Below are 115,343 nucleotides of genomic sequence, written 5' to 3' on the forward strand. Positions count from 1 at the left end.
AGACTTGGTTGGGTGATTGGTGGTAGAAAAAAGTAGTCGCTCGCATACTGAACTGTCTCAAAATCAATAAGATAAAAATAACATAAGTTTAAGTGTGGCTATCGTTATTTAAAGTATCTTTGCACGCTTAAATAAGACCTTTTATGTCCACTACTACAAAAAATATTGCGATCATTGCGCACGTTGACCACGGTAAAACGACCTTGGTAGACAAAATAATGTACCACTGTAGCTTGTTTCGCGAAAACGAGAATACAGGTGATTTAATTTTGGATAATAACGACTTGGAAAGAGAACGTGGTATTACCATTACTTCCAAAAACGTTTCCGTTATATATAAGGATACTAAAATAAATATTATTGATACTCCTGGTCACGCCGATTTCGGTGGCGAAGTTGAGCGTGTATTGAATATGGCAGATGGTGTTTTGTTATTGGTAGATGCTTTCGAGGGTCCTATGCCTCAAACACGTTTTGTACTTCAAAAAGCGATTGACCTAGGTTTGAAGCCTTGTTTGGTAATCAATAAAGTTGATAAAGAAAACTGTACTCCAGAAGAAGTACATGAAAAAGTTTTCGATCTTATGTTCGAGCTAGGTGCTGAAGAGTGGCAGTTAGACTTCCCTACAGTTTATGGTTCTGCAAAGAACAACTGGATGAGTGAAGATTGGAAAAACGAAACTACCAATATTGAGCCGTTATTAGATATGGTTATTGAGCATATTCCAACTTTTGAACCAAAAGAAGGTAATACTCAAATGTTGATCACTTCTTTAGATTTCTCTTCATTTACAGGTAGAATTGCTATCGGTAGATTGCAAAGAGGGTCATTAAAAGAAAACCAACAAATATCTTTGGTGAAACGCGATGGTTCTATCGTGAAGTCTAAAATTAAGGAACTTTATGTATTTGAAGGCCTTGGTCGTAAGAAGGTACAAGAAGTTGAAACTGGTGATATTTGTGCATTAGTAGGTGTTGAAGGTTTTGAAATTGGTGATACTGTTGCCGATATCGAAAATCCTGAAGCATTAAAAACTATCGCAATCGATGAGCCAACAATGAGTATGTTGTTCACTATTAACGATAGCCCTTTCTTTGGTCAAGATGGTAAGTTTGTTACTTCGAGACATATTAAAGATCGTTTATCGAAAGAATTAGAGAAAAACTTGGCGTTACGTGTAAACGAAACAGATAGTGCAGATAAGTTTTTAGTATTCGGTCGTGGTGTATTACACCTTTCAGTTTTAATCGAAACTATGCGTCGCGAAGGTTATGAATTACAGATTGGGCAACCACAAGTAATTATAAAAGAGATTGACGGTGTTAAATGTGAACCTATCGAGCATTTGACTATCGATTTACCTGAAGAAGTTTCTGGTAGAGCTGTTGAAATGGTATCTATTCGTAAAGGGGAGATGACTAGTATGGAAGCTAAAGGTGACCGTATGTTATGTGAGTTTCAAATCCCATCACGTGGTATCATCGGTCTTCGTAACCAATTATTAACGGCAACTGCGGGTGAGGCTATTATGGCACACCGTTTCTTAGAGTATCAACCGATGAAAGGTGATATTCCACAAAGACAAAATGGTTCTTTAGTATCTATGGAAAGAGGAAAAGCAATTCCTTATTCTATCGATAAATTACAAGATCGTGGTAAATTTTTCGTTGATCCGGGTGAAGATATTTACGAAGGTCAAGTTATCGGTGAAAATTCTCGTGGAGATGATATGACCGTTAACATTACAAAGACTAAAAAATTATCTAATGTTCGTTCTTCTGGTGCCGATGATAAAGCTAAAATTGTTCCTGCAATTAAGTTTTCTCTTGAAGAGGCATTAGAATACATTCAAAAAGATGAGTATGTTGAGGTTACTCCAAAGCATTTACGTTTACGTAAAATCTACTTGACTGAAAATGAGCGTAAGAGAAATAAAATAGCATAAGTACTAAAGCTCCTTTTTTAAGGAGCTTTTTTTTTACTTTTAAAACTAGAAACCACCTTATCGGGTGGTTTTTAGTTTTAGTGGTTTGTTGGAGATTGATGGTGAGGTTGATTTTGTGATTACTCCGCTGATATATTGTTAATTAGTGGCGATAGACTAAGAAAAATGTAAAAAATTAGTGTAGATTTTCCTACTTTCTTAATAATGTGTTCATCCTGCATTTTTCTTCGTTTCTGCATAGAATTTTATCTAATTTAAAGTAGAATTTAATCACAACTCAAACTAACGTTATTATGCAACTAAAAGGTAAAAATGTACTCATTACTGGGGGTACTCGGGGTATTGGAAAATGTATGGTTCAAAACCTAATTAAAGATGGGGTAAGCAATATTGCGGTCATTGCACGTGACAAACAAAATCTAAAAAATTTATCATTAGAGTATCCAGACGTAAGCTTTATTAGAATTGCCGGTGATATTGCCAATATAGAGGTTCTGCGGGATGCTGCAGCACGTATAGAAGACAAATGGGGTCATTTAGATATTTTGATAAATAATGCAGGTATTGTTTCCGCTGGTCCTTTAGAAGATATACAAGATGAGGATTTATATGATCAGGTTGCTATAAATCTTACCGCTGTAATGTTATTGACAAAATACTGCATTCCGCTTTTAAAATTTTCTGAAGATGCATATATCTTAAATATTTCATCGGGGTTGGGATTAATTGGGATGCCTTTCTATGCGGTATATGGTAGCACTAAAGCTGCTATACGCCAGTTTTCAGATTCTATGCGTAGAGAATTAGCACCTTTAAAGGTTTCGGTTACCTGCGCTTTTCCGACCGCTACAGATACTGATATGATGCAAAAATTCAAAGGCAGAAAGATGGATTCGCCAGAGTATGTTGCAGAACGTTCTTTAGAAGGATTATTTAATAAAGAAATACAAGTTATTTTTGGAGGTGATGAACGACTGAAGGAAAATATCTTGAATTTTGAGGCACCTGAAGAGTTAGATAAGATGGTTGCAGAGAATTATGAGGAACGTAAAACAGCTAGTTTAGATCATAAAGCCGTATAATCTATACAGGGAAATCAACAAACGGCGAACAACTATGAAATTATTTTATAAACTATCATTTTTAATAGTACTTACAGTTATTGTGTCCTGTAAAGAAACCCCTAAATCAGTTAATGAAACCGCTAAAGATGTGGTCGTAGAATCTGATTTTATTGCTATACCCGATTCTTGGGTAAACTCACGAGTTGAAAAAACAAAAGAAAGACTAAATGCATCTGAAGCAGGAAAAGTAATATGGAATGCTATGGAAGCCCATGGTGGTTTAGATACTTGGTACGCTAACGGGCCAATTACATTTCGTTTTAATTATCAGCCTTTAGATGGTAAAACTGCTAGAGATAGTTACCAAACCGTAGATAAATGGAGTAATCGTGCTGTACATACTAGTACTGCAGATAGTTCTGCGAAATTTGGTTGGACAGGTGAACAAGCTTGGGTAATGGCTAAAGACAGTACAGCATTTGCTTACGACACCAAATTCTGGGCGCTAACACCATTATGGTTTGTTGGTCATCCTTTTGTCTTGAGTGGGGAAGGGGTGAACTTAGAGCTGTTAGAACCAACAACTTTCAAAGAGCATGATTACAATGTGGTAAAAGTTACTTTTGATGCGGAAACTGGTGATGCTCCAGATGATTATTATATTCTATATGTAAATAAGGAAACTAGTAAATTGGCGGTAATGAGATACATTGTTTCATACCCTGAGTATTTTAAAGATGGTGGGCACGCACCAGAAAAGTTTACTGAATTTATTGGCGAACATGTAGTTGATGGTATTACCATGCCAGGTGGTTTTAAAACGTATTGGACGATTAAAGACGATCAGCCAGGTGACTATATCACTAAAATTGATTTTACAGATGTGTCTTTTGAAAAAGAATTACCTAAAGGTTTTTTTGATGCTCCGGCAGATGCTAAGATTTTGAACTAATTTGTAGTTGATATAAAAGCGTAAAAAAATCCCAAAGGTATCTTTGGGATTTTTTAAAACTATACTGTTGCTTTTCTTTTTAAGCTTTCTTCGCTTTATATTGCGAAGCTACCGCCGCACCAATAATACCTGCGTGATTTTGAAGCTTTGCGGGTATTACTTTGGTGTCGATTTTGATTTTAGATTTAAACTCATCAAAATCTTTTGAGGCACCACCACCAAGAATAATTAAATCTGGAGAAACTATCAATTCAACGTATTCTAAAAAGGTGTTGAATCTTTTGCCCCATTTTTTATACGATAATCCTTCGCGGTCTCTTGCTGATCCTGCTGCCCATTTTTCAATTTTAGAATATTTTTTATATGGAATTTGTCCTAACTCGAAATTAGGAATCAATCTTCCATCTAAAAATGCACCACTACCTAAACCAGTGCCGATGGTGATCATAACAACGAATCCTTTTTTGCCCTTACCGGTACCATAGTTCATGGTAGCATAACCAGCAGCATCTGCATCATTGATTACGGTAAAATCTAATCCGGTTTTCTTTTCTAATAATTCTTCGACATTTACACCCAACCAGCTTTTATTTAGATTGCCGGTAGCTTTACAGACACCGTTCTTAATAATAGTAGGAAAACCACAGCCAACTTTGCCTTTGTAATCAAAATGCTTGACAATTTGGGCAATTACATCGGTCATTGCTTCTGGTGTTCTTGGTATGGGAGTGGGTATTCGAAAACGTTCAGAAATCATTTCTCCGGTTTCAGAATTAACTAACGCTCCTTTAATTCCAGAACCACCTACATCAATACCTAGTAAAGTCATTTTATATTTTGTTATGAATTACAAAGAAACGAAAAAGAATCGGGTCTTTGAATTGAGATTGTTTTTGTGAATATACATATCATTTTTGTCCTGTTTTAGAGCATAAAAAAAGGACCTTTTAAGGTCCTTTATATGTATTTTACATTGGCATTAGTAATTTGACTATAGTGCTAACTTGAATTTCTTCATCGTCTTCATCCATCTCTGAATCTACAGTGAACGTGATCATGAATTGTTTACCAACGAATTTTTCGCTGTTTAAATCGAATTCATTTGCAACATCATCTGTAATGTTAGAGAATTCTGTAGTGTAACCTTCACCATCAGAAAAAACGTAAACGCCATCAATATAGCCCTCATAAGTTCCGTTCATGGTACTAGTTTCTTGACCAAAAGTGGTCAGAGAAGAAACTGCTACGAACAATACGATTAAAAGTGATTTCATTTTTTAATTGTTTAGTTAATTATTGATTTTTTTGTCCGTTTTTTAAGCCTTGTTTGTCGACTTAAAAAGTTGATACAAATGAAATCTAATTAGTTGAATAACGAATAATTTTATCATTTTATTATGAATCTTTTTTTTAACCTTAATCTTCTGTAATTCAGTAGGGTGTTTTTACTTGTCTGTGTTAAAATTATTAGTGGTTAGGGAATTAAATAGTCAGAATAGATAGTACCTTTGGCTGATAAATTAATATAAGTCAATTGAAAAAAAGTAAATTATTTTCTCACTTTGTTACACTGACTCTGGTACTCTTTACATTGGTTCATAGTGCTCAGGCGCAATCATCTTTATCAGCCGATAATGTTCAGACATTGGTTGAGAAATATAAAAGTGATATTCGAGGACCATATAAAGACATTCGTTGGTTTTGTACCGATGGTAGCGTTCGTCAGCCTAAGGACCCTTGTCCTGATAATATCGGTCCGGGTGTGCAGCATGCCCGTTATAAAGATGAGGTAGTTGCATTAGGTAAAAGCAATCATATTTATTTAGGTCAGATTCTGACATATACGACTATTGATGAGCTTTGGGATGGTAATCATAACCATTCTCGTTTAAAACAATTTCAATTAGATAAATACTTGCGCTTGGTTGATAACGGATGGATCAATCAAAAAGGACAATTTTATAGAGGTTCGGTTCAGGTAGAAGATGAAGAAGCTTGGGGTATCGATTTTTATAGATCAATCTTATCAAAAGATGCAGTGGTTGCTGATAACTTCTATCTTATTCGTCAATCATTAAAAGATATACCTCACAATGGCGATGATAATGTTGCGCAGCTAATGCGAAGCGAATCAAAGGTAATTTCAGATTTGTATGTTCCGTTTATGGATTTAAGAACTAAAATTCATAGTCAGCCCGAAAAAACAGATATTCAAAAAGTAATCGATTTTAAATCTAAAAATCAAAAGTCACTGACTTCCGATTTAAATAAAAAGTTGGACGGACTGATAGCTACGATGAATACGTTCTTTAAGCCCGTAGATGTTCAGGCGTTGTTGAATAAATCAAATTTAATAAAGGGTACAACCTTAGGCGATAAAGTACAGTCATTTGTAAATGGTAGATCGAATGATGAAACTGCTTCATATTCAGTAAATGAAACGGCACAGTTACTTTTAGAGATTAGGGAAGGGCTGCTTAATGAAAATAGACCTTTAGCACGATTACAATTGCTTGATATTTCTTTAAAGTTAGAAGAACTATTATTTCAAAATGCACCAAATTGGCAGCCTACAACGGTAAGCGGACAATTAGAAAAAATTTGTGCGTTGACAACGGCATCGGTCGGTGCAGGGTATTTAGAATTATGGGAATGGGAGCAGGTTTCTGGCGCGCTTAGTAAGTTCAACCAAGATCAATTGAGCTTGGCAGAACTAACCCAGGTATTAGAAACGGCAAGAGCTGCGGTAGAATGGAGTGCGGCCATGGTAAAGGCAAATTATCAAGAAGTGGTCAATATATATAGCACATTTGAACCCAAAGCTTATGCGTTTATAGATGATAGAATTAGAGGTTCGGTAGCATTACATTTAGGTCAAAGTGTAGGTGAATTGGGTGATTTTATTTCTAAAGAATCGGCCTTGACCAACAAGGTGATGGATGTTGCTGACCAAAGTGCGTTTAGAGGGTTAAACCCAGGGTATGCTTTTGGTGAGTTGGTTGTCGTAGATGGCTCATCTGAAGATATTGAAGTATCTGCAGATAAGATTTATATTTTTCAACGTTCCCCATCAGACTTAAAACCTGTTGCCGGTATCGCTACCGTGGCAGAAGGTAATATGGTATCGCATGTACAATTGTTGGCGCGTAATTTAGGGATACCAAATGCAGCTCTATCTGATCAGAACCTTCAGAGCCTTAAGAAATATGATGGTGACCGTGTGTTCTATGCGGTTTCTAATAAAGGCAATGTAATTCTGAAACCGGAGTCTCAGATGACGGATCAAGAACGGGGACTATTCGTAAAGAAAGAACGTAATATCGATAAGATTGAGGTTCCTGTTGAAAAAATTAAATTGGGCAATACCGATGTTTTGAACATGCGCGATGTTGATGCCAGTGATTCTGGAGCGTTATGCGGACCAAAAGCTGCAAATCTTGGGCAGTTGAAGAAGATGTTTCCTGATCAGGTGGTTGAGGGATTGGTGATTCCGTTCGGAATTTTTAGAGATCATATGGATCAGAAAATGCCCGGAGAGAATCGTTCTTATTGGGAATATTTGAATGCCATGTTCAAAGAAGCCGAGCGTATGCGAAATGCAGATGTGCCAGAACCAGAAGTTGAGAATTATCAGTTACGACAATTAGAGACTTTAAGGGGTGCCATCAAAAAAATGCCGTTGAAAGAAGATTTTATGAATCAACTGGAAACAAAATTCAAATCTGTTCTTGGGTCTGATTTTGGAAAAATTCCCGTGTTCTTACGTAGCGACACCAATATGGAGGATCTTAAAGAATTTACTGGTGCAGGGTTAAATCTGACACTTTTCAATGTGTTGAATAAAGAGAAAGTATTAGAAGGTATAAAAGATGTATGGGCTTCACCATATACCGAACGTAGCTTTAAATGGAGGCAGGTGTATTTGTTGAATCCTGAGAATGTATTCCCTTCTATTTTGGTGATACCAAGTGTAGATGTAGATTACTCGGGGGTTTTGATTACTAAGGGTATTAATTCAGGTAATGATAAGGACTTGACCGTTGCTTTTAGTAGAGGTGCAGGTGGTGCTGTAGATGGTCAGTCGGCAGAAACGTATACTATATATAATAATGGCTATCGTTTATTGGCGCCTGCACGCGAGCCAATGTATAATACCTTACCAGCTACCGGTGGTACTGGTAAAAAAGTAGCTACTTTTCAGAATAGGGTAGTGAATGAAAAGAACATGGCCGAAATAAAGACTTTAGCAAAAACTATTCGTGAAACCTTACCTAAAGAAACAAATTCAGATTATGAAGGCGCCTATGATGTGGAGCTAGGTTTCAAAGAAGATAAATTATGGTTGTTTCAAATAAGACCATTTGTTGAGAATAAAAAAGCGTTGAGTTCTACGTATTTAGAATCTATTACACCGAAAATTAATACAGAGAAAGAAATCTCGTTAAAGACAAAATTGTAAAATGAAAAGGACCTGCATGTTTTTAATTGTTTCATTGTTTCTTGTTTTCACTGCGTGTGATTTAGATGACGACGATGGGGTTGATGAAGAACTTCCGGCGATAACCACTGCAGGATTAAATACATTTGGATGTCTTATTAATGGACAAGTGTATGTGCCTAAAAAAGGGAGCTTTTGTCTAGACTGTGCAAATACCCCAAAATTACAATTGACATATGGCGAGATTTTTGAAGGGTATCGATTTGCTTTAGGGACTCATAATGATATAGATGGATATGTTTCCATGACATTGGAACTATTTAATGGTTTAGAGCCTTTAACCGAAGGTGAATATTCCCTTTCACAAACTATATTAGAAGGTAACGATATTCCTATTGCTAATGCTTCTTGTTGGATTAATAAAAAAATTAGTGGCGAAAAAATTGAGTCAGAATTTTACTCTAATGAAAACATTGGCGGAGTTCTGGAAATCATTAAAATTGATGAAGAAAAAAAGTTTATATCTGGGACTTTTTATTTTTCAGCTTTGGATGGCAATGGTCAATTCGTTAATATAACCGATGGTCGATTTGATGTTACGTATAAGAGTTTTTAAGAATTAGTATTGATATGATTATGAAGAAAATTATAGTATTGTTAATCGTAGTTTTAAGTGCATCTGCATTTACTACGTATAAATATTACCCAATAGATGGTTACGAACGTACTGGCATTAAACGTTTAAAGCGTTTAGAGATGATTAAAAACGGGGAGGTCAAAGATGCATTTGCACTACCTGTCGGAGCAATGAAATCGTACAGTGATATTCAATTGAACTTACTATCGAGAAAAAATGATAGTGCTATGGGATTGATGCAGGTAAATGAAGATTTTCAGAAGGAGATTAGTGCACTTTTTCGAGGATTGGATAAAAGTTATTCCCTGACTGTTTTAGATATCTCCGACCCAGAAAATGTGCGTTATGCCGAACGAAATGAAACTGCTGGCTATCAACCGGGTAGTGTAGGTAAATTGGCTGTATTAATAGGATTGTTCACACAGTTAGAAAAAATTTATCCCGATTCATTCGAAAAAAGAACAGAGCTGTTAAAGAACAAATCTGTAAAATCGGGAGTATGGGGCTTGACAGATGAGCACACCATTCCTATCTATAATGTTGAGAAAAATACATTGGTAAAGCGCCAGGTAATTGCTAGCGATGTGTTTTCATTATATGAATGGGCAGATCACATGTTGTCGGTTAGTAATAATGGTGCGGCAAGTATTGTTTGGAGAGAGGTTTTGCTAATGGCGGCATTCGGAGAGAAATATCCAGACTTGACCCAAGAGGAAACAGATGCTTACTTTAAAGAAACGCCAAGAAAAGAGTTGACCGATTTAAGTAATGATGTAGTGAATTTACCATTGCGCAATTTAGGTATTACATCAAATGAGTGGCGTTTGGGTAGTTTTTTCACAAGAGGAACAAATACCTATGTAGGTGATAAAGGTGGGAGTATCGGTTCTCCTCAGGGATTAATGAAATTCTTGGTGCAGCTTGAACAAGGTAATGTAGTCGATGAAGCTTCAAGTTTAGAAATGAAAAGATTGATGTACATGACCGATCGAAGAATTCGTTACGCACAATCGCCAGTGCTGAAAGAAGCAGCGGTGTATTTTAAATCGGGCTCCTTATACAAATGCGATAGAAGCAAGGGTGAAACTTGCGGTAAATATATGGGGAACGTTACCAATTTTATGAATTCTGTTATCATTGTAGAGCATCCAGATAATTGTAGATACATGGTGGTTTTAATGACGAATGTACTACGTAAAAATTCTGCTAGCGACCATATGTATTTGGCAGGTAGTATTGATAAGATTATTAGAAATGGGTAAAAGCATAAGTTCGAGTAAGTATAAAACTTTTTTGTATGATTATATTTAGGATTTAAACTTAGCTTGCAACTCTTCAACAATAGATTCTACCTTTTTATTTTTTGCAATTCGGTCAAGAACAATGGGCGAGTTTTGTCGTTCTTTACAGTTTTTAATGGCGCAACGCTCGCAAGTAACTCCAACTTGTTGGATTTTAATATTGGCATCTTCTAAAAACTTTACCTTTCTAGAAAGCTGTTTGTTCATCAATAAGCCAATGCTTATGCTTCTAAATTGATTGTCTTTAAAGGGGTCTTTTGTGGCAGAAGATAAAACGATATAGCTATTGTCCTCACCATCATATTCAGAGATTTGAATATCAAATTCGTGATCCTTTTGGCTCATTTTAATATCATTTAGCACCTTTAAAGAAACCCAACGACGACAATAATGTTCATTGGTTTCGTTGGCTCTGGGAGAGTGTTGGTGAGAAAGGTGCAATTCTTTTTTTAAATGGTATTTTTTGCTGCCTAATCTATGTGTAAAACGTAAGAAAAAAAGGTTTTGAATGTTGAATGAATTCGGTAATATATTTGTTAGTCGTTGATAAACAGATTCTGGTGATGCATTAAAACTATTAATAAGGCTCAAGAACTTTTTAGTGTCAAAATGGTCAGTTTTGAATACTTCTTCAAGCTGAGGAACCAATTGAGTTTTAGGTATAACCAGTGCACCTGCAAAATAAGATGCGTAGAAATTATTCAAGACCTGATCAAAATTGTCAAATTTTATCCAAGGAAAAGAGTATAACCTATCTGTATAGGCCAAAAAATTATAACCTATTTCTTTTGCATAGATGAATGCTCGTTGCGGCTCGTTAATATCGGCAGAGAGCAATAGTGTTTTTGTTTCGGGTACAAATAATGAACGTAAGTTTTCCAAAGCCTCATATTTCTCCAATTCACCATTGTTTATAGAATACCCGTATTCTTCAATAAGTATTTCCTCTAAATCTTTTGAAGTGAGCGTTTTTGATAAGTTTAAATGATAGGCTTTAGCAAATTTTAATACTTGTTGCTCTAGATCGTCAAAGTAATTGTTGTTAGCTTCTTGGTAGGATCGTAACGACGCCAAGAAAAAACTCTCCCTGCTAAAACTATAATGCTGGGCTATTTCAATTATGGTACTAATAAATGCATTGACCTTTGCAGGTGCCGTTGCTACAATGTCTATAAGGTCACTTTCCTTTATTCCGAAAAGCTCTAGCGGAATCTCCTTTAAAATCTTGGAGCGAAGTAGATCGCCAATTGGGGCTAAATTTTTGTCTAGCTTCAAAGAGACCATTTGATCGTACGGTACATCCAGTTTTTCAGCAAGTAGAATGATTTTATCTGGCTTCGGATATTTTTTTCCTTTCTCAATCTCGTTCAAATAAGATTTTGAAAGTCCGCAAATTTTAGACAACCCAAATAAGGATAAATTCTTATCGGTTCGAATTTGCTTCAGTTTTAAGCCGAAAATGAGTTTAATATATTCTTGTTCCATAATAAGTTTTAAAGATACTACATTTTGCGGATAACTTTAAAAAAGTGAATTTTATCTATTTAGCGAACGTTCGCTTGTTTTGTAAAATATTTTATTCTATCATTGTGTCAACAAAAACTTTTACAATGGAAAACACGATTTTAAAACATCCGAAAATTCAGTTCGCTAATCAGGTGGATCATTACTATCCTGAGATTCTAACTGACAGTGCTTTAGAGTTTCTTACAGCACTACATGAGAAATGTAACACCAAAAGATTAGAGCTACTTAAAAACCGTGAAGTCCAGCAAGAAGTCTTTGATAGGGGTGAGTATCCTCATTTTCCTAAAGAGACCAAATCTATTCGTGAAGGTGTATGGACCGCAGGTACTATTCCCTCAGATCTACAGGATAGGAGGGTAGAAATTACCGGACCGGTAGATCGTAAGATGATTATTAATGCTTTGAATTCCGGTGCCAAAACGTTTATGGCAGATTTGGAGGATAGTAATTCGCCAAGCTGGAAAAATAGTATTGAAGGGCAGCAGAATTTGATGGACGCCAATACAAAGACTATTAGTCTAACGGATACCAAGCGTGGTAAATCTTATGAATTGAATGAAAACACTGCGGTGTTGTTGGTAAGACCTAGAGGTTTGCATCTAAACGAAAGGCACTTGTTGATCAATGATGAGGAGGCATCAGGTAGTTTGGTAGATTTTGGACTGTACGTGTTTCATAATACCAAAACAATGATGGAAAATGGAACTGCACCATATTTCTATCTACCAAAATTAGAGCATTATACAGAAGCGCGTTGGTGGAACGAAGTTTTTGAATTCGCCCAAGAGTATTTGAGTGTGCCTACTGGTACTTTTAAAGCAACCGTTTTGGTAGAAACCATTACCGCTAGTTTTCAATTGGATGAAATTATTTTCGAACTGAAAGACCATATCGTTGGGTTGAACTGTGGCCGTTGGGATTATATTTTCTCTTACATCAAAAAATTCAGAAATCATGCTGGTTTTGTGGTGCCTAATAGAGATCAGGTAACTATGACCACACCCTTTATGGATGCCTATGCAAAATTGGTGGTTCAAAGGTGTCATAAACGTGGCATACTTGCTATTGGTGGTATGGCGGCTCAAATTCCGATAAAGAACGATGAGAAGGCTAATGCCGAAGCGTTGGAAAAAGTAAGAAAAGATAAAGAACGCGAAGTTCAAAACGGTCATGATGGTACTTGGGTGGCTCACCCAGCTTTGGTAGAAGTTGCTATGACCGAATTTAACAAACATATGCCTACGCCAAATCAAATGCATGTGCTGCGAGAAGATGTACATGCAACTGAACAAGACCTTGTGGAAATTCCAAGAGGTACCATTACAGAAGCGGGTATTAGAAAGAATATCAATGTTGGTATTCTGTATACCGAAGCTTGGTTAAGAGGCTATGGCGCCGTAGCACTTTATAATTTAATGGAAGATGCCGCTACAGCGGAGATTTCTAGAACCCAATTATGGCAATGGCTACAAAATGAAGTCATTTTAGCCGATGGCCGTAAGTTGACCAACGAACTGTACATGGAAATTTTCGATAACGAGGTGGAAAAATTGATCACCGAAGTGGGAGAAGAAAACCTGAAGAACAGCAAGTTTGAATTGGCAATACAACTGTTCGATAAACTGGTGGTGACAGATGATTTCGAAGAATTTTTAACCTTACCCGCCTATAAATTCATATAAATAAAAACGATCCTGCCATTGCGGCAACAATGTGCAGGATCTCATTATCAATAATAAATAACGTATTTCAAAATTATGAAAAATTTAGAACAAAGCAAGTACAGTTCGGCATTGGAGACCGTAAGAAACTTAAAGCAAAAGTATGGTTCAACTTGGAACGATATCAACCCTGAGAATGCTGCAAGAATGGTCGCTCAAAACAGATTTAAAACTGGCTTGGACATTGCCAGATATACTGCGGCCATCATGAGAAAAGATATGGCGGAGTATGATGCAGATTCGTCTAAATACACACAATCTTTGGGCTGTTGGCACGGATTTGTGGCACAGCAAAAAATGATTGCCGTTAAGAAACACCACAAAACGACCAATAAAAAATACTTATACCTTTCTGGGTGGATGGTGGCTGCTTTACGATCAGAATTTGGACCGCTACCTGATCAGTCCATGCATGAAAAAACTGCCGTGCCTAGTTTAATCGAAGAAATCTATGATTTTTTACGTCAGGCAGATGCTATTGAATTGAACGATCTGTTCAGAAGATTGGAAAATGGAGAAGATGTTCAAGATGAAATCGATAATTACGAAACCCATATTGTACCGATCATTGCTGATATTGATGCTGGTTTTGGAAATGAAGAGGCCACTTATTTATTGGCCAAGAAAATGATACAGGCCGGTGCTTGTGCCATTCAGATAGAAAATCAGGTTTCAGATGCCAAACAATGTGGCCACCAAGACGGTAAGGTGACCGTACCTCATGAAGATTTCATTGCAAAGCTAAATGCAGTACGATACGCGTTTATTGAGTTGGGAATTGACGATGGGGTAATCGTAGCCAGAACAGATTCTGAAGGAGCCGGACTTACCCAAAAATTGCCTGTAAGTCAAGAATCTGGCGATTTGGCGTCGAAATACCTTGCTTTTATTGAAGCTGAAGAAATTGATATTACCGATGCTCGCGAAGATGATGTTCTTTTAAAAAGAGACGGTAAATTGGTGCGCCCAATTCGTTTGCCAAACGGATTGTATAAATTTAGAAATGGTACCAATATAGATAGGGTAGTGTTAGATTGTATTACCAGCTTGCAAAATGGTGCTGATTTACTGTGGATTGAAACACCAACGCCAAATGTGAAGCAAATTGCTCATATGGTAAATAGAATTAGAGCAGTAGTGCCTAATGCGAAATTGGTATATAATAACTCGCCTTCGTTTAACTGGACATTGAATTTTCGTGGTCAGGCTTATGATGAAATGCTTGCCGAAGGTGAAAATATGACGGAATACGATAGAAATAATTTAATGTCAGAAGCGTATGATACATCAGAATTGTCGTACCGAGCTGATATGAAAATTAGAAGTTTTCAAGTTGATGGTGCTAGGGATGCCGGTATTTTTCACCACCTAATTACATTACCTACATATCATACTACTGCATTGCTTATGAGTGATCTTACTGAAGGTTATTTTGGTGAAGAAAGTATGTTGGCGTATGTAAAAGGGGTACAAAGACAAGAAATACGTAAAGGTGTGGCTTGTGTAAAACACCAGAGAATGGCGGGGTCTGATCTTGGTGATGATCACAAATCGTTTTTTGCCGGTGATAAGGCATTAAAAGCAGGTGGAGCCAATAATACGTCAAACCAATTTGACGCGGTATCCAACACAAAGAAAGTTGAAAAAGAGGTAGAAGTGTTAACCTAAAGAACTGTTTTGCTTACTTTCCTAAAATGGGTCAGCCTGTGGGTTGGCTCATTTTTTTATGCTTTACATCCATTATTTGCTAAATCTTGGTTAAAATTTTTTATATATCAAAGCACTTGCTTAGTTTTGTAGTGGAATTAGAAATCATGGCACGCAAAAAACAATATAACGAAGCTGAAGTCATAGAAAAGGCAATGCGCCTGTTCTGGCGTAATGGCTATGAGAGCACATCGGTTCGTATGTTGGAAAAGGAAATGGGTATCAACCAGTTCTCAATATATGCCAGTTTTAAAAATAAGGAGGGTGTATTTTTAGAGAGTATTAAACTGTATAATGCTCAAATTAAATCCATCACAAATACCTTGGAAAATTCCAATAACGGAGTAGAAGGAATCAAAAATTATTTTTACGATTTTTTAGACTTCTCAAGAGAAGGTGCAATTTTTAAGGGCTGCCTGGTTACCAATACGGTAAACGAAATAAAAGAAGATTCCAACCCTATTATTATGGCGGCATTAAAACGCTTTTCTTTAAATATTAGAGAATTGTTTGTAAGGAATCTTAAACAAGACGACGAAAGGGATGTAAAAGAAATAGAAGCACAAGCCGACTATTTAATGAACGCTCTTTTAGGACTGTCCATTTCATCTAAAGTGTTCAATGAAGCAACGCTTAAAGATATTATTAGAATGACGTTCTTACACTTGTAGCATTTTTTTTAATTAATAACTAAGCAGTTGCTTAGATTTAACATAAGTATAATAATTATTAAAATCAGAAACATTATGACAACTTTAAAAGTACACGACATTGAATCTGCACCAGAAGGTAGCAAGCCATTATTGGAAAACTCTCTAAAAGCATTTGGCATGGTACCAGGTCTTCACGGGGTACTTGCATCGGCACCAAAAGCTTTGGAAGGTTACCAAGTATTACATCAATTATTTACTGAAACTTCGTTCAATAACGATGAGTTGACCGTGGTATGGCAAACGATCAATGTTGAGCATGCATGTCACTATTGTGTACCTGCACATACCGGTATTGCAAATATGATGAAGGTTGATGAAGCTATTACTGAAGCTTTACGTAATGAAACTCCTTTGGCTGATGAAAAATTAGAGGCTTTACGTACGTTCACATTAAGTGTTGTTCGTAACAGAGGTAACGTAACGCAAGAAGATTTAGATGCTTTTTACGCTGTAGGTTACGGTGAACAACAAGTATTGGAAATTATTTTAGGCTTGGCGCAAAAAACGATTAGTAATTATACTAACCACATTGCACATACGCCGGTAGACGATGCTTTCAAAAAATTTGAATGGTCTAAATAAATTGGTTTCGTAATTCCCCCTAAGAAACCATGGGTTGATTGTTGCAAACCTTCTGCTTATGGGCAGAAGGTCTATTAATTAACAAAACCCTAATATAATAGAATCGTCTTGTAGTAAAGTAATAAGTAAGTTAGGGTAGTCTATATATCGATTTCTTAATTACGCTATTAAGTAATCTTAATCTGTAACACTTAAAAAAAACTAGAAAATGAAAAAAGTAGCAATTAACGGAATGGGACGTATAGGAAGAGCCTCTTTAAAGGTGATTTTAGATACGCCAGAATTAGAATTGGTAGCGGTAAACGATATTGTATCCATAGAAAATATTGCTTATTTACTAAAGTATGATTCTGTGTATGGTATATATGAAAAAGAGGTTTCTCATGATGAGAACAACTTGATTGTAGATGGTAAGAATATTGAATACAACTCGCAACGCAATCCTGAAGATTTACCTTGGGCATCACATGAAATTGATGTCGTAATTGAAAGTACCGGTTTCTTTACCAAGAGTGAAGATGCCAAAAAACATATTAAAGCGGGTGCCAAATCGGTTATAATTTCCGCTCCTACAAAAAGTGAAGATATACCAACAGTAGTACACGGTGTTAATACCGATGCCGGGGAAACCAATATTTTCTCTTGTGCAAGTTGTATCACCAACAATATTAGTCCGGTAGTAGAAGTATTGGGGCGTAGAGTTGGAATTAAAAAAGCGATCATGACAACGGTACATGCCTATACCGCTTCTCAAGGTATTGTAGATGCACCTTCACAAAAGAACATGAGAATGGGACGTGCCGGTGCAGCCAATATTGTACCTACATCAACGGGTGCGGCTATAGCAACTACCAAAGCGTTACCTGAATTTGCCGGTAAGTTTGATGGTGTTGCCCTACGTGTACCTATTCCGGTTGGGTCGATGTCAGATTTAACTTTTGTGACCGAACGCGAAGTAACTCCTGAAGAAATAAATGAAATCTTTAAGGAAGAAGCGGCAACGGACAGGTATAAAAATATTCTAGACACCACAGATTAGCCTTTGGTCTCTTCCGATATTGTAAAGAATCCGCATGCTTCTACGGTCGATTTAGGAATGACTAGAGTCGTAGATGGTGATTTATTGAAAGTGATGACCTGGTACGATAACGAATGGGGTTTCACCAATCAAATGATCCGTCAAATATTAGCTGAAATCAAATAAACAAAGCAGTAGGTATTTCTGGTCTTCAGGAATACCTACTTTCTTTTTACTATATAAATATAAAACATGATTAAAGTATCTGTAATGTATCCGAACAGCGAAGGCGTAAAGTTCGATACGGAATATTATAAAAATACACACTTGCCCATGGTTCAAAAACTAGTGGGCAGTGCATTGAAAGATTTGGAATTGGATCTTGGTATTGGTGGCAGAGCGCCAGGCGAAGCGACACCCTATGTAGCCATTGCTCATTTAAAATTTGATGACGTTGCTTCTTTTCAAGCAGCTTTTGGTCTGCATGCGGTAACATTTGCAGATGATGTAAAGAATTATAGCAATGTGCAGGGCAAAATTCAGATTAGTGATCTGGTATCTTTCTAAACCAATTGTTAATCAGAACAATTAGTTGCCTAGTGGTTGGTAAATGGTTTTAATAATCGGTTGAATAAAAGCATATGGAAAATACAGATGTATCTATTGAAAAATTGGCGCAACAATGTTTCCATGCGGTTTTTAAAACAGATACCGATAAACCTGGTTTTCATCATTTTTATTTTGGTAAGAATAATACACCGTTAGAGTTTAGAACGATCATGACAACACTAAAAAAGGAACTGTCCCTTTTGAGTGAAACCCATTTTTCTAAAAAATTAAGTTATCATTGGTTGGTGCGTTTCGATCAGCAGGTGAATACTCCTTTTCATGTAGATAATGCAGGCGATCAATCTTTTCTGTTATTAGGTTATGAACCTAGCGAGGTGGAAAGTGAGTTGCACATTGCAGACTATCATGCCTTTGCAAAAGCAAATGATCATGAGCATATAGTCAATTTCACTCCCGTGTTTAAAGAGGATGAATCTCTATTGGCGCCTTTTACAACGAAATTAAAATCGTTTAATAAGGAAGCGTATCATATTGTGATTATGAATAATAGCAACGCTACGCTTCCGGCAGCAACGCTAGGCGTATATCATAAGGCGGTTATTGTGAAGCAGGATTTTAGTAAAAGTAGGGTAGTAAATTCTATGGTGTTGAATATGACATCCGAAGATAGAAGTTTTAAAGATCGCCAAATGGAGGAAAAATACTTGAATACAACTACCATTAGTACATAGTAACGGTCAATTAATCTAGACGAATAATACGTTTGTTGACTTTTAAGAATGAAATTATGGGTGAAAAATTAAAAATAGATATTGTATCGGATGTAGTATGCCCATGGTGTGCTATAGGATACAAAAGGTTGGAAAAAGCAATTGCCGAGCTAGGTTTTGAAGATAAGGTATCGATTGAATGGCAGCCGTTTGAACTCAACCCGGGCATGCCGCCAAAAGGTCAAGACCTTACTGAACATATTGCCGAGAAATATGGTTCTACTTTAGAGCAACAACAAGCATCGCAACAGAACATGACCGATATTGGGGAAGAACTTGGTTTTAAGTTCGACTATTTTGAGGGTATGCGTATGGCAAACACTTTTGATGCTCACGTATTATTGGAGTATGCCAAAGATTTTGGTAAACAGACCGAGCTTAAACTGCGACTAATGAATTCCTTTTTTAATGAAAGGCAAGATGTGTCCGATAGAGCAGTGCTAAAACAAGCTTTGTTGGATGTTGGTTTAAATGCCGATGAAGCATTGGCAAATTTAGATAGCGAAGAAGCCAGATACGAGGTAAGGAATAAACAGGGACAATGGAAAAACATGGGTGTAAATTCCGTTCCTACCATTGTTTTTAATATGAAAAGTGCCGTTACCGGGGCACAACCTGTAGATACGTTTAAACAGGTGCTTATTGATTTGGTAGGGTAGTTGACGAAAAACAAATAAAAGCTATGAACAAGATTATTTATTACGTTGCTACGGGAATATTTACTATGGTAATGCTGTTTTCAGCTGGCATGTACTTTTTTAATCATGAGTATGTAAAAACGGCCTTTACCAGTTTGGGCTACCCAACTTATTTAATTTATCCATACGCAACCGCAAAATTACTGGGGTTGTTCGCTATTTGGAATCCTAAATTTCATTTGATCAAAGAATGGGCATATGCCGCGTTTTTCTTTGCGGTGCTATTAGCATTTTTTGCACACATTATGGTAAGTGATGGGGAACAAATGGCAGCGGTAATTGCTTGGGTGGCATTAGTAGTTTCTTATATATTTAGTAAAAAGATTTAACCTCATGAAACGAATATTGTAATATGGATACAACTATACCGAATAAAAATATACGCCCAAAAGTGTTGTTCTTTGATGTCAACGAAACGCTTTTAGATCTTACTAAAGTTAAAAAAGAGGTAGGCAAAGCATTAGGCGGTAGGGAAGATTTGCTCTCCCTTTGGTTTACAACAATGTTGCAATATTCATTAGTAACTTCAGCTAGCGGTCAATACAAACCATTTGGGCATATAGGTGCTGCCGCATTACAAATGGTAGCTGCAAACGTTGATATTTCTCTAACGGAAGAAGAGGCGCGTACCATTATTTCTGGAGCAATGGGTAATTTACCCGCACACCCAGAGGTTAAAGAAGCGTTGGCTCAATTAAATGCTGCCGGATACAAATTAGTCGCATTCACCAATTCATCTAAAGACGGATTAAAAAAACAATTTGAAAATGCCGGACTAACCGAGTATTTTGATGAAATGCTAAGCGTTGAACCAACAGGTAAGTTCAAACCATTTACGGAAACCTACGCATGGGGAGCAAAACAAATGGGACTAGAACTAGAAGAGTGTATGCTCATCGCAGCCCACGGCTGGGATGTTGCTGGGGCACTTTGGGCAGGTTGGCGAGCAGCATTTATTGGTAGACCTGAACAACAAGTATATCCGTTAGCGCCCAAAACAGAAATAGTGGTATCTGACTTAAAAAAAGCAGCAAACATTTTAGTTTCTTACAACTAAAACTCTAGCCATTTCATTTTCAAATTAAAAGCATCTTAGAATATGTATCTTTGCTTTACCATTAACTAAAGAACGTAATACATGTTTAAAAGAACACTATTTATTGCCCTAATTACACTTACCCTAACTTCTTGCTGGAAAGATAGAAGCCCTGAAGATCTTATTCGTTTAAAAGATAAATTCAAGTCTCAAGTAGACGATTTTGAGAATAAAAAAGAGACCGCAAACAAAAATGTGAACAGAGGTCTACAATCTCTAAACGCTTTAAAAAGCGCTTTAGAAGATACCAAGAATGAAGATAAGGAATTCGCCAAGGTATATGGTGATTGGGAAAAAGTAGATTGTCGAGTTAATAACTTGAATAAAGAATACGAAGATTTAGAAGAGAAAGCTTCCAACTTATTTACGGCAATGGAAACACAGACCAATAGCCTAAGTGATGAAAAGAGTAAAAAAACACTTTTGGGAGCTATAGAAAAGGCACGAGCCAAATACAATGCAACATTGGCGAACACTTCTACGGCTATAGAAAAATTAAGGTTGTTACATGGTGATGCCGTTGAGGTGGTGAAGGCATTAGAAGTAGCTGCAGCCCTTAACTCTTTCGATAATATCAATGATCAAATGAAAAGTATAGAAGGTCGTGTAGACGGCATCATGCAAGAATTGAACGTTGCTGTTGTAGAGAGTAAGAAATTATACGAGAAGAAAATCACCGAATTAGGGGAGGAGTAGTAGAGCTTCTTTTACTTTTAAATTAGAAACAGCCAGTATTTAATAATATTGGCTGTTTTTTGTGCGATATATTTAAATGAAATATGGTACTATTAATTGTTGATGGTCGTGATTTTTTTGGATTAACCATCAAATACTTTGCAGCCAAATGAGTCGATTTTCTTTAATTGAAAATTGTATCTTTCTTAGTTGAATTAGGTATTGCACATATTAATGCAATTAACAGAAAACCTAAGTAGTAAAGGAACAATACAAAATCATAAAATGCATTACGAAATATTTGAACCGCAAGAGAATTTAAAAGAGTGGGTTAAATGCTATTGGAATTTAGAAAGTGATTTTGAAAACACACCTTTAAAGAATACGATTGTTCCAGACGGTACAATGAAACTTATTTTTCATTATGGTGATACTTATAAACATCATCCAAATAATAAAGAGAGTATAATTCTTCCAAATTGTTTTTTAATTGGGCAATTGACAAAACCATATGTTGTAGAACCGTTAGGTGTTACGGGTTCTTTTGTAGTTAGATTTCAGCCTAGCGGATTTTTACCTTTTACCAATATTTCAATTAAAGAAATTCAAAATACTGCGGTACCCATAGAGGAATTATTTGGAAAGGAAGGAGTGAAAATTGGAAATCAAATTTTAAATGCTAACGCTACCTCAGAGAGGATAGCACTAATTGAAACTTTTTTACTTGAAAGATTAACCGAGAAAAATGTAATTGACAATATTGTAAAATCAACGGTAGATATCATTATAGAAGCCAACGGACAATTTTCTGTAAATGAACTATCAGAACAAAACAATATTAATCGCAGACAATTAACACGAAAATTTTCTTCGACGATAGGTCTAAGCCCAAAGCAACTTATAAAAACTTTAAGAATTCAGAATACACTAAAAACACTGCTTACAAAAGAGATTACAAGTCTTACAGATTTGGCTTATGAGAATGAATACTTTGATCAAGCACATTTTATAAAAGATTTTAAAGAGTTTACAGGGTTGACTCCTAAAGAATTTTATGGAGATGATTTAAAAATGTCCATGATTTTTGATAGTGAAGATTAGCCTTGTCCCATTTTTACAATTTTAAAGTTTTAAGTTATAGCATATTTGTATTGCAATTAAGCAACAAAACTATAAAGCAAATAATATGAAAAACGTAAATCCTGTAAACTGGTTCGACATCAATGTATCAAACTTAAACAACGCAAAAGAGTTCTATGAAACTGTTTTTAATATTAAACTTGTTGATTTTCCTATAGAATTTGGTAAACAATCTGGTTTCCCTTTTGATTCAAAAGGTTTGAATATTACCGGTGCGTTAGTGGAAAGGGAAGATTTTACGCCTAATGGCAATAACACAATTATATACTTTGAATCTGAAGATTGTACCACCGAAGAAAACTTAGTTGAAAATGCTGGAGGAAAAATTATAAGATCAAAAATGTCTATTGGTGAATTTGGATTTATATCTATTTTATGTGATAGGGACGGAAACACAATAGGGCTTCACTCAATAAATTAAAGGTGAAGTAAACGCATTGTACCTATATCTAAAATGTATATTTAAGGGTTAAAGATTCTGAAATAAAAAACTTTAGGCCTACTGTTATGATTGATCATTACACGCTATCTAAGTTTAGTTTAGCTCTAATTACTACACTATATCGCTCCATAAACAATTTATAATATGTCGACAGCGTTTACTAAAGATGATACAGTTTTCTAATTAATTCTTAAGTCTTTAATCATATGCGATCAATGAGAAATGCCACTTGCGTTATAGTTCTTATACTGAGTTTTAGTTTTTCGGCCTGTCATTCTCAGAATACGCATTATAAAAACCCGAAAATGACGAAAGAGGTAAAAGAGCTTATTAAAATGGGTGAAGATTCTATAATAGCATTAGCCCTAAACTCAATTGACGGTAATGCAGGTCTCGAAAATTTTACATCTGCCACCGTATTAACCAATGGCGAAGAAGTATACGTTTCTTTTAGAAATCAATATAAATACCTACCGATTCATACAGTCTGCTATTTTGATTTTGGGGTAAATATTACTACGCAAACTACGTATAAAAACTCTGTTGCAAATCCTTACGATTATACTATTGAAGGAAGGATTCCTTATTTTCAGTTAACAGAAGATTTCAAAAAGCATATCGATTTTGTAAAGAAAGCGATTGGTAATGTAGAAGGTTTTGAAGATGAACTAATAATTCGCGAGCATGAAGACTTTTACGATATAGAAATAGTGTCTGAATCTCAAGAGTCGAGCTATAAAATTAAAAAAGGGAGCGGAGAAATTTATGATGAATTCCATGCGCATCTTGAACCAATTCCGTTTGATGTTGATGACTCTGAAGAATTTAAAAAGGTTATTTTTTCCGAAATTGAAGATTAAAAGAATATCTGTCCGGTCTATCTTCATCGTGGGTTTATTTGGAGTACAACCCTTGCTTCAATTTTATTAAAGTCTCTTTTCGGGAGTTATTGAAATGGCACTTTTATTCTCACAAACCTAATTGCGCGTTTTAGACTATTGTACAGACAACTGGTCGACCCTAAGAAGAGAAAAAATATAGACATTAGTATTATGTATTACGATATGCTATTTTAGGGTCAAGAAATTCATTTTCATTTTTATTTGAAAATTTGAATCTGATAATATCAAAATAAGGTATATTCATTCATTGAAATTTTAATAATTGGTAATAGCCACTTTTAACTAGTTACTAAAAATGAAAAACCTGTTTTATGGTAAGATTATGATGAAGCTAAAGCGGTTTATCGGTTCGGCAAAAACCTATATTATCTTACTGGTTTTGGCAATTGCCTTGTTACTGTATACTGTTAGTGTAGGTTATAAACAGGTAAATAGACTTCATAAAACAGGAGGTCTCGTTTCTCACACTCTTGAGGTACAGCGTACCATTGTAGAGGTCTCTACTAAGTTTTTAGAGGTAGAAGCTATTCAACTTAAAAAACTTTTTATAGCCGAGGAGAGCAATTTTTCTGCTATTGTGATAACTGAAATGGCTCAGTCGTTAAAAAGGCTGAATACACTTACGGCAGAGAACGATGCGCAACAAGAACGAGTTAAGGCTTTACAACTTTTACATGAAAGAATTAAGGTTGAAATAGATACTACTACCATAGTTGATGCCAAAGGTATAATAGATAGTTTAGGTGCAAAAGATAGTGTTGTAATCAATTTGAACGGCTTGCGCTTTAAACGCAATCAAAGAATATCAAAAATTGTTGCGGAATCTCAGGTTATCAAAGATAGAATGCTTTCTGAAGAGAACTACTTAATGGTTGCTCGTAAAGAAGAATATACATCACAATCTTTCTTAACGCCGATGTCATCTTTATTGGTCGCCCTAACGGCATTAGGTATCTTTTTAATAGGTTTTATAAGTATATACAAGCAAAAAGGTGAAATACAAGAAGTAAATAGCCGAGTTTTTATTCAAAATAAAAAATTACAAGAAACAGAAGAGTTTTTAAAGGGAGTTTATAAAAGCTCGAACAATATCATTAGCCATTTTGAGCCAATAGTAGACTCAGATAACAATATAACCGATTTTCAATTTAAGTATACCTCTAATGCAATAGAAGAGATAACAGGTTCAGAGCAAGGTGATATTATAGGTGGCTCACTTTTAGAGATGTACCCAATGGTAATAGAGAACGGACTTTTTGCATTAATGAAAGAATGTTTTCTGAGTGGTGAAACGCAAGAACATGAGAGTGTGTATATGTTCGAAGGGCAGAATAAATATATATTCAATACCATTGTTAAATCAGCGAACGGTATAACAAATACCGCCTGGGACACAACAAAGGTTAAAGAAGCGGAAAAAAATCTTCAAAAGCTGAACGAAGATTTAAGCCTTCAAAATACGATTTTTAAAGAGGCTGAAAATGTTGCGGGTGTAGGTAGTTTTATTTGGTATTTAGATGATGGTACTGCAACTGTATCTGATAACTTTTATAGAATTCTTGGTGTCGAGCCCAATAGCTTTGATGTTACTTTTAGCTCTTACAAAGAATTTGTGCATCCAGAGGATATTGCCATATTTGAGTCGATAGGTACCAATGTAGAAGATAAAGGAGCATCTACCGTTTTTGCATACCGCGTATTTACCAAAACAAAAGGAATAAAACATTTAGACTTAAAAGGTAAATATGTTGAAATAGACAATAGACCTGTATCGGTGGGTATTGTACAAGATATTACCAGCCGTGTAGAAAAAGATAGGGCGCTTATCGATAGTTACGAAAAATTGAAGCTTAGTAATGAGGAGCTTGAATCTTTTAATAGAGTAGCTAGTCACGATTTGCAAGAGCCGCTACGTAAAATTCAAATGTTTATTTCTCGAATAGAAGATGAGGGTGAAGAAAGCATGCCCGCTAATATTCAAAATTACTTTGGTAAAATAAAAGCCGGTACTTTTAGAATGCGAGAATTGATACAGAATTTACTTTCCTATTCACGAATAGATAAGATCAATTCGAAATTTGAGAATATTTCTCTTGGTGAAATTTTAAGTAAAATTGAAGATGATCTATCGCAGCTTATTAAAGATACCGATACATCTATTTCTTATGAAAATCTACCAGATATTCAGGGTATACCTTTTAAAATAGAACAACTATGCACGAACATTATCAGTAATTCTATAAAGTATGGTAAAAGAGATGTAGCCCCAAAAATTATTATTAACTCTAAGAAGGTACGTAACTCAGAAATTTCAGAAAATTTCAGCAAAATTTCAGAATACTATTATAAAATCTCATTTATAGATAATGGAATAGGATTTGAACCCGAATTTGCAAGCAATATATTTGAGGTGTTTCAAAGGCTACATTCAAAAAATGAATATTCTGGTACAGGTATCGGGCTTTCTATTTGTAAAAAGATAGTTGAAAAACATCAAGGGTATATCCATGCCATTGGCAAGAAAGACGAAGGTTCTACTTTTGTAATTTACCTACCTATCAATTAAAATAGTCATCATCAATTTTTATGATGGTTTTCTATGTTTAGCATTGTTATTTTCAAATACTTCTTTTCATTAAAAAGGTGCATTTAAAAGGTCATTTCAACTTTGAATATTTTTTCTAATAAAAAAGTTATTTTTAAAGACTCCTAAAGGGTAATGAATCCATGAAAAAACTCGAAATTCAAACAGATCGATTAGAATTACGCCTGATTGATTGGGCAGATTTAGAAGTTATTCACCGTTTACATTCCATACCCGAAACCGACGAATTCAATGCATTGGGTATTCCTGAAGACATGGAGGAGACCAAGCATGTTATTACACCTTGGATCATAGCTAATAATGAAACTGAAATTAAGAATTATACGTTCGCCATTCAGGATAAACAGCGTAAGGAATTTATAGGTTTATTCGGATTAAGACTTGGTCCTAAAAAATATAAGAATGCAGAGGTTTGGTATAAGCTACATATTGATTGTTGGAACAAAGGTTATGCAACCGAATCTTTAAAAGCGGTATTGAACTACGGATTTGATGTGCTTAGACTACATCGAATAGAAGCCGGTTGTTCGATAGATAATATAGGCTCTGCTAAGGTGATGGAAAAAGTAGGGATGACAAAAGAAGGTCTTAAGAGAAAAATTCTACCCTTGAAATCCGGTTGGTCAGATAGTTTTGAATACGCTATACTAGAAAGTGATATGCGTTATTAAATTCCGGTGTGTTATTTTTTTTACAATCTAGAGAACGAACAAGTCGGGTAGAGGCTATATATGAAGGTATGAATTTAAATATTTCTAACAATCTGTTATAAAACTCCGTAAAAGGTGAATATCTTAGTTTATGAGGTTCATAGTATAACAGTACTAAATTTAACAAGTTAACAACGTATTCAACGGAATAGTTATGATTAAGCAATACTAATCAATTGATGTCGGCGTTAATCTTTCAAATAATATTACATATAGTATTTTTAACGTTTAGTTGGTCGTAGGACATTAAATTTGTCAAACCTTTAAATTGCCTTTGCGTAGTTGGGGTTGAAAGAAGATTGTTATAATTGAAAAAGACTTTATGGTCCATAAGAATGCCGAAGAAGAAAGATTAGCCGTAGAGGATAATTATAAAAACTGGAAAAGATGGGGTCCTTATTTGGCAGAGCGCCAATGGGGTACGGTAAGAGAAGATTATAGTCCCGAGGGGCATGCATGGAGTTTTGTCGGTCATGACAAAGCCAGAAGTAATGCCTATAGATGGGGAGAAGAAGGTATTGGCGGATTTTGCGATTCTAGAGAAATTCTATGTTTGGCACCAGCTTTCTGGAACGGAAAAGATTCCATTCTAAAAGAACGCCTATTTGGTCTAACTAACGATGAAGGTAACCATGGTGAAGATGTAAAAGAACTGTACTTTCATCAAGTATCAACACCTACGCACTCATACGCTAAATATTTATACAAGTATCCGCATAAGAGGTTTCCATATACTGAACTTGTTAGAAAGAATAAAAGCAGAAATCGTGAGGAATCTGAATTCGAAATTTTAGATACCAAGGCTTTTGCGAATAATACTTATTTCGACTGTTTTATTGAATATGCCAAAGAAGATGTTGGTGATATTTTAATGAAGGTTACTGTTATTAATAGAGGACCTAGAGCTGCAAATATTCATGTGTTGCCACATTTATGGTTCCGTAATTTTTGGAAACACAATAATAGGTTTGAAAGACCAGAGATGAAATCTATCTCAGATACATCTGTTCAATCTCGTAGTACCCGGAACGGACGTTATTATTTTTATCATGAAAATGGTAATCAGCTTTTTTGTGAGAACGAAACCAATAACCAACGTATTTATGGAGTGCCCAATGCTGTTGAATATGTAAAAGACGGTATAAATGACCATGTGGTAGACGGGCAACCAACCGTTAATCCAGATAAAAAAGGATCGAAGTTTGCTGTATGGCACAAACTGCGTTTAAAATCGGGCGAAGAAAAAACAATCAAGGTACGTCTTAGTAAGAAAAAACTTGATGACCCATGGGGTAGCTATGATGCTATTTTTGAAAAGAGAATTCAGGAGTGCGAAGAGTTTTATGGTGATATTCTAAAGAAAGAACTACCCGTTCAGCAACAGGAAATTGCCAAAAAAGCTTTTTCAGGATTACTGTGGACCAAGCAATTCTATTATTACGATGTTTATAAATGGTTGTTCGGTGGCCCAGGAGAGCCTAAACCTTATAGAAAAGATTCTAGAAACTCTAGTTGGGAACACCTTACCAATAGACATGTAATTTCGATGCCAGATAAGTGGGAATACCCTTGGTATGCCGCTTGGGATCTTGCTTTTCACATGGCTTCATTTGTAGAAATAGACCCATATTTTGCAAAGGAACAATTGCTATTGGTCCTTAAGGAAAGCTATATGCACCCTAACGGGCAAATACCGGCGTATGAATGGAATTTTAGCGATGTAAACCCACCTGTGCATTCATGGGCAGTGTGGACGGTTTATGAGAAAGATAAAAAACGTAAAGGTAAAGGGGATACAAACTTTTTAGAAAAAGCCTATCAGAAGTTATTGGTCAACTTTACATGGTGGGTAAATCAAAAAGATAAAAGCGGAACCAACCTTTTTGAGGGCGGATTCTTAGGCTTGGATAATATCGGAGTTTTTGATAGAAACCATATGCCAGAGGGTATTACCCGAATGCAACAAGCAGATGCTACCAGCTGGATGGCGATGTTTACTTTGAACATGCTACGTATGTCTCTTGAATTGGCAAAAGAAAATCCGAATTATGAGGACAGTGTTGCCAAATTCTTTAGACATTTCTTGAATATCGCATGGGCAATGCACCACATCGGTCAAAAAGATATTTCACTTTGGGATGATGAAGATAATTTCTACTACGATGTGGTGGAAATGTCAAATGGTAATACAGACCGATTAAAAGTGAGGTCGTTGGTAGGTATTATACCAATGTTCGCTGTTGAGATCATTCATAAAGATTTGTTCGATGAACTAAAGCACTTTAAGGTTAGAGCGGCAGAAATTGTTAGAACCAGACCAGATTTGGCTTCTTTGATTTCTAATATTGAAGAATTTAATTCAGACGGTAATTATCTATTCTCGATCATGCGCGGGTTTCGATTAGAGAAGCTTTTGTTTCGTTTACTTGATGAGAAAGAGTTCTTATCTGATTATGGTATTCGTTCGCTTTCAAAATATCATGAAGAACATCCGTATGTATTTAAACATAACGGGCATCACCAAATTCAATATGAATCTGGGGAAAGTCGTTCAAATATGTTCGGCGGTAATTCTAACTGGCGCGGGCCAATTTGGTTGCCTTTAAATTATATGATCGTACAATCGCTTCGTAAGTACTACTCATATTACGGCAAGCAATATGTATATGAGTTCCCTACGGGATCAGGTAAAAAACTGAACCTGAACGAAATTGCAAATGAGATTTCTAAACGCTTAATTAAGTTGTTTGAGCCTAATGAAGATGGTAAGTTCGTTTACCACTCAGAAGATGCCAATCATGTATTTACGAAAAATGAGCATTTTAAAAATGAGCATTTTTTCTATGAATTTTTTGATGGTGATTCTGGTAAAGGCTTGGGGGCATCACATCAAACCGGGTGGACTGCATTGGTAGCTAATCTGATTATGGAGTTGGAAGATAACTCATAGTTTTAATGTATTGTAAAATATTGTATATTAGATAATTGGCTATTTGCTTTTACATAGCCTTTTTTAATAAATCAACATTTTACTGATGAAAAACGATACTATACACATATCGAAAATAGTCAAAAATGTTTCCCACACTTCTAATGTTTCTGACTATACCGTTTGCTGGATCAAAGATGAAATCAAAGGAATAGAGGTAGATGGTATTCTTTATGCCAATATTTCAAACTCTATTTTCTTCCTTGATAAAAAAATGCAATGGAAATTATATGTCAAAGAAGAAGCTCCAAATACAGGATACTTGTTGCAGTTGTCACAAGAGGTATTAAGTCATCCATTATTAAGTAAGCTACACATTAATAAAGTTAGGCTGTTTAATTCAGGTACCGTTCCCTTGTTTAAATTAAGTCCCGGTATCGAAAAGCGCACCCAGGCTATTCTAGAAATGATAGATGAGCTTTTGGGGTCACATTTAAACAATAAAGAAGATGCACTCATTTCTTTGTTGAATACCTTTTTTGTGTACTGTGATGGTCAATGTAATATTAAATCTATTATTGAAAAGAATCATACAAAGGCAAATATTGTTTACTCCTTCAAGCAACTGGTGGATCAGAATATCGAAAAATCTCATGAGGTAGGCTATTATGCTTCTCGTCTCAACATATCTACAAAATATTTGAATGAATGCGTTCAAGAAGTATTGAACGTTAGTTCTAAAAATATCATTATTGAACAGTTGCTGATTCGTTCTCGGCACGCATTAAAATTCTCCAATAAAACAATAAAGGAAATTAGTTACGAACTCGGATTTTCTACTCCCGATTATTTTAGCTATTTCTTTAAAGCACAAACGGGAACTAAGCCTTCTGTACTTAGAAAGTCTGTCTGTTCTTAATTTCAAGGTTTATACCGTGGTTTTCACATTTTAGCGACTATAGTTAATACCTAATTTGGTGAAAAATTAAAATCATGGATAGACAAAGTTTTATTAAAAAATCCGGTGCGGGTATTAGTTATGCTTGTTTCTCGGGACTTATTTTCTGTAAAAATCAAGATGATGAAGATTTTTCTACAGATAGAAATGACCCCAAAGTAATACAGGATGCTGACGGTCAAGTGTTGAATGTTATAGGCGATATACAAACACATAAATTACTAGGCTCTGAAACCAATAATCAAATTTTTGAATGGGTAGATAATGTAGACCCCGGTGTTGGCATACCACCCCATGTCCACACGAAAGAAGATGAAATTTTTAGGGTTGTTGAAGGCGAAGTGGAAATTACTATTGACGGCGAAAGCACGGTATTAAAAGCAGGTGATATTGCCTTTGCACCAAAGGGTTTTCCTCATGCATGGAAAGTGGTTGGAACCGAAAAAGCCAAAATGATTACTTCAGCGCTACCTGCAGGAATTGAATTAATGTTTCAAGAATTATCTGAATTACCAGCAGGACCTCCAGATTTTGAAAAAGTAGCTAAAATTTGTGCTAAACAGGGAATTACCTTTGTATAATCAAACTATTTGTTTTTGGTTATTGCTTCAAATGCCTCTACTGCAAAACTCCTGATTTTTGGGTCTTCATCATTTAAATAATTTTCTACCATTTTTAAGTAGCGAGGCTCTTTTTGTTGTGCGATGAGGTATAGTACTGTAAGTTTTATTTTAAGGTCGTTACCTTGTAGTAGCAGTTTAAAGCATTCTAGCTCTGTCGGTATTTTATGCTTTATTTTTTGAAGCTCTTCTTCTGATGAAATATCTAGGGCAGATTCTTCAATAATTGGTAACAGTTTTCGCTTGAGCTCACCGGTTAAAAGGTTATCTAAGAATTCAATGGCATTGTGCTGTGCTTCTTGTTTCTCGCTCAATAACCCTTCATAAGCAATACTAACATCTTTTTGATGGTAGCGTAAGCCCAAGAGTTTGAAAATACGTTCCAATCCAGAATCTAGTCGGCGTTCTAAAAGTTCTAAAAGGCTGGTTCGTGCATCGCGTTCAGCATCGCCAATTTCCTTTTTAGATTTATTTCTATTTCGGTACGATATTATAATCTGGGTATGCATAGACGATAAGGTCTGATGATGTAGTTTACATTCATCAAAAATGACCGATACTACTTTATATCTATTAAACTTTAACTGCGGATGCGTTGCACGAATGGCGCTCAGCGCTCGTACCACTTCTAAGCGTACCGTAAGGTCATTATCTGTCAACAGGGCCAATAAATGATGCACTGCGTCTTTAGAGTAAAAAGATTGCATGGCTGCGGGTATAAATCGGAGTACTGATAAAGGTTGTTCTCGGTTTTGAATAGTACTACGTAATAATGGCAAAATTTGTTGTCCATATAGCTTAAAAGCCTCCATTACAGTTGGTCTATAATTTTTTTGTGCTAAAAACGGAATTATATGTTGTACCATTGAAGGGTCGGTAGCGGTACCTATGGCCTTAATTGTCGTCATTACCAGATGTTCATTCTCATATTTTAAAAAGGCAATGAGCTTGTTGTAGAAAATAGGCATATTCGCCACTCCCAATATTTCTATGACCGCTTCTACATATGTTAGATCTTTATCGTTCGCTTCAATATTTTTAAGAGTTACTGAAATTCGGTCCAGCAATGAATAGCGCTGTTTTAGTGAATAGTTGTTCTTGGCAGCTCTTGCTAAACAATATAATGCCGCCATCGCAATTCGTTCATTAGAATGTTCTAAATAGGCATCGAATACGAACGATTTGTCTTTATGGGCAAAACTTAAAACATATGCTAATGTCGCAATGGTCAATTCGCGATCTTCTATCTTCAATAACTCAGAGACCTCGGCGGTCATACTCTTTGAGTTTAAAAAGTATAAATTCTGAATGGCCGATAATTTTACTTTGTTGCTTGGGTTTTCTAATAACAACTCAACATCGTCGGCAAAACGTTTGTCATTGATTTCCATTAATTTTTCGAGCATAAAAAGAATTTGATTTTCGGTGCCGTTTTTGAATACGGTACGCATGCCAGATACAATAGATACTTTGGCATGGGTAATTTTCTTGGTCTTTTTTCCATTATCTGTCAAAACCTCTAAATTGGACTTAAAGGTTTTGTAATACTCTATCCTTACTTTATAAATAAAGTATAGCCATAAACAGACCAAGGCGATAATTAGTACCCCAATATAGAATGAAGGTAAGTCTAGACCACGCACTACGAATATTAAAAGGCATCCGGCGATACCGGTTGCTAAACTATCTACAACGACATCAATGAACGATTTTGTCCTGTTTTTAAGCTCAAAAGGTAGCGGTAAGGTCAGTAATTCCGAAGCACTTTTATGAATAGATTGTTTGAGTATGCCATCCATCGCTTTAATAACGACAACGGCAGAAAGTTCTGGTAATAATAGAAACAAAATACTTCCGCCGAAAATACCAATAGGTAATAAGAGCAATGAAAAACCTACCCCCCATATACCTACAATTCTATGGGTAAAAAATAGCTGTATCACTAGCGATAACAAATTGAAGGTCGAAAACCAAAAAGCGAAAAATGCAGTAAGGTCGTCGGCATCGCTAATGGCAGATGATGCAAAATCACTAAACAAGTAATCTACCAATTTGGCAACCACCACACTTACAGCGACGATACTGGCTATGTAAGTAAGATGTTTAGATTTTAAGATGAGTTTTAATGGTGGCTCAGAAATGTTGGTAGCCGACTTGTGTTTCTTGATGCTTCCGTTTTTTCGGACTCTAATATTCCAAATTTTTCTTAGTAGCGGTATACAGAAGAATAGGAGTAGGGCGGCAACGAACATTAAATTTTCATTGCCAATAAGTGGCGCTAGAATAGAGGTAAGATATCCACCAAAAATTCCGCCGATTATCGCTCCTGATCCAATAAAGCCGAATAACCGTTTTGCCTCTCTAATATTAAAAACCAAGTTTGCCAGCACCCAAAATTGTGATGCTGATAACACGGCGTAAATAGCCACCCAGATATAAAAGAAATAGAGTAAAACACCACTGACCACTTGAAATGACAGAAGAAAACCTAGTCCGATTAATATTACGATAGAACTGATCAGGGTAATTTCGATAACTTTTTTAAGCGGAAATTTTGATACTGCTTTCGAATAGAAATATGATGTAGCTACTGCTGTTACAGCAACTAACAAGAAGGCAAAAGGTAATTGTTCAATACCTAATTCTGAAAGAAAAAGGGCGTTTACTGTGGGCTTGATAATCAGCAATACGGCGATGACCAAAAAAATGTAGGCGAGCATCCAAAGAGAAACTTTGAACTCGCCTTCACGTACATCGAATATTTTTTTAATGAGTCTTTCTAACATCAAGAAAACGAAATCTATATTCCAAGACCTAAAGTACTGGCTTTTTTAGCACCTTTTCTATTGGTTTCACTAAATCTCTTATAATTTGTTCGCCATTGGCATCATCTATCAATGCTACCAGAATATATCTTCTATTGCTGTCTTCTCCCCAAACCAAGATGGAATCGGAGTGATAGGTACGCCAAGAACCTGATTTTCTGAACAACCTGGCATTCGGTGCAATCTTATCTAACGTGTTTACAAATTTATGGTGTAGTTCAGGATCTTCCATAATATCGAGCATTTGCTTAGACCGTTTTGCGTTCACCAATTTACCGTTAGCCAACAAATAGTAGTATCTACAAACTTGGGTCACAGATGCAGCGTGACTCAGGTTTTTTAATGGTTCGCGGTTTGTTTCACCACCACTACCGTAGCGTTTACCTACCCAGAGTCCGCCACCTTTTTGCTCATCATAGAAGGCATATTTTGGGTCGCACATGACTGATTCTAACTTTTCATAACCAACACGGTCTATCATTCTTGTTGAGGCAGCATTGTCAGATTTGCTGATCATTAAACGCATATCTTTTTTGATCTCTGCGGTTTCTTTTAATTCACCCTTCTCAATAGCATCCATAGCAGCGAGAAGAATTGCTATTTTAGGTAAGCTGGCGGCATACATCATATGGTTGCCGTTTACTCGTGCAAAACGCACATTTTCTGGATCACTTAAATCAACTAGACCAACGGCCATTTTCTTATGTGCAATAAGGTCGTTCCATTCTGGGTGCGACGATAATTCATCTCTTAAATTCGTTTGCAAAGAACTATCAAGTAATTTTTGCAAGGGTTTGATCTTCGAATTATCTATTCGTATCGGTAGCTCATCTTGAGCGTTTATAGCAAGGCTGAATAGGCAAGAAAAAAGAAAAACGATTCGGGTAGCTTTCATTAATTTATGAGTCTTTTAAAATGTAGTCAAAATTAGGTAATGCACTCATTTGCTATATGTTAATTTTTAGGTTTCTATAAGATATAAAAACTACCGTAAAATCACTATGTAGCCCGATATACTGTAAAATGCTGTGTTAAAATTCTAAATATTTTCAGATTATATAGTACCTATGCGTCCCTTTTTTTAAAGAGCAAATGGGTTAAAAATTTATATTGACATTCAATTAAATAACTGTATCTTAAAAATGGAATTTATGCAAACTTATGAATCTTAAAGATGGCGTTAAAACGGCTGAGAATAAAGTGTCTGCAGAGGCACGTAAACTTAGCGATATGGTTAAAGATACTAGCAAATCTTTAGTAGACCGTTTAGAGTGCTTTGAAGATATTATAAGTTTAGAAGTTGGCGATACCGGTTTACACCGTGCCAAGACTTTAGAGCGCGAGTTCAATGTGCGCCAACTGTACCTAAAATATGAAGGGGATAACCCCACCGGAACTCAAAAGGACCGTATTGCCTTTGCTCAATTGTATGATGCCTTGCGTCGTGAGTTTACTGTGGTTAGTTTAGCTACCTGTGGTAATTACGGTGTGGCAATGGCATTGGCTTCAGATTTAGCGGGTATCGCTTGTAAAATATACATTCCAGAAAGTTATCATACGGATCGCGTTATTGAGATGGAAACCTTGGGTGCAGAGATAATTCGTATACCAGGTAGCTATGAAGATGTGGTTACCGAAAGTTCTCGATTGGCAGCTGAACATGGCTGGTACGATGCTAACCCTGGTGGTGCCAATACCCCGCTACAAATATCTGCCTATGCACAAATTGCACAAGAGATTTTTGAAGATTTAGGGGATGCACCTAAATACTGTGCCGTTCCGGTCTCTAACGGAACGTTGTTTGCAGGTGTTTATAGGGGTTTTGTAAATCTTTATAAACGAGGAAAGACTTCTCGTATACCTAAAATGATTGCGGCTTCTTCATCTCACAAAAACCCCATTGTTGAATCGTTTTTACAAAATTTGGATCATTGTAAAGATTTGAATCCGGCTGCAATTAAAGAAACGAAGTACAATGAACCACTAATCAACTGGCATAGTTTCGATGGAGAAGAGGCATTGTATGCATTGAAAGAATCTGAGGGGGAAGCTTTTAATATCAGTGATAAAAAACTAAAAGAGATGACTTCTCTTTTATATAAGAAAGAAGGATTTCGAATTCTACCTGCTTCGACAGCGGGTTTAATCGGACTCTTAGAATTAGACGAAAAAATGAATTTTGAGCCAGACCGTTTTGTGGCGGTGCTCACTGCAAAAAATTAAATAGATAGATGAAAAAAGTTATTGACGGTAAAGCACTAGTATATTGTGAAGGAGCATTTAATACTCCGAATGGTAAAACAGCACATGGTCTGGTTCGCTTTACCGAGCGTTATGAGGTTGTGGGCGTTTTAGATGAAAAATATGCGGGTAGAGATGCCGGTGAAGTATTGGATGGAAGACCGAACGGAATTCCAGTTTTTAAAGATTTAGAAGCTGCCATTGTTGCACTTAAGGCTAGTGAAAACTTGCCAAGTTACTTGGTAATCGGTCTTGCGCCAGATGGTGGTAGATTGCCGCAAGTGGCAAAGGGGACAATTAAAGCTGCTTTGCAAGAAGGGTGGAATGTAGATAGTGGTTTGCACGATTTTTTGACCAATGACCCCGAACTTGTGACATTGGCAAAAGAAAAGAATGTAACCATCAGAGATATCAGAAAGACTCCCGATCGTGATCAATTGCATTTTTTTACAGGTGATATCGAGAAAGTAGATTGTTTGAAATTAGCGGTATTAGGAACGGATTCTGCTTTAGGAAAACGTACTACCGCTTGGATATTGGTACATGCATTTCGTAATGCGGGTAAAAAAGCGGAAATGATTGGAACCGGACAAACAGGATGGATGCAAGGTGCAAAATATAGCATGGTGATGGATAGCTGTATAAACGATTTCGTTTCTGGTGAAATTGAACATGCCGTTGTTAGTGCCTATAAAAATGAAGACCCAGATGTTATTGTAATTGAAGGTCAAGGGAGTTTAATGAACCCTGCATACCCTGGCGGATTTGAAATTTTAGCTGCAGGTAGACCAGATTATGTAATTCTACAGCATGCACCAAAACGATTGGAGTATGACGGATTCCCAGGATATAAAATGCATTCTTTAGCTGAGCAGATAAATGCCATACAAGTTATTTCTGGTAAAGAAGTAATTGCAATTACCGTAAACCACGAGGATATGAAAAAAGAGGAAATTCTTGATGTTTGTAAGGCAATCACCTTAGAAACCAAATTACCTGCTTTTGACGTGTTAGAATATGGTGCAGATGATTTGATCGCACTTTTAATGGAGAAAATTAAATGAGAATAACCAATATTTCTTTTGAGCGTTTAGATCTTAAATTATCTGATCCTTACACTATTGCTTACGAGACGATCGATCGTACCAGTAATTTTATTTTAAAGGTTGAAACCGACGGTAAAATTGTGGGTTATGGTTGCGCGGCACCTGATCCTGTAGTTACCAATGAATCGCCAAGTGATGTTACCAATGCTATAAAAAATATCATTATTCCGTATTTATTGGGTAAAGATCCTTTTACATATGCATTGTTGCTTTTAGAGCTGAAAGAATTATTGGGCAAAAGGTCATCGGCTTTGGCGATGGTAGATTTGGCTTTGTTCGATATTATGTCTAAAAAGGCTGAGGTACCGTTGTATAAGTTTTTAGGTGGCTTTCGTAATAGTATCGCTACCAGCATTACAATTGGTATTATGAGCATAGAAGAAACCTTGTCTTATGCCAACGAGTTTGTAAAACAAGGTTTTAGAATTTTAAAAATAAAAGGCGGTTCTAATCTTGAAGAGGATATCGCCAAAATGCGAATGATTCACGAGAATTATCCAGATATTGAATTGCGTTTCGATGGTAATCAAGGGTATTCGGTGAAAGAATCTGTAGATTTTGTAAAGGCAACGGCTGCTATAGGTATTGAAATATTTGAACAACCAACAAAAGTAGAGGCAGAAGACCGATTAGGTGAAGTAACCGATTTGGTGAGTATACCTGTAATGGCAGATGAAAGCCTAAAAACATTGACCGACGCATTTCGCCTTGCACAGAACGAACGTGTAGATATGGTAAATATTAAACTACAAAAAGTTGGTGGTATTTGGGTAGGTATGCATATCAACTCCGTTGCAAAATCAGCGAAATTAGATGCTATGGTAGGTTGTATAGACGAATGCGGATTAGGTATTGCTGCCGGATTACATTTTGCCCTGTCTAGACCAAACATTGTTTATGCTGATCTAGACGGACATTTAGATATTATTGATGACCCCTATCATTCCATATTCAAGTTGGAGAAGGGGATTTTGTATCCGACCGAAAAATACGGATTAGGTTTCTCTGAGTCAAATTTATAACTAGTCGTTCTCTAGCTGCTCAATAAGATTCGCGACCAGTGCCGTCCAACCAGTTTGGTGAGATGCACCTAAACCACGACCGTTCTCTCCATGAAAATACTCATAGAATAATATCAAGTCCTTGAAATGAGGGTCTTGGTAGTATTTCTCGTAGTTTTTATTGATGGCTCTATTGCCTTTTTCATCTTTCTCGAACATATAGATAAGTCGTTTGCTCAACTCATCGCTCACCTGTTTTAGATTTAGCAATTTTGAACTTCCCGTTGGGTATTCAAAAAGGAAATCATTACCATCATACCATTGGTATTCTCTAAGCGCTTGAATGAACAGGTAGTTCATAGGCATCCAAATAGGTCCTCGCCAGTTAGAGTTTCCACCAAATAAAGAAACGGTAGATTCTGCAGGTTCGTAATCAATGGAATAATCTACACCGGCAATATGAATTTGATATGCTTCCTCGTGTATTTTCGACAGTGACCTAATGCCATATTCACTCAAGAATTCTTTCTCATCTAAAAGCGCCGTAACCAATTTTTGCATTCTATCTTTTGGTACCAAAGACAATAATAGATCTCCGCCTGCTTCGTATTGCTGTATTACCTCGTATTTCAAATTGTCTTTACGGTACTTTTTAAACCAAAGCACACTTGCCTTAAATTTCGGGAATTTATCTAGCACACTTTTTTTAATGGTAAGTACCGCTGCCAATGATAACATACCGGCAATTGATCGAACTTTAATAGTGGTCGATTGTCCGTCAGGTAGGGTTAAGCGATCATAGAAAAAGCCTTCAACATCATCCCAAGTATTGGCTTTGTCGGTATCCATTTTGTTCAAAGCCTCAGCAATGAATACAAAATGTCCAAAGTACTTGGTCGCCATATCTTCATACGAATCGTCATGTTCTGCGATGCGTAAACTAATTTCTAACATGTTTAGACTGTACATTGCCATCCATGCGGTACCATCTACTTGGTCTAAAGAACCTCCACCTGGCACACCATGGCTACGGTCAAAAACCCCAATATTGTCAAGACCTAAGAATCCGCCTTGAAAGACATTGTTGTCATTTCTATCTAAGCGGTTTACCCACCAATTGAAGTTCAACGATAGTTTATTGAACATGCGTTTTAAGAACTTGATATCGGGTTTGCCGGTAATTTTTTTATCGGTGCCATAAATCTGCAAAGTTGCCCATGCCTGTACGGGCGGATTCACATCACTAAAATTCCATTCGTAGGCAGGTATTTGTCCGTTAGGCGACATGTACCATTCTTTAGTGAACAAAAGCAATTGGTCTTTAGCGAATTCTGGATCAATAGATGCAAACGATGCACAGTGAAAAGCAGAGTCCCAAGCAGCATACCAAGGATATTCCCATGCATCTGGCATAGAAAGTATATCATGGTTTCGTAATGTTTTCCATTGGCTATTACGACCATATAATCTTTCTTTTGGCGGCGCCGTAGTCTTATAATCACCATCTAACCATTTTTCAATTTCGTAATTATAATACTGCTTCGTCCAAAGTAAACCTGCAAAAGCTTGTTTTAAGATCGCTTTTTGGTCTTCGGTAGCTTTAGGGGCTATTTCATCATAGAATTGAGTACACTCTTTTTGTCTCTTTTTAAGTATGGAATCGAAGTCGGTAAAAGGTGCTTTCAGTGTTTCTTCGGTTAAGCGAAGTTGAAATGTTTTTGATTCGCCACCATCTAAAATTACTTGGTAGAGTGGGGCAAATTTGGTGCCTGATTTGTTTTTTGTCGCTAACTCAAAATCATTGTTGCAGACGGCATTATTGAACAAATCTTTCTTAAACGGATGGTCATTTTTTCCTTTATAAATGGTCTCTTTGTTAGTTTCATTCTCTGTAAAGAATAACTGCTCTGCCTTTTGAAAATAGAGATTGTAATTGCCCACATATGGGTGGTCTATGTTTACGAAAGGTTCTTTTTTGGTTCCTTTTTGAGTGATTATAGGTTTTTTAGAAATCTCTTTAAACGTCCAATGATTGCGCATTACCATTTGCGGTAATAACGAAATAGGTGCAGGTTTTGAATTTCTATTGGTGATTGTAATTTGAATGAGAATATCGGTTTCGTCACCTTTTGCATACTCGGTGCTGACATCAAAATAGGTGCTATCGTCAAAAATACCGGTATCCAATAATTCGAATTCCAACTCTTTACGATGGCGTTTTAAGTTCTCGTTAATTAGTTGGTTGTACGGATATTCTTTCTGAGAATATTTGTACAAATATTTCATATACGAATGCGACGGAGTATTCTCTAGGTAGTAATACAGCTCTTTCACATCTTCACCGTGATTACCCTGCGGTCCTGTTAACCCAAAAAGTCGTTCTTTTAGTATGGGATCTTTGCCGTTCCACAAACCAATACTAAAACACATATTACAATAGCGATCGCTAATACCTGCAATACCATCTTCTCCCCAACGAAAAGCACGGCTTCTGGCATGGTCATGCGGAAAATAGTTCCAGGCATCGCCACCGGCACTATAATCTTCACGTACCGTACCCCATTGACGTTCACTTAAATAGGGTCCCCATTTTAACCAGTCTTTTTCTTCTGTGTTTTGTTGGAATAAACGTTTTTTTTCAGGATTTTTCATAAGTCAAAGTAATGCGTTTAATTAATCTGCGAAGATTTCAAAGTGAGTAACTTTTTCGGGAAAATCGATAAGATAGTTTTTGTCTTCAGGATAGTATTTTGCTATTTCATAATCTTGACCTGCAAAATTTTTAATGACTTCTAAATTGTCCCAAACGGTAATAAGTTTAAAATAGGCGAAATGTTTGTCGGTATTTTTCAAGAACATAAGCTTGACAAAACCAGTAGTTTTACTGTAGTCGGGTATGGCACGAACTTTCATAAAGTCTTCGTACTCATTAAGGTGTTCTATTTTGGTTTTACCTTCCCAAATTCGTGCGATCATGATACCAATTTTAAAAGTATAATATTAAAGAATTTTGGTAGTTATTCATTAGCTAGCTCAATAGCTTTTTCTAGAATTTCATCTCGACCATTTTTAATGCCTTCTACAGTTGGAATTACTTCTAGATCAATCTTTACTCCTAATCTTTGCGTTTCAGTTTTGTCAGGATAAAATACACCAATTCCTGAAAATCCGGTTTTAAATCCTCCTAAAATTGTAAAGGGACTTACATTACCATCTGCACCAAGAGTTTGATTTCCAATAGTTGTGCTATTCTCGTTTGACTGTAATGCCATGGCATACCATTCAGCGTAACTTATTGTATTTGAATCAACAAGAATAAAAATTTTCCCTTGGTATGGTTTCTTATTTTTTTTACCCAAAGGTTCAGTATCTTTCCAAAAGAACTTTCCTGGGTAAGTATAATCAGGAACAATGATTTTGTTAAGTTCTTTTGGTGTACCATTTAAGAATGGGATTATTTTATACATACTGAATTTAGGATAATTCCTCAAATCAAAAATAATTGATTTTGTAGCTCTCAAAGCATCCAATAGAAACTCTACCTCGTCTACTTCAATATTCCCTAAATTCACATAGCCAATTTTGTTTTCTAGAATTTTCCATTTTTCTCTCTTAGGTCTCTTGTAGTTGAAATCTTCGAAGGCATAGCGACCAATTTTTTTAGTAAAAAGTTTATTCTGCTTTATAATTTCTATTTCAATAGAATCTGTAGAGCCATTAAAAATCTTATCAAACGCATATGCAGCTTTTGCAGGTTTGTTTGACCCCTTTAAATATTTATTATTTTCTTCTAAATATTGTTCAATGGTTATACCGTCAATACTTATAATTTCATCGCCAATTTTTAAATTGTTCAGTTTGGCAAGAGAATCATTATAACAGCCAGTTATAATGGCTGAGTTATTTATTATTTGGTATTTAGCAGGAATAAACTTCTTTCCAAAATAATCATCTAATAGGTCGGTTTTAAACCATGCATGTGAATCATTTAAATTCACTATAAGTTCTAATATCGCTAAATGATAATCTAGTTCATTTTTTGAATTCAAAAAGGTTGGTATCATCTGTATTAAAACCTCATTCCAATTTAAATCCGTTTGATATTTATATGGAAAAAAGTATTCAATAGTATTCCAATATTTTACTAATGTTAATAATCTATGGGATTCATTCTGCCAGTCGAAATCTAATGTGGAGATATCCTTTTCTAAATTGATATTTCCACCTTTCTTATTAATTGAAAAATATTGGCTTTTACCTTGAAACCTATTGGTTTCTATAGCTTTTAATTTTTCGGATAAGTCATTGTTGAATAATGTGCTGTCTTGTGTCCATGATAAATCAAAATTATCATTGAAGTATGTAACGTTATTTTTAGGCTTGCAGGAATTACAGTTTTTAATTTTGCCTTGAGAATTTATCCATGTTAAGAGTACATCTGATAATTCATTTTTTGATTTAGCATGTTTTACGGATGGAAGTATTCTTATGAATTCGTTATCCCAGTTTAAATCACCTTTTGCAACTTGAGGATGGTAATATTTTAAAAACCCCCAAACTTTACTTACTGTATATAATTTATCATTTTCTGATAATTCATTTTGGGAGAAAAGTGAACTTGTGACAAGTGAAAAAATTGTAAAAAACAGAATTATTCTTGTCATATAACAGATGAAATATTTTGATTTAAGTGTCTACACCGCTCGCTGCACCACCTCAAACACTTTATTGGCATCGCACTTAATGGTTTTAGATGGGAATTTTAATATCAATGCATAATCGTGCGTTGCCATCAAAATGGTTCTTCCAGATTTGTTGATTTCCTGTAAAACCTTCATCACTTCTACACTGGTTTGTGGATCAAGGTTTCCGGTAGGCTCATCGGCAATAATCAGTTCTGGATCATTTAATAACGCTCTTGCAATGGCAATACGCTGTTGTTCTCCACCAGAAAGCTCATGTGGAAATTTAAATCCCTTGGTTTTCATACCTACTTTTTCAAGTACATTAGATACTTGGGTATCCATTTTAATCTTATCCGTCCAGCCAGTTGCCTTTAAAACAAAAGCCATATTTTGGTTGATATTTCGGTCTGGGAGTAATTTAAAATCTTGAAAAACAATACCCAGTTTTCTACGTAAAAACGGAATGTCTTTTTCTTTCAATGTTTTAAGGTCGAAGTCAACCACATGACCTTCACCTTTTTGTAAAGGTAAATCGCCATATAGCGTTTTCATGAAGCTACTTTTGCCGCTACCGGTCTTACCTATAAGGTATACAAATTCCCCTTTGGCAATTTTTATAGTTACTTCACTTAACACCAAACTCTCTTTTTGAAAAATAGAGGCATCTTTAAGTTCTAAAACAATCTCTTCCATAACGCAAATGTTGATATAAAAGTAATAAGTTCCATTTGATATTAGAGACCCCTTTTTTAAAATCTTTTTTTTTGATGGGGTATTGCACATACTTAGGTACAATTTTTGCCGTTATCACATGTGATACTGGTAATACTAAATAGGTACAGAACACTATGCTTAAAAAAATCACCGCTTTTATTCCATTGGTATTCGGTTTGGTCGCTTTGACCAGTGCCCAAGAAACTAAGATTTATACCCACGAACATAAAGCTTTTCAAGACGCGCTTGCGCTTTACAACAACGAACAATATCAAGCTGCACAGACCATTTTTGAAAAGGTCAAAGTGACTACAAAAGATGAGGAAACCGCTGCCAATAGTGCATATTACGCAGCCAATGCGGCAGTGCGCTTAAACCAGATGGGTGCAGACCGATTGATGGAAGATTTTGTGGAAAAATACCCGACTTCTACCAAACGTAATTCTGCCTTTGCCGATGTGGCAGAATATTATTTTCAAACAGGTAAATATCCGTATGCGTTGAAATGGTACGACAAGGTGGATCAAAACTCACTTTCTCGTGGCGAGATGGAAAAGTTCAACTTCAATTATGGATATTCTTTATTCTCATCACGTAAAACAAAACAAGCTGAAAAGTATCTTGAAAAGGTAACGAATTCTCAAGTGTACGGTTCTCAAGCAAAATATTACTTGGGTTATATTTCATATCAAGAAGATGATTATGAAACGGCAAACCAACGTTTTGATCAAATTACCGATCAAGATGTTTTGGAGGAGAAGCTGAGCTATTATCAGGCTGATATGAATTTTAAGTTGGGTAAATTTGAAGAGGCAATTGCCTTGGCAAAAAAACAGTTGGCAAAAGCTGATCGAGGAGAAGTATCTGAATTAAACAAGATTATAGGGGAGAGCTACTTTAATTTGAAGCAGTACGAAAATGCGATTCCGTATTTGACAGAATACAACGGTAAAGGTGGTAAATGGAGCAATACCGATTACTACTACTTAGGGTATGCGTATTATAAAGGTGGCGATTATAGCAATGCCATCGCTCAATTCAATAAAATTATTGGTGGTACCAACAGCGTTGCCCAAAATGCATACTACCACTTGGCAGAATGTTATTTGAAGCTGGATAAAAAACAGGAAGCGCTAAACGCTTTCCGTAATGCTTCGCAAATGGATTACAGTGCCGAGATTCAGAAAGATGCTTTTTTAAATTATGCACGTTTAAGTTATGAGGTGGGTAATGCCTATGAGCCGGTACCACAGGTAATAACAAATTATTTGAAAACGTATCCGAAAGATGAGCATCAAGATGAGATGCAGACCTTATTGGTAGATTCATACATTACTTCAAAGAACTTCACAGGTGCTATGAAGTTGTTGGAGGAGAATAAGAATTACGCCAGTAAATCGATCTATCAAAAAGTAGCATACTATAGAGGTATCGAACTTTTTATGGAGGGCGATTATAACGAGGCATCAGCGAATTTTGCGAAATCGTTAGGTAGTGCAGAAGACATGCTTTTTAAAGCACGTGCCGATTATTGGAAAGCGGAGTCTGATTATTTGTCTAATCGTTTTGATGAGGCAGTAAAAGGGTATACGGCGTTCAAGAATAATACATCGGCAACAAATACAGAAATGTATGCCGATGTAGATTACAATTTGGCATATAGCTATTTCAAGCAAAAAGAGTATACCGATGCCATTACATATTTCAATTCGTTTACAGCGAACGGTAATGCAGATGTAGAAAAATTACATGATGGTTATTTGAGACTGGGTGATAGCTACTACGCTACTAGTAAATACTGGCCGGCTATTGAAACTTATAATAAAGCATTGGCGTTAACAGGACCGGAGAAAGATTATGCATTTTACCAGAAAGCGATGAGCTATGGTTATGTAGATAGAGGTGATAGTAAAATTGAAAACCTAGAGGAATTCGTTAGCCAATACCCAAGATCAAGTTTTAAAGATGATGCGTTGTTTGAGTTAGGTAACACCTATGTTTCTCAAGGGCAAGAGAACAAAGGTCTTGCAGCTTATGATCGTTTAATCAGTGAATACAGAGGTAGCTCATTAGTGCCACAGGCATTAATGAGACAGGGATTGGTAAATTATAATGCCGCTAGAAACGAAGCAGCTTTGGCAAAATTTAAAACTGTTGTTCGCGATTTCCCAAAAACACAAGAAGCAATACAGGCTGTTGCTACGGCAAAATTGGTCTATGTTGACATGGGTCGTGTAAACGAATATGCAGAATGGGTTCGCGGACTCGATTTTGTACAGGTTACCGATGCTGAACTGGACAATGCCACTTTCGATGCTGCACAAAAGCAAAACTTAGAAGGTAATGTTGATGCTGCTATTAAAGGATATAAAAACTACATTCAGCAATTCCCGACCGGGTTACACGCCGTAGATGCCAACTTTAGCTTAGCACAGTTATACTTCGGAAAAGGAGAAAAAGAATCGGCTTTACCATATTACAAGTATGTTGCCGATAGAAGCACTAGCGAATATGCAGAACAGGCATTAACTCGTGTTTGTGAAGTATATATTTCTAAAGATGATTATCAAATTGCGTTGCCATATTTATTAAAATTAGAGAGTCAGGCGAACATTCAGCAGAACAGAACTTTTGCTCGCTCTAATTTGATGAAAGGGTATTACAATCAAAAGAATTATCCGAAGACCATAGAATACGCCGATAAGGTATTAGCAACTTCAAATATTGATAATAGAATTAAGAGTGATGCGCATATTATGATTGCAAGGTCTGCCATTGCAACTAATGACGAAGCTAAAGCAGAATCTGCCTATGCAGAGGTGTTACAAATAGCGTCTGGAGCCACGGCCGCAGAAGCATTGTATTATAACGCTTATTTTGAGCATAAAGATGGGGCTTACGAGAACTCTAATATCGCCGTTCAAAAATTAGCAAAAGACTATGCAACATATAAGGAATGGGGTGGTAAAGGTTTAGTGCTGATGGCCAAAAACTACTACGCATTAAATGATGCTTACCAAGCAACATACATTCTAGAAAGTGTTATTACAAACTTTAGTCAATACCCAGAAATTGTTTCAGAGGCAAGTGCAGAGCTTGCTATTATTAAATCGAAAGAGGCGAAAAGTAACTCATCGGTTGATCCTAACTAAAAATTACGTACACCAATAAACAAACTCCGGGCAAGCCCGTGAAACATTGAATTGAAAATTTTATTTAGATTTCGACGCAAGCGTCGAAACATTTAAATCTCGATTATCTAGTAAAAGAACACCTATGTACAACAAACATATATTTACGCTTATATTTTTAACGCTTGGCTTTCAAGTTGTTTTTGCTCAAGAAGAAGAGGAAAAAGATTTGGGTACAGAGACCGTAACGGTTACTAAAGCATATACGCCAACAGTTTCAGATGCTTTTAAGATTAAGTCGGTTCCGAATATGAACGACTCTATTGTGTTGCAGAAAAAGCCGATTAATTATAGCATATTTTCTGTTCCCGTAGCATCTACGTTTACACCGAATAAAGGCACGGCATCGAAAGTAGAAAGATTGCCACCACCAGTGTTATATAATTCGTATGCTTCCTTAGGTGCAGGATTGTATGGTAATGTACTAGGTGAATTTTATACCAGTAGAACAATTAATAGAGATGAGAATTTCGATATTGGCTTTAATCACTTATCGTCTCGTGGCGGTATTGACGGTGTAGAATTGAACGATACTTTCTACGATACCAAATTAGATGCGTCATACGCAAAACGTGATCGCGATTTAGATTGGGGAGCGGCAATAGGTTTGCAACATCAATTGTATAATTGGTACGGAATCGAGCCTGGCGTTTTCAGCGCAACAGAGCTTGACGGTATTGATGAACGCCAAAATTACTACATGGGAGAGGCTAGCGGACATATTAATGTGGAAGATGCTTATTTCAAAAGAGCGGATTTAAAATATAGAAGATTTTTTGATGCCGTAAGTTCAGGTGAAAATAGAGCGATATTCAATACCGGATTTGAGTTTCCAATGAACGAAGAGACTTTAAATGCAAAAGTAAATGTTGATTATGTTGGTGGTACTTTTGAAAATGCTTCTGTAAGCAGTACCACAAATGATAACGGAATATCTTATAGGAATTTACAAGTAGGTATTAACCCGTCTTTAAAAATGCTTCGCGATGATCTTTCGCTGAATTTAGGAGTGAATGTGGTCTATGGAATGGATTTAGAGAATAGCGAAAGTAACTTCTATATCTACCCTGCAGTGACAGCTTCATACAGATTGTTAGATGAAACGGTAATCGCTTATGGCGGAGTAACGGGAGAATTAAAGCAGAACTCTTATTATGATTTAGTGGAGGGTAACCCATTTGTTTCTCCAACTTTGAACATAGCACCAACGGATAGTCAGTATAATGCTTATGTTGGTTTTAAAGGTCAGTTGTTGCCTAATTTAAGTTATAATGTAAAGGGGTCATACTCGGCAGAGAACAACAGACCGCTGTATACATTGAATCCTAGAAATGATTTTAGATCAGATGAGAAAGGTTATTATTACGGCAATTCTTTTGATATTTTCTATGATGATATCAAGACCTTGGGAATTTTTGGTGAGTTGAATGTAGATGTGAACCGTAATTTTACAGCAGGTGTAAATGTAGCCGTGTATGATTACAGTACAGAAACCGGTAACCCAGCTTGGAACTTGCCAAATTTAAAAGCTTCGCTGTTTATGGATTATCAGATTGGGGAGAAGTGGTACGCAGGTGCTAATTTATTTTATGTTGGCGAGCGTGATGATTTTTCTTCAACGGTGGTTCAAAATGCACAACCGAGCGAGTTTCCTGCAACACTAATTACTTTAGATGGTTATTTTGATGCCAACGCTCATGTAGGGTATCGCTATACCGATCAATGGTCATTCTTCATAAAAGGAGCAAACTTATCTAATAATGCTTACCAACGTTGGGCTAATTTTCAAGTTCAGGGAATTCAAATATTAGGAGGAGCGACGTATAAATTCGATTTTTAGAATACAACTTCAACATATTTATAGACGCCTAAGGGTATCAGAGTTATCTGATTCTTAGGAGTTTTTTTATTCTTTAGAATTTTAACATTTAAAACCAAACCCTCTTTAGATTATTTCGTAGGTATTTGTGGTATAACTTATTAAACCTAGAATATAATATGAAAAAATCTATAATTTATTTAGCAATTTTCGCCGGAGCATTATTTTTTGCCTCGTGCAGTGACGACGATGATGCCATGGTCGATGGTACGCCAATAGCAACGTGTGAAGACGGTGTAATGAACGGTGATGAAACTGGTATTGATTGTGGTGGTTCTTTTTGCGAGCCCTGCGGTGAAGGAATGACGGTTTTAGGTCGTAGAACAGACCTTTTTGTAACTAATAATGAAAACGGAAATATTTCAAGATACAGTGTAACCGGTGATTCTTTAGTAACATTGATGACAACGACTACCGCTGCAGAAGGTATTTATTATGATGCTACTACTGATGTGCTTTTTCAAGCATCGAGAAGTGCATTACAATTAGAAGCTTTTGCAGATGTAAGTACTTTAATGGATGGTGATGCAGTGGCATCTTCCTATTCTAGTGCTGCAGATTTAGAGAGCCCTAGAGAATTGGCGGTTAACGGTACTTCTTTTGTAGTTGCCGATAACGGATCAAATATATTCTTTGTATATGAAAATACAGGCAGCGGATTTACACTGATGAATACCGTTGAAGTACCGTTCCCGGTTTGGGGTATTACTTTTAAAGGTGATGATTTATACGCTGTTGTTGATACAACGGGCGACTTGGCAGTTTATTATGATTTTCTTTCTAACGCCAACTCGGCTATTTTAAGACCTTCTAAAAGAGTTACGATTGAAGGTATTGTAAGAACACACGGTATTACTTATGATGGTACGGACGATGTTATGGTATTGACCGATATTGGTGATGCTACAGATGCAAACACAGATGGTGGTTTTCATGTAATTTCAGAATTCTCATCAAAATTCGATGCATTATCAGATGGTGAATTATTACCCATAGGAATGCAGGTAAGAGTAGCGGGTTCATCAACTTTAATGGGTAACCCTATTGATGTTGCCTACGACTCTGAAACCGATGCAGTATATGTTTCTGAAATAGGAAATGGAAAAGTATTAGGATTTACCTCTATAGGTTCTGGTGGCGATGTGTCTCCGTCTTTCAACAAAGATTTGGCAATGGCTTCATCTATTTATTTCAGTAGTGATGAAACAGATGGTAACACAGGAGATTCTAGTGACGCTAGGGCAACAAGATTATATGCGACGAGTACTGCCAATGGTGATGTAAGTATTTATGACGGTTCTGGTATGCTAACTAAAACTGTTGCCACAGGATCTGATGCTACAGAAGGTATTTATTATGATGCTTTTAATGATGCTATAATACAGGCTTCAAGATCTGGCTTGGCGTTGGAGTTTTATGGTAGTTTTTCTGCTGTAACCGATCTTGCAAATATTGCTGCGGATTTTTCAGGTAGTGCGGAGTTGGCCAGCCCTAGGGAAATTGCTGTTTTTGGTAATAAGGTGGTAGTGTCAAGTAATTCGGAAAATAAGTTCTACGTATATGAATATAACGGTTCTAGTTTTAGTTTGTTGAATACTTTTGATGCCGGTTTTAACACTTGGGGAATTACTTTTATGGGCAATAGCTTATTGGCTGTAGTAGATAACACAAGTGATTTAGCGGTGTATGACAATTTCTTGACCGCTTTTTCCGCTGATGGTGCTATTACACCAACAAAAAGAATTACGGTAGACGGTATTGTAAGAACACACGGTATAGATTATAGCGAAGCTGATGATGTATTGGTTATGACCGATATAGGCGATGCTACAGATGCTAACACAGATGGGGCTTTTCAAGTGACCCAAGATTTTGCAGCTAAATTGGAAGCTGTAGATAATGGCGGAACATTAGCGCTATCTGATCAAACAAGAGTTGCGGGTTCTTTGACAGAAATGGGTAACCCAATTGATGTTGCTTACGATCACAAAACAAAAACAGTATTTGTTGCAGAGATAGGTAATGGTAAAGTTCTTGCCTTTTCTGATGCATTAAATGCGAGTGGTAATATTGCGCCAGCGGTTAGTAATGATCTAACGTCTGCTGCATCTATTTACTTATATAACAACTAAGAGTTAAAGTAAGGTTTGGTTTTTTATTGTTAGTAAGGCCCTTCTCATTTTTGAGAGGGGCTTTTGTATATAGGTCAATTACTCCATTTTGTGGGATTTCAGTATTTTAGAGATTCTGAACAACGCAAATGTCTACTAGAATACCTCTTTTTGGAATTATAAGTATACTGATGTTCTGCATGAATTTTTACGGATTTGGACAAAATTTGGTAGTGAATCCTAGTTTTGAAAAGTATAGAGATTGTCCCGTTAAATTGGGTAATCTTGAAAAAGATGTGATAGATTGGAATATACCGACTTTAGGTTCTACCGATTATTTTAATGGTTGCAGCATTGTTATGGGTACGCCAGAGAATTTTAATGGTAAGCAACCAGCTAATTTCGGTGTCGGCTATGTAGGTTTCTACATGTATGCACCCAACGATTACAGAGAATATATTCAAGCAAGGTTAAGTTCTACGTTGAAGAGAGGAGAACGATACACGATTTCATTTTACGTGAGTTTGGCTGAACGGTCAGATTTTGCTGTGAAGGAATTTGGCATCCGGTTTACTGAGTTTCCTGTGGCTGTACAAACAAGCAAGGTATTATCTGGATTACACTTTTCTAAGATGCAGGGTGAAATATCCGAAGAACTAGAAATATCCTATACCAAGTATTATTCCGATGAAATCAAATGGGTGAAATTGAGTACGGAGTTTGAAGCTTCGGGCACAGAAAATTATTTGACTATTGGAAACTTTAAAAACAACAAACGCACACAGAAATATCAAACGAAAAGAAAAATTACCAAAGGTTCTTACTACTATTTAGATATGGTTTCGGTATCGAAGGTGAATGCAAAACCTCAAAATTCAGAGGTTACAGTGCTCAAAGAATACGAATTGGATAGCGTGCACATATTTAAAGATGTGTATTTCAATTCTAATACTTCTAAAATAAGAGGAAACCACCAGCAAGAGATGGAATCTTTGTTGTCTTATTTAAAAAAGAATTCAAATATTAATATTGAAATTTTTGGCCATACCGACAGTATTGGATCAGATTCTTTTAATAAACGATTGTCTATACGCCGAGCTGAAGAGGTGGTTACATATTTAACTAAAAACGGAATTCAAAATAATAGAATCACCAAGCAAGGTTTTGGTAGTTCAAAACCCATTTCAACGAACGAAACGGAAGCCGGTAGATTTCTCAACCGGCGCGTAGAATTTATTTTAAGTAAGGCAAATTAGTAATCAGAATACTCGGTTGGGTACAGCAAATCGATATCTGCATGGCTCACGGTATTTAGGTATTTATCCATTACAGAAATTTCTTTCCATTTATCAGAATCAACGAAATCTTTCCAAAGTGCATCACGTTTTTCCATATTTGTGAAAGTGGTCATGTACATCAAATTGGGCATTTTATCACCAGAGATGACATCGGCATAGAAAACTGCATTGAATCCTAATTTTTCAAATAGTTCTACTTCACCACCTTCATTGAACATATTTACTTTTCTTTGGTACATGGCTTCGGTTGGACCTTCATAACTGCGTAATTCATACACTCTATCTGCACGTGAGCCTTCTACTTCGCTTGGCTTCATTTTAGGCATATCTGAAAAAGCACGCAGTAATACTGAACTGATTCGTTCGAAAGGTTTTTTGTCGTGTGTTGCATTGATATAATCGGCACCTGCATAAAGGTGGGTTTTATCTACTGCTAACATAGCTTCTAGTTTATCAAAAGTTGCTAATGACTGAAAAGGGATCAACACGTATATCTTGTTACTTACCTTAAACTTATTGGGTCGTACCTTAAACACCCCAATATTTTCAATACCCATTCTTTTTAAAGCCGGTATGTAGGCATTCTTTAAATAGTCATCGACCATTTTCTCTTGGGTTTCATTTTTTATGGTGTAGGTTTTTAGCTCGTAGTATTCTTTTTCTTGAGCAAAGCTTGAGAAAGATGTAATTACCGCAAGCAAAAATAGAAGTACGGGTATTGAGAATTTATTCTTCATTTGTTCTGATTTTGTTTTTAGATTAACAAGTTAATGATAAAATGAGTGAAGGCGATGCTGTACTTTTGTACTAGCAAATTTTCTATGGCAAATTTTCTTCAGAAACCATTAATTGATCCAGCTAAAAGTCCCATTTTCTACGGTTATGTCATTCTCGTAATCGGTACTATTGGCATCTATTGTAGTATTCCAGGTCAGACCATTGGTGTGTCCGTTTTTACAGACCCGGTTAAAGATGCATTAGGTCTTTCGAGAAACCAATTTAGTAATGCCTACATGATCGGTACTATTGTAAGTTCTTTAGTCATCGGTAGGGCAGGTGTTTGGTTTGATACGTATGGCGCACGTTATGTGGCATTTTTTGCAGCGATATCACTGGGGATAACTTTGTTTTTGTGTTCTTGGTCTGCCATAATGAGTTCGTATATTAAAGAGCTGCTAGAAATTGATACGTGGATAGTGCCTTTCGCATTAATGACCGTGTTGTTTTTCTTATTACGTTTTGCGGGTCAAGGGGTGTTAACGATGGCATCTCGAAATGTGATCATGATATGGTTCGATAAGAATAGGGGGAAGGTCAATTCTTTTAGTAGCGTTGCGCTTTCTTTCGGATTCTCTTCTTCTCCACTTTGGGTAAATGCACTTATTGATGGTTATGGTTGGGAAAGTACTTGGCAGTTTTTAGCTATCGCATTGTTGGTTTTTAGTGTATGTATCTACACATTTTATAAAATATCGCCAGAGAAACATGGTTTGTTACCTGATGGCGCAAAATCATTATCGGCAGATGAGGAAGAGAAAAAAATACTACCAAAACAGTTTACGTTAGAAGAGGCAAAAAAAGAAAGAGCATTTTGGATGTACGGACTTACCCTTGCCTTTAATAGCTTCTTTATTACGGGGCTCACATTTCATGTTGTTTCTATTTTTACGAACGAAGGTTTTGTAAAAGAAGATGCCATTGCCATTTTCTTACCTGGTTCTGTAGTTGCCGTTACCGTTTCTACCATATTCAATTTTCTAAGTGACTACCTGCCATTAAAGCTATATTTATATTTAATGTTGCTAGGGGGATTCTTAGCCTCTCTCGGATTCCTTTTCTTGCCAACTGCAGCGGGCATACCTATGCTGATTGCAGGTTTTGGTATTTTAGGCGGATTCTTCGCAGTTCTGAATGCGGTTGCCTGGCCTCGATTTTTTGGTAGAGCGCATTTGGGAAGCATCACTGGGAAAATAATGAGCTTTTTGATTTTGGCGAGTGCATTGGCACCAAGCTTATTCAGTCTTTGCTTATCTACTTTTGGGTCGTACCAAATGGTAGGTTACCTTGGTTTGGCTTTTTTGATATTTTTGGTCATTGGTTCTATTAAGGCTAATAATCCGCAGTAAAAAAATCATTTTTAACTTTATCGGTTAACATCTTGCTATTCAAGTAGAAATCAAATTACCTTTACATAAAACACTACAAAATGGATTTGAATTTAGCAGTATTGATAGATGGCGATAATATACCGTCTGCCTATGTAAAAGAAATGATGGAGGAAATTGCTAAATACGGTAACCCTACCATAAAACGTATTTATGGCGATTGGACCAACCCACGATTAGGGAAATGGAAAAATGTTTTGCTTGAAAATGCGATTACACCTATTCAGCAATACGGATATACACAAGGTAAAAATGCAACCGATTCAGCCATGATTATCGATGCTATGGATATTCTTTATACCGGCAAGGTAAACGGATTCTGTATAGTTAGTAGCGATAGCGATTTTACGCGTTTGGCTACGCGATTAAGAGAGGCAGGTATGCAAGTATTTGGTATTGGTGAGCGTAAAACACCTAATCCGTTTATTGTAGCTTGTGATAAATTTATTTATATAGAAATTCTTAAAAGTAGATCAGAAGAAGAAATTTCAGATGCTACAAATAAAACACCCACAGAAAAGAATACGGTCGATAAGATTACACCTAAGGCATTACGTTTTATTTCTACGACTATCGATGATGTTGCCGATGATGATGGCTGGGCGTTTTTAGGTGATGTTGGTAGCTTATTACAGAAAAAACAGCCAAATTTTGATTCTCGTAATTACGGATTTCAAAAACTAACACCGCTGATCAATTCCATTCCTCATTTCGAAATTGAAAGAAGAGAAGATTCTAAGGGGCGTAAAAAATTGATTTACGTAAAAATTAAAGAGAAGGCGAATTCTAAATCGAAGAAGTAAATCGTTTTTTAAATTCAATAAAATAGAGGTTGATCAATCATAATAGTTTTGTATTTTTCAGTACAAATACTAATACTATGATTCGTACGCTTTGGCTTTTATTGTTCGTTGTTATTATTACTTCTTGTAAAGAATCTACAAAACAAGAACAGTTTACTACAACGAAACCTATCGCTGAGGTTTTTGCCGAATTTTACGAGTTTAAGAAAAGTATCAACCCTATAGAGGCAACCAAAGCTGGCTTTTCGGAGTATAATGACACGATAGCCGATTATATTTCTGATGATTACATTCTACATTTAAAAGATCGTTACACTTATTTTCTAGAAGAACTAGGTCAATATAATGCTGCTAATGTGAGTGCGGCCGATTATATGAGTTTGCGCGTTATGCAGTGGGATTGTACAGTGAAGTTAGAAGGGGCGATGAACCCCATAGTTACGGTTGCTTCGCCTATCTATGATTTGCCAAGTTTTGAGTTAATGCCACTTTTTCAGATACAATCTTTGCATTTATATGTTGCCCAGCTAGCAGGTGGCACTAGTGTACAGCCGTTTAAGAGTATTGAAGATTATAATAATTGGTTAAGCAGGTTAGAAGATTATTTAATGTTCTTAGACACATCTATCGAGAAGATGAAAACAGGTATGGATAAAGGTGTAGTGCTACCAAAAGTACTGACCTTAAAAATGCTGCCACAGATACAATCGTTTATTGATGTTCCGCTTGAGGAAAATCTGTTCTACCAGCCGGTTATGAATTTTCCCGATGGCTTGCCTGATGTTGATATGGATATTCTTCAAAGTAATTATGAAGATTTCATTCAAGAAAAACTGTCGCCTAAATATGTGGAGTTGAATCGGTTTTTATCGGAGGATTATTTACCTGCTTGTAGAGATACAGACGGACTACTAGACCTTCCAAATGGAATAGAAACGTATCAATATTTAATAAAATTACATACGACCACAACTATGAATGCTGATGAAATTCATGCATTAGGGCTGTCTGAAGTTGCTCGTATTTCCAAGGAAATGGAAACGGTTAAAAATGAAATCGGATATAAAGGAGACCTAAAATCATTTTTTAACTCGCTACGTAATAAAAAAGAATTGATGCCTTTTTCAAAACCAGAAGAGGTCATTGAAAGTTTTAATGGTATTAATGATCGTATTGCTTTACGAATAGATTCTTTGTTTGCATTAACACCAAAAGCAGGTTTCAATGTGCGTAGAACAGAAGCATTTAGAGAAGCATCGGCAAGTGCAGAATATGTTCCAGGTTCAAAAGATGGATCAAGAGCAGGAATTTTCTATGTACCGATCCCTGATGTAAAAGGTTATAACATGGTACATGATGAAGCTTTGTTTTTACATGAAGCGATACCTGGGCATCATTTTCAATTAAGTTTACAACAAGAGAATAAAAATCTTCCGGAGTTTTTGCACCCTGAGAGTATGGGTGTTTTTGTGGAAGGATGGGCGTTATATGCAGAATCTTTAGGAAAGGAATTGGGGATTTATACCGATCCATACCAGTATTTTGGTATGTTGAGTATGGAGATGCATAGAGCAATTCGTTTAGTCGTCGACACAGGTATTCATGCAAAAGGATGGAGCAGAGAAAAAGCGATTCAATACTCTTTAGATAATGAGGCTGAATCTGAGGAGAGTATTATTGCTGAAATAGAACGTTATATGGCAACACCAGGCCAAGCGCTATCGTATAAGATTGGCCAGTTAAAAATTAGAGAACTGAGAACCAGGGCAGAGAAAGCTTTAGGCGATAAATTTAATATTAGAGAATTTCATAGTCAAATTTTAGACTCAGGTAGTTTACCTTTGGTATTATTAGAAGAAAAAATAACAAATTGGATTGCTCAGCAAAAGTAGTAATGTAGTAAAAGCCTGACATTTATTTGAAATATTAAAATAATATCGACGTTAAGAATAGATAGTATAACACCACCATTAATGAAAACCGCAAGATTATTATTTCAAGGTATGCTGCTGATAGTAGTATTCTGTTCATTTTCTTCAATAGAGTACAATTCAGCTAAATACAGTAGTTTGCAAAAAACCGAAGCGACTGTTAGCACCGATTCTGTTTTGGGTGTTTGGAAATATACGATGACAAATGTTGAAGCACCTTATGAGAAAGGTATCTTTTTTATAACCCAAAAAGACGGTACATACGATGTTTCTGTGAAATTAGCCACTGGTATGCTTACAGGTCTAGATGTGGTTGTACAGGATAACGGTATCAACTTTAATGTAAATTTCGAAGGCTTAAAACGCGTATCTTTTATATTAAAGGTTAACGATGACAAAATCATGGGAGAAAGTTATTCTGTCATTGGTACCAGTGAAATTTTTGGAGTTCGCCAATTACCTGTAGAATAAAGATTTAAATCTTTCCGAAAAAATACTTAGTTTTCAGTATTTTTTTAAAGAAGGTCTAAGTGACCTACTTTGATGATTTTACGAACTAACTATTTTGATTTGAAAAAACTACTTCCAATTCTACTCGTCTTATTATCTGGTTGCGAACTCATGAAAGAGAAAGTCGACCTTGTAATCGTAAATGCAAAAGTCTATACCGTAGATGATTCTTTTTCTGAAGCCCAAGCTTTTGCAGTGCAAGATGGTAAGTTCATAGCTGTGGGTTCTACCGATGAAATAAGAGATGTTTACACTTCTGATCAGTTGATCGATGCAGATGGCAGGGCTATTACGCCTGGTTTAATCGATGCACATTGCCATTTTTATGGATTAGGACTTACCCAGCAATTGGTAGATTTAGTGGGTACTAAAAGTTTTGATGAAGTATTGGATCGCGTAAAAGCCTTTCATGAAGCTAACCCAAAGTCCTTTGTTAGAGGCAGAGGCTGGGATCAGAATGATTGGGAAATAAAAGAATTTCCGACAAAAGCAGAATTAGATACTATTTTTCCAGATATACCGGTGGCTTTAGAACGTGTAGACGGTCATGCATACTTAGTCAATCAAAAAGCTTTGGATATGGCAGGTATAGACTGGAGTACCAAAGTTGAAGGTGGTGAAATCGTAAAAAAATGGGAGAATGGCTATTCTGGTATTACAGGAGTTTTAGTCGATAACCCAATGACGCTTATAGATAGTATAATGCCATTGCCAACGTTAGAAGATAAAGTTAGGGCGTTGAAAGATGCCGAGAGAATTAGCTTGAACCACGGTTTAACAACCGTAAATGACGCCGGATTAGATAGAAGTACCATTGAGCTTATCGATAGCTTGCAGCAGGCAGGTGAATTGTCTATCAGGGTCTATGCCATGGTAAGCAACAATAAAGAAGAGGTAGACTATTTTATAAACAAAGGACCTATTAAAACAGATCGATTGAATGTGCGATCAATTAAAGTTTATGGCGACGGAGCATTAGGTTCTAGAGGTGCTGCCTTAAAAGAAGAATATAGTGATTTGCCAGGTCATTTTGGGGCTATGATTACTCCTGTTGCAGAGATTGAGGCTTTAGCTCAAAAATTGGCGAATTCAGAATATCAAATGAATACGCATGCCATTGGTGACTCTGCTAATATTGCGGTATTAAGAGCATATAAGAAGGTACTACAAGGTAAATCTGATAGACGGTGGAAAATTGAACATGCCCAAGTATTAACAGAAGGTGATTTTGATTATTTTGAAGATGGTATTATTCCTTCAGTACAACCAACCCACGCAACAAGCGATATGTATTGGGCAGAAGATCGTTTAGGTGAGAGAGTAAAAGGCGCATATGCGTATAAAACATTATTAAAGAAAGCAGGTACTATTGCATTAGGTACCGATTTTCCTGTGGAAGATGTGAGTCCGTTTTTGACATTCTATGCCGCAGTTGCACGACAAGATACAAGTGGATTCCCTGAAGGAGGATTTCAAATGGAAGAAGCTTTGTCTAGAGAAGAAACCTTGAAAGGGATGACAATTTGGGCGGCATACTCTAATTTTGAAGAAGATGAAAAAGGTAGCATAGAGCCAGGTAAGGTTGCAGATTTTGTTATTTATGATAAGGATATGATGACGGTTCCGGTATCAGAGATTCCTACCATTCGTGCCGAGCAGACTTTTGTAAACGGTATAGTTCGATAAAATAAAAAAGGTCAAAAAAAAGCCTCGGTCATTGACCGAGGCTTTTTTAATAAATCATGTTTCTATTACATACTAATTGGAACTGCAACTCTTGTTTTGTCCCATCCCATAACTAAATGAGCACCGTCGTTAGCTTCTTTAAAAGCAATTGAAAATTCTTCAAGCGACGCAGTATCAGAACCGTTAGGTACAGTTATACGCGCAACATCAGAAGATTCATCGTAAAAATAAGAACCCCATTGGTTTAAATTTTTATTCAAAATAACTGTCCACTCATCTGCGCCAGGTATAGTGAATAAAGAATAGGTTCCAGCTTTAACATCTTTACCTCCGAAATTTACATCCTTATAAAATGTAATTTCAGGAGCTTCATTCGCACCTGTTCTCCAAACTTTACCTGTTGGAGCTAATTCTTCCATAGAACGACCCTTCAATTGTGGTCTTCCGTAAATGATACGTACCGCTTTTTCAGAAACTTTGTAATCTGTTGGGTAGGCAGCCATATCCATTGGGCTTTTGTCTATTCCAGAGAACTCTTGGGCTGTTACCGTAGTAGTTAAAACTAAGGCTAACATTAATGTGGCTATTGTAAATACTTTTTTCATAATAATTGTTTTGGTTTTCTAGGTCATAAAACTAAGCAGTTCCTTACAGTAGTATTAATAAAAAGAAGTTAAATTTTTGATTGTTACATTTCATCACGTTTTAAACATGATTTAGGTGAGATATATGTCAAATAGAACTAAAAACGCAGTTTATTATTACAATTTGTAATCATAATTGGTGTATGTGTTTGTTAATTGAAACAATAAATTGATATTTGTATTCGAATTGATATAATAATTAGATTATGTGTGGAATAGTATGTGCATTTGATGTTAAGGAAAGTACAGAGTTACTTAGACCTCAACTTTTAGAAATGTCGAAGAAAATTAGACATAGAGGTCCAGATTGGAGTGGAATCTATGCAGATGATAAAGCCATCTTGGCGCATGAGCGTTTGGCTATTGTAGATCCAGCTTCTGGAAAACAACCATTATTGAGCCCTAATGGTAAATTGATATTGGCAGCCAATGGTGAAATATATAATCATAGAGAGTTACGTAAGCAATTTGAAGGTAAATACGATTTTCAAACAGAGTCTGATTGTGAAGTAATTTTGGCTCTGTATCAAGAAAAAGGAGTTGATTTCTTAGATGAGATGAACGGTATTTTCGGATTCGCTATTTATGATGCTGAGAAAGATGAATATTTTGTTGCTCGTGACCACATGGGTATTATTCCATTATACATGGGATGGGATAAAAACGGAACGTTCTATGTAGCTTCAGAATTGAAAGCATTAGAAGGTACGTGTACTAAAATAGAATTATTTCCTCCAGGACATTATTTACATAGCTCTGACGGAGAAATAAAAAGATGGTACTCTAGAGATTGGATGGAGTATGATGCGGTTAAAGATAACGCAACTAGCATTCAAGAAGTTAAAGAAGCTTTAGAAGCTGCAGTTCACAGACAGTTAATGTCTGATGTACCTTACGGAGTTTTATTATCGGGTGGTTTAGATTCTTCTGTAACCTCTGCTATTGCTAAAAAATACGCTCAGAAAAGAATTGAAAGTGGTGATACTGTAGATGCATGGTACCCGCAATTACACTCTTTCTCTGTAGGTTTAGAAGGATCGCCAGATTTGGCAGCTGCAAAAAAAGTTGCTGATCACATTGGTACCGTACACCACGAAATTAAGTTTACCATACAAGAAGGTTTAGATGCTATTAAAGATGTTATTTATAACATAGAAACGTATGATATTACGACCATTCGTTCTTCTACGCCAATGTACTTAATGGCTAGAGTTATTAAGTCTATGGGTATTAAAATGGTATTGTCGGGTGAAGGGGCAGATGAGTTATTTGGAGGTTACTTGTATTTTCATAAAGCACCAAATTCACAAGAATTTCATGAAGAGACCGTACGTAAATTAGACAAGTTGCATATGTACGACTGTTTAAGAGCTAATAAGAGTTTAGCTGCTTGGGGTATTGAAGGGCGTGTGCCATTTTTAGATAAAGAATTTATGGACGTTGCTATGCGCATAAACCCACAAGATAAAATGATCAACGGGGAGCGTATGGAGAAATGGGTAGTTCGTAAGGCGTTTGAAGATATGATACCTGAAAGTGTTGCATGGAGACAAAAAGAACAGTTTAGTGATGGCGTTGGTTACAGTTGGATCGACACCTTAAAAGAATTGGTTGACAAAGAAATAACTGACGAGCAAATTAAGAATGCGGCATTCCGTTTTCCTATAAATACACCGTTGAACAAAGAAGAGTATTACTATAGAACAATTTTTGAAGGACATTTTCCTAGTGATGCCGCGGCATTGAGTGTACCGCAAGAAGCAAGTGTAGCTTGTAGTACCGCAACAGCTTTAGAATGGGATGAGGCATTTAAGAATATGAATGATCCTTCTGGTAGAGCAATAGCTAACGTACATGACGAAGCATACGTTAAACAATAGGGTTTGAATTAGTCATTATATCTATTGTAAAAACCCCGTCTACTTTTGTAGACGGGGTTACTTTTTTATGCGAATATTGCTATAGCCCTTAAATGCTATCAATCATCTCTTTTAATTTTTCTTTAGATTCTCCGGTCTTTTCTTGAATTCTTCCTAATAGCTCATCAGATTTACCTTCTGTGTAAGTAAGGTCATCATCGGTAAGTTCACCGTATTGTTGTTTAATTTTTCCTTTAGCTATATTCCACTTTCCTTTAAATTGTTCTTCGTTCATAATAGATTATTTTAAGATTATATAGCTAAGTTAAAAGTCATATGTAAACGAAATCTTAATATTATCTTGATTTATTGGATAGCGCACACATCGGTTTTAATCCCGTTAATTTCGCTTATAAAATATTAACATTGTGCTAAGAATAATATAATATTTAATGGTATTACTAAGTGTTTCTATGAATTAAATGTCGTGTATTTTATTGCTTATTCGGCTTTCGTACTTCAATTTAGGGGTGTATTCTTAAATATGCTGCTTTTTATGGACAAACGGCTAATTTTCCACAATTATTGTTGATAACTTGCTATTGTCCAATAGCTAGAAAGGCTATATTTTATAGGGTATTGCGTATATTTGTAAGATTGCAAAATTTGAAGTAAAACAACCATAATTTTATGAGCGAAGAAGCAAATAAGAAAAATTATTCAGCAGATAGTATTCAGGCCTTAGAGGGTATGGAGCACGTACGTATGCGTCCATCCATGTATATTGGTGATGTTGGGGTCCGTGGTTTGCACCATTTGGTATATGAAGTAGTAGATAACTCTATTGATGAGGCTATGGGTGGTCATTGCGACACCATTAGCGTAATCATAAATGAAGATAATTCAATAACCACTAAAGATAACGGTAGGGGTATACCTGTCGATCTTCACAAAAAAGAAGGTGTATCTGCATTACAGGTTGTAATGACCAAAATTGGTGCCGGTGGTAAGTTCGATAAAGATTCTTACAAAGTTTCTGGTGGTCTTCACGGTGTTGGTGTTTCTTGTGTAAATGCATTATCTGATCATTTATCGGCAACGGTATATAGAGAAGGTGTAATTTGGCAACAAGAATACTCTAGAGGTAAAGCTTTATATCCTGTTAAAAGAGTAGGAGAGACTACAGAAAGAGGTACGGAGGTGACTTTTCATCCAGATGATACCATATTTACGCAAACTATTGAATATAGCTATGAGACTTTGGCGAATAGAATGCGCGAGCTTTCTTTCTTGAACAAAGGTGTAACCATTAGCATTACAGATAAGCGCCAGAAAGATGAAAATGGGGAGTATGTTGGTGAAACGTTCTTTTCTAACGAAGGTCTTAAAGAGTTTGTTAAGTTTTTAGATGGTAACCGTGAGTCATTGATCAATGACGTTATTTCTATGGAAGGGGAGAAAAATGAAATCCCTGTAGAAGTAGCAATGATTTATAATACAAGTTATACAGAGAATCTTCACTCTTACGTAAACAATATTAATACACACGAAGGTGGTACGCATTTATCTGGATTTAGAAGAGGTCTAACTTCTACGCTAAAGAAATATGCAGATGCTTCTGGAATGTTAGATAAATTGAAGTTCGAGATCCAAGGAGATGATTTCCGTGAAGGGCTTACTGCAATTGTATCTGTAAAAGTTTCTGAGCCTCAGTTCGAAGGTCAGACGAAAACAAAATTAGGTAACCGAGAGGTTTCTGCAGCTGTAAGTCAGGCAGTGTCTGAAATGCTGACCAATTATTTAGAAGAGCACCCAGACGATGCAAAAACTATTGTTCAGAAAGTAATTCTTGCGGCACAGGCAAGACATGCAGCTTCTAAAGCTCGTGAAATGGTGCAGCGTAAGAATGTAATGAGCGGTGGTGGTTTGCCAGGTAAATTATCAGATTGTTCTGAGCAGGATCCTGAAAAATGTGAGATATTCCTTGTCGAGGGAGATTCGGCGGGTGGAACTGCAAAAATGGGGCGTGATCGTAACTTTCAAGCGATTTTGCCTTTAAGAGGTAAGATTTTGAACGTTGAAAAAGCCATGCAACACAAGGTTTTTGAAAACGAAGAAATCAAAAATATGTATACTGCTTTGGGTGTAACCATTGGTACAGATGAAGATAGTAAGGCATTGAATCTTGAAAAACTTAGGTATCATAAGGTAGTCATTATGTGTGATGCCGATGTCGATGGTAGTCATATTGAAACATTAATTTTAACTTTCTTCTTCCGTTATATGAGAGAGTTGGTAGAGCAAGGTCATATTTACATTGCTACTCCGCCTTTATATTTAGTGAAGAAAGGACAGAAAAAACAATACGCTTGGAGTGATAAAGAGCGTGATGAAATTGCTGATAGCTATAGTGGTGGTGTTAGTATTCAACGTTACAAAGGTCTTGGGGAGATGAATGCTTCTCAATTGTGGGATACTACAATGAATCCTGAGTTTAGAACCTTACGTCAAATTCAAATTGATAATGCGACCGAAACTGATCGTGTTTTCTCAATGCTTATGGGTGACGAAGTGCCGCCAAGAAGAGAATTTATTGAGAAGAATGCCGTTTATGCAAACATTGACACATAGAAAATACCATTTACACAACAAAAACCTGCGCCTACAGCGCAGGTTTTTTAGTTTTAGGTAAAATTACAACGATGAAGAATTTAGTTACTAGTGTTTTAATTGGTTCATGTCTAGCAGTTAGTGCTCAGGCAGATTTCAATAATGTACTTTCAGCGGGTGTTGAAGATGCAGAAACGTTTACAACAGATTACATGGCTCCACTTTCTGAAAGTGTAGTATTTAGCATGTCTACAGGTTGGTATAATACCGCTGATGCAAAACCATTAGGTGGCTTTGAAATTTCTATCATAGGTAACATTACCGGTTTTAAGAATAAGGAGGATAAGAAGACTTTTATTTTAGACCCTAATGATTATCAGAATTTAGATTTTGTTGATAATCCTGGTGTGGCAAGACCCGTTTCAACTGCCTTAGGAGATATTTCTGGTACAGAAGTATTTGTAGAAGGGGAAGTTTTGGGTGCAACGGTTCGTGAGACTTTTGAATTGCCATCTGGTTTATCGGGAGAAGATATCGATTTTATTCCTTCAGGATATGTGCAAGCAAGTGTAGGTTTGATTAAAGGGACTGAAGTTAAAGCAAGATTTCTTCCAAAGATTGAATATGAAGACGCATCTATTGGTTTGTTCGGTTTAGGTATTCAACATGATTTCACCAAATTATTACCTGCTGATAAAATTTTACCTGTGGCGATTTCGGCGGTTATTGGGTATACCAATATTAGTGGCGATTATGATTTGGCCAATGCTGATTTAATAGATGGCGAAAATCAACGAATAGAAGCAGAAATTAACAGTTGGGCATTTGGTGCCGTAGTATCTACAAAACTGCCCATCATTAATTTTTATGGAGGTGTAAATTATATTACCGGTAAATCGGTAACAGATGTATTGGGTACGTATAGGGTAACTGGTGGTCCTTTTGCTTCAGAAACATATGAAGATCCATTTTCTATAACAAAGAAGGTTAACGGAGTTACTGGTACTTTAGGTACGAAGCTTAAATTAGGTTTCTTTAGATTGAATGCAGAATATAACTTAGGAGAATTCAATACCGCAACTGTTGGTATTAATTTCGGATTCAGGTAAATAAAGTTTACGTAATTAAAAAGGTCCGATAGAATTATTTCTAATTCCGTCGAACCTTTTTTTTTTGTGCTTTAAATAAGCGTAGGTAACTGTAATAAAAATCTTTTCAATTGTTAGCAGGGAACAACAATGGGTATAAAAAAGACTGCCCAGATCCCTCCGGACAGCCTTTTTCCCATGGCCCTGTTAAAATCGTTTATTCCCTTATTGCCAATGTAGCACCGTCTTTCTTCTGAAGATAAGAAACATCATCAGTAGCTTTAATGGTGATTATATTGTTGGGTTTGCCGTCTAGACCTTTATACTCGATCGTATAAACATCGTTTTGTTTAGACCAATTGAAATCTGTTTTTAAGATAGTTGTAGAACCGTCGATCTCATGATATCTTCCTAAGAAAACATCATTGAAAATCCATTCTTTTCGAATAGTTTGTTTTGAAGAATTTTCGGTTATTATTAATTCGGATTGCGACCATATTCCTATAATAGGATCGTTGTTTTGTTCGATCCTAGAACAATTCGCAAGAAACACTATGGCGCATATGGCCAACAAAGAGAGGAACTTCTTAGTCATAAGTAGGTTAATTTATTTTTTGGATTTGGGATCCACAGTATTTAACGTCACTAATTTTGGGTTATTACTTTAATTCGATGTATGGTAACTAATTCATGATTTCTTCGTTAAAGCGCATTTTTTTTTAACAAAACCTGCATTTTATCGATGTTTTTTTAAAGGCTATGGGCGGTAATTAAATCAATAGGTCAATAGCATATTTCGTCAATAAATACCTATTTTTGAAGTGAAAATTCAATAAACATAAGGTGGGCGTTCCATTTTATATATAATAATTCATAAAATAGAAATAAATGAAAGTTACAGTTGTAGGTGCTGGTGCAGTAGGTGCTAGTTGTGCAGAATACATTGCCATTAAAGATTTTGCATCAGAAGTGGTTATTTTGGACATTAAAGAAGGTTATGCTGAAGGTAAAGCGATGGATTTAATGCAGACGGCTTCTTTAAACGGATTCGATACAAAGATAACTGGTAGTACTAGCGATTACTCAAAAACAGCAGATAGTCATGTTGCTGTAATTACCTCTGGTATTCCAAGAAAACCGGGTATGACAAGAGAAGAGTTGATCGGTATTAATGCAGGTATCGTTAAGACAGTTTCAAGCAACCTTTTAAAGCATTCGCCTAACGTTATCATTATAGTAGTTAGTAACCCTATGGATACGATGACGTACTTGGTACATAAAACTACTGGTTTGCCTAAAAACAGAATCATCGGTATGGGCGGTGCATTGGATAGCGCTCGTTTTAAGTATCGTCTGGCAGAAGCTATGGAAGCTCCTATTTCTGATATTGACGGTATGGTAATCGGTGGTCATAGTGATACCGGTATGGTGCCATTAACATCTCATGCAACTAGAAACAGTATTCGTGTATCAGAATTCTTATCTGAAGAGAGATTACAGCAAGTTGCCGACGATACGAAAGTTGGTGGTGCGACATTAACCAAATTGTTAGGTACTAGTGCATGGTATGCTCCAGGTGCAGCAGTATCTTCTATGGTACAGGCAATCGCTTGTGATCAGAAGAAAATGTTTCCTTGTTCAACGATGCTAGATGGTGAATACGGATTGAATGATATCTGTATCGGTGTACCAGTAATATTAGGAAAAGACGGTATCGAAAAGATTATCGATATTCCTCTTAGTGATGCTGAAAAAGCAAAAATGAAAGAAAGTGCCGCTGGTGTAACTAAAACTAATGGTCTTTTAGAGTTGTAGTTTATACGCTCTTATACATAAAACAAAGCCTTTATAGTCCAACTATAAAGGCTTTGTTAGTATAATAAGGTATACTTTAGAAATATATATTGTAGCAAATATACTACCTAGAATAATCTTTCTTTTTATATTTGCCGCATGAATGCAAAATGGTGCGTAAGTACTTTATTTATTATTCTAGCCTTATTCGGGCTAAGTCAAGAGCAAAAGAAAGCTTCTAATCAGCAAATTTCATTACAATTTGCAAATGTGGAATTAGCTTCAGGCACTGCTCATGATGATATTTTAGCGATTATCACTAAGAAACTAGAAATCTTAGGTATTGATGCTATTGAAATTGTAGAAAATGACGGTGCTCAATTAAGTATTCGTTATTATAGTGATGTTGATGCACTTAGTGTTAAGGAGTTTCTTTCTCAAGAAAACCATCAGTCATTATCGAATGAAGAAGAATTACCTTCAGATTATCCAAAAAAAGAACTTCCTGAGACCTATAATTTAGTAGTATCTGATTTGCATCAGCAAGCTGATGATGGTGTCACGTTAAACGCTACGCTGGTTGTACCGCAAAAGCAAGATGGTAAAACATTTACTTATCCGGTAGTTCAGCCGTTTAGTACCACCATATCTTTTGAGCAAGATGCTATTGTAAATACAGCATTTAAGATTAATAGAACTTTTGCGATAGCAATTGAAAACACTTCACGAACAATTCCAGAAGTAAGGGCAGGACCTTATGTTTATGGGAATAGCTAATTCCATTCAAAAGCATTTCTAAGCAACGTAATTACTTTACGTAAACGTTATTTGACTTAGATTTTTATAATATTCAAAACAATAATCAACATAAATTAAATTATTACAAATGCAAAACAAGGGACTTATAAAGCTTTTTGCTTTATTATTTGGGTTAGTTAGTATTTACCAGCTATCCTATACTTTCATTACAAGTAAAGTAGAAAAAGAGGCGAATACTTTCGCGGCTAGCCGTATTTCTGAATCAGAAGAAGGTTATGTTGCAAAAAGAGAAGAAGCAGCAGCTAGCTATCTTGATTCTATTGGTACCAATCCTATTTTTGGATATACCGATTATAATGAAGCTAAAAAGAAAGAACTAAATAAAGGTCTTGACCTTAAAGGTGGTATCAACGTTACATTACAAATTTCTATTAAGGATATCCTTAAAGGATTGGCAAACAACACTAAAAGCCCAGTTTTTAACAAGGCTTTAGCTGATGCAGATGCTGCTTCTAGAAATAGTGATGATACATATATCGATTTGTTCTTTGAAGCTTTCGATAATATAAAAGGTGAAACTAAATTGGCTTCACCAGATATCTTCGCTAACAAAGGTCTTAGCGATGAGATCAACTTTCAAATGTCAGATGATGAGGTTAAGCCTATCATCAAAAGAAAAATAGATGAGTCTATTGTTTCTGCTTTTGAAGTATTAAGAGAACGTATCGATGGTTTTGGTGTAACGCAACCAAACATTCAAAGAGAAGGTAACTCTGGTCGTATTTTGGTTGAATTGCCAGGTGCTAGAGATATCGCTCGTGCACAAGATTTATTATCAAGTACTGCTCAATTAGAATTTTGGGAAACGTATAAGCAAAGTAATACAAGCTTTAGCACATTCCTTATTCAAGCGAATGAGAAATTGAAAACGATTGTTGAGGTTAAGCAACCAGAACAAATTAAAGAGGAGTCTGAATTAGATTCTTTATTATCTGATGTTTCTGCTGATTCTTTAGATTTAGCTACACAGGTAAATCCTTTATACGAATTATTGATTCCTGCTAACCCAGGTAGCAATGCAATGTTTCGTGCTGCTATTAAAGATACGGCGACTATTGGTTCTTACTTAAGAATGCCAGAAATCAGAAGGCTATTGCCTGCTGATATTCAGTTTACCAAGTTTGTTTGGGAAAGACCATCTGCAGAAGAAACTGAAGTTATCGATTTATATGCATTGAAATCTAACCGTGATGGTACGCCTAGAATTAGTGGTGATGTTGTAAGTGATGCAAGAGCAGATTTCGATCAGTTCAGCAAGCCTGCTGTTTCTATGACCATGAATACTAAAGGTGCTAAAGAATGGGAAAAATTAACTGGTGATGCTTACACGAACCAGACTGGTATTGCTATTGTTTTAGATAATAAAGTATACACTGCTCCTGGTGTTTCTTCTGGTCCTATATCTGGTGGTCGTTCAGAAATTACGGGTGACTTTACAGTAAACGAAACAAAAGATATTTCTAACGTACTTAGAGCTGGTAAACTACCTGCTTCTGCAGAAATCATTCAATCTGAAATTGTTGGTCCTTCATTAGGTCAAGAAGCTATTGATAGTGGTTTTATGTCATTCTTAATTGCTTTTGTAATCGTTCTTTTATGGATGATCGGTTATTACGGTAAAGCAGGTGTATTTGCTGATATTGCTTTAATGTTGAACATTTTATTGATATTTGGTGTCTTAACAAGTTTAAATGCGGTACTAACATTACCTGGTATTGCCGGTATCGTTTTAACCCTTGGTATGTCGGTTGATGCCAACGTACTAATCTTTGAGCGTATTAAAGAAGAATTAGCAAAAGGTAAAGGTAAAAGCCAAGCTGTAGCTGACGGTTTTGGTAATGCACTATCTTCTATTTTAGATGCGAACATTACTACTGGTTTAACTGCAATTATTTTATTTATTTTTGGTTCGGGTCCAATTAAAGGTTTCGCAACTACATTACTTATAGGTATTGTAACATCTTTATTTACTGCAATATTTATTACTCGTTTGTTAATCGACTGGTATATTGGAGGAAAAGGTAGAAGCTTAGATTTCTCAACAGGTATTACTAAAAACCTTTTTAAAGGAATCAATGTTGATTTCTTGTCAAAAAGAAAGATAGCTTATGTAATATCTGGAATTTTAATAGCAGTTGGTTTGTTCTCATTATTAGCAGGACCAGGTTTACAAAAAGGTGTAGATTTTATAGGTGGACGATCTTACACGGTTCGTTTCGAACATCCTGTAAATCCTTCTGAAATAACATCAGAATTGAATACTGTATTCGGTAGCGGAACAAATGTGAAAACTTACGGTGAGTCTAATCAAGTAAAAATTACAACTCCTTATAAAGTAGATGTTGAAGGTATCGAAGTAGATACTGAAATTCAAGATAAACTATATTCTTCGCTTCAAAAGTACTTGCCTGATGGTTTTAGTAAAGAAGCTTTTGTATTAGGAGGAGTAGATGAAGAGGCCGTTGGTATTTTAGCATCTGTAAAGGTTGGACCAACGATAGCAGATGATATTCAGAAAAATGCATTCTTGGCAATTTTAGGTTCATTGCTTGTAGTTTTCCTTTATATCTTAATTAGATTTAGAAGATGGCAGTTCTCATTGGGTGCTGTAACTGCAGTATTCCATGATGTATTGATCGTACTTGGTGTATTCTCGATATTGGGTAAATTAATGCCTTTTAGTATGGAAATTGATCAAGCTTTTATTGCAGCGATACTTACGGTAATTGGTTACTCTTTGAATGATACCGTGGTAGTATTTGACCGTATTCGTGAAACTTTGGCAGAACGCGGCTGGAAAGGCGGTTCTAACATTAACTATGCTATTAATAGTACGTTAAGTAGAACATTGAATACTTCGTTAACAACCTTGGTAGTATTATTGGCAATCTTCATTTTTGGAGGTGAGTCGTTAAGAGGATTCATGTTCGCTATGATTGTTGGTGTTGTTGTGGGTACATACTCATCTGTATTTATTGCAACTCCTGTAATGTTCGATGCATTGAGCAAGAAAATTACCTCTGGTGAAAAAGTAAAAGAAGAGTAGATAATACAACTAACTCAAATAGAAAAAGCCGTTCAGAAATGAATGGCTTTTTTGCTTTAAAAAGGTTTGCTGTTATTTAATAACCCCCGAGGAACCATTTTCACTGGGTATTAGGTCTAAAATCTGTTCGGGTTTTAGACCTTTTTCTTTTCTATGCGAAACGAATATTATAGCGGTATCAGTTTCTTCGGCAAATTTATTGACCAATGAGACCATCAAGCTGGCAGACTCATCGTCCATACCTGCGGTTGGCTCATCTAAAATTAGAATTGGTGGTCTTTTGACCATGGCGCGAGCTGTCATTACTAGTCGTTGCTGACCGGTAGATAATGTATTGAAATAGGTATTTTTTAAATCTTGTAAATCTAATAGTGTCAGCCATTGGTTAACAATCCTTTTTTGAAGCTCTGTCGGAATGGTATAGAGCCCTACGGAGTCCGTTAATCCAGAAATGAGCATATGCTCTATAGAATGTCTACCATTGAACTTAAGTGTTATTGCAGGGGCGTAATAACCAATTTTCTGTTTGATATCCCAAACGCTTTCACCACTTCCTTTTTTATTACCAAATAAATAAATGTTCTGACCATATGCTTTGGGGTTGTCTCCGAATATCATGGAGAGCATTGTAGATTTTCCGCTTCCATTGGTGCCAGATAATTGCCAGAAATCGCCCTTTTTTACTGTCCAGTTTATATTGTTAAGAATCTTTTTCTCCCCGTAGGATATGCTTACGTTTTTAAAATTAATTAGCGTGGGTTCAAGATTTGAGAATGTCGTGATAGCATGCGGAATACGTACTGCATTGAAAGCGCTATCGATTTCGATATCATTTGACGTTGTATTCTCGGTGGTGGTGAATATATTTTCATTCAATTTTCCAAAACAATTTATGAATGATAGCGTGTCAGATTTTCGGCTTGCCAATTGAATAAACGAAATGTGTTTAGAGTGGTCTTTTAGTATCGATTTTAATTCTTCTTGAAAGGCGATATCTAAATTATCAAAAGGATTATCTAGAATAATATAATCTGGATTTTCCTTCAGTAAGTAATATAGTAACGCTCTTTTTTGCTCTCCACTAGACATAGTTTCTAGTGCTTGATGCTCAGAACTGATAATCTTTTTGTCATGCTTATCTTCTTCATCAATTAATTTTTCTAGGGTAAAAGGAGAAAATAATCTGCCAGCTTTATGCTCAAACTCTTGAAGTGCTTGTGGTGTTCTCCCTTTTTGAAAATCTTTTAAGAAGCCTTTTTTATCAGATTTGTTATCTAAGTAAATTACCCAATGATTCATGATGCATGTATTCTAAAAATGTGGACTGTGTTATTGTGGTAGGTGGTCGTAAAATCTAAAAACATTCCGTTTTTTAAAGCTGTTTTCTGCGACGGAATATTGTTAACTTGTATGATGGATATTAAACTAGTTGCCCATTTTTTAGTAAAAGCTACTTGTTTGCATTTTTGAGCTGCTTCTAAAGCAAAGCCTTGTAGCCAGTATTTTGGTAAAATAGAGTATCCTATTTCCAATTCTTTTTTACCATCTACTTCTTGTACTAATACACCACATAGACCTATTAAAGTATTGGTGTTTTTTAAATAAAGAGCGTTCATGCCGCCCAGATTTTCATTGTAGCGCTCGAATATTCTGTCAAATTGTTGTTGGCAGGCTGTAATTGGATCGGTTGGCAATCCAGACCAATATTGACTGCTTAAAGGTTCTTCATGAAAGGGTAGCCAGTTCTCAAAATCTGATGGCTGTACTTCCTTAAAAAGTAGGCGTTCAGATGCTTCGTTGAATAGTACGTACGCTGGCATTTTACTTTAATAAAATATAAAAGGCAGTTATTTACTTTCTGCTAAAACTAATACTGTCACCAATAGAAAGCCCTAACTCTTGTGCTAGGCCACCATTAATCTCAAGAACATATTTGATAGGGACTTGTGATGATAGACCAGTCTCATTAAGTGGCTGGGCATTTTCTTGAAAACTAGCAATTTTTAAATCTTCTTTTATGTAAATAATATCTAAGGAAAACTCTGTATTCTTCATGTAAAAAGAATGCATTCTCTCGTCAGGGAAAATGAATAACATGCCCTGATTATTTTTCATTCCCTTGCGGTACATGAGTCCGGTTTGGGTTTCATAATCAGTTTCTGCAAACTCAATATTAAATTTGGTTTTTACTGTATCACTTGAATTTAAAAAGACAGATAGGTCCCCTTCATGCGTGAAATCTACACTTTGCGTAGCGATAGTTTTTTTGGACTCTTCTTTGCAAGAAAAAAGTAGCAGTGCAACAACCATTAAAATAACCGAATTTTTATGTATCGTCTTCAATATTTAGCAGTTTTAGTTTTTCTGAACATGAAATAGAATCCTACTAATATAAAAGGAATACTCAGCCATTGACCGGTTGATAGTAAGCCTAAAGATTCTTCGAAACCACCTTGGCTTTTCTTTACGAATTCAACTAAGAAACGAACGGTCCAAAGTAGCACAAAAAACAGTCCGAATAAATAACCTGGTTTGTTCTTTTTGTCAGTTTTCCAGTAAAGGAAATAAAGTAAAATAAATATTAAAATATAACCTACGCCTTCGTATAATTGTGCTGGGTGACGGTATGGTATCTCAGCTAGATATTGAGAAAATTGCGGATTGTTCTCAATAGCTGCATATGCGGCATTTAATGTTTTTTCTTGTGTAATACCCAATGCTTTTGATGGATGCAAATCGTCTGAATCGCGAATGAATTTAGTGGCGAATATGAATTTCTCATCAACGATTTTTCCGTTAATTTCAGAATTGAAAAAGTTTCCTAAGCGTACACAAAAACATCCGACGGCAACTGGTATTACCATTCTGTCAAATATCCAAAGCATTTTGAATTCAGGGTATTTCCTAGTATACAAATATGTGCCAATAATAATACCGATAGTGGCGCCATGACTAGCCAAACCTGTGAAACCTGTAAATTCATATCCCTCTATTAAGCCGAATAATAAACTACCCGAAGCACTTTCACGTACTGGAATTAATATTTCTACAAGGTGATTAGAGTAATATGCCCAATCGTAAAAGAAAACATGACCTAATCTGGCACCTAACATGGTGCTTAAAACAGTGTATATGAAAAGGGAGTCTAATTGCTCAACAGATTTTTTCTCGTTGAGGAATATCTTTTTCATTATAAACCAACCTAAAGCAAAGGCGGTGATCCAAAGAAGATTGTAGTACTTTATTTGAATGAATCCGATGTTGAAAAGTGTCTCGTTCGGATTCCAAGTAATTCCTAAGAAATGCATGTGTTGAATTTTGAAAGGCTAAGATAATAAAATAGAAATCTACCTAGCCTTTAGATTATGGAAATCGGTTTTGTAATAAGTTAAAAGAGGGTTAAGAAAATAGAGAATAGAATTGAGGGTAAAGAGAAAAGATGAAATATTAAAAAAAAACAAAGATGTGGGGTGTGCAAATTAGAAGATCGAATAAGAGGTTTTTTTGAATTTGAGTTTGGACTTGTATTTTGAACTTGAACTTGCATTTTTGAACTTAATATTTCCTTCAAGCTAGTAATGATTGAAAAAAAATAATCTTCAAGGAACCGGGTCGTATCCTTTTCCGCCCCACGGGTTGCAACTAAAAATACGTTTTGTCGCCATCCATCCTCCTTTAAATAAACCGTGCTTTTTTAATGCCTCTAAAGTGTATTGAGAACATGTCGGTGAATATCTACAGGTTGCAGGTGTATATGGGGATATCGCCAGTTGGTAAAAACGAACTAGAAATACAAAAGGGGCAATTAGAATTTTTTTTAATGAAATTTTCACGTTGACAAATTGATTACACAAATTTACTACAAAACTAGTAACCTTTTTAAATAACAAGTCCCGATGAAAAACATCAGGACTTATATCTATTACTCATTATTTCTAGGCTCCAATTCTAATGGGTTCTAAATGTTCTGCTTCTTCTTCAGAATACAATCTAGATTTTATTAAGAATCGAATACCCATGGGTATTTCTAATGAAAAACTTGAACCTATACCTGGGGTCACATCAATGGTGAGTTGAGTGTGTTTCCAATATTCAAATTGGTCTCTAGACATATGAAAGTCGCAACCCTCAATACTGCCTAGGCAAACATCATTGTCATCGAGCATTAATTCACCTTTTTCGAAACACATTGGCGCAGAGCCATCGCAACAGCCACCACTTTGATGAAACATGAGTTCGCCATGTTTCTCTTTAAGTTCTGCAATTACCGCTGCTGCTTTTTCGGTTACTAATACTCGTTTAGTTTTCATATGATCTTTGATATTAAAAGAAGCCCATTTTTTTCTTGTCGTAAGAGATAAGCATGTTTTTGGTTTGACGATAGTGAGCCAACATCATTTTGTGGTTTTCTCTACCGATACCTGATTTTTTGTATCCTCCGAAAGGTGCATGTGCAGGGTATAGGTGATAGCAGTTTACCCAAACTCTACCCGCTTTAATAGCTCTAGAAATTTGATATGCTTGGTGTGTATCTCGTGTCCACACGCCAGCACCTAAACCGTATAAAGTGTCATTTGCAATTTCAATGGCTTCGGCTTCATCTTTAAAAGTAGTTACACAAAGTACGGGACCAAAAATTTCTTCTTGGAAAACTCGCATTTTGTTATTTCCTTTTAAGATGGTTGGTTCTACATAGTAGCCACCTTCTAAACCTTCATTATATGCTTGAGAGCCACCTGTCAATACTTCACAACCTTCTTCTTTGCCAATTTTTATGTAGCTAAGAATTTTCTCGAACTGATCGTTTGATGCTTGTGCACCCATCATTGTGTTCGGGTCTAACGGATGTCCCATTTTAATTGCCTTTGTGCGTTCGATTACTCGTTCTATAAACTTGTCATAAATACTTTCTTGTACCAGCATACGTGACGGACAAGTACAAACTTCGCCTTGGTTTAATGCAAACATATTAGCACCCTCTAAACATTTGTCAAAGAATTCATCATCGGCATCCATAATGCTTTCGAAGAATATGTTTGGTGATTTACCACCTAGTTCTAAAGTTACAGGAGTGATATTCTTAGAAGCGTATTGCATGATTAATTGCCCGGTAGTTGTTTCTCCGGTAAATGCAATTTTGTCAATCCTAGGGCTAGATGCCAATGGTTTACCTGCTTCTGCTCCAAAGCCGTTAACGATATTCAATACGCCATCAGGTAGAATACCTTCAATGATTTCCATTAAAATTAAGATTCCTACAGGCGTTTGTTCTGCTGGCTTTAGCACTACACAGTTACCTGCAGCTAACGCCGGAGCCAATTTCCAAGTAGCCATTAGTAATGGAAAATTCCAAGGTATAATTTGACCTACGACACCTAATGGCTCTGTGACGTTAAGTGCAACCGTATTAGAATCTAATTCACTGACCGATCCTTCTTCTGCTCTAATAACTCCAGCAAAATACCTAAAATGATCGACTGCCAAAGGTAAATCTGCTGCTCTGGTTTCGCGAATTGCTTTACCATTGTCCCATGTTTCAGCTCTTGCCAATGCTTCTAAATTTTGCTCTATTTTATCGGCAATTTTTAAAAGCATATTGCTTCTTTCTGTTGCAGATGAAGTATTCCAAGATGGTGCTGCCTCCCAAGCGGCGTCAATTGCCTTTTCAATATCTTCAGCTGTTGATCTTGGTATTTTTGTAAATGATTTACCATCTACCGGTGAGATGTTGTCAAAATATTCACCTTTACTTGGTGCAACCCATTTGCCGCCAATATAGTTTTCATATTGATTTTTGAATTTGGGTTTTTGAAGTACGTCTTTTTCTACAGTTGCTGTTGTGCTCATAATATATGATTTAAGTTAATAATAGAGGTATAATAGTACTGGTCATGCCAATACCACATTCTAAATGTACTTCTCAGTTTTCGAAAATATCTGACGCATTCTACGAATAGTGTGAACTATTCTATCATTTAGTGATATTATGATTTTTTTAAGTATATTTTTTTGTAAATTCCTTAAAATTAAATCAATATAATTGTGATTCGTTTAGCTGAGAATTTCTTGAAAGGAAGACGTTTAGAGACCATGGTCGAAAACCAAACCTCTTATACGATGAATAATGCAGCTATGCATGTTTTTGAAACTCATGAGCAGGCTGCTAGTGTTCTTTTAAAATTTGAACAGCCTGTTTTAGCTAGTATGATTCAAGGAAAAAAAATCATGCATTTACGTGATTATGAATCTTTTGATTTCTTGCCGGGTGAGTCTTTGGTCTTGCCGGCGAATGAAGGAATGTGTATTGATTTTCCCGAAGCAATGGCAAAGAACCCGACTAGATGTTTGGCAATGGCTATTTCTGAGGATAAAATAAACAAGGTCTTACAATACATGAATGAGAACATGCCCAAAAGTAATAAGGAGGCATGGGGATTGATGGATTATAATTTTCATTTCGTAAATGACAGGGGCATATTTCAAATCATACAACGTCTTTTATTCTTGTTTTCTGAAGACCACCCTTCTAAAGATTTATTTGTAGATAATATGTTACGTGAACTCATTATTAGAATTCTACAGACTAATGAGTGTAAAATTTATAGTAATGCCACGTTATCTATTAAAAAAGAAAGTAGGCTCACTGAGGTTATACGTTATATTAGGGATAATGTGCATAAGTCTTTAAACGTAGATACTCTAAGTAAAATAGCATGTATGAGTCCTTCGCACTTTTATAGAACATTTAAACTGGAGCTAGGTATCTCTCCGGTGGAGTTTATAAATAATGAGCGTATAAAATTAGCAGTTGGTTTACTGCAAGATCCAAAACGTAGCATTAAAGATGTCTATCTCGATTGCGGATTTGAAAGTAGATCCTACTTTAATAGGGTTTTTAAAACAAGACAACATTTAGCTCCTGGTGAATACCAGTCTAAAATTCAAAAATCTAGATTTTTAGACTAATCTTAAAGGCTGTATGTAGTACCTTCTTTACCGTCCTTTAATTGAATACCCAATGCTGCTAATTGATCACGTATTTGATCAGATGTGGCAAAATCTTTATTTTCCCTTGCAGATTTACGTAATTCGATTAATAACTCTACTACACCACCTAATTTTTCGGTATCGGCATCAGAACTACTTTTGTTCTCTAAACCTAAAACATCAAAAACAAAGCTGTGAATGGTGTTCTCCAATTCTATTTTGTCTTCTTCGGTAATAGATTCAGTACCTTCTTTAATCAGGTTGATATGTTTAACCGCATCAAATAGTTTCGCAATTAAGATGGGCGAATTAAAATCATCGTTCATGGCTGCATAGCAAGATGTTTTCCATGTGGTAACATCAAAATCGGTAGTCTTTCCCGTGTTTAAAGATTTTAGTGAATTGATGGCTTCCATCAATTTATTGAAACCTTTTTCAGATGCTAATAAAGCATCATTACTCATATCTAAAATACTGGTGTAATGTGCCTGCATCATAAAGAAACGCACCATAGAAGGGGAGAAGGGCTTGCTCAGAATCTCGTTTTCACCAGAAAATATCTCACCAGGCAAAATACTGTTACCAGTAGATTTAGCCATTTTTCTTCCGTTCAAAGTCAACATATTGGCATGTAGCCAATAGTTTACCGGGCTTTTACCATTACAAGCTTCAGCCTGTGCAATTTCACATTCGTGATGCGGGAATTTAAGATCCATTCCGCCACCATGAATATCGAATGTCTCGCCTAAGTATTTTGTGCTCATGGCAGTACACTCTAAGTGCCACCCTGGAAATCCGTCGCCCCATGGTGAAGGCCATCTCATGATATGCTGTGGCTCTGCTTTTTTCCATAGGGCAAAATCTTGCGGATTATGTTTGTCGTCTTGCGCGGCAAGATCTCGTGTGTTGGCGATCATGTCTTCAAGTTTGCGCCCGCTTAATTTACCGTATTCATGTTCTTGGTTAAATTTAGCGACGTCAAAATATACAGAACCATTGGTTTCATAAGCAAATCCCTTTTCAAGAATATCCTTAATAATCTCAATCTGTTCTATAATATGACCGGTAGCCGTGGGCTCAATACTTGGTGGCAGAAAATTAAATTTCTCCAAAATATTATGAAAATCTACAGTATAACGCTGCACCACTTCCATCGGTTCTAGCTTTTCTAATCGTGCTTTTTTTGCAATTTTATCTTCGCCATCTTCCGCATCATCAACTAAGTGACCGGCATCGGTGATATTACGAACATAACGTACTTTGTAACCTAAGTGCCTAAAGTATCTGAAAATCATATCGAAAGACATGAAAGTTCTACAGTTTCCTAAGTGTACATTACTATACACTGTTGGTCCACATACGTACATGCCTATGTGGCCTTCATTTATGGGTTTGAAAACTTCTTTTTTTCCTGTTAAGGAATTGTATACTTTGATTTCCTGGTTTTCGTACAATTGCATGAAGCTATATGCTATTAAAAATGGGTGTCTAGGTTAAGGTAATTTAAGAATTCGCGGCGTACCAATTCTTCTTTGAATTTACCGCCATATTCAGCGGTTACAGTACTGCTGTCTATATCGCGAATTCCTCTAGAATTTACACAAAGGTGTTTTGCGTCAATAACACAAGCAACATCTTCAGTACCTAAAGCTTTTTGTAATTCTCTTACGATTTGAATGTTTAAACGCTCTTGAACTTGAGGACGCTTAGCATAATAATCAACTATACGGTTCATTTTAGAAAGACCTACAACGGTGCCGTTAGAGATATAAGCAACATGTGCTCTACCTACAATAGGTAATAAATGATGTTCGCAAGTAGAATATAATGTTATGTTCTTTTCAACTAACATTTCACCATACTTGTATTTATTATCAAAAGTAGAAGCCTTAGGTTTTCTGCTAGGGTTTAAACCGCCGAATATTTCATTAACGTACATTTTAGCAACTCTGTTCGGAGTTCCTTTTAAGCTATCGTCGGTCAAATCTAAACCTAGGGTTAGCATGATTTCACGAACATTTTCGCGAATGCGTTCAATCTTCTCGGCATCATCCAAATCAAAGGCATCTGAACGTAAAGGAGTATCCTCTGATGTAGAAATATGATCGTTTCCTAATTCATCAAATTGATTTTCCAGTGTATCCTCAATTTTCATTTTATCTATCTTTAAGAAGCTGCAAAGATATACAATATGTGCCACTTTATAACTAATTACGGGCATTACACAACATTAATTAGCCATAACGTTAAGGTCTAGTTAATTTTAATTTTCCAAATCATAATACCTTTATGACCAAGTATGGTGTGTCCATTTTATTAATTTGCTTTTTTGGCATCTTCACTTGTTTTTCGCAAGTCTCTGCCGATTGCACCAACGCAGTACCTATTTGCTATAATACCCCTGTAAATGGTGGTACTAATGGGTACGGAATCGATGATTTCAACGGAGCTTCTATTTCTGGTTGTATAAATCAGGGTAGTGGTACTATCGAAACAAATTCTGCTTGGTACAAATTTAAGATTGGTGAAATTGGTCAGTTAGGTTTTAATATCGGATTTGATACCAGCGAAGATTGGGATTTTGCTTTATATAGAACAAGCGATTGTAGCACATTGGGCGAGCCTGTTCGCTGTAATTATTTCGATAATTCTGATGATAGTAGTTATATAGGAGTAGGTGAGGATCCTACGGGTATAGACAATATTCAATATGATGATTGGATAGATGTTGAGCCAGGTGAAGAATACCTTCTCATGATAAATAACTTCAGTAACAACAACTCCGGATTCTCTATTCAATTTTCAGGTAACATATTTGTCGAGTTCCCAAACTCTGCACTAGATTGTAATATTATAGACAATTTATTAGGTCCGCCAATAATAGCATGTGATAACGATACTGTGTTTTTAGATGCAACTACTGCAGATGCTTTAGATTATGAATGGTATTTAGATGCCGGTACTGGATATCAGCTTATACCGGGTGAAAGTGACGCGGAACTTTCTATTGCAGTATCTGGTATGTATCGTGTTTTAGTGGTAAGACCTTTAGGTAATAATTTAATTAGCGAAACCCAAGTAGCTTATGCACCTTCTCCTGAAACATTTTCTTTAGTAGATGAAACGGCTTGTTTAGATGGTACGGCTATCGATTTTAATGAAAAAGATATTGAGGCGTTAGGTACTCAGAGTCCGTTAGAGTTCCGTGTATCTTATCATGAAAGCTTTGAAGATGCTTTTGATGGTGCCAATGCACTTTCAAAAGAATTTATACCAACACAGGTTTTGCAAACTATATATGTAAGAACTACGTCAATAGAAAATTCAAGGTGCTTTGATGCTTCAGAAACTTTTGAGGTAAACGGAATCGAATTGCCTGTTTTAGATTTTGATACAGAAGTTTTTATCTGTGGCGACGAACCTGTTGTAACCATAGGGCAGCGTATACCCGATGCTAATTTTGAATATGAATGGAGCTCAGGGCAAACCTCATCTCTTATTACTGTGGCAGAGCCAGGTGTGTATACCTTGTCCGTAACCAATAGACAAGGGTTAATACAATGTATAACCGTAAGGTCGGTAACCGTAGTTTTCTCTAGTCCACCAAAAATATCAGATATCACTATAGAGTATGAAGATGACGCTTCTAATGTTGTAAACGTTTATTTAGAAGAAGATGGAGATTTTGAGTTTCAAGTAGATAATGATACGCCACAAAATGGCGGGGTTTTCAATAACTTATTCCCTGGTGAGCATACAATCACAGTTCGTGACGTAAATGGATGTGGTTCTGATACTAGTAATATCGTAGTTGTTGGTTTTCCTAAGTTTTTTACTCCCAATGGAGATAATGTAAATGATACTTGGAAAGTAGACGGATTGTCGGCTTTAGATAATCCGATAATTACCATTTATGATAGGTATGGTAAATTACTGTATCAAATATTCGAAAATTCAACAGGCTGGAACGGTTCTTTTAATGGAGCTTTATTGCCAGAATCAGACTACTGGTTTAAACTTACTTACACCAATTCTTTAGGAGAAAGTACAAATGCATCTTACATTAATAATCATTTCACATTAAAGCGTTAAGCCTGATATTTAGGCTAAAAAAGTGCATTTTATCGATTAAACGCCAGAATCTTCGGTGTAAGATACTAAAGCAAGTCATGTGTAGTTATAATATACATCAAGTACACTAAATAGTTACACATTTTATGAGAACACTCATTTGTTCTATATGTTGCATGTTTCTTTTCTATTGGAACGTAACTGCACAGAATTCAGCCGATTGTAGAACGGCTATTCCTGTTTGTGCCGATCAGCCAATTATGGGTATTGCCGGTGGAACTGGTGATGTCGATGATTTTGATCCAGATGTAATACTTCAAACTGGATGTTTAGAAAAAGGTAGTCTTTCTTCCGCAAATATTGAGTTCAATACTTCTTGGTTTGTTTTTAGAGCGGGCACAGGTGGTCAGGTAGGTTTTGATATTGAAGCTTTGGCAACCTCGGGCTCTATACCAACTGCCGAATGGGATTTTGCCGTTTATGGACCAGATGTGGATTGCGCAGATATTAGTAATGGTACGGCTGAGCCGATTCGCTGTAATTATGAAGTGAACGACACAAATTTCACCGGTCTAGGAGTAAACCCTGAAAGCGGCGAAGAAGGTCGTGCATCTTTAACTGGTAGTCAAAACACTTATGATGAGTATTTAGATGTTGTCCCTGGTGAGATTTATTATATATTGATAAATAATTTTGCAGATAATTTTACTGGAGACCCTGAACCTTTTATGTTGACTTTTACGGGTAATTCGGTAAGTGATAATCAAGATACTGCTTTAGATTGTACATTAAGAGATGAGTTTTTGGGATTGGATATCATTGCTTGTGAGGGTGATGACCCAATAACGATTAGTGCATTGAATTCACCTGCAGGTGCAGACATTGCCAGTGTTGAGTGGACGGTAGATTATGAAGATGATGGGCTAGTTGATGATACGCTTACCGGTTCTGGTGATTTTGGAGCTGAATTAATTATAACGAGCCCTAATACTGGTCGCTATTTCGCTTCTATTACGACAATAACGGGAACTCCGCCAACGGTTAGTGATGACAGTGGTGTATTGGTAACCTTTTTTGGAACTCCAATATTAGAACGTGTGGAAACTTTGGATACCAACCTATCTATAGATCCAGATCAAAATAATATTGAGTTTTTTGTTGAGGGTGATGGCGATTATGAATATGCTATTAACAATGGGATGTTTCAAGATAATCCTGTTTTTATGAATGTTCCGCCCGGTGTGAATACAGTAATTATTAATGATAAAAACGGATGCGGAATTACAGATCCAATTGAATTTTTAGTAGTAGGGTATCCAAAATTTTTCACTCCCAATGGTGATAGCGTAAATGATACATGGAATATATTAGGTATTGAAACACTAAGTGATCCTGTTGTATTTATTTTTGATAGGTACGGTAAGTTGTTGAAACAATTAGGACCTACGGATACGTGGGACGGTAATTTTAACGGACAGCAAATGCCATCTACAGATTACTGGTTCAGGTTTGAATATGGAGAAATGGAAGATGATCTATTAGTAGCGAAAACCCGAAAGACACATTTTTCATTAAAGAGATAAATAAAAAAGGGGAGCAATTTGCTCCCCTTTTTTTTATAATTAAATTCTATATCATTTAGAAATTGATCGTATAACTTAATGTTACATTTGTTATACCCCTGTCAATCATTGCAGGCGTTGTAATACCGACGTTGAATAATCTTTCACTAACATCTTGTTGAGAGCGACTTAAAGAAAAGTCTAATTTACTTCCGCCAAAGTTATAGCCAATACCACCAGAAACGGCATTTAAATCTCCAATTGTATTTCCATTTGCATACGGACTCTGTTCAAAACGGTATCCTGCTCTTAAGCTTACTTGTTGTATTCTATATTCACCACCAAGTCTAAATGTAGAGACAGCACCTAAATCACTTGCAATTTGTGAGTTCACTGTTTGAAAGCTAGGGTCGTTGGTTGGGCGCAGTTCAGATTGTGAGAAATCTTGATATCCGTAATCAAAACTTAATAATCCGTCCTTCGCAAAAATTACAGCTAAACTACCTGTTAATTTACCCGGAGTTTTAACGGTGTAGCTTTCGAATAAATTCACCACATTAAAATTGATGAAATTTATTTCTTCGTCTGCTAAATCTGAATTTATGCGTTGCGAAGTATTGTCCTCTAAACGATACCAGGTAGGAGATTGGTAACTTCCACCTAAACGTACATTATCGTTTAATTTGGCAATAGCTCCTAAACTAAAAGAGAAGCCGTTACCTTCCGTCTCTAAATAATTGTCAAAAGTTGTTCGTGTTATTTCTGAATTTGGTTCATATCCATCTTCTGTAAATTGGTCAAATTGAGTGTATAATACACTATGGAAATTTAAAGAAGCTCCCAAATAAATGTTTTCTTTATATTGAGAAGCTACATTGATCGTAAATTTACTGTTATAACCGGTAGTTCTTCTTAAGAAATCTTGATCAACAAAATCATAAAGAGAATTACTAATATAATTAGTGCTGTTGTCATCTTCGGTTTCTGGATCAAGAATACCACCGTAGTAGCCTAAGAAAGTTTGTTGGTCTCTAAACCCTTGTGCAGCGCCAATATCAAGATAGGCCTCCTCTAAAAACTCACCTTCTTGTAAAAGTATTGACCCAAAGGGTGTGCCACCTGCGTATTCTAAAAAATACGTATCAATTCCTACGGTGCCACTTCCAGAGACGTAATATTCATTGTCGAAATTATTCACTAAGTCATAATTGAAAGCTAAAGTAAATTTCTGCCAATCTGAATTAGAATCGGTGTTTTTGAATACAAAGGCACCACCTATTTGATTTAGTTCAATGTCGTTATTCTTGGTTATTAAAGCATCACCAAAGTAACGGGCATCATTATTCGTATGGTAGTTAGATCCACTAATTGTAAAAAGGCTATTGTTAAAAACAGCTGATCCTGCAGGGTTGATGTTTAATGATGATAAATCACCACCTAGTGCACCAAACGCTCCGCCCATAGCTTGAAAGCGAGCGGTTCCTTGAAGGTTTTCTGTTCCGTAACGTAAAGCTTCATTTATATTTTGTGCACTACCAACGGCACACGCCATTAATATTACGAAAGTTAAGTATCTCTTCATAACAATGTTTCAAGTTTGATAAATGTTCGATTTTAGTTTCTTCTGCTACTACTGCTTCTAGATGAACCAGAAGACCTAGTTGAAGACCCGCTGCTAGAACTTCTAGAGCTGCTACCTGAGCTTCTATAAGAACTACCGCTAGAACTGCTTCGTCCTGAGCTGTAATTGCTACTTCTAGAGCTGCTTCTTCCAGAGTTATAGTTGCTGCTTCTAGAGCTGCTGCCAGAACTTCTACCTGAAGAATAACTTCTTGAGCTAGTACCAGAATTTCTATATGTCGAAGTTCTTGGTACGGCAACCCTGCTGCTTGATCTTGCGGTACTAGAGCTTGATGTTCTAGGACTGCTACTGTATCTGCTGCTATAATTTCTTGAAGAACTACTGCTGTATCTTGGTGTGGCTCTTGTGCTTCTGCTTGTTCTATAAGCTCTGTTCTGATCGACACCAACTGTTCTTCTTGCCGATGTGTTACCTGAATACGTTCTTGAGCTACGTGTATTGGCAGAACTTCTAGTAGTTGTTGCTCTGCCGGTCGTAGTTCTATATCTAGAAGAATTACCTCTAGTATTTATGTTTGATCGACCTCTTGCTGCTGTGGAAGAAATTCCACTATTGTTAGTGGTTTGTCTTGTGTAATTTCCTCTTCTAGAATTGTTTAATGCATAACTTCTGTTAGAATATCTATTGTTGCGACTGTAATACCTGTTGCCATAACCATAACCATATGCATATCCAAAATTATTACCGTAAAAAGGTCTGTTCCAGCCGTATCCCCAATTATTCCATCCGAATCCAAAACCGCCGTATCCCCAATTGTTCCACCTATTCCATCTGTTCCATCCCCATGGTTGAGCCCAGCCGTATCCATAAAATCCTGCATAGCCTATATTGTTCCAGCCCCATCCGTAAAGATTGCCATAACCCCAATTGTTCCATCCATTATTATGTATATAAATACTGACGTCAGCATTATTGCTTCCCCAATTACCATAACCTTCATAGTCATTTGCGGTGGCGTAATAATCTGTTAATTGATCTTCTGAAACATCTTGATTTAAATCATTACTGGAGTAAGAATCTACATCCGTAAAAATTTCTTCATCTAATATTTCGCCATACTGGTCTGCTTTTTCACCAAAATAGTTTGTGTAAGTATCTGTTTCAGGATTATTCTGTGTGTAATTTCTTTGTTCAGGTCTTCTTTCTACCGTTGTCTGAGCATTATCAGAATAAATACCATCATTATCGTAGTAAGATGATTGTTGATATGAACCGCAAGAAGCTGCAAAAACAGCTAGGGTTACCAACATTGTTATGTTTCTAAGTTTGTTGTGGGGTATAGAATATATCATAGGATCAAAATTATATTGTTGAACATATTAAAAATAACTAGTTTTACTCAATTATTATATACTAATATTCACAAAATTTGTGCCAAAGTCCAGATAATGAGTAAAAATTTGACGAAGAGAAGCGAGGATTATTCCAAGTGGTATAACGAATTAGTGGTTAAGGCTGACTTAGCCGAAAACTCTGGTGTAAGAGGCTGCATGGTTATAAAACCATATGGTTACGGTATTTGGGAGAAAATGCAGGCTGCTTTAGATAAAATGTTTAAAGAAACGGGTCATGAGAACGCCTATTTTCCATTATTTATACCGAAATCTTATTTAAGCAAAGAGGCTAGCCATGTTGAAGGTTTTGCTAAAGAATGTGCTGTAGTTACACATTATAGGTTGAAAAATGCAGAAGATGGAAGCGGAATAATCGTTGATCCAGATGCTAAACTAGAGGAGGAGCTTATTGTTAGGCCTACTTCTGAAACTATCATTTGGGATACTTATAAGAAGTGGATTCAATCTTATAGAGATTTACCCTTACTTATTAATCAATGGGCTAATGTGGTTCGTTGGGAAATGCGTACTAGATTGTTTTTGAGAACGGCGGAGTTTTTATGGCAAGAAGGCCATACGGCGCATGCCACCGAAAAGGAAGCAATTGAAGAGGCAGAACAAATGATGAACGTTTATGCCGATTTTGCAGAAAACCATATGGCGGTACCTGTCATTAAAGGTACTAAAACAGAAAGCGAGCGTTTTGCAGGTGCTATTGAGACCTATTGTATTGAAGCATTAATGCAAGATGGTAAGGCGTTACAAGCTGGTACGTCTCATTTTTTAGGTCAGAATTTCGCAAAAGCCTTTGATGTTAAATTTGCAACGAAAGAAGGTAGTAAAGAATATGTTTGGGCTACTTCTTGGGGTGTTTCAACACGATTAATGGGGGCGTTGATTATGACGCATAGTGATGATAATGGTTTGGTTATTCCTCCAAAATTAGCACCTATACAAGTTGTTATTGTACCAATTTATAAAGGATTGGATCAGTTAGATCAAATTTCTGAGACCGTTAATCCGCTAGTTAAAGAACTTAGAGCGAAAGGTATTTCTGTAAAATTTGATAATAGAGATACACATAAACCTGGTTTTAAATTCAATGAGTATGAGTTGCGCGGAGTACCGGTAAGGTTGGCAATTGGACCAAGAGATCTTGAAAATGGCACATATGAGTTGGCTAGAAGAGATACGTTGCAAAAAGAGACTGTTGCGGCGACAGATGTAGTTGCTAAAATTGAGTTTTTGATGGAAGATATTCAGAAGAATATGTACCAAAAAGCGCTTGATTATAGAACTAATCATATCACAGAAGTGAATTCTTACGATGAATTTAAAAAAGTTTTAAAAGAAAAAGGTGGGTTTATTTCTGCGCATTGGGATGGTAGTAAAGAGACTGAAGAACGTGTTAAAAACGAGACAAAGGCAACTATACGTTGTATTCCCATCGATGCGAAAGAAGAAGAAGGTACTTGTATGGTAACGGGTAAACCGTCTAATAAAAGGGTGTTATTTGCTAAAGCTTATTAATTTTTTCAAAAAATAATAAGTAGGTGTTGTGATAGTAAAAAATATTTGTATTTTTGCATCCGCAATTGCGCAAAGTATGGTCCGTTCGTCTAGGGGTTAGGACGCCAGGTTTTCATCCTGGTAACAGGGGTTCGATTCCCCTACGGACTACTAATTAAACATTTGGATGTATTTCCAAGCATTGACATAATGGTCCGTTCGTCTAGGGGTTAGGACGCCAGGTTTTCATCCTGGTAACAGGGGTTCGATTCCCCTACGGACTACAAAAATTGAATGGATGAGAATCCGAAGAAATTATAATAAATTATAAAATGGCAAATCACAAGTCGGCATTAAAGAGAATCAGAAGAAACGAAGCAGTTCGTTTACGAAACAGATATCAGCATAAAACTACACGTAATGCTATAAAAAGATTACGTTCAGAAGAATCTAAGAAAGATGCAGAGGCTCTTTTTCCAAGTGTTGTTAGTATGATCGATCGTTTAGCAAAACGTAATATTATACATGATAATAAAGCTGCCAACTTAAAGAGTAAGTTAGCTAAGCACGTAGCTGCATTATAATTTAGCTTTAAAGTAAAAACTTAGAGCCTTCCTTTAATTAGGAAGGCTTTTTTTGTTGGGTCATTATTTTAAAAGTACTTCTTATTTAATTACCTCGTTGGCTATTCTGAGCCTTTTCATTAAAGTAAGACCAACGATAATGCAAGAGTAAAATACGACTATTGAAATGTAGTGGTATTTAGATAAATTATAGCTGGTGAAAAATTCGTAATGAAAAGATAGAATATACATAGCTATTGGGTACCAGATGTAAAAAAATAAAACACCGAGACTTATCCAAAATAAAAGATTTCTATACACTGGTAATTTATGTTTTGTAATAATCATTTTATATAGATATATCGACGCTGTATATATTATAATTGTCGAGCCAATGATAATGGCAAAATTTTGAGGTTCTGTGTAAAAATCTTGAAGAAATAGATTTATAATACAAGTCAATAAAAAACATATTCCGCCATATTTAATTATATTTTTAGTTAGTCTATCATCACTCAGTTGATAATAGACATAAAAGAAATATAGGAAGAAAATAATATCATATATGTTGAAAATTATAGTATTATAATTGTAAAATTCTTGCTTATATACTAACTGAATGTCATCTACATCTCTTACGATTAGTCCTAATACCTCTGACATAAAGGTGTAGGCAAGTAGTATTGGAAAATACTTTAATACCGTGTCATAATAAAGTTGATATTTAATTATGCATATAACCAATGCTATAAAATAGAGTGGTATGTAGTAATTATCCAAAAGGTATGCTAGCATATTTTCAGCCTTGTTATTACAAAGTTATTGGTTCTTTGGCGGTGGAACACCAGAACCTCTATTTAAGGTTAAACTTTGTGACTCTTGTAGGTTTAGTGGTGCTGCAGCTGTTGATTTTAAGTTTGGTGCGATAGATGCATAAACTTTGTTTCTTTCTTGCATATGTGTACCAAAGCCCTTTATGTCTTGAAATTCATTATTTAATGGCACGGCTTGCTTGCCTTTTGCACCTTGCGCTATGTAGAACAGGTAATCTCGTTTTCCGTCATTGTAGGTTGGGGAAAGCATTATAGAATTCTGTCTAGGGTGTTTAATGGAGTCTTCTGTATCCTTGAAAACAACTTCATCTGGATAATTGGAAAAGTAAAACCTCAAAGTCGAAATTTCAACATCGGCATCTGCAGCCTCTTGTTCTATGAAATCTAAATATTGTTTAATTGTTTTGTAGTCATAATATACAAATCTGCCAACGTCGAATTCTTTGTCTTCTTTATGTATTCTATTTATAGAATCTTCATAGTGCTGAATTAACGGTATTCTTCTTTTGCTGTAAGTTTCGTACAAATTTTGTGCTTCTGTAATGGCGATGATTTGTGCAGGTGCTTTAACAAGAATTGGCTGTTCATTTTTGGGGTCATTCGGTTTTTGTTCTTCATTGCAACTAATGATAGCTGTTAGAGCAAAGAACAGGGCGATTTTGATACTTAAGATGGTCGGTCTTTTCATTTTCTTAGAATTAAAATTATTAATACGAAAAGTGGTAAAAGACTGGGGGAGAGTTCTTTTCTGATATGCTAAAGATATTAAAAAGAATAATAGGTGTCTAGTTTTGTATGATACTAGAGTTTATGGAATAAAAAAATCCCGATTTCATAAAGAAATCGGGATTTTAAAATATATGTTAGAATTGTTCTATTGATTCATCGTCATTAAGAACTCTTCATTGTTTTTTGTTTGTTTAAAACGCTGCTCTATAAACTCCATTGCTTCAACAGGGTTCATGTCTGCAAGATACTTACGCATGATCCACATACGTTGTAACGTGCTTTCGTCTAATAACATGTCATCTCTACGTGTGCTTGAAGAAGTAAGGTCAATAGCAGGGAAAATTCTTCTGTTTGCAATCTTACGATCCAATTGTAGCTCCATGTTACCTGTACCTTTAAACTCTTCAAAGATAACTTCGTCCATTTTAGAACCTGTTTCTGTTAACGCAGTTGCGATAATGGAAAGTGAACCGCCACCTTCGATATTACGGGCAGCACCAAAGAATCTTTTTGGCTTGTGTAATGCGTTGGCATCAACACCACCACTTAATACTTTACCAGATGCTGGTTGCACAGTGTTGTATGCTCTTGCCAAACGTGTAATCGAATCTAAAAGAATTACAACATCATGACCGCATTCTACCAAGCGCTTAGCTTTTTCTAAAACAATATTGGCTACACGCACGTGCTCTGTTGGTTCTTTATCAAAAGTTGAAGCTACAACTTCGCCACGTACATTACGTTGCATGTCGGTTACCTCTTCTGGTCGTTCATCGATCAATAAGATAATTTGATAAACTTCTGGGTGATTTGCAGCAATTCCGTTTGCTATATCTTTTAAAAGCATGGTTTTACCAGACTTTGGTTGAGATACGATCATACCTCTTTGTCCTTTTCCGATTGGAGAGAACAAATCGATAATACGGGTAGATATCGTGCTTTGGCGTTCTGCCAAATTGAATTTTTCTTGTGGGAATAACGGAGTCAAATGCTCAAATGATACACGGTCACGTACAATTTGTGGGTCTATGCCGTTAATTTTATTCACCTTAATAAGTGGAAAATATTTTTCTCCTTCTTTAGGTGGTCTTACGTTACCTAATACGGTATCTCCGGTTTTTAATCCGAAAAGACGAATTTGAGATTGAGAAACATAAATATCATCAGGTGATGATAGATAGTTGTAATCAGATGAACGTAAAAAACCGTATCCATCTTGCATGATATCTAAAACACCTTCACTAGCAATAATAGAGTCGAATTCATATTCAGGTTCTTTATACCTGTTCTTCAAATCCTTGTCAAAATTACTTTTGTCGTGAGTAGGTCTCGGATTTGGCTTATTTTTATGATTGCTACTCTGAGGTGAATTCTTTTTATTAGGTTGATTTGCAGCTTTTGGTCTTGGTCTTGGCCTTTTTTGCTCAACAGTTTCCTTAGAACTACTTTCTTGGGTAGTTTCTGTCTTAGCTAAATTTACCTTTGCTGGTGTAACCTTTTCTGCTGCCACAGTTGCAGGAGCATTAGTTTCTTTGTTCGTGTTTTTTTCGACACGAGGTCTAGGTCTTGGTTTTGGCTTCGGTTTTGGCTTTGCTTCAGCAGGTTTGGTAACTTCTTCAGTAGCAACAGGAGGAGCTATAGCTGCAGCAACCTTCGGGTTGGCGGCTTGTAAGTCCAAAATCTGATAAACTAAGTCTAGTTTTTTTAAGGTTTTGAATTTTGGAACCTTAAGTCCTTTCGCAATTTCCTGTAGTTCAGGTAGCTTTTTTGATTTTAAATCTGAAATCTCAAACATTAAGTAGTAGAATAAATTATAAGAGTTTGTATTGTAAGAAGTAAATATTTTATTTGGATAATCTAAAGGAGATACTTTCCTTACTGGTAGGCGTTATGACGTGTTAACGTAGCAATATTACAAATTATTTTGAATAAAAAGGTTATATTTTTTGAAAAGACATGTATTTTTGCAGTGTAAAGTGGTAATTTATTTATGATTCAAAGAATACAAAGCCTTTATTTGATAGTTGTAGCAATACTTACGGGTATTCTACCGTTCTTCTTTAATCTATGGATTCATATAGATGGTACTGAAGTATTTGCAAATAATGAAATGCTTATTTCTATTGCCTTTTATGCAAGTACCGTTCTAGCAATATGGGCTATGGTACAATTTAAAAATAGAAAATCTCAGTTTGTAATTAACAGGCTGAACATGATATTGAACGTTTTTTTATTAGGATTTTTCGTTTATCGATCACTAAACTTATCCGGAGAGACCTTGGTCTCTGAGAAGGGTATTGGGATGCTGATTCCAGTATTTTCTATCATTTTTTTGGTTCTTGCAAATAGAGCTATAAAAAAGGATGAAGATCTTGTAAAATCTGTTGATCGCTTGCGTTAAGCCTATAATCTTAGTAGTATTAGTGCGTTAAAACCCGGGGTAGTTTCCGGGTTTTTTTATGTCTTTACTTTTCTAAACTTTAGGTAATCCTTTATCTAGATGTATTTATTTAAATTCTTAATAGCAAAAATATAGGTCGCATACTATTAATAAATGCCCTGTGTTTTATCTTTTACCTAACTCGATTACTTCAAGGTCTTTGATATTATCTTCTTCTATAACAAAACGTAACATAGTACGTACTTGATGAAATCCGTGTTTTCCACATGCACCTGGGTTCATATGTAAAACACCTAACTTTTTGTCCATCATCACTTTTAGAATATGCGAATGCCCGCAAATGAATAATTTTGGAGGATTTTCTCTGATCATATCTCTGGTTCTTATATTATACTTAGGTGGGTATCCTCCTATATGAGTTATAAAAATATCAACACCTTCACAAAAAAATCTATTATTTTCAGGAAATTCTTTTTGAATAATATGGTCGTCAATATTACCATGTACTCCTTTTAAAGGTTTTAATTTCGCGATGGCATCGGTAACGTCTAAAGATCCAATGTCACCAGCATGCCATACTTCATCTGCCCACTTTATATGCTTTAAAATGGCATCGTCAATATGCGAATGAGTGTCAGAAAGTAATAGGATTTTGGTCATTTTTAGATTTCAATTTGATTGGGGAAATAGATGTGTTTTACCGGGCAACTAATATTCTTTTTTGACTTTGCCGGATCGAATGTTAAAACGTATCCTTTTTAATATCTTTGTGAGATACAAAACTAGCACATACTTTTGAGATTCTTCATTCAATTTTCATACTTCGGTAAAGCATATCATGGCTGGCAATATCAGCCAAATGCCATAACTGTTCAAGAAGTGCTGGAGAACGGCATGTCTAAACTTTTAAATTCGCCTGTCTCGCTTATGGGTGCTGGCCGAACAGATACTGGTGTTCATGCGAAAGAAATGTATGCCCATTTCGATATTGATATCTTAGAAAATATTTCTGACTACATTTTTAGATTAAATTCTTTCTTGCCAAATGATATAGCGGTAGATCGAATTTTTGAAGTTGAAGATGATGCACATGCACGTTTTCATGCCACCGCAAGAACGTATGAATATAAAATCGATAAAAAGAAAGATCCTTTTTCAACAGATTTAGCTCATTTTGTAAAAAAGGATCTAGACGTTGTTCAAATGAATAATGCAGCAGCATTATTGTTGGGTAAAAAGGATTTTGAATGTTTTTCTAAATCGAATACAGATGTGTATACTAATATTTGCGACCTAAGAGAGGCAAAATGGGAACAAAAAAATAATAAGCTTGTTTTTACCATTACAGCAGATCGGTTTCTTCGCAATATGGTTAGAGCCATTGTCGGAACATTAATCAATGTAGGATTGGGTAAATACCCTGCAGACTATGTTAATACCATATTAAAAAGTAAGGATAGAACAAAAGCAGGCGTTTCTGTTCCTGCAAAAGGATTATATTTGACCTCTATTGTTTACCCCAATACTATTTTAAAGAATGGATAAGGATTCTGGCAAAGCATTTGACACTCGTCTTTTTAAACGCTTACTCGCCTATACAAAACCGTACAAAATTACATTTTATGGCGTTGCTTTGGCTGCCATATTATTGTCTTGTTTTGCGATTCTTACTCCCTTAATCGTCAAAAAAATTATTGATGAAGCTATAAAAGAAAGCAATGCAGAAATGTTGCTTTACTTAACCATTGCTATGTTGGTGGTGTTGCTTGGTCAAGTAATATGTCAATTGGCTTTTAATTATTACGCAAACTGGTTAGGCGAATCTGTTATTAAAGATGTTCGTATAAGTCTCTTCAAGAAAATGCTTTCTTTTAAAATGAAGTATTTTGATAATTCTTCTTTGGGAGTTTTGGTAACTAGGGCTGTTGCAGATATGCAACGAATTGGCGAGATATTCAGTCAAGGTTTTTTCGTAATTGTGGCAGATTTGCTTAAAATGATAGTTGCTGCAATAGTCATGCTATTCATAAATTGGAAACTCGCTTTAATAGTTTTTGCGCTATTACCAATAATAATGTATGCTACAAGATGGTTTCAAAAAGCTATGAAAGTAGCTTTTACAGAAGTTAGGGCAGAGGTTTCTAACTTGAATTCTTTTGTGCAAGAACGAATTACGGGTATGAAAATAGTACAGCTTTTTACCCGAGAGAAAATTGAGAGCGAAAAGTTTAGAGAAATTAATGAGAAGCATAAAAAAGCTTGGTTGAAAACAGTTTGGTATAATTCCATTTTCTTCCCTATTGCAGAAATTGTTTCTTCCCTTACCGTTGGATTAATTGTTTGGTATGGCGGACTGCAGAATGTTGCTAATATATCTACGGATATAGCAGGTACTATTTTTGCTTTTATTATGTTGATCGATTTGCTTTTTAGACCACTTCGTCAAATTGCTGATAAGTTTAATACTCTACAAATGGGGATGGTTGCCGCTAATAGAGTTTTTAAAATTTTAGATACTAATAGTCATATTCAAAATGTAGGTTCTTATGAGAAGGAAGTTGTCAATGGTGATATCAAATTTGATGATGTTCGTTTTGGGTACTTAGATGATGAAGAGGTTTTACACGGAATTTCATTTGATGTTAAGGCTGGAGAAACAGTTGCGATCGTAGGTGCAACTGGTGCAGGTAAGAGTACTATTATAAATTTATTGAATAGGTTTTACGAGATTAATTCTGGCGCTATCTTGGTTGATGGCGTAGATATTAAAGAATATAAATTATCGCTATTACGTGCCCATATAGCTGTGGTATTACAAGATGTCTTTTTGTTTGCCGATACGATTGCGAATAATATTTCCTTGAAAAATCCTTCAATAAGCGTTTCTGATATAGAAAATGCGGCTAAAGCAATTGGTGTAGATGAGTTTATAACAAGTCTGCCAGGTGGTTATCAGTATAATGTAAAGGAGAGAGGTACCATGCTTTCTAGTGGTCAGCGTCAATTAATTGCATTTTTACGGGCTTATGTCAGTAACCCTAGCATTTTAATTTTAGATGAAGCTACATCGTCGGTAGATACCTATTCTGAGCAGTTAATTCAGTCTGCTACTGATAAAATTACGCAAGGGAGAACTTCGATTGTTATTGCCCATAGATTGGCTACTATTAAAAAAGCCGATAAAATTATTGTAATGGACGCAGGTAATATTGTAGAAACCGGCACTCATAAACAACTACTTAAAAAGGGTGGTTACTACAGTAATTTATATGAAGCTCAATTCTTAGCTGAGGAAGTTGCTTAATTATGATGTTATTTTCTGAAAAGTATCAGTGAAAAGGGCTATATAGACTATCCCAATTATCAATAGCACAGAACATACCGCAGCGAATAAAAAGAAAAAGAATAAAAGTTTTATTATGGTCTGCTTTATGGTTAAATTAAAAAGTTTGTAAAATACCCATGTGAAGAAACCAATTTGGAATACCAAATTGACCATGGAAACGTAGTAAAGTAATTTGGAATTCCATAAAACCAACATATAAACGGTATTGATAATTATGGACAAATGAGAGTAAGAATAGATGTTTATTACAAAATGCTCACTAAGGTTAAATTGTTTCTTATTGATAAATACAAGTCTAGAAATCAAAGCTAAAAATGGAAGCATAGCTATGTAAAAGAGACTTTGGTATTTGAATAGATACGTATTCCATTTCTTTTGAAAATCTTGTCCAAATTTTTCAGCTTCGGTTAAAGACGAAGAATTTCCATATCTAAAATCAAAATCTAAAGCATTAGGGAAAAACTCTGTGTATACATAAACAAATAATCCGCCAAGTGTAATTGCAATGGTGAAATAACTAATAGGGTTTAAATACTTTTTTCTAACTCCGTTAATATAACCGCCAATAACTTCATCTGGTTTTGTGAAAAGGTGTTTGAAGGTTCTAAGAAAAGTGTTGTCAATATTGAAAAATCGCTCGGTAGCATCATACCAGAGATTTTTTACTGTAAGTCTGTTCCGTATTACCTTAGCACCACAATTGGGACAATAACTATAATCGGTTCTTAGGTTGGTATGGCAGTTTTTACATTCCACTATATCAAATCTTGCTTAAGCATATTCCCTAATTGGGTGATGGAATCGTAAAGAACAAATTCTCCGTTTTTAATATAAGATATCAATCCTGTTTCTTCACTTACTACGATGCTTAGGGCATCGGTCTTTTCACTTATTCCTACTGCAGCTCTATGTCGTAATCCGAAACGCAACGGAATATTACGTTCGTTCGAAACTGGTAAAATTACTCTCGTAGCAACAATATAATTTCCAACGATAACAGCAGCTCCATCATGAAGTGTACTGTTTTTGTAAAAGATACTTTCAAGAATAGGTTGGTTGATTTCAATATTCATGCGATCACCTGTACTTTTTATAAAATCTAAAGAGTTATTACGTTCGATAACTAAAATAGCTCCCGTTTTGGTACTTGCCATTTTCTCACAAGCTTTTAATATGGCATCAACATCTGTGTCTGTCGATAAGCCTTCTTGCTTTAAGAATTTAAAATGCTTTACAAAGTTTCTCTTGTTGGCGAAATTGGTAGAGCCGATCATTAAAAGGAATTTTCTGATCTCTTGCTGAAAAACTATGATTAGTGCAATAAGACCTACTTGCATAAATGCACCAACCATACTACTGATCATTTGCATGTCTAATAGTTCGGTCAATTTCCAAAAAGCCCAGACGATGACAATCCCGATAAAAATATTAATCGCTACTGATCCCCTAACTAATTTGTAGATGTAGTATAGAAGTACGGCAACAAAAATGATATCTAGAACATCTGTAATCTTAAAGTCAATAAAATTTAAAAAATCCAATCAGTACCGTTTTAGTAAAATTAAGAAAATTGATGACAACAAATTCATATAAACTTAGGCAATTAATTGTTCATAGAGTTTTACACATTCCATTGCTTCTTTTACGTCATGTACTCTAAGAATTTTAGCCCCTTTCTGTAAGCAGACCATATGTAATGCTGTTGTACCATTTAATGCCTGTTCTGCTGTATTACCCAATGTTTTATAAATCATCGATTTTCTGCTGATACCAGCTAATAATGGGTGTTCTATTATGCTCATTACTTCCATTTGATTTAAAAGCTTATAATTCTGTTCCAAATTCTTTGCGAAACCAAAACCTGGGTCGATTATAATATCTTTTATTCCTAAAGATTTCGTTGCAACAAGTCTTTCAGAAAAAAATGAAAGAACTTCTTTTATGACATCATCATAATCTGTTTTTTTCTGCATGTTTTGTGGCGTGCCACGCATGTGCATCATAATGTATGGTACATGTAATTTGGCAACGGTATGTAACATGTTGTCATCTTGTAATCCCGCAGAAATATCGTTAATTATGGCAGCACCGTTTTCAATACATTCTTTGGCAACACTACTTCTAAACGTATCTATAGAGAGTATGGTGTCTGGAAAATTCTTAAGAATTAAACCAACAATGGGTACTGCACGTTTTAACTCGGTAGCTTCATCAACATTTAAAGCACCAGGTCTTGTACTATAAGCACCTACATCAATAAAAGTGGCGCCTTCGTTGAGCATTTTTTCAACCTGATTTAGAATACTCTTTTCGTCTTTGTATTTTCCGCCATCAAAAAAAGAATCTGGAGTAACGTTCAAAATACCCATTACTTTGGGCTGATTTAATGATAAAAGTTTACCGTTGCAGTTTATGGTCATTGTCAAATTTTAATAGGAATTTGTGGCATTTTTCAAGTTTAAACCGTCAATCTTGATGGTTACAATTTTTTAAGCGAAATTTACACAAATTAGATAGAATTACATGCTAGATACAGCAAAGGAATACGATGAGGTTATTAAGGTTTGTTTAAATCTATATCAGAAAAAAATGAAAGATTACGGTAGTGCATGGCGAATATTAAGATTGCCATCGCTAACTGATCAAATATTTATTAAGGCGCAGCGTATACGTAGTCTTCAAGAGAACGATGTTCGAAAGGTCGATGAAGGAGAACGTTCAGAATTTATCGGGATTATCAATTATTCGGTAATGGCATTAATTCAATTAGAACTTGGTGTTGCGGATCAGCCCGATTTAAATACTGAAAAGGCAGTTGAATTATACGCTAAGCATATTAAAATTACTAAAGAATTGATGTTGAACAAGAACCATGATTATGGTGAAGCTTGGCGAGATATGAGAGTAAGTTCATTGACAGATTTAATTTTGCAAAAACTCCTTCGTGTAAAACAGATAGAAGATAATAAGGGTAAAACTTTGGTAAGCGAAGGTATTGATGCCAATTATCAAGACATGATTAATTACGCAGTTTTTGCATTGATACATTTAGGTTCAGAATCAAAATAATAATAAGAATGAAGTATTTAGTAGGTGTCGTTAGAATTTTTGTTGGTATACTTTTTATTATAAGCGGATTTATAAAACTGAACGATCCTGTTGGATTTTCTTTTAAGTTAGAAGAGTATTTTAGTCAAGGTGTTTTAGACCTACCTTTTCTAACTCCTTTTGCTTTGGCAATTTCAATTCTTGTTGTTATTGTTGAGGTAATGGTCGGTGTTATGCTTATACTCGGCTACAAACGCAAAATTACGATTTGGACGTTGATTGCCATGATCGTGTTCTTTACATTTCTAACATTTTACTCTGCATACTTTAATAAAGTAACCGATTGTGGTTGTTTTGGTGATGCGATAAAGCTGACACCATGGGAATCTTTTACGAAAGATGTAGTGCTGTTAGTACTGATATTAATCATATATGTCGGCAGAAAATATATTACACCGTTAGTAAATTCAAAGGTCTTGACGACAGTTTTAGCAACATCGTTTTTTGCTTGTATCGGTTACGTGTATTACGTGTTAAACCACTTACCGGTAATAGATTTTAGACCTTACGAAATAGGCAAGAATATAGCAGAGGGTATGAGTACACCAGATGATGCGCCCAAAGCTATTTTTGAATACAGATGGAAATTCAATGTAAACGGTAACGAAGAAATTCATATTAGTAATGGAGATTACCCGACTGTAGACGGCGAGTTTATTGATGTTGAAACAGAAGAGATTCAGGCAGGCTATGAACCACCTGTTCATGATTTTACCATAGAACAAGAGGGAGAAGATTTTGCAGGTTCATTATTGCAAGAGCCTAAATTGGTAATGGTCATTGCTTATGATTTAAGAAAATCGAATTTAGAAGAGTTCAAGAATATAAAAACAGTAGCCGATAAGGCTATAAAAGCTGGATATAAAGTAATAGGTATGTCGGCCTCTGGACCAGATCAAACTGATGCTTTGGTAAAAGAGAATAACTTAGGTTTTGATTTTTACTTTACCGATGAAACAACATTGAAGACCATTGTTCGATCTAATCCGGGAGTATTGGTTTTAGAGAAAGGAACCATAAAACAGAAAGTACATTATAACGATCTAGGAGATTTAATCTTCAATTAAGATATTAAATTGAAATAAAATAATTAGAAACAAAAACAACATGAGAGCAAAGATAGTAGCAGGTAACTGGAAGATGAATAAGAATTTGGCTGAGACGGAAACACTTTTAGCAGAGTTATCGGCAAAATTGCCAGATACCAATGCAGAAGTTATGGTAGCGCCAACATATGTAAACTTGGCTAGTGCGGTACATGCTTTAGAAAGTTCTAAAATAGAAGTTATAGCCCAGAATATGCATTATGCTGAAAGCGGAGCATTTACAGGAGAAATTTCTGCAGATATGTTATTGAATATTGGTATCGATACAGCAATTATCGGTCACTCTGAAAGAAGAGCTTATTTTGGTGAAGATGATGAGATACTTTCAAAGAAAGTTATTACAGCATTAAATAAAGGCATTCGTGTAATGTTCTGCTTCGGTGAGGAATTAGAAGATCGTAAATCTGGCAACCATTTTAAATTGGTTGAAAGTCAGTTAAAGAATGTACTCTTTGGTTTAGTGCCATCCGCTTGGTCTAATATTGTTTTGGCATACGAGCCAGTTTGGGCAATTGGTACGGGTGAAACAGCTTCTCCAGAACAAGCTCAAGAAATGCATGCATTCATTCGTAAAACTATTTCAGAAGCATTTGACGCTACAATAGCAAACAATGTTACTATTCTATACGGTGGTAGTGTTAAGCCGGGTAATGCAGAGGAGATTTTTTCTAAACCAGATGTTGACGGTGGTTTAATCGGTGGCGCTTCATTAGTTGCCGACGATTTTATTGCTATCATTAAAGCTATTTAAGCAAAGTATTTCAAATGAGCGATACAGTATATATTGAATACCGTTTTAAGGTAAAACCTAAAGATCCGGCTTCAGACCTTCTCATTGCAGAATTGGGTGAAGCTGGTTTTGAAAGTTTTGTTGAAGAAGATGATGATGTGTTGGCATACATTCAAAAAACTGATTGGTCTGAAGGTATGTTAGAAAATCTTCCGATATTGGATAATTCGCGATATAAATTTACTTACGACTATAAAGAAATAGCTCAAGAGAACTGGAACGCTACTTGGGAGCAAAACTTTCAGCCTATTATTGTTGATGATATTTGTATGATAAGAGCTCCTTTTCATGAGGCTATTAACGTAGAGTATGACATTATTATAGAACCAAAAATGAGTTTTGGTACAGGTCATCATGAAACAACCCATATGATGCTACAGCATATTTTACAGTTAGATGTAAAAGGGAAAACTGTTTTAGATATGGGTAGTGGTACTGGTGTTTTGGCAATTCTTGCAGGTATGCGTGGTGCTACTACTATAGATGCCATCGACATTGATAATTGGTGTTATTTGAATGCAAAAGAGAATGTTGAGCGTAACGGCATGGGCTTTATTTCTGTATATGAAGGCGATGTTGCATTACTTGATGGTAAGAAGTACGATTTAATTATTGCCAATATTAATAGGAATATTTTATTGGCAGATTTACCTAGTTATGCAAAATCTTTAAACACTGGTGGTGTTTTATTATTAAGTGGGTTTTATACCGAGGATCTTGAAATGATCACACAAAAATGTACTGAATTAGCGTTAAAGTTTGAAAAAAATCTTGAACGTAATAATTGGGTTGCCGCAAAATATGTAAATTAGGAGGTATTAATTGGAATATGATGGGTACAAGAGAAGAAATTTCCGAAGAATTACTTTTAGAAGAAGAAACGATTCAACAAAATGAAATCGTTCTTTTTAATGACGAGGTAAATACATTTTATCATGTAATAAATACGCTAATGTCTGTTTGTGAGCATTCACCAGAACAGGCCGAACAGTGCTCTTTGATTGTTCATTACAAAGGTAAGTGTACTGTTAAGACTGGTGAGTATGAAGAGCTGAAACCAAAATGTTCTAAATTATTGCAGGCAGGTCTTAGTGCAGAAATTGTTTAAAACAGATTTCTAAATTTATTAGAAGTAGTAAAATAGTATTGAAATAAAAAAATCCCTTGAAGTACTTCAAGGGATTTTTTTATTTCAATTAAACTCTTAAAAGAAATTTTAATAAGTCTTTAAATGTATTAAGCTTATACTAAAGGTACTCCGTTCAATCGTTTCTCGATTTTCTTCTTTTTGACTGTAACTTCTTTCATTACATCCATTAAATTAGAATCCTTAGTTTCCTTATATATTTCATTAATGCTTAAAATAAGTGCTTTTGCCTCTCTCGATGCCTCTACTCGGTCACTAGTAGACATATTACTCATTTTTCGACCTATAAATTCCTGAGCTTTTTCAAGTAACTCCATTTGCTTCTTTTTTTTCAAAGTTAACATAATATTCAAATTACGCAATTCTTTGTCAATTGTATATAGTTATGAGGCTATTAGATAATAGTATTTATGAACAATTTAACTATAATAGGGCGTTTTGAGGATTATTTTTCAACCCACATGTTAATTTTAGCTTTCAGAATAATTTATTTTCTACTTTTTAGAACTAAGTATGATAAAAATTATGTTTAATTCAGTGCTTTAAGAGGTTTAATTGTAAATAATCTAAACCCTAGTACACAAATTAATTATTAATGTAATTTTAAGTCGGTTTACTTGCTAAATATATAAAATTAGATATATTTGTGTAATCGATTGCATTAAATTAGTTACAACTTATAAAGTAATAAGTTAGGCGCATTTTTATCAAATTAGAAGATGGGCGTGGTGTATGTATTTAAGTTTAAATGTTGATTTGAATGTGTGTTTTTGGTTCAATTTTTATAACGATCGGAGTAAAATGTTATCTATATTTCATGAATAGTGATAAGTAGTATCGAATTAGAAAGTATCAAATTACAAATGATCTATAATGTTATGATAAAAAATAAAACCTTTATAACTAGTGATTTTCTTTTAGAAAATAAATTTGCGCAAAGGCTCTATCATGATTATGCTTCTCAAATGCCAATTATAGATTACCATTGTCATCTACCGCCTAATGAGATTGCAAATAATCGTCAGTTCGAGAACCTAACTAAAATTTGGAATGATGGTGACCATTATAAATGGCGTGCGATGCGAACCTTTGGTATTGATGAAAAATTTATTACCGGCAACGCACCAGATAAAGAGAAATTTCTTGAATGGGGTAAGGCTGTACCCTATACATTAAGAAATCCGTTATATCATTGGACGCATCTAGAACTGCAACGCTATTTTGATATCGATTTGTTATTAAATGAAGACACTGCGAGCGATATTTATGACAAAGCAACAGCAAAACTTCAAACATCAGAGTATAGCTGTCAAAGTTTAATTAATAAAATGAATGTTGAGGTTATTTGCACTACAGAGGATCCTATTGATAGCTTAGATCATCACGTTAAAATTAAGAATAGCGAATTCAATGTAAATGTAAGTACCGCCTTTAGACCAGATAAGGCTATTTTTATTACTAACGATACGTATCTAGAGTATTTAGAAAAACTTTCAACTGTTAGTAATGTAAACATCGATTCTTATAAGTCTTTGTGCGATGCGCTTTCTGTACGTTTAGATTATTTTGCTGAAAATGGTTGTACATTATCCGATCATGGTTTAAGCTATGTTCCGTTTAGAGTATTTACCGATGCTGAGATTGAAAACATTTTTCAAAAGAGGACAGAAAGAAAACAATTGTCTTTAGAAGAAGATGAAAAATTTCAAACAGCTATATTGTTATTTCTTTGTGAGCAGTACCATTCTCGGGGATGGATACAACAATTTCATTTAGGTGCATTACGAAATAATAATGCCAGAATGACTCGTATTTTAGGTCCGGATACTGGTTGGGATTCTATAGGAGATTATTCTCAAGCAAGAACACTTTCAAGCTTTTTAAATGCCTTAGATTCAAAAGACAAGCTCACGAAAACTATTTTATACAATCTTAACCCCGCAGATAATGAAGTATTGGCGACGATGATCGGTAACTATAACGATGGTAAGGTAAAAGGTAAAATGCAGTTTGGTTCTGGTTGGTGGTTTATGGATCAAAAAGACGGAATGACAAAACAGTTGAATGCATTGTCTAATATGGGTTTGATTAGCTGTTTTATTGGAATGCTGACAGATTCAAGATCATTTCTTTCTTACCCAAGACATGAGTATTTTAGAAGAATTGTTTGCAACCTTTTTGGGCAGGAAATGCAGCGAGGAGAATTACCGCAAGATTTTGAATTGGTGGGGAAAATAATTCAGGATATTAGTTATAATAATGCAAAAGAATATTTCAAATTTTAATCCCTCGTAGTGGGTTTAATTCTCCGAGACTTGCCTTGAAATATAGAATATATGTTCAGAAACATATCGCGAAACCAAAGGTTGAGGTTGTTGATTTAAAATTTTAGGTAAACTATGACCTTTCAAACTAATATTATGAAAAGAATAAAAATACTATCGCTCTTTACCGTGGTCGTAACCTTTTTAAGTTGTGAAATACAGACCGAGGCAAAGACGTTGCGACTAGGTCATGGTCTAGATGTTAGCCATTCTGTACACAAAGCAATGGTTAAAATGGGTGAAGATTTGTTAGCACGATCTGGGGGTAAATTAAAACTTGAAATTTACCCTAGTCAACAATTAGGTACCGAGAGAGAATGTTTAGAGCTATTGCAAATTGGGAGTTTAGATATGACCAAGGTTTCAGTGGGAGTTTTAGAGAATTTTGCACCTAAAATGAAAGTTCTAGGGCTACCTTTTCTTTTTAGAGATCGTCAACATTCTTTTGATGTGCTGGACGGACCAATTGGTGAAAAGTTGTTGAACGAAGGTGAGAAATATTGGTTAAAAGGCTTAGGTTATTATGATGCCGGTAGTCGTAGTTTTTATACCATGAACAAGCCTATTGAAAAACCAGAGGATTTGGTCGGTGAAAAAATACGTGTAATGGAAAGCGCCACTGCTGTAAATATGGTAAAGGCTTTAGGTGGTTCTCCTACACCGATTTCATGGGGAGAGTTGTATACTTCTTTACAACAAGGTGTAGTAGACGGCGCAGAAAACAATCCGCCCAGTTTTTACCTATCCAGACATTATGAAGTTTGTAAATACTATTCTTTAGATGAACATACCGTACTACCAGATGTTCTATTGATAGGTACTTATGTTTATGATAAACTGACCGAGCAAGAACAAAAATGGTTGAATGAATCTGTAAAAAAATCGGTTAAGTATCAACGTATTCTTTGGGCGGAAGCAGAGGCGGAAGCCTTGCGAGAAGTGCAAAAAGCAGGTGTGCAAATCATAAGGCCAGATAAAACACTTTTTGCAGAAAAAGTAGAAGGCATATTTGAAGGATATAAAGAGGATAAAGAAATGTATTCGCTTATCATACAAATACAAGAAACCAACTAATTACTATGCGTAACAAAATAGATTCCGTTTTGGGCAAGACATTGGTATTGATTATGTCTGTTATGGTCATAAATGTACTATGGCAAGTATTTACAAGATATGTAACTGGTAACCCTAGCTCATTTACAGATGAGCTGGCTCGTTATCTTATGATTTGGATCGGAGTTCTTGGGGCTGCATATGTATCAGGGCTAAATTTACATGTTGCTATTGATATTTTGCCGTTACGGCAGAATAAGAAAACACAGAAAACATTGAAGATAATCGTAACCTTATTAATTATACTATTTGTCTTTTTTGCCTTTGTGATAGGTGGGTCAAGACTAGTGTATATCTCTTATGTTCTAGGGCAACAATCACCGGCACTACAATTGCCATTGGCACTAGTTTATTTTATAATTCCTATTAGTGGCTTGTTGATAATGTATTACAAAATATCTGACCTAAAAAATATTAACTCATGATGGAGCATCTACCTATTCTAGTTTTAGTACTAAGCTTTATCTGTTTGTTATCTATTGGTACACCTGTTGCTTGGAGCATAGCGATTTCATCTTTGCTGACCATGTTGGTGAGTATACCTGCAATGCCCGCCTTTACAACTGTTTCTCAGCGTATGGCGACAGGTCTGGATAGTTTTGCCCTGTTGGCAATTCCATTTTTTGTATTATCAGGCGAGCTCATGAATAAGGGAGGTATAGCCCATAGACTTATCGCTTTTGCAAAGACATTGGTAGGTTCCTTTCCTGGCGGATTAGCTTTAATAAACGTCATAGCTGCTATGTTAATGGGGGCGATTGCAGGATCCGCTATGGCATCTGCATCTGCAATGGGAAGTATTTTAGGTCCTGAAATGGAAAAAGAAGGATATTCTAAAGAATTTGGTGCTGCAGTAAATATAACTTCGGCTACCACAGGATTAATAATTCCACCGAGTAATGTATTGATTGTTTACTCTTTGGCAAGTGGCGGCGCATCTATAGCGGCGTTATTCTTAGCAGGATATATTCCTGGAATTATGACGGGATTATTTCTTATGATTGTCGCAGCGTTCTGGGCAAAAAAAAAGAAATATAAAGTAGGTAAGCGCAGCAGTCTAAAAGAAGTAGGTAAAACATTTATAGATGCCTTACCTAGTCTGTTTATGCTAGTTGTAGTTATTGGAGGTATTGTTACGGGGATTTTTACCGCTACTGAAGCTTCTGCTATAGCGGTACTATATAGTTTGGTTTTAGGTTTTGTTTACAAGGAAATCACCTTGCCTAAATTGCCTCAAATATTATTAGATTCTTCTGCTACCACGGCTATAGTAATGTTACTTATCGGTTCATCTATGTGTATGTCTTGGGCGTTGTCTTATGAAAACATTCCGCAAGACATTAGTTCCGGACTCCTAAGTTTAAGTGATAACAAGATTGTCATTCTTTTGATTATCAACTTACTATTATTGTTTGTAGGTATTTTTATGGATATGACCCCCGCTGTCTTGATTTTTACACCAATATTCTTACCGGTCGTAACCAAATTAGGGCTTGATCCTGTGCATTTTGGTATCATCATGGTATTAAACCTTTGTATCGGTTTATGTACTCCTCCCGTTGGCTCTGTGTTATTCGTTGGTGTCGGAATAGCTAAAACGACCATAGAGAAAGTTTTTAAACCGTTGTTGCCCTTGTTTATTGCAATGATAATCGCGCTTTTTTTGGTTACTTATATTCCGCAATTGAGTTTGTGGTTGCCTAGTTTATTTAATTTGTAGAAATGCGCTTTTTTGGTTAAAAGCTTAATTGGGACCGTAGATATATAGGAGAAATTTTAATTATGTATCTAATTTATCTTGCCTGACGATTTTCTAACAATCAGTTTAGCCGGTAGAACTACATTCTTGCAAATTTTTACAGTTTGTTCATTTTCAATCTGTTCCAAGAATACTTTAGCAGCTGTTTTTCCCATTTCAACAGGTGATTGGTCTACTGAACTGATTGATGTTTCTAAAAATTGAGTGAAAGGGGCATTACTAAATCCGACTACACAAAAATCATCAGGGATTTTAACCGAAAGTTCGTTTAAATATTGAACGGCACCTAGTAATCCATAATCGGTAGAGGAAAATATGGCATCTGGTGGTAGCGGTAGTTTCATTATAGTTTTAGCAGCTTCTCTCCCAGCTTCTATATCACTTTTTAATGTAACTACATATTCGGGTAAAAATGGAAGTCCGCTTTTTTCCAAAGCATCCTTATAGCCTTTAAATCGGTTTTTATATAGTTCAAGTTCTTGGTCTACTAGAAAATGGGCAATTCTCATGCAACCCTGTTCAATTAAATGTTTGGTGGCATCATAACCTCCTTGATAATCATTAAGGGTAACCGAACTAATGTTTGGAAAGTTTAACTTTCTGTCAAAAAAAATGAAAGGGGTATTTTTTTTAACAAGGTAGTCAAGTTTGTGTTTTTCGTTATTTGAATATGAAGATGAAATTAAAATACCATCGACTTGTTCATTTAAAAGATTTTGTAAAATTTTTAACTCTTTTTCCTTATTGTCATGAGTCTGTGCAATAATAACGTGGTAACCTTTAGGGTAAAGCTCATCTTCGATTCCTCTAATTACAGATGAAAAAAAAATTCTGTTGATATAGGGTACAACAACCCCAATATTCTTGCTTTTTCCACTTTTTAAAGCTAGTGCAAGTTTATTTTGTTTGTAGTTTAACTTTGTTGCAGTTGCCTGTACGAGTTCGCGAGTCTTCTCACTTATTTTTGGGTTATTGTTTAAGGCCCTCGATACTGTAGCAGCAGTAATTTTCAGCTCTTTTGCAATATCATAAATGGTGGCTTTCTTGCTCATAGAAAAGTGTAGGGCAAATTTACGATTATTGAATTATAAGGTATCTGTAAACAGATTAAAAATTAGAGAGGTATTAAATTTTAAACCAAAATCCTTCTTCAACCTTCTTTTGATATTTATCTTCATCGACCTCGAATAGAAAAACTCCTTTTTTTGATGAACTCATATCTTTCTCATTCGTTTTCTTTAAATAATCAAAAGAATTAAATTTGTTGATGAAATATCTTTTGTCCAACTCAGTATCTAAAATTGCTTTGTACATTTTTTGAAGTTGGCGCATGGTAAATTATTCAGGTAAAAGTTCGAACCTTATAGGTCTTTTTGATATTCTATTACGTAATAAAGTAAGAACACCTTTCACCATATCTTATTTACAATCAAAAATTAATTTAGGCATGTCTTTAAGGTCAAACCACTTAATGGGGTTTTGCTTTAAAAGATCTTTACAGTGATTTGCAATGTCTATAATTGCATAGTAAGATATAGATATGGTTCTTTCTTCGGGATCACGATTTAGTTTAGAATATGAGTGAACCTGCTCTATATAAATATTATTCAGTCTCGTTAAGTGCCTAAGAATTCTTTTTGCTACTTTATCTAAATTTCCCTCTTTTTTAAGAAACCTGCCTATTAACGACCATTCTCCTTTGGCTGGTTCAAAATCTCTTTGAACGATATTTTTAATTCTTCTTGATAAAATCAGAATATAATACAATCTACAGCAAGTAAGACTTTGTCTTCTTTGCGATAATTATTCAAAACCATTCCTTAATTTTTGCATGCCTAAATTAATAAGATTGAATGAAATAAAATTGTTTTAAATACGAAAAGGTTTGCGCACTATTTTTATATAGTTACCTATTATTAAATATGTTAGTGTTTTTAAACGTGTGTTTTGTGGAATATTAACTAAGCAAATTTCTTTAATGATGTTGCGTCAGTAAGTGTGAAATACAAAGTGGAGCAAATTTTAAGACTACTCTTAAAGTGTTAATTTAATTTATTTCAAGTAGTGGATAATGGCTTTAAAATTATTTAAAAATGTTTCGAACAAGCTTTTTATAATCTAGAGTGTAGAATTAAATGTAGTTAGGTTAAAATAAAGTTTATCGATATATTTAAAATGCCACTAAGCAAAAAATATTATGAGATTAGCAAAACACACTGCTTTTTCGTTAATGATTTATATTGTTTTGACAATATGTTTAGCTTGTAATGAAAATATCAAAAAAAGGTCACTACAGAAAAGGATAGTATGACGCAAATCGAGAAAAACAGTTATGGTAGTACAACAGCTAACGAAGATGTATCGGAATTTAGATTGCGAAATTTAAGTGGTAGAGAAGTAAGTATTATTACTTATGGAGGTATAATAACAGAAATAATTACTCCCGATTCAGATGGAAGAATGGAAAACGTGGCCTTAGGTTTTGACAACTTAGAACAGTGTGAAAAAGAGAACCCTTTTTTCGGAGCTTTGGTAGGTCGTTATGGAAACAGAATTGCAAAAGGAAAATTTGCTTTAAACGATACGGAATATACCTTGGCTATAAACAATGGAGAAAATTCTTTACACGGAGGATTAAAAGGGTTTGATAAGGTTGTTTGGAAAGTTGATGAGGTAAAAGAATCAGATTCGTTTGTCTCTTTAAAATTAAGTTTTCTAAGTAAAGATATGGAAGAGGGTTTTCTTGGGAATTTAAAAACTACCGTTACCTATACATTAAAAAGTAATAATAGTTTAGATATTCTATATGAAGCCACAACAGATAAAACAACTATTGTCAATTTAACGCAACATTCTTATTTTAATTTATCTGGAAATTTCTCTCAAACAATTGTAGATCATGAAGTTGAAATCGACGCAAATGAATTTGTGCCAGTTGATGCAATACTTATACCAGTAGGCGATTTGGCTTCAGTAGAAGACACTCCTTTCGATTTTAGAAATGCTAAGTTGGTAGGTAATGCGATCAATGTCCATAATGAGCAGATTAAATTAAGAGCTGGTTACGATTATTGTTGGGTACTTAATAACGAAGATAAAGGATATCGTTCTGTCGCAAAAGCTCGCCACCCCAAGTCTGGGCGCATGATGGAGGTTTTAACCGACCAACCTGGTATGCAATTTTATACAGGTAACTTTTTAAACGGTACCTTATCCGTACCAGGTGGTGGTACGTTTGCCAAGAGAAGCAGATTCTGTTTTAAAACTCAGCATTACCCCGATTCGCCTAACCAACCTCAATTTCCTAGCACTACCTTAGAGCCAGGAGAAAAATATAGCACCAAAACAACTTAAAAGTTCTCTGTTGAATAAATTAATCCAATTCAAACCAATCAACCTACCAAATGCAACAATTAGATAATTACGACTGGATCAGTATAGCTCTTTACTTTTTATTATTAGTAGGAGTCGCCGTATGGGTAATAAGTAAAAAGGAAGATAATACTGAAGATTATTTTCTTGCCGGTAGAAATGTCGGTTGGTTCGTTGTCGGGGCATCTATTTTTGCATCGAATATTGGTTCTGAACATGTAGTTGGTTTGGCAGGTACGGGAGCAAGCAATAAACTCCCCTTACTGATTTATGAAATTCATGCCTGGATAGTATTAATGTTAGGATGGGTATTTCTCCCTTTTTATGCTCGAAGCGGTGTATTTACTATGCCAGAGTTTTTAGAGAAACGTTTTGACGCAAGATCAAGATGGGTTTTATCGATATTTTCAATTGTAGCCTATGTACTTACCAAAATATCGGTAACTATTTATGCAGGGGGCGTTGTTGTATCTGCCTTATTAGGTATTGATTTTTGGACAGGTGCGATCGCTACGGTAGTACTAACCGGTATTTATACGGTGCTAGGGGGAATGCGTGCTGTAGTTTACACAGAAACATTGCAAGCTATTTTATTGGTGGTCGGTGCAGCGGTATTGACATTTATAGGTTTAGACAAAGTTGGTGGATGGGGAAGCATGGTAGATACCTTGGGTCCTGAATATTTTAATATGTTGAGACCGGCAACAGACCCCGATTTTCCGTGGCCCTCATTATTCATTACAAGTACTATTGTTGGTATTTGGTATTGGTGTACTGATCAGTATATTGTTCAGCGTACATTAACGGCTAAGAATATTAAAGAAGGTCGTAGAGGTACCATTTTCGGTGCATTATTAAAGTTATTACCGGTGTTTTTATTCTTGATACCCGGTGTAATTGCATTGACATTAAAAATGAGGGGTGAATTGGAGTGGGAGAGTGCTGATCAGGCTTTCCCTGTTTTAATGAGTAATCTATTGCCTTCTGGTTTACGCGGACTTGTAGCTGCAGGATTATTGGCTGCTTTAATGAGCTCATTGGCTTCGGTTTTTAATTCATGTTCTACGTTGTTTACGGTTGATGTTTATAAAAAATTAAGACCAAATGCCCCAGAGAAAAAATTGGTTAGAACAGGTCAGATTGCAACTGTTTTTGTTGTGATTATCGGTATTATCTGGATACCAATTATGGCAAACATTTCGGGGGTTTTATATGAATATTTACAAAGTGTACAATCGTATATAGCCCCACCTATTACTGCGGTGTTTCTGTTGGGAATCTTTTATAAACGAATTAATGCTACGGGTGCTTTTGCAACATTGATTATGGGTATTGTAGTTGCCTTTTTCAGAATTGCGTTAGAGTTGCTCAAAGATAATTTTGATGCTAATAGTATGTTGTACTATTTAGGAGATATGAATTTCTTGACTTTTGGTGCCTGGTTTTTCTTATTCTGTTTAATCTTTTTGGTGGTAGTAAGTTTACTGACGGAAGTACCAAATAAACAGCAAATAACCAACCTTACTTTTGGTACCATAACCGAAGAAGAAAAAAACAAAAATAAGAGTAGCTATAATTGGGTAGATATTGCCGTATCAATTTTTATCGTTCTTATTGTAATTGGTGTTATGATATTCTTCAACGGGAAATAATTCGTATGCTTGAATCAAATTTTCCATTTCTAAGTTGTAATTTTTAAATGATATCTCGTGTTAGTAATTTTAGGTTTTGAGATAATTAAAACTGAAGTTACAGAATACATTTATGTATCTAAAAAAGAACTTTATGCAAAAACCAAATAAAAGATTAGAGGGGCAAACGTGTATTATAACCGGATCTAGCGACGGTATCGGTGAAGCTGTAGCCAAAGCAATGGGATTGGAAGGTTCCAACATTGTCGTGAATTATCATAGTAGTAAAGAAGAAGCCGAAGAAGTGGCGCATTGGATCAATAATAATTCTGAATGTGGAGATGCAATTGTTGTTAAATGTGATGTTAGCAAAGAGAATGATGTTAAGGATATGTTCAAAAAAGCAATATCAGAATTTGGAACCGTAGATGTTTGCGTAGCAAATGCAGGTCTGCAATTAGACCATCCGTTACATGAAATGCCCTTATCAGATTGGCAACGGGTAATTGATGTAAATCTTACCGGTCAATTTTTATGTGCAAAGGAGGCTATTATAGAATTTAAGAGAAGGGGAATGCGCCCCGAGATTTCAAGGTCACTGGGAAAATTAATTCATATGAGCTCGGTGCACGAGGTTATACCTTGGGCTGGGCATGCTAATTATGCTGCTTCTAAAGGAGGGTTGGTCATGTTGATGCAGACCATTTGTCAAGAATACGGTCCAGATAGAATTAGATGTAACTCCATCGCACCGGGTGCTATAAAAACAGATATCAATAAAGATGTTTGGAGTACGCAAGAAGGTAGAGATGGTATGCTAAAATTAATACCTTATAAACAAATCGGCGTGCCAGATGATATTGGTAGTGTAGCTAGTTGGTTGGCTTCCGATGAATCTGAATATATAAATGGTACCACTATTTTTGTAGATGGTGGTATGACCTGTTATCCAGGGTTTACCGCGAACGGATAAATGAAAAACTATAAAAGCCACCCAATGGGTGGCTTTTATAGTTTCTAAAATGAAATGAATTATTTCATCATTGGCTTGAAATCAAATTTTTGTCCACCAACTGATGCATCTGCCATTAATCCTGCTTTTGGTAAAGCGAATACGGCTACACCATCTTTATACTTTGCATTTACTGCAATACCAGATTTTAAGGCAACGGCAGAAGCTTCCGCAGAAAATTCAAAATCACCTTCTTTGAATTCGGCTAAATCATTTGCAGTTTCAAAAAATATCACCTCTGTAATTGCTTGTCCACCTGCTTGTAGACCAACACTTAATTTTTTCAAATCTGCCATACCTATAATGGTCCCATTTACATAAACAACACCATTACCTGATGCTCCGCCGATGATAAATCCTCCTTTTCCAACATTGGGGAATATTACATACCCTGCAGAGTTATTGAAAAATTGGTCTAAACCGACTTCCATTGTCATTAATTTTTCTTTTGCTTGGTCAGCATCCTTAATGATTTTTTTGTCCTTTGTACTTTGTGCATTTACGCCAACAGCTAAGAATAATAGAGTTGCGAATGTTATTGATTTTAAAATTTTCATTAGTTCTAAATTTTATAAGTTATTATAATAATTTCTTCACGTCAAAGGTATAATGATTGTGTAGTATAGTTTATCCTTATCACTAGAGAATTTAGCTCTAAAAGGTGTTAAATATATGTGAATCAGTTAATTATAAGTTAATTTCAAAGAATAACGGAGCCTTTAAAAACCTAACTCATTTATTGAGAGCAAATTATCGGAAAAATTTATTTCTTAAAAATTTGTTAATTAGTAATCTAATTTCTATTTTCATATGAGATTTGAAACCTTGCTGATATGGATAATAATGAGATATTTTTAGATTCTAAGATGATTGCAAATTTTCTTATTGCATTTGCATTACTATTTGCTGCTATCTATTATTTTAATTATTCTGATGAAATTCAAGATGAGGTCAATACGGTTATTGTTAATTCTTTGATAGATGTAAACAATAGCTTGGCAGAGCAAGAGACTGCCAGCAAGTAATAGAAATTTCTAACCATAACTATAAGCTGCCGGTATATTGATATCGGCATTTTTTATGTGTATATCTGGGGGTAATTATTTTTTTCCAACGATGACATTGGTAATAAGTGCTACCAATATCATTACAATGCCTAAAAGGCTCCATAGCGAGTAAATATCTCCAAACCAGAAAATACCTACCGAAATGGTAAAAATGACCTCGATATATTTTAAGGGTGCTACCAAATTGGTTTTAGCAATTTGAAAGGCTTT

The 115,343-nt window shown here is 35.7% G+C and carries 100 protein-coding genes, 2 tRNA genes and 1 pseudogene (2 of these 103 only partly in view); 67 read left to right on the top strand and 36 right to left on the bottom strand.

The genetic code is table 11. The features are described from left to right. The 4 genes from DFQ03_RS05655 to DFQ03_RS05670 form a co-directional block, all read left to right on the top strand. A protein-coding gene (locus DFQ03_RS05655) for a hypothetical protein (RefSeq protein WP_133672205.1) crosses the window boundary here: on the top strand, positions 1–36 show its final stretch. The gene continues 510 nt to the left of window position 1, outside the view; only the last 36 of its 546 coding nucleotides appear in the window; the start codon falls outside the window, past its left edge; the stop codon is at positions 34–36. 107 nt (positions 37–143) lie between these two features. Continuing rightward, complete coding sequence (gene typA, locus DFQ03_RS05660) at positions 144–1,946, top strand: translational GTPase TypA (RefSeq protein ID WP_133672206.1); 1,803 nt, start codon at positions 144–146, stop codon at positions 1,944–1,946. Between the two features lie 293 nt (positions 1,947–2,239). Next, positions 2,240–3,028, top strand: coding sequence for an SDR family NAD(P)-dependent oxidoreductase (locus DFQ03_RS05665; RefSeq protein ID WP_133672207.1), 789 nt, complete (start codon positions 2,240–2,242; stop codon positions 3,026–3,028). A 34-nt stretch (positions 3,029–3,062) separates the two neighbouring features. Beyond that, the gene (locus DFQ03_RS05670; RefSeq protein WP_133672208.1) at positions 3,063–3,962 is read left to right on the top strand and encodes a DUF6503 family protein; all 900 of its coding nucleotides are present in this window, start codon (positions 3,063–3,065) and stop codon (positions 3,960–3,962) included. A gap of 79 nt (positions 3,963–4,041) precedes the next feature. Here DFQ03_RS05670 and ppgK read toward each other — a convergent pair whose 3' ends face one another. Together ppgK and DFQ03_RS05680 are read right to left on the bottom strand one after the other, a co-directional pair. Further along, complete coding sequence (ppgK, locus tag DFQ03_RS05675) at positions 4,042–4,791, bottom strand: polyphosphate--glucose phosphotransferase (RefSeq protein ID WP_133672209.1); 750 nt, start codon at positions 4,789–4,791, stop codon at positions 4,042–4,044. A gap of 139 nt (positions 4,792–4,930) precedes the next feature. Beyond that, the gene (locus DFQ03_RS05680; RefSeq protein WP_133672210.1) at positions 4,931–5,236 is read right to left on the bottom strand and encodes a hypothetical protein; all 306 of its coding nucleotides are present in this window, start codon (positions 5,234–5,236) and stop codon (positions 4,931–4,933) included. Between the two features lie 260 nt (positions 5,237–5,496). Between DFQ03_RS05680 and DFQ03_RS05685 the strand changes: the two genes are divergently transcribed. Genes DFQ03_RS05685 through DFQ03_RS05695 form a run of 3 tightly spaced genes read left to right on the top strand, consistent with a single transcriptional unit; the run spans position 5,497 to position 10,299 of the window. Continuing rightward, complete coding sequence (locus DFQ03_RS05685; protein WP_243834431.1) at positions 5,497–8,421, top strand: PEP/pyruvate-binding domain-containing protein; 2,925 nt, start codon at positions 5,497–5,499, stop codon at positions 8,419–8,421. 1 nt (position 8,422) lies between these two features. Beyond that, a complete protein-coding gene (locus DFQ03_RS05690; protein WP_133672211.1) occupies positions 8,423–9,016 on the top strand; it encodes a hypothetical protein in 594 nt (197 codons plus the stop codon). Positions 9,017–9,036: 20 nt separating this feature from the next. Then, a complete protein-coding gene (locus DFQ03_RS05695) occupies positions 9,037–10,299 on the top strand; it encodes a serine hydrolase (RefSeq protein ID WP_133672212.1) in 1,263 nt (420 codons plus the stop codon). A gap of 45 nt (positions 10,300–10,344) precedes the next feature. On the opposite strand, the gene DFQ03_RS05700 is transcribed toward DFQ03_RS05695, so the two are convergent. Further along, positions 10,345–11,823 carry a helix-turn-helix domain-containing protein gene (locus DFQ03_RS05700; RefSeq protein WP_133672213.1) on the bottom strand — a complete coding sequence of 493 codons (1,479 nt, stop codon included), beginning with the start codon at positions 11,821–11,823 and terminating at the stop codon, positions 10,345–10,347. Between the two features lie 125 nt (positions 11,824–11,948). Here DFQ03_RS05700 and aceB point away from each other — a divergent pair, with 125 nt between their 5' ends. From aceB to DFQ03_RS05795, 19 genes and pseudogenes are all read left to right on the top strand, one after another. Further along, positions 11,949–13,547 carry a malate synthase A gene (gene aceB / locus DFQ03_RS05705; protein ID WP_133672214.1) on the top strand — a complete coding sequence of 533 codons (1,599 nt, stop codon included), beginning with the start codon at positions 11,949–11,951 and terminating at the stop codon, positions 13,545–13,547. 75 nt (positions 13,548–13,622) lie between these two features. After that, the gene (locus tag DFQ03_RS05710) at positions 13,623–15,254 is read left to right on the top strand and encodes an isocitrate lyase (protein WP_133672215.1); all 1,632 of its coding nucleotides are present in this window, start codon (positions 13,623–13,625) and stop codon (positions 15,252–15,254) included. 146 nt (positions 15,255–15,400) lie between these two features. After that, on the top strand, positions 15,401–15,964 hold the full coding sequence (locus tag DFQ03_RS05715) for a TetR/AcrR family transcriptional regulator (RefSeq protein WP_133672216.1): 564 nt from the start codon (positions 15,401–15,403) through the stop codon (positions 15,962–15,964). A 75-nt stretch (positions 15,965–16,039) separates the two neighbouring features. After that, complete coding sequence (locus DFQ03_RS05720; RefSeq protein ID WP_133672217.1) at positions 16,040–16,588, top strand: carboxymuconolactone decarboxylase family protein; 549 nt, start codon at positions 16,040–16,042, stop codon at positions 16,586–16,588. Between the two features lie 208 nt (positions 16,589–16,796). Then, positions 16,797–17,792, top strand: a pseudogene (gap, locus tag DFQ03_RS05725) (type I glyceraldehyde-3-phosphate dehydrogenase). A 66-nt stretch (positions 17,793–17,858) separates the two neighbouring features. Continuing rightward, positions 17,859–18,173, top strand: a complete 315-nt coding sequence (locus DFQ03_RS05730) for an EthD family reductase (RefSeq protein WP_133672218.1) — start codon at positions 17,859–17,861, stop codon at positions 18,171–18,173. Positions 18,174–18,247: 74 nt separating this feature from the next. Next, entirely contained in the window at positions 18,248–18,907 is a 660-nt protein-coding gene (locus DFQ03_RS05735) for a hypothetical protein (protein WP_133672219.1), read from the top strand. A gap of 56 nt (positions 18,908–18,963) precedes the next feature. Then, positions 18,964–19,605, top strand: coding sequence for a DsbA family oxidoreductase (locus DFQ03_RS05740; protein WP_133672220.1), 642 nt, complete (start codon positions 18,964–18,966; stop codon positions 19,603–19,605). 23 nt (positions 19,606–19,628) lie between these two features. Beyond that, on the top strand, positions 19,629–19,973 hold the full coding sequence (locus tag DFQ03_RS05745; RefSeq protein ID WP_133672221.1) for a DoxX family protein: 345 nt from the start codon (positions 19,629–19,631) through the stop codon (positions 19,971–19,973). Positions 19,974–19,996: 23 nt separating this feature from the next. Beyond that, the gene (locus DFQ03_RS05750) at positions 19,997–20,701 is read left to right on the top strand and encodes a haloacid dehalogenase type II (RefSeq protein WP_133672222.1); all 705 of its coding nucleotides are present in this window, start codon (positions 19,997–19,999) and stop codon (positions 20,699–20,701) included. An 81-nt stretch (positions 20,702–20,782) separates the two neighbouring features. Continuing rightward, complete coding sequence (locus tag DFQ03_RS05755; protein ID WP_133672223.1) at positions 20,783–21,436, top strand: hypothetical protein; 654 nt, start codon at positions 20,783–20,785, stop codon at positions 21,434–21,436. A gap of 264 nt (positions 21,437–21,700) precedes the next feature. Next, positions 21,701–22,516: a helix-turn-helix transcriptional regulator gene (locus DFQ03_RS05760; RefSeq protein WP_133672224.1), complete on the top strand. Its 816-nt coding sequence runs from the start codon at positions 21,701–21,703 to the stop codon at positions 22,514–22,516. Between the two features lie 85 nt (positions 22,517–22,601). After that, complete coding sequence (locus tag DFQ03_RS05765; RefSeq protein WP_133672225.1) at positions 22,602–22,976, top strand: VOC family protein; 375 nt, start codon at positions 22,602–22,604, stop codon at positions 22,974–22,976. A 326-nt stretch (positions 22,977–23,302) separates the two neighbouring features. Further along, positions 23,303–23,857, top strand: coding sequence for a hypothetical protein (locus tag DFQ03_RS05770; protein WP_133672226.1), 555 nt, complete (start codon positions 23,303–23,305; stop codon positions 23,855–23,857). Between the two features lie 337 nt (positions 23,858–24,194). Continuing rightward, entirely contained in the window at positions 24,195–26,465 is a 2,271-nt protein-coding gene (locus DFQ03_RS05775; protein WP_133672227.1) for an ATP-binding protein, read from the top strand. 161 nt (positions 26,466–26,626) lie between these two features. Next, complete coding sequence (locus DFQ03_RS05780; RefSeq protein ID WP_133672228.1) at positions 26,627–27,175, top strand: GNAT family N-acetyltransferase; 549 nt, start codon at positions 26,627–26,629, stop codon at positions 27,173–27,175. Between the two features lie 361 nt (positions 27,176–27,536). Further along, a complete protein-coding gene (locus DFQ03_RS05785; RefSeq protein ID WP_133672229.1) occupies positions 27,537–30,164 on the top strand; it encodes an MGH1-like glycoside hydrolase domain-containing protein in 2,628 nt (875 codons plus the stop codon). Positions 30,165–30,249: 85 nt separating this feature from the next. Continuing rightward, positions 30,250–31,062, top strand: a complete 813-nt coding sequence (locus tag DFQ03_RS05790; protein WP_133672230.1) for a helix-turn-helix domain-containing protein — start codon at positions 30,250–30,252, stop codon at positions 31,060–31,062. Positions 31,063–31,136: 74 nt separating this feature from the next. Beyond that, positions 31,137–31,682: a cupin domain-containing protein gene (locus DFQ03_RS05795; protein ID WP_133672231.1), complete on the top strand. Its 546-nt coding sequence runs from the start codon at positions 31,137–31,139 to the stop codon at positions 31,680–31,682. Positions 31,683–31,687: 5 nt separating this feature from the next. On the opposite strand, the gene DFQ03_RS05800 is transcribed toward DFQ03_RS05795, so the two are convergent. Together DFQ03_RS05800 and DFQ03_RS05805 are read right to left on the bottom strand one after the other, a co-directional pair. Then, a complete protein-coding gene (locus DFQ03_RS05800) occupies positions 31,688–34,507 on the bottom strand; it encodes a hypothetical protein (protein ID WP_133672232.1) in 2,820 nt (939 codons plus the stop codon). Positions 34,508–34,535: 28 nt separating this feature from the next. Beyond that, positions 34,536–35,441: a serine hydrolase gene (locus DFQ03_RS05805; RefSeq protein ID WP_133672233.1), complete on the bottom strand. Its 906-nt coding sequence runs from the start codon at positions 35,439–35,441 to the stop codon at positions 34,536–34,538. A gap of 266 nt (positions 35,442–35,707) precedes the next feature. Here DFQ03_RS05805 and DFQ03_RS05810 point away from each other — a divergent pair, with 266 nt between their 5' ends. From DFQ03_RS05810 to DFQ03_RS05820, 3 genes are read left to right on the top strand one after another with little or no spacing between them, the layout of a single operon-like run. Beyond that, the gene (locus DFQ03_RS05810) at positions 35,708–36,769 is read left to right on the top strand and encodes a pyridoxal-phosphate dependent enzyme (RefSeq protein ID WP_133672234.1); all 1,062 of its coding nucleotides are present in this window, start codon (positions 35,708–35,710) and stop codon (positions 36,767–36,769) included. 8 nt (positions 36,770–36,777) lie between these two features. Further along, positions 36,778–37,851 carry a DUF1611 domain-containing protein gene (locus DFQ03_RS05815; RefSeq protein WP_133672235.1) on the top strand — a complete coding sequence of 358 codons (1,074 nt, stop codon included), beginning with the start codon at positions 36,778–36,780 and terminating at the stop codon, positions 37,849–37,851. Next, on the top strand, positions 37,848–38,915 hold the full coding sequence (locus tag DFQ03_RS05820) for a mandelate racemase/muconate lactonizing enzyme family protein (RefSeq protein WP_133672236.1): 1,068 nt from the start codon (positions 37,848–37,850) through the stop codon (positions 38,913–38,915). Before DFQ03_RS05815 ends, DFQ03_RS05820 begins: the two co-directional genes overlap by 4 nt. On the opposite strand, the gene DFQ03_RS05825 is transcribed toward DFQ03_RS05820, so the two are convergent. The 4 genes from DFQ03_RS05825 to DFQ03_RS05840 are packed head-to-tail and all read right to left on the bottom strand — an operon-like array spanning position 38,916 to position 44,272. Continuing rightward, entirely contained in the window at positions 38,916–41,546 is a 2,631-nt protein-coding gene (locus DFQ03_RS05825) for an MGH1-like glycoside hydrolase domain-containing protein (protein WP_133672237.1), read from the bottom strand. 21 nt (positions 41,547–41,567) lie between these two features. Beyond that, complete coding sequence (locus tag DFQ03_RS05830) at positions 41,568–41,870, bottom strand: antibiotic biosynthesis monooxygenase (RefSeq protein ID WP_133672238.1); 303 nt, start codon at positions 41,868–41,870, stop codon at positions 41,568–41,570. A 41-nt stretch (positions 41,871–41,911) separates the two neighbouring features. Next, complete coding sequence (locus DFQ03_RS05835; protein ID WP_133672239.1) at positions 41,912–43,558, bottom strand: S41 family peptidase; 1,647 nt, start codon at positions 43,556–43,558, stop codon at positions 41,912–41,914. Between the two features lie 30 nt (positions 43,559–43,588). Continuing rightward, a complete protein-coding gene (locus DFQ03_RS05840; RefSeq protein WP_133672240.1) occupies positions 43,589–44,272 on the bottom strand; it encodes a cell division ATP-binding protein FtsE in 684 nt (227 codons plus the stop codon). A 155-nt stretch (positions 44,273–44,427) separates the two neighbouring features. On the opposite strand from DFQ03_RS05840, the gene DFQ03_RS05845 reads away from it, so the two are divergent. From DFQ03_RS05845 to DFQ03_RS05860, 4 genes are all read left to right on the top strand, one after another. Further along, the gene (locus DFQ03_RS05845) at positions 44,428–47,445 is read left to right on the top strand and encodes a tetratricopeptide repeat protein (protein ID WP_133672241.1); all 3,018 of its coding nucleotides are present in this window, start codon (positions 44,428–44,430) and stop codon (positions 47,443–47,445) included. 124 nt (positions 47,446–47,569) lie between these two features. Continuing rightward, positions 47,570–49,324: a TonB-dependent receptor gene (locus tag DFQ03_RS05850; RefSeq protein ID WP_133672242.1), complete on the top strand. Its 1,755-nt coding sequence runs from the start codon at positions 47,570–47,572 to the stop codon at positions 49,322–49,324. A 158-nt stretch (positions 49,325–49,482) separates the two neighbouring features. Then, complete coding sequence (locus DFQ03_RS05855; protein ID WP_133672243.1) at positions 49,483–51,495, top strand: hypothetical protein; 2,013 nt, start codon at positions 49,483–49,485, stop codon at positions 51,493–51,495. A 128-nt stretch (positions 51,496–51,623) separates the two neighbouring features. Next, positions 51,624–52,730 (top strand): OmpA family protein, encoded by a 1,107-nt coding sequence (locus DFQ03_RS05860; RefSeq protein WP_133672244.1) that lies wholly within the window; start codon positions 51,624–51,626, stop codon positions 52,728–52,730. On the opposite strand, the gene DFQ03_RS05865 is transcribed toward DFQ03_RS05860, so the two are convergent. Then, positions 52,727–53,509 carry an NIPSNAP family protein gene (locus tag DFQ03_RS05865; RefSeq protein WP_133672245.1) on the bottom strand — a complete coding sequence of 261 codons (783 nt, stop codon included), beginning with the start codon at positions 53,507–53,509 and terminating at the stop codon, positions 52,727–52,729. The genes DFQ03_RS05860 and DFQ03_RS05865 overlap by 4 nt on opposite strands. Before the next feature lie 84 nt (positions 53,510–53,593). Here DFQ03_RS05865 and DFQ03_RS05870 point away from each other — a divergent pair, with 84 nt between their 5' ends. From DFQ03_RS05870 to DFQ03_RS05890, 5 genes are all read left to right on the top strand, one after another. Next, entirely contained in the window at positions 53,594–54,898 is a 1,305-nt protein-coding gene (locus DFQ03_RS05870; protein ID WP_133672246.1) for an MFS transporter, read from the top strand. A gap of 80 nt (positions 54,899–54,978) precedes the next feature. Continuing rightward, positions 54,979–55,740, top strand: coding sequence for an NYN domain-containing protein (locus DFQ03_RS05875; RefSeq protein ID WP_133672247.1), 762 nt, complete (start codon positions 54,979–54,981; stop codon positions 55,738–55,740). 77 nt (positions 55,741–55,817) lie between these two features. Continuing rightward, on the top strand, positions 55,818–57,632 hold the full coding sequence (locus DFQ03_RS05880; RefSeq protein ID WP_133672248.1) for a DUF885 domain-containing protein: 1,815 nt from the start codon (positions 55,818–55,820) through the stop codon (positions 57,630–57,632). 81 nt (positions 57,633–57,713) lie between these two features. Continuing rightward, the gene (locus tag DFQ03_RS05885; RefSeq protein WP_133672249.1) at positions 57,714–58,142 is read left to right on the top strand and encodes a hypothetical protein; all 429 of its coding nucleotides are present in this window, start codon (positions 57,714–57,716) and stop codon (positions 58,140–58,142) included. Positions 58,143–58,241: 99 nt separating this feature from the next. Continuing rightward, positions 58,242–59,867, top strand: coding sequence for an amidohydrolase (locus DFQ03_RS05890; protein ID WP_394346259.1), 1,626 nt, complete (start codon positions 58,242–58,244; stop codon positions 59,865–59,867). A gap of 65 nt (positions 59,868–59,932) precedes the next feature. Here DFQ03_RS05890 and DFQ03_RS05895 read toward each other — a convergent pair whose 3' ends face one another. Beyond that, the gene (locus DFQ03_RS05895) at positions 59,933–60,472 is read right to left on the bottom strand and encodes a DUF2911 domain-containing protein (protein WP_133672251.1); all 540 of its coding nucleotides are present in this window, start codon (positions 60,470–60,472) and stop codon (positions 59,933–59,935) included. 245 nt (positions 60,473–60,717) lie between these two features. Here DFQ03_RS05895 and asnB point away from each other — a divergent pair, with 245 nt between their 5' ends. Then, positions 60,718–62,391: an asparagine synthase B gene (gene asnB / locus DFQ03_RS05900; RefSeq protein ID WP_133672252.1), complete on the top strand. Its 1,674-nt coding sequence runs from the start codon at positions 60,718–60,720 to the stop codon at positions 62,389–62,391. 88 nt (positions 62,392–62,479) lie between these two features. On the opposite strand, the gene DFQ03_RS05905 is transcribed toward asnB, so the two are convergent. Next, the gene (locus DFQ03_RS05905) at positions 62,480–62,665 is read right to left on the bottom strand and encodes a CsbD family protein (RefSeq protein WP_133672253.1); all 186 of its coding nucleotides are present in this window, start codon (positions 62,663–62,665) and stop codon (positions 62,480–62,482) included. 395 nt (positions 62,666–63,060) lie between these two features. Between DFQ03_RS05905 and gyrB the strand changes: the two genes are divergently transcribed. Together gyrB and DFQ03_RS05915 are read left to right on the top strand one after the other, a co-directional pair. Next, on the top strand, positions 63,061–65,001 hold the full coding sequence (gene gyrB / locus DFQ03_RS05910) for a DNA topoisomerase (ATP-hydrolyzing) subunit B (protein WP_133672254.1): 1,941 nt from the start codon (positions 63,061–63,063) through the stop codon (positions 64,999–65,001). Positions 65,002–65,072: 71 nt separating this feature from the next. Next, positions 65,073–66,089, top strand: a complete 1,017-nt coding sequence (locus DFQ03_RS05915; protein WP_133672255.1) for a DUF6588 family protein — start codon at positions 65,073–65,075, stop codon at positions 66,087–66,089. 196 nt (positions 66,090–66,285) lie between these two features. On the opposite strand, the gene DFQ03_RS05920 is transcribed toward DFQ03_RS05915, so the two are convergent. Beyond that, the gene (locus tag DFQ03_RS05920; RefSeq protein ID WP_133672256.1) at positions 66,286–66,663 is read right to left on the bottom strand and encodes a hypothetical protein; all 378 of its coding nucleotides are present in this window, start codon (positions 66,661–66,663) and stop codon (positions 66,286–66,288) included. Between the two features lie 293 nt (positions 66,664–66,956). Between DFQ03_RS05920 and DFQ03_RS05925 the strand changes: the two genes are divergently transcribed. The 3 genes from DFQ03_RS05925 to secDF all read left to right on the top strand — a co-directional run bounded on the left by DFQ03_RS05925 (position 66,957) and on the right by secDF (position 71,727). Then, the gene (locus DFQ03_RS05925; protein ID WP_133672257.1) at positions 66,957–67,883 is read left to right on the top strand and encodes a malate dehydrogenase; all 927 of its coding nucleotides are present in this window, start codon (positions 66,957–66,959) and stop codon (positions 67,881–67,883) included. Between the two features lie 138 nt (positions 67,884–68,021). Next, complete coding sequence (locus DFQ03_RS05930; RefSeq protein ID WP_133672258.1) at positions 68,022–68,639, top strand: hypothetical protein; 618 nt, start codon at positions 68,022–68,024, stop codon at positions 68,637–68,639. Between the two features lie 109 nt (positions 68,640–68,748). Beyond that, positions 68,749–71,727, top strand: coding sequence for a protein translocase subunit SecDF (secDF, locus tag DFQ03_RS05935; protein ID WP_133672259.1), 2,979 nt, complete (start codon positions 68,749–68,751; stop codon positions 71,725–71,727). 72 nt (positions 71,728–71,799) lie between these two features. On the opposite strand, the gene DFQ03_RS05940 is transcribed toward secDF, so the two are convergent. From DFQ03_RS05940 to exaC, 7 genes are all read right to left on the bottom strand, one after another. After that, a complete protein-coding gene (locus tag DFQ03_RS05940) occupies positions 71,800–73,026 on the bottom strand; it encodes an ATP-binding cassette domain-containing protein (protein ID WP_133672260.1) in 1,227 nt (408 codons plus the stop codon). Then, positions 73,023–73,547, bottom strand: coding sequence for a GNAT family N-acetyltransferase (locus DFQ03_RS05945; RefSeq protein WP_133672261.1), 525 nt, complete (start codon positions 73,545–73,547; stop codon positions 73,023–73,025). Before DFQ03_RS05945 ends, DFQ03_RS05940 begins: the two co-directional genes overlap by 4 nt. A gap of 31 nt (positions 73,548–73,578) precedes the next feature. Continuing rightward, positions 73,579–74,070 (bottom strand): DUF192 domain-containing protein, encoded by a 492-nt coding sequence (locus DFQ03_RS05950; protein ID WP_243834432.1) that lies wholly within the window; start codon positions 74,068–74,070, stop codon positions 73,579–73,581. Further along, positions 74,067–75,035, bottom strand: a complete 969-nt coding sequence (gene lgt / locus DFQ03_RS05955; RefSeq protein ID WP_133672262.1) for a prolipoprotein diacylglyceryl transferase — start codon at positions 75,033–75,035, stop codon at positions 74,067–74,069. The genes DFQ03_RS05950 and lgt overlap by 4 nt, the downstream gene beginning before the upstream one ends. Before the next feature lie 291 nt (positions 75,036–75,326). After that, positions 75,327–75,560: a membrane protein insertion efficiency factor YidD gene (yidD, locus tag DFQ03_RS05960; protein ID WP_243834433.1), complete on the bottom strand. Its 234-nt coding sequence runs from the start codon at positions 75,558–75,560 to the stop codon at positions 75,327–75,329. A gap of 102 nt (positions 75,561–75,662) precedes the next feature. Then, positions 75,663–76,037, bottom strand: a complete 375-nt coding sequence (locus DFQ03_RS05965; protein ID WP_133672263.1) for a DUF779 domain-containing protein — start codon at positions 76,035–76,037, stop codon at positions 75,663–75,665. A gap of 13 nt (positions 76,038–76,050) precedes the next feature. Continuing rightward, complete coding sequence (exaC, locus tag DFQ03_RS05970; RefSeq protein WP_133672264.1) at positions 76,051–77,574, bottom strand: acetaldehyde dehydrogenase ExaC; 1,524 nt, start codon at positions 77,572–77,574, stop codon at positions 76,051–76,053. A 195-nt stretch (positions 77,575–77,769) separates the two neighbouring features. Between exaC and DFQ03_RS05975 the strand changes: the two genes are divergently transcribed. After that, entirely contained in the window at positions 77,770–78,693 is a 924-nt protein-coding gene (locus DFQ03_RS05975; RefSeq protein ID WP_243834434.1) for an AraC family transcriptional regulator, read from the top strand. A 2-nt stretch (positions 78,694–78,695) separates the two neighbouring features. Here the strand turns inward: DFQ03_RS05975 and cysS are convergent, their stop codons facing one another. Together cysS and folE are read right to left on the bottom strand one after the other, a co-directional pair. Then, positions 78,696–80,174 carry a cysteine--tRNA ligase gene (gene cysS / locus DFQ03_RS05980; RefSeq protein ID WP_133672265.1) on the bottom strand — a complete coding sequence of 493 codons (1,479 nt, stop codon included), beginning with the start codon at positions 80,172–80,174 and terminating at the stop codon, positions 78,696–78,698. Positions 80,175–80,188: 14 nt separating this feature from the next. Further along, positions 80,189–80,869, bottom strand: a complete 681-nt coding sequence (gene folE, locus DFQ03_RS05985) for a GTP cyclohydrolase I FolE (protein WP_133672266.1) — start codon at positions 80,867–80,869, stop codon at positions 80,189–80,191. A 134-nt stretch (positions 80,870–81,003) separates the two neighbouring features. Here folE and DFQ03_RS05990 point away from each other — a divergent pair, with 134 nt between their 5' ends. Beyond that, positions 81,004–82,806, top strand: a complete 1,803-nt coding sequence (locus tag DFQ03_RS05990) for a T9SS type B sorting domain-containing protein (protein ID WP_133672267.1) — start codon at positions 81,004–81,006, stop codon at positions 82,804–82,806. A gap of 125 nt (positions 82,807–82,931) precedes the next feature. After that, a complete protein-coding gene (locus tag DFQ03_RS05995) occupies positions 82,932–84,368 on the top strand; it encodes a T9SS type B sorting domain-containing protein (protein WP_133672268.1) in 1,437 nt (478 codons plus the stop codon). 55 nt (positions 84,369–84,423) lie between these two features. Here the strand turns inward: DFQ03_RS05995 and DFQ03_RS06000 are convergent, their stop codons facing one another. Continuing rightward, the gene (locus tag DFQ03_RS06000) at positions 84,424–85,929 is read right to left on the bottom strand and encodes an OmpP1/FadL family transporter (RefSeq protein WP_133672269.1); all 1,506 of its coding nucleotides are present in this window, start codon (positions 85,927–85,929) and stop codon (positions 84,424–84,426) included. 32 nt (positions 85,930–85,961) lie between these two features. Then, positions 85,962–87,239: a hypothetical protein gene (locus tag DFQ03_RS06005; protein ID WP_133672270.1), complete on the bottom strand. Its 1,278-nt coding sequence runs from the start codon at positions 87,237–87,239 to the stop codon at positions 85,962–85,964. A gap of 138 nt (positions 87,240–87,377) precedes the next feature. Between DFQ03_RS06005 and proS the strand changes: the two genes are divergently transcribed. From proS to rpsT, 4 genes are all read left to right on the top strand, one after another. After that, a complete protein-coding gene (gene proS, locus DFQ03_RS06010) occupies positions 87,378–88,853 on the top strand; it encodes a proline--tRNA ligase (protein WP_133672271.1) in 1,476 nt (491 codons plus the stop codon). Between the two features lie 78 nt (positions 88,854–88,931). After that, positions 88,932–89,003 (top strand) — tRNA-Glu (locus DFQ03_RS06015). Between the two features lie 41 nt (positions 89,004–89,044). Beyond that, positions 89,045–89,116 (top strand) — tRNA-Glu (locus tag DFQ03_RS06020). A 48-nt stretch (positions 89,117–89,164) separates the two neighbouring features. Next, positions 89,165–89,416 (top strand): 30S ribosomal protein S20, encoded by a 252-nt coding sequence (gene rpsT, locus DFQ03_RS06025; protein ID WP_133672272.1) that lies wholly within the window; start codon positions 89,165–89,167, stop codon positions 89,414–89,416. A 798-nt stretch (positions 89,417–90,214) separates the two neighbouring features. Here the strand turns inward: rpsT and DFQ03_RS06030 are convergent. Together DFQ03_RS06030 and rho are read right to left on the bottom strand one after the other, a co-directional pair. After that, positions 90,215–90,916: a hypothetical protein gene (locus DFQ03_RS06030; protein WP_133672273.1), complete on the bottom strand. Its 702-nt coding sequence runs from the start codon at positions 90,914–90,916 to the stop codon at positions 90,215–90,217. A 186-nt stretch (positions 90,917–91,102) separates the two neighbouring features. After that, complete coding sequence (rho, locus tag DFQ03_RS06035) at positions 91,103–92,752, bottom strand: transcription termination factor Rho (protein WP_133672274.1); 1,650 nt, start codon at positions 92,750–92,752, stop codon at positions 91,103–91,105. A gap of 195 nt (positions 92,753–92,947) precedes the next feature. Between rho and DFQ03_RS06040 the strand changes: the two genes are divergently transcribed. Continuing rightward, the gene (locus DFQ03_RS06040) at positions 92,948–93,358 is read left to right on the top strand and encodes a DUF4293 domain-containing protein (protein ID WP_133672275.1); all 411 of its coding nucleotides are present in this window, start codon (positions 92,948–92,950) and stop codon (positions 93,356–93,358) included. A 165-nt stretch (positions 93,359–93,523) separates the two neighbouring features. Here the strand turns inward: DFQ03_RS06040 and DFQ03_RS06045 are convergent, their stop codons facing one another. After that, on the bottom strand, positions 93,524–94,018 hold the full coding sequence (locus DFQ03_RS06045; protein WP_133672276.1) for a metallophosphoesterase family protein: 495 nt from the start codon (positions 94,016–94,018) through the stop codon (positions 93,524–93,526). Positions 94,019–94,153: 135 nt separating this feature from the next. On the opposite strand from DFQ03_RS06045, the gene truA reads away from it, so the two are divergent. Both truA and DFQ03_RS06055 read left to right on the top strand, forming a co-directional pair. Next, positions 94,154–94,903, top strand: coding sequence for a tRNA pseudouridine(38-40) synthase TruA (truA, locus tag DFQ03_RS06050; protein ID WP_133672277.1), 750 nt, complete (start codon positions 94,154–94,156; stop codon positions 94,901–94,903). Continuing rightward, on the top strand, positions 94,896–96,662 hold the full coding sequence (locus tag DFQ03_RS06055; protein WP_133672278.1) for an ABC transporter ATP-binding protein: 1,767 nt from the start codon (positions 94,896–94,898) through the stop codon (positions 96,660–96,662). The genes truA and DFQ03_RS06055 overlap by 8 nt, the downstream gene beginning before the upstream one ends. Here the strand turns inward: DFQ03_RS06055 and DFQ03_RS06060 are convergent, their stop codons facing one another. From DFQ03_RS06060 to folP, 3 genes are read right to left on the bottom strand one after another with little or no spacing between them, the layout of a single operon-like run. Next, entirely contained in the window at positions 96,663–97,460 is a 798-nt protein-coding gene (locus tag DFQ03_RS06060; protein ID WP_133672279.1) for a DUF3667 domain-containing protein, read from the bottom strand. It abuts the gene before it with no gap. Beyond that, entirely contained in the window at positions 97,460–98,245 is a 786-nt protein-coding gene (locus DFQ03_RS06065) for a diadenylate cyclase (RefSeq protein ID WP_073242879.1), read from the bottom strand. The genes DFQ03_RS06060 and DFQ03_RS06065 overlap by 1 nt, the downstream gene beginning before the upstream one ends. Before the next feature lie 54 nt (positions 98,246–98,299). Next, on the bottom strand, positions 98,300–99,124 hold the full coding sequence (gene folP / locus DFQ03_RS06070) for a dihydropteroate synthase (RefSeq protein ID WP_133672280.1): 825 nt from the start codon (positions 99,122–99,124) through the stop codon (positions 98,300–98,302). A gap of 103 nt (positions 99,125–99,227) precedes the next feature. On the opposite strand from folP, the gene DFQ03_RS06075 reads away from it, so the two are divergent. The 5 genes from DFQ03_RS06075 to DFQ03_RS06095 are packed head-to-tail and all read left to right on the top strand — an operon-like array spanning position 99,228 to position 102,816. Continuing rightward, a complete protein-coding gene (locus DFQ03_RS06075) occupies positions 99,228–99,773 on the top strand; it encodes a DUF1599 domain-containing protein (protein ID WP_133672281.1) in 546 nt (181 codons plus the stop codon). Between the two features lie 8 nt (positions 99,774–99,781). Next, complete coding sequence (locus DFQ03_RS06080; protein WP_133672282.1) at positions 99,782–100,879, top strand: BT_3928 family protein; 1,098 nt, start codon at positions 99,782–99,784, stop codon at positions 100,877–100,879. A 40-nt stretch (positions 100,880–100,919) separates the two neighbouring features. Further along, positions 100,920–101,669: a triose-phosphate isomerase gene (gene tpiA / locus DFQ03_RS06085; protein ID WP_133672283.1), complete on the top strand. Its 750-nt coding sequence runs from the start codon at positions 100,920–100,922 to the stop codon at positions 101,667–101,669. A 14-nt stretch (positions 101,670–101,683) separates the two neighbouring features. Next, entirely contained in the window at positions 101,684–102,520 is an 837-nt protein-coding gene (gene prmA / locus DFQ03_RS06090; protein ID WP_133672284.1) for a 50S ribosomal protein L11 methyltransferase, read from the top strand. Between the two features lie 20 nt (positions 102,521–102,540). Then, a complete protein-coding gene (locus tag DFQ03_RS06095) occupies positions 102,541–102,816 on the top strand; it encodes an ATP-dependent Clp protease adaptor ClpS (RefSeq protein WP_133672285.1) in 276 nt (91 codons plus the stop codon). A 134-nt stretch (positions 102,817–102,950) separates the two neighbouring features. Here DFQ03_RS06095 and DFQ03_RS06100 read toward each other — a convergent pair whose 3' ends face one another. Further along, positions 102,951–103,172: a hypothetical protein gene (locus DFQ03_RS06100; RefSeq protein WP_036157855.1), complete on the bottom strand. Its 222-nt coding sequence runs from the start codon at positions 103,170–103,172 to the stop codon at positions 102,951–102,953. 561 nt (positions 103,173–103,733) lie between these two features. On the opposite strand from DFQ03_RS06100, the gene uxaC reads away from it, so the two are divergent. The 4 genes from uxaC (at position 103,734) to DFQ03_RS06120 (ending at position 108,012) form a co-directional block, all read left to right on the top strand. Further along, positions 103,734–105,140: a glucuronate isomerase gene (gene uxaC, locus DFQ03_RS06105; RefSeq protein ID WP_133672286.1), complete on the top strand. Its 1,407-nt coding sequence runs from the start codon at positions 103,734–103,736 to the stop codon at positions 105,138–105,140. A gap of 135 nt (positions 105,141–105,275) precedes the next feature. After that, positions 105,276–106,253 carry a TRAP transporter substrate-binding protein gene (locus DFQ03_RS06110; protein WP_133672287.1) on the top strand — a complete coding sequence of 326 codons (978 nt, stop codon included), beginning with the start codon at positions 105,276–105,278 and terminating at the stop codon, positions 106,251–106,253. A 5-nt stretch (positions 106,254–106,258) separates the two neighbouring features. Beyond that, positions 106,259–106,717, top strand: a complete 459-nt coding sequence (locus DFQ03_RS06115) for a TRAP transporter small permease (RefSeq protein ID WP_243834435.1) — start codon at positions 106,259–106,261, stop codon at positions 106,715–106,717. Then, the gene (locus DFQ03_RS06120; protein WP_133672633.1) at positions 106,717–108,012 is read left to right on the top strand and encodes a TRAP transporter large permease; all 1,296 of its coding nucleotides are present in this window, start codon (positions 106,717–106,719) and stop codon (positions 108,010–108,012) included. Before DFQ03_RS06115 ends, DFQ03_RS06120 begins: the two co-directional genes overlap by 1 nt. Positions 108,013–108,080: 68 nt before the next feature. On the opposite strand, the gene DFQ03_RS06125 is transcribed toward DFQ03_RS06120, so the two are convergent. The 3 genes from DFQ03_RS06125 to DFQ03_RS19190 form a co-directional block, all read right to left on the bottom strand. Continuing rightward, a complete protein-coding gene (locus DFQ03_RS06125; protein ID WP_133672288.1) occupies positions 108,081–109,103 on the bottom strand; it encodes a LacI family DNA-binding transcriptional regulator in 1,023 nt (340 codons plus the stop codon). A gap of 73 nt (positions 109,104–109,176) precedes the next feature. After that, positions 109,177–109,383 (bottom strand): NrtR DNA-binding winged helix domain-containing protein, encoded by a 207-nt coding sequence (locus DFQ03_RS19185; RefSeq protein ID WP_317128163.1) that lies wholly within the window; start codon positions 109,381–109,383, stop codon positions 109,177–109,179. Positions 109,384–109,470: 87 nt separating this feature from the next. Continuing rightward, positions 109,471–109,818, bottom strand: a complete 348-nt coding sequence (locus DFQ03_RS19190) for an NUDIX hydrolase (protein ID WP_317128164.1) — start codon at positions 109,816–109,818, stop codon at positions 109,471–109,473. A gap of 540 nt (positions 109,819–110,358) precedes the next feature. Here DFQ03_RS19190 and DFQ03_RS06135 point away from each other — a divergent pair. From DFQ03_RS06135 to DFQ03_RS06145, 3 genes are all read left to right on the top strand, one after another. Further along, positions 110,359–111,405, top strand: coding sequence for an aldose epimerase family protein (locus tag DFQ03_RS06135; protein ID WP_133672289.1), 1,047 nt, complete (start codon positions 110,359–110,361; stop codon positions 111,403–111,405). Positions 111,406–111,455: 50 nt separating this feature from the next. Beyond that, the gene (locus DFQ03_RS06140; RefSeq protein ID WP_133672290.1) at positions 111,456–113,075 is read left to right on the top strand and encodes a sodium:solute symporter; all 1,620 of its coding nucleotides are present in this window, start codon (positions 111,456–111,458) and stop codon (positions 113,073–113,075) included. A 133-nt stretch (positions 113,076–113,208) separates the two neighbouring features. Further along, the gene (locus DFQ03_RS06145) at positions 113,209–114,027 is read left to right on the top strand and encodes an SDR family oxidoreductase (protein WP_133672291.1); all 819 of its coding nucleotides are present in this window, start codon (positions 113,209–113,211) and stop codon (positions 114,025–114,027) included. 59 nt (positions 114,028–114,086) lie between these two features. Here the strand turns inward: DFQ03_RS06145 and DFQ03_RS06150 are convergent, their stop codons facing one another. After that, entirely contained in the window at positions 114,087–114,623 is a 537-nt protein-coding gene (locus DFQ03_RS06150; protein ID WP_133672292.1) for a lipid-binding SYLF domain-containing protein, read from the bottom strand. Between the two features lie 276 nt (positions 114,624–114,899). Here DFQ03_RS06150 and DFQ03_RS06155 point away from each other — a divergent pair, with 276 nt between their 5' ends. After that, complete coding sequence (locus tag DFQ03_RS06155; RefSeq protein WP_133672293.1) at positions 114,900–115,091, top strand: hypothetical protein; 192 nt, start codon at positions 114,900–114,902, stop codon at positions 115,089–115,091. Between the two features lie 75 nt (positions 115,092–115,166). On the opposite strand, the gene DFQ03_RS06160 is transcribed toward DFQ03_RS06155, so the two are convergent. Next, positions 115,167–115,343, bottom strand: partial view of a DMT family transporter gene (locus DFQ03_RS06160; RefSeq protein ID WP_262711555.1) — the end only. Its footprint extends 654 nt past the window's final position; only the last 177 of its 831 coding nucleotides appear in the window; its start codon lies off the right edge, out of view — the gene reads right to left on this strand; its stop codon occupies positions 115,167–115,169.

This window comes from Maribacter caenipelagi (assembly GCF_004364175.1).
GTDB lineage: Bacteria > Bacteroidota > Bacteroidia > Flavobacteriales > Flavobacteriaceae > Maribacter > Maribacter caenipelagi.

What these genes read in the sequence shown, in the direction of transcription:
- typA (WP_133672206.1), top strand. Translation starts at nt 144, where the DNA reads ATGTCCACTACTACAAAAAATATTGCGATCATTGCGCACGTTGACCAC.
- DFQ03_RS05665 (WP_133672207.1), top strand. Translation starts at nt 2,240, where the DNA reads ATGCAACTAAAAGGTAAAAATGTACTCATTACTGGGGGTACTCGGGGT.
- DFQ03_RS05670 (WP_133672208.1), top strand. Translation starts at nt 3,063, where the DNA reads ATGAAATTATTTTATAAACTATCATTTTTAATAGTACTTACAGTTATT.
- ppgK (WP_133672209.1), bottom strand. Translation starts at nt 4,791, where the DNA reads ATGACTTTACTAGGTATTGATGTAGGTGGTTCTGGAATTAAAGGAGCG.
- DFQ03_RS05680 (WP_133672210.1), bottom strand. Translation starts at nt 5,236, where the DNA reads ATGAAATCACTTTTAATCGTATTGTTCGTAGCAGTTTCTTCTCTGACC.
- DFQ03_RS05690 (WP_133672211.1), top strand. Translation starts at nt 8,423, where the DNA reads ATGAAAAGGACCTGCATGTTTTTAATTGTTTCATTGTTTCTTGTTTTC.
- DFQ03_RS05695 (WP_133672212.1), top strand. Translation starts at nt 9,037, where the DNA reads ATGAAGAAAATTATAGTATTGTTAATCGTAGTTTTAAGTGCATCTGCA.
- DFQ03_RS05700 (WP_133672213.1), bottom strand. Translation starts at nt 11,823, where the DNA reads ATGGAACAAGAATATATTAAACTCATTTTCGGCTTAAAACTGAAGCAA.
- aceB (WP_133672214.1), top strand. Translation starts at nt 11,949, where the DNA reads ATGGAAAACACGATTTTAAAACATCCGAAAATTCAGTTCGCTAATCAG.
- DFQ03_RS05710 (WP_133672215.1), top strand. Translation starts at nt 13,623, where the DNA reads ATGAAAAATTTAGAACAAAGCAAGTACAGTTCGGCATTGGAGACCGTA.
- DFQ03_RS05715 (WP_133672216.1), top strand. Translation starts at nt 15,401, where the DNA reads ATGGCACGCAAAAAACAATATAACGAAGCTGAAGTCATAGAAAAGGCA.
- DFQ03_RS05720 (WP_133672217.1), top strand. Translation starts at nt 16,040, where the DNA reads ATGACAACTTTAAAAGTACACGACATTGAATCTGCACCAGAAGGTAGC.
- DFQ03_RS05730 (WP_133672218.1), top strand. Translation starts at nt 17,859, where the DNA reads ATGATTAAAGTATCTGTAATGTATCCGAACAGCGAAGGCGTAAAGTTC.
- DFQ03_RS05735 (WP_133672219.1), top strand. Translation starts at nt 18,248, where the DNA reads ATGGAAAATACAGATGTATCTATTGAAAAATTGGCGCAACAATGTTTC.
- DFQ03_RS05740 (WP_133672220.1), top strand. Translation starts at nt 18,964, where the DNA reads ATGGGTGAAAAATTAAAAATAGATATTGTATCGGATGTAGTATGCCCA.
- DFQ03_RS05745 (WP_133672221.1), top strand. Translation starts at nt 19,629, where the DNA reads ATGAACAAGATTATTTATTACGTTGCTACGGGAATATTTACTATGGTA.
- DFQ03_RS05750 (WP_133672222.1), top strand. Translation starts at nt 19,997, where the DNA reads ATGGATACAACTATACCGAATAAAAATATACGCCCAAAAGTGTTGTTC.
- DFQ03_RS05755 (WP_133672223.1), top strand. Translation starts at nt 20,783, where the DNA reads ATGTTTAAAAGAACACTATTTATTGCCCTAATTACACTTACCCTAACT.
- DFQ03_RS05760 (WP_133672224.1), top strand. Translation starts at nt 21,701, where the DNA reads ATGCATTACGAAATATTTGAACCGCAAGAGAATTTAAAAGAGTGGGTT.
- DFQ03_RS05765 (WP_133672225.1), top strand. Translation starts at nt 22,602, where the DNA reads ATGAAAAACGTAAATCCTGTAAACTGGTTCGACATCAATGTATCAAAC.
- DFQ03_RS05770 (WP_133672226.1), top strand. Translation starts at nt 23,303, where the DNA reads ATGACGAAAGAGGTAAAAGAGCTTATTAAAATGGGTGAAGATTCTATA.
- DFQ03_RS05775 (WP_133672227.1), top strand. Translation starts at nt 24,195, where the DNA reads ATGAAAAACCTGTTTTATGGTAAGATTATGATGAAGCTAAAGCGGTTT.
- DFQ03_RS05780 (WP_133672228.1), top strand. Translation starts at nt 26,627, where the DNA reads ATGAAAAAACTCGAAATTCAAACAGATCGATTAGAATTACGCCTGATT.
- DFQ03_RS05785 (WP_133672229.1), top strand. Translation starts at nt 27,537, where the DNA reads ATGGTCCATAAGAATGCCGAAGAAGAAAGATTAGCCGTAGAGGATAAT.
- DFQ03_RS05790 (WP_133672230.1), top strand. Translation starts at nt 30,250, where the DNA reads ATGAAAAACGATACTATACACATATCGAAAATAGTCAAAAATGTTTCC.
- DFQ03_RS05795 (WP_133672231.1), top strand. Translation starts at nt 31,137, where the DNA reads ATGGATAGACAAAGTTTTATTAAAAAATCCGGTGCGGGTATTAGTTAT.
- DFQ03_RS05800 (WP_133672232.1), bottom strand. Translation starts at nt 34,507, where the DNA reads ATGTTAGAAAGACTCATTAAAAAAATATTCGATGTACGTGAAGGCGAG.
- DFQ03_RS05805 (WP_133672233.1), bottom strand. Translation starts at nt 35,441, where the DNA reads ATGAAAGCTACCCGAATCGTTTTTCTTTTTTCTTGCCTATTCAGCCTT.
- DFQ03_RS05810 (WP_133672234.1), top strand. Translation starts at nt 35,708, where the DNA reads ATGAATCTTAAAGATGGCGTTAAAACGGCTGAGAATAAAGTGTCTGCA.
- DFQ03_RS05815 (WP_133672235.1), top strand. Translation starts at nt 36,778, where the DNA reads ATGAAAAAAGTTATTGACGGTAAAGCACTAGTATATTGTGAAGGAGCA.
- DFQ03_RS05820 (WP_133672236.1), top strand. Translation starts at nt 37,848, where the DNA reads ATGAGAATAACCAATATTTCTTTTGAGCGTTTAGATCTTAAATTATCT.
- DFQ03_RS05825 (WP_133672237.1), bottom strand. Translation starts at nt 41,546, where the DNA reads ATGAAAAATCCTGAAAAAAAACGTTTATTCCAACAAAACACAGAAGAA.
- DFQ03_RS05830 (WP_133672238.1), bottom strand. Translation starts at nt 41,870, where the DNA reads ATGATCGCACGAATTTGGGAAGGTAAAACCAAAATAGAACACCTTAAT.
- DFQ03_RS05835 (WP_133672239.1), bottom strand. Translation starts at nt 43,558, where the DNA reads ATGACAAGAATAATTCTGTTTTTTACAATTTTTTCACTTGTCACAAGT.
- DFQ03_RS05840 (WP_133672240.1), bottom strand. Translation starts at nt 44,272, where the DNA reads ATGGAAGAGATTGTTTTAGAACTTAAAGATGCCTCTATTTTTCAAAAA.
- DFQ03_RS05845 (WP_133672241.1), top strand. Translation starts at nt 44,428, where the DNA reads ATGCTTAAAAAAATCACCGCTTTTATTCCATTGGTATTCGGTTTGGTC.
- DFQ03_RS05850 (WP_133672242.1), top strand. Translation starts at nt 47,570, where the DNA reads ATGTACAACAAACATATATTTACGCTTATATTTTTAACGCTTGGCTTT.
- DFQ03_RS05855 (WP_133672243.1), top strand. Translation starts at nt 49,483, where the DNA reads ATGAAAAAATCTATAATTTATTTAGCAATTTTCGCCGGAGCATTATTT.
- DFQ03_RS05860 (WP_133672244.1), top strand. Translation starts at nt 51,624, where the DNA reads ATGTCTACTAGAATACCTCTTTTTGGAATTATAAGTATACTGATGTTC.
- DFQ03_RS05865 (WP_133672245.1), bottom strand. Translation starts at nt 53,509, where the DNA reads ATGAAGAATAAATTCTCAATACCCGTACTTCTATTTTTGCTTGCGGTA.
- DFQ03_RS05870 (WP_133672246.1), top strand. Translation starts at nt 53,594, where the DNA reads ATGGCAAATTTTCTTCAGAAACCATTAATTGATCCAGCTAAAAGTCCC.
- DFQ03_RS05875 (WP_133672247.1), top strand. Translation starts at nt 54,979, where the DNA reads ATGGATTTGAATTTAGCAGTATTGATAGATGGCGATAATATACCGTCT.
- DFQ03_RS05880 (WP_133672248.1), top strand. Translation starts at nt 55,818, where the DNA reads ATGATTCGTACGCTTTGGCTTTTATTGTTCGTTGTTATTATTACTTCT.
- DFQ03_RS05885 (WP_133672249.1), top strand. Translation starts at nt 57,714, where the DNA reads ATGAAAACCGCAAGATTATTATTTCAAGGTATGCTGCTGATAGTAGTA.
- DFQ03_RS05895 (WP_133672251.1), bottom strand. Translation starts at nt 60,472, where the DNA reads ATGAAAAAAGTATTTACAATAGCCACATTAATGTTAGCCTTAGTTTTA.
- asnB (WP_133672252.1), top strand. Translation starts at nt 60,718, where the DNA reads ATGTGTGGAATAGTATGTGCATTTGATGTTAAGGAAAGTACAGAGTTA.
- DFQ03_RS05905 (WP_133672253.1), bottom strand. Translation starts at nt 62,665, where the DNA reads ATGAACGAAGAACAATTTAAAGGAAAGTGGAATATAGCTAAAGGAAAA.
- gyrB (WP_133672254.1), top strand. Translation starts at nt 63,061, where the DNA reads ATGAGCGAAGAAGCAAATAAGAAAAATTATTCAGCAGATAGTATTCAG.
- DFQ03_RS05915 (WP_133672255.1), top strand. Translation starts at nt 65,073, where the DNA reads ATGAAGAATTTAGTTACTAGTGTTTTAATTGGTTCATGTCTAGCAGTT.
- DFQ03_RS05920 (WP_133672256.1), bottom strand. Translation starts at nt 66,663, where the DNA reads ATGACTAAGAAGTTCCTCTCTTTGTTGGCCATATGCGCCATAGTGTTT.
- DFQ03_RS05925 (WP_133672257.1), top strand. Translation starts at nt 66,957, where the DNA reads ATGAAAGTTACAGTTGTAGGTGCTGGTGCAGTAGGTGCTAGTTGTGCA.
- DFQ03_RS05930 (WP_133672258.1), top strand. Translation starts at nt 68,022, where the DNA reads ATGAATGCAAAATGGTGCGTAAGTACTTTATTTATTATTCTAGCCTTA.
- secDF (WP_133672259.1), top strand. Translation starts at nt 68,749, where the DNA reads ATGCAAAACAAGGGACTTATAAAGCTTTTTGCTTTATTATTTGGGTTA.
- DFQ03_RS05940 (WP_133672260.1), bottom strand. Translation starts at nt 73,026, where the DNA reads ATGAATCATTGGGTAATTTACTTAGATAACAAATCTGATAAAAAAGGC.
- DFQ03_RS05945 (WP_133672261.1), bottom strand. Translation starts at nt 73,547, where the DNA reads ATGCCAGCGTACGTACTATTCAACGAAGCATCTGAACGCCTACTTTTT.
- lgt (WP_133672262.1), bottom strand. Translation starts at nt 75,035, where the DNA reads ATGCATTTCTTAGGAATTACTTGGAATCCGAACGAGACACTTTTCAAC.
- DFQ03_RS05965 (WP_133672263.1), bottom strand. Translation starts at nt 76,037, where the DNA reads ATGAAAACTAAACGAGTATTAGTAACCGAAAAAGCAGCAGCGGTAATT.
- exaC (WP_133672264.1), bottom strand. Translation starts at nt 77,574, where the DNA reads ATGAGCACAACAGCAACTGTAGAAAAAGACGTACTTCAAAAACCCAAA.
- cysS (WP_133672265.1), bottom strand. Translation starts at nt 80,174, where the DNA reads ATGCAATTGTACGAAAACCAGGAAATCAAAGTATACAATTCCTTAACA.
- folE (WP_133672266.1), bottom strand. Translation starts at nt 80,869, where the DNA reads ATGAAAATTGAGGATACACTGGAAAATCAATTTGATGAATTAGGAAAC.
- DFQ03_RS05990 (WP_133672267.1), top strand. Translation starts at nt 81,004, where the DNA reads ATGACCAAGTATGGTGTGTCCATTTTATTAATTTGCTTTTTTGGCATC.
- DFQ03_RS05995 (WP_133672268.1), top strand. Translation starts at nt 82,932, where the DNA reads ATGAGAACACTCATTTGTTCTATATGTTGCATGTTTCTTTTCTATTGG.
- DFQ03_RS06000 (WP_133672269.1), bottom strand. Translation starts at nt 85,929, where the DNA reads ATGAAGAGATACTTAACTTTCGTAATATTAATGGCGTGTGCCGTTGGT.
- DFQ03_RS06005 (WP_133672270.1), bottom strand. Translation starts at nt 87,239, where the DNA reads ATGTTGGTAACCCTAGCTGTTTTTGCAGCTTCTTGCGGTTCATATCAA.
- proS (WP_133672271.1), top strand. Translation starts at nt 87,378, where the DNA reads ATGAGTAAAAATTTGACGAAGAGAAGCGAGGATTATTCCAAGTGGTAT.
- rpsT (WP_133672272.1), top strand. Translation starts at nt 89,165, where the DNA reads ATGGCAAATCACAAGTCGGCATTAAAGAGAATCAGAAGAAACGAAGCA.
- DFQ03_RS06030 (WP_133672273.1), bottom strand. Translation starts at nt 90,916, where the DNA reads ATGAAAAGACCGACCATCTTAAGTATCAAAATCGCCCTGTTCTTTGCT.
- rho (WP_133672274.1), bottom strand. Translation starts at nt 92,752, where the DNA reads ATGTTTGAGATTTCAGATTTAAAATCAAAAAAGCTACCTGAACTACAG.
- DFQ03_RS06040 (WP_133672275.1), top strand. Translation starts at nt 92,948, where the DNA reads ATGATTCAAAGAATACAAAGCCTTTATTTGATAGTTGTAGCAATACTT.
- DFQ03_RS06045 (WP_133672276.1), bottom strand. Translation starts at nt 94,018, where the DNA reads ATGACCAAAATCCTATTACTTTCTGACACTCATTCGCATATTGACGAT.
- DFQ03_RS06055 (WP_133672278.1), top strand. Translation starts at nt 94,896, where the DNA reads ATGGATAAGGATTCTGGCAAAGCATTTGACACTCGTCTTTTTAAACGC.
- folP (WP_133672280.1), bottom strand. Translation starts at nt 99,124, where the DNA reads ATGACCATAAACTGCAACGGTAAACTTTTATCATTAAATCAGCCCAAA.
- DFQ03_RS06075 (WP_133672281.1), top strand. Translation starts at nt 99,228, where the DNA reads ATGCTAGATACAGCAAAGGAATACGATGAGGTTATTAAGGTTTGTTTA.
- DFQ03_RS06080 (WP_133672282.1), top strand. Translation starts at nt 99,782, where the DNA reads ATGAAGTATTTAGTAGGTGTCGTTAGAATTTTTGTTGGTATACTTTTT.
- tpiA (WP_133672283.1), top strand. Translation starts at nt 100,920, where the DNA reads ATGAGAGCAAAGATAGTAGCAGGTAACTGGAAGATGAATAAGAATTTG.
- prmA (WP_133672284.1), top strand. Translation starts at nt 101,684, where the DNA reads ATGAGCGATACAGTATATATTGAATACCGTTTTAAGGTAAAACCTAAA.
- DFQ03_RS06095 (WP_133672285.1), top strand. Translation starts at nt 102,541, where the DNA reads ATGGGTACAAGAGAAGAAATTTCCGAAGAATTACTTTTAGAAGAAGAA.
- DFQ03_RS06100 (WP_036157855.1), bottom strand. Translation starts at nt 103,172, where the DNA reads ATGGAGTTACTTGAAAAAGCTCAGGAATTTATAGGTCGAAAAATGAGT.
- uxaC (WP_133672286.1), top strand. Translation starts at nt 103,734, where the DNA reads ATGATAAAAAATAAAACCTTTATAACTAGTGATTTTCTTTTAGAAAAT.
- DFQ03_RS06110 (WP_133672287.1), top strand. Translation starts at nt 105,276, where the DNA reads ATGAAAAGAATAAAAATACTATCGCTCTTTACCGTGGTCGTAACCTTT.
- DFQ03_RS06115 (WP_243834435.1), top strand. Translation starts at nt 106,259, where the DNA reads ATGCGTAACAAAATAGATTCCGTTTTGGGCAAGACATTGGTATTGATT.
- DFQ03_RS06120 (WP_133672633.1), top strand. Translation starts at nt 106,717, where the DNA reads ATGGAGCATCTACCTATTCTAGTTTTAGTACTAAGCTTTATCTGTTTG.
- DFQ03_RS06125 (WP_133672288.1), bottom strand. Translation starts at nt 109,103, where the DNA reads ATGAGCAAGAAAGCCACCATTTATGATATTGCAAAAGAGCTGAAAATT.
- DFQ03_RS19185 (WP_317128163.1), bottom strand. Translation starts at nt 109,383, where the DNA reads ATGCGCCAACTTCAAAAAATGTACAAAGCAATTTTAGATACTGAGTTG.
- DFQ03_RS06135 (WP_133672289.1), top strand. Translation starts at nt 110,359, where the DNA reads ATGACGCAAATCGAGAAAAACAGTTATGGTAGTACAACAGCTAACGAA.
- DFQ03_RS06140 (WP_133672290.1), top strand. Translation starts at nt 111,456, where the DNA reads ATGCAACAATTAGATAATTACGACTGGATCAGTATAGCTCTTTACTTT.
- DFQ03_RS06145 (WP_133672291.1), top strand. Translation starts at nt 113,209, where the DNA reads ATGCAAAAACCAAATAAAAGATTAGAGGGGCAAACGTGTATTATAACC.
- DFQ03_RS06150 (WP_133672292.1), bottom strand. Translation starts at nt 114,623, where the DNA reads ATGAAAATTTTAAAATCAATAACATTCGCAACTCTATTATTCTTAGCT.
- DFQ03_RS06155 (WP_133672293.1), top strand. Translation starts at nt 114,900, where the DNA reads ATGGATAATAATGAGATATTTTTAGATTCTAAGATGATTGCAAATTTT.